Source organism: Burkholderia sp. BCC0044, assembly GCF_902832955.1.
GTDB lineage: Bacteria > Pseudomonadota > Gammaproteobacteria > Burkholderiales > Burkholderiaceae > Burkholderia.
Window position 1 is genome coordinate 341,033 of record NZ_CADFDO010000004.1, and the last position, 97,395, is coordinate 438,427.

The following is a 97,395-nucleotide window of genomic DNA, read 5'->3' on the forward strand; positions in this document are numbered from 1 at the left end:
GGGGTGCGGCGCTCGAACGGCTGCGCGCGACCGGCGCGCGGGTCGTCGAGATCGACTTCGAACCGTTCCTGGCCGCCGCGCGGTTGTTGTACGACGGCCCGTGGGTCGCCGAGCGGCTCGCCGCGATCGGCGCATTCGCCGCGCGCGAGCCCGATGCGCTGCATCCGGTGATTCGCGAAATCGTCGGCGGCGCGTCGCGCTTCAGCGCCGCCGACGCGTTCGCCGCATTCGACCGGCTTGCGGCGCTGCGCGTCGACGCGGCCCGCGCGTGGGATAGCCTCGACGCGATCGTGATGCCGACCTCGGCGACGACCGCGACCGTCGACGCGCTCGAAGCCGATCCGATCGCGATCAATTCGCGCTTCGGCTACTACACGAACTTCGTGAACCTGCTCGACCTGTCGGCGATCGCGGTGCCGGCGGGCACGTGCGCAACCGGGCCGCATGCGGGCTTGCCGTTCGGGATCACGTTCGTCGGCCGCGCGCACGACGATGCGCGGCTGCTCGATCTCGCGCACGCGTGGGGCGACGGCGCGGCCGCCATCGACGACGTTCGGCCGCCCGCGGCCGCGTTGGCGGCGCGGGCAGCCGCCGCGGGTGTCGTGCGGGTGGCCGTCGTCGGCGCGCATCTTCGCGGCGAACCGTTGAACGGGCAGCTCACGCAGCGTGGCGCGCGCTTCGTCACCGCGACCACGACCGCGCCGGCCTATCGCCTCTATGCACTGTCCGCCGACGCAAGCGGCGGCGTCGCGAAACCGGGCCTCGTGCGCGTGCCGGATGGCGGCGCGCCGATCGCGGTCGAGGTCTGGGAGATGCCGGTCGACGCGTACGGCAGCTTCGTCGCCGGCATCGCGGCGCCGCTCGGCATCGGCACGCTGACGCTCGCCGACGGTTCGCGCGTGCAGGGCTTCCTGTGCGAGAGCGTGGCGCTCGACGATGCGCAGGACATCACGCGCTTCGGCGGCTGGCGCGCTTACCGCGCGCAGGCCGCCGGCGGCGCACTGCAATGAACGCCCGGTCGCGCGATGCCGCGGCATGCGCGCGACCGGCACCCGAAACGATACGGAGATTCCGATGACAACGACCCGCAACACGACCGGCTGGCTCGCGGTGCGCCGCGAGCTGACGACGCGCGGCAAATGGACGCTCGGGCTGGCGTCGTTCCTGCTGCCGTTCGCCGTCTGGTGCCTGATCAGCTATGTTCCGTTCGTCTGGCATCCGCAGATGCGCATCACGAATCCGGGCAGCGTCGACTATTTCCAGACCGGCATGCAGATCGACCGCGACGTGTTCGACGACGAGCTCGCGCATGCGCGCGCGACGCACGCGGCGGTGCCCGAGGGCGAGCGCGCGAATCCGGTCTACCTGCCGGCGCCGCACCAGGTATTGCGCGCGTTCTACACGGCGTTCACGACGCCGCCCGCGTCGCGCGACGGCGTGTGGCTGCACGAAAGCCTGTGGCACAGCATCCGCATCATCTTCTGGGGTTTCGTGATTTCGTCCGCGATCGGCGTGCCGCTCGGCATCGTCTGCGGCACCTTCAGTGCGCTCGCGCGGCTGCAGGAGCCGTTCCTGGAGTTCTTCCGCTACCTGCCGGCGCCGGCGTTCGGCGCGCTGATGGTCGCGATTCTCGGCATCTACGACGCGCCGAAGATCGCGATCATCGTGATCGGCACGCTGTTCCAGCAGGTGCTGATCGTCGCGAACACCACGCGCAAGCTCGAATACGGGCTGTTCGAGGCCGCGATGACGCTCGGCACGAAGAAGCTGAAGCTGCTCACGCACGTCGTGATTCCGGGCGTGCTGCCGGACCTGTATCGCGATCAGCGGATCCTGCTCGGCTGGGCGTGGACCTACCTGATCGTCGCCGAGCTGGTCGGCACGAGTTCCGGCATCACGTGGTACATCAGCCAGCAGGCGCGCTACCAGCATTTCGACAACGTGTATGCGGCGATCCTGATGATCGGGATCATCGGCCTGGGCACCGACATCGTGCTCGCGCTGCTCGGCCGCCGGCTCTTTCCGTGGGACCGCACGCTGAAAGCGTGAGCGCCGCCCGCCCATCCCCATCGACCGATTTCCGCAGAGGGCATCATGCAGAACCCGCAAGCCGTCCCCGATTACCTGATCCAATCCGACGCGGTGCGCGAGCGCTTCGCGCGACTGAAGGCCCGCGACGTGATACTCGACGTGCGACACGTCGGCAAGCGTTTCACGACGCCGCAGGGCGAGTGCGTCGCGCTCGACGACATCAGCTTCCGCACGCACCGGCGCGAGTTCGTGTGCGTGATCGGCCCGTCCGGCTGCGGCAAGTCGACGTTGATCCGGATTCTCGCCGGGCTCGACGCGCAGACGAGCGGCGACGTGCTGCTGGACGGCAAGCCGGTCGACGGGCCGGGCGCCGATCGCGGAATGGTGTTCCAGGGCTATACGCTGTTTCCATGGCTCACGGTGAAGAAGAACGTGATGTTCGGTCTGCGCATGAACGGCAGCAGCAGCGGCGTGGCCGAGCGCGAGGCGCTGCAGTGGCTCGATCTCGTCGGGCTCACGCGTTTCGCCGACGTGTATCCGCATCAGCTGTCGGGCGGCATGAAGCAGCGCGTGGCGATTGCCCGCGCGCTCGCGAACCGTCCGCGCATCCTGCTGATGGACGAACCGTTCGGCGCGCTCGACGCGCAGACGCGGGCGAGGATGCAGACGCACCTGCTCGACATCTGGCGCAACATCGACGTGACGATCCTGTTCATCACGCACGACCTCGACGAGGCAATTTTTCTGGCCGACCGGATCCTGGTGCTGAAGGCGAATCCGGGCGGGGTGCAGGAGCTGATCGAGGTGCCGGTGCCGCGGCCGCGCGATTATTCGCAGGTCAATACGCCCGAGTTCGTCGCGACGAAGGCGCGGCTCGAAGCGCTGATTCATCCGAAGGAGGCCGCGACCGCCGAAGACGACGGCATCAAGCCGCACATGATCCGGATGACGGACGTGGCGGATAACGTCGAATAGCGTGGAGCCAATTTATTCTGTCGCTCCGCAACGCATGTCGTGCGTGGCCTCCGATGCCCAGGTTGGCGACTTCATCGACGGTCGCGCCAAAATAATGTCGTCAACCGGCTTACATCCGCATTAATTTTTTCCACTCGTAGTGGACCTCGACTTCCCACGGTAAGCTGATGAATTCCTGATCGACTCTTCGGCTTGCGAGACACAGCGATGAAGTTATCCATTGCGTACATCGAGGAACCGCCGTTCGGCTGGACCGAAGCGGACGGCACCGCGACCGGCGCCGATCTCGAACTCGCGGCGACGATCCTCCGGCAGATAGGCGTCACCCGGATCGAGTATTGCCCGACGACGTTCAGCGAATTGCTGCCGGGCGTTGCAGCCGGTCACTGGGACATGAACGTGCCGCTCTTCGTGACACCGCAGCGGGCCCATACCGTCGCGTTCAGCGTGCCGGTGTGGGGGATCGAGGACGGTTTTCTGGTTCGGCCCGGAAACCCGAAGGCGCTCAGGAGTTATGCGTCGATCGCCGAACGTCCCGATGCGCGCCTCGGCATCATCGCCGGACAGGTCCAGCATGATTCCGCGATGGCGGCGGGCGTGCGTCGGCGGCAAATCGTCGCCTTCGAACAGCAGGCCGAAGCGATCGCGGCCGTTTTCTCCGGCGTGATCGACGCCTATGCGAGCACCGCGTTGGGCAATCGAATCGTCGCGGGCCGGATAGGCAGCGCGATGATCGAGGCCGTCGCGCACGAGTCGGATGTCAACGGCAGCCAGCGGATGCCTCCGCTGGGCGCATTTTCATTCAGCCGGGAAAACGGGGATCTTCTCAACGCGGTCAATCGGCAACTTCGCTCGTATCTCGGCTCGCCGGACCATCGCGCTCGCATGGCGCGATTCGGGCTGACCGATCGCGAGATCGATCCCGCCGTGTTGCACGCGGGGTAGGTCGGCACTCGGCACCGACCATTCGACTCGGCGAAATACCGGGACATCGATCTCGATCAGTCAAACTTGATCAGGTCCTTGAAGATCAGGCGTCCCCAGTTTTTTCCGCGCGCGTGCACCAGCCATCCGCCTTCCGACAGCCGCCCAAGCTGGATCGGCGCGAAGCCGAGTGCTTCCGCAAGCGCACCGACTTCCGCTGCGGCCTCGTCGTCGTCGCTCGCCAGAAACACGACTCTTCTGCCGCCGCGGACGGCCGGGTCCTGGCCAAGAACGCTAGCGCCCAGATGGTTGAAGCCTTTCACCACCCTGGCGCCGGTGAACGCGTTCGCGGCGAAGGCCGACGACGGGAGACCGCCCAGTTCGTCGAGCGGGGCCTGCGTGTTCATCGCGTCGATGACGGTCTTGCCGCTCCAGTCGGCCAGCGCGTTGGCGACCGCCGGGTGCGACTCGAAACGAACCGCCAGAAAGATGATGTCCGCCTTGACGGCTTCCGCCAGGGTGGTGGGAACGATCGTCGGCCCGATCGCGGCCGCATCGGCCGCGAAGCTTGCCGGATCGCGCGTGGTTGCAACGGCGGCTTCGATGCCGTTGCGGGCGAACGCGTTGGCAAGCGCGTGGCCGATCTTGCCGAAGCCGATGATGGCGTAACGCATGGGTTTCTCCTTCGTTTATCGGGTGTGCTCAGAGCTTGTAACCGCCGCTCGCCTCGATCGTCTGGCCGGTCACCCAGTGACCGTCATCGGACGCCAGAAACGCGACGACGGCCGCGATTTCCGAGGGCTCGCCAAAGCGGCCCAGCGCGATTTGCGCCTCGGCTGCCTTGACCAGTTCGGGATTCTCGCGAAAGGCGGCGTTCGCATCCGTTCGCGTGAAGCCCGGCGCGACCGCGTTCGCGGTGATGCCGCGCGGCCCCAGCTCGATGGCAAGCGTCTGGGTCAGCGTGTTGATCGCCGCTTTCGCCATCGAGTAGACGGGCGCGGCCGTGACGGGCTTCGTGGCGGCAGCGGAAGAAATGTTGACGATGCGCGCGCCATCGGCGAGGCGATCCAGCGCGGCCTGAATGATGAAGAAGGGCGCGCGGGCGTAGACCGCCATCAGGGTGTCCCAACTTTCCGGCGTCGTGTCCCTGAAGCCGAGCCAGCCGGAATTGCCGGCGTTGTTGACCAGAATGTCGAGGGTTTTGCTGCCGTTCCGCTGGGTGAGTTCGTCGTCGAGTCTTTCGAACAAGGCCGGGACGCTCGCCGGGTCGACGAGATCCGCATGGATCGCAAACGCGGTGCCGCCCGCTTTCTCGATGGCCGCGATTGCTTCGTCCGCGCCCGATTTGCTGGCGTTGTAGGTCAGTGCGACTGTCGCGCCGTCCTTCGCGAGACGTTCGGCGATCGCGCGGCCAATGCCGCGTGATGCGCCGGTAACGAGTGCGGTCTTGCCTTTTAGCGATTGGGTCATGGGGGGCTTCTCCTCAGAGTTGTGCCAGGCCGCCGTCGACGGCGACCTCGCTGGCGGTCATGAAGCTGCTGTCCGACGACGCAAGAAAGGCGGCCACCGCGCCGATCTCGGCCGGATCGGCCATCCGCTGGAGCGGCGTCAGCGCGCCGTACGCCTTCTGGCCTTCTTCGCCCAGCGCTTCCTTGGCGAGTTCGGTCGCCGTCGCGCCGGGCGACAGCACGTTGACCCGGATGCCGGTGCCCTTCAGGTCCTCCGCCCAGGTCCGGGCGAGGTTGCGCACCGCGGCCTTGCTCGCGCTGTAGGCCGTGAAGCCGGGCGCGCCCGTGGTGCCGGCGCTCGAGCCGGTCAGGATGATCGACCCGCCCGCGCCCATCAGCGGCAGCGCCTTCTGGACCGTGAAGATCGTCCCCTTCACGTTGGTGTCGAACGTGTCGTCGATGTGCTCGGCGGTAATCTGGCCGAGCGGAAGCGGGCTTCCGGTCCCTGCATTGGCGAAGACGATGTCGACGGTTCCGCGTTCGGCCTTCACCGCCGCGTAGAGCCGGTCGAGGTCGGCCGGATCGGAGACCGAGCCCTTCACCGCGCGGGCATGGGGCCCGAGATCGGCCACTGCCGCGTCGAGCGCCGCCTGCCGGCGGCCGAAGAGGAACACGAAAGCGCCTTCCTCGATGAAGCGCTTTGCCGCGGCGCGGCCGATGCCGGTTGCGCCGCCGGTGATCACGGCGGTCTTTCCGTTCAGTCTGTTCATGGCATGCATCCTTCGAAACAAAAGCGACAAACTCGATTCTGGCGCGCTTGATTCATGAAGCCAATTGACTGAATATCTATAAGTACCATCTACTTTTTAGATAGATATATGCTGGACAACGTCACCATCAATCAACTTCGGGCGTTCGTCGCCGTGTGTGACCAGGGAAGTTTTTCCGGCGCGGCGAGGGAGCTGAGGCGTGCGCAATCGGCGATCAGTCACGCGATCAGCGCGCTCGAGAGCGCCTTCGACGTGGTGCTGTTCGAGCGCAACACGCGCAAGGCGACGCTCACCGCCGCGGGCCGCAGCCTGCTGCCCGACGCGCGCGGGGTGATCTCGCGCACCGAGGAAATGAAGATGCGTGCGGTTGCGATTGCCGAAACCGGCGTCCCGCAGGTGTCGATCGCCGTGGACACCTATTTTTCGCGTACGCACCTGATCGAATGCCTGCGCACGCTGCAGGCGGAGTTTCCGACGGTTGCGATCAATCTGCGCATGACGACGATGCAGGGCGGCGAGCGTCTGGTTCTCCAGGGCACGTGCGCATTGGCGGTGACGATCACGGACGTGCCCGAACTGAGCCCGGGCACGATCGAACGGCATCATTTATTCGATGCACAAATGGTGACCGTATGTGGGCCAGCGCATCCGTTGGCCGCACTCGAGAAGCCGATCCCGCGCGAGGAATTCGGCCGGCACATCCAGCTCGTCGTCACCGACAATCAGCCCGATGCGGAAAAGACCCAGCAAGGGGTCGCCAGCGAACGCCAGTGGTGGGTGAATGACCTCGGCGCGAAGCATGACCTGCTCAAAGGGAGCCTGTGCTGGGGGCACATGCCGCGCTATATGGTCGACGCAGACCTCGCGAACGGAACGCTTGTCGAGCTGAAGCGGCGCGCATGGCACATGCGCCCCCTCACGTTCATGGTGTCGCAGCGGCGCGGGTACGCGTTTTCCGGATGCGAGACACGGCTGGTCGAACTCCTTGGCCAGTGTCCTTCGTAAAGGGTGCGAAGAGCGAAGTCGACGTGACGAGCGGCCGCTTTCGGGTATGGCGGCTGCACCCGGCGAATCAGGGGGAACCCACGCATTGCCGGATATATCCTGTCGGCGATGATACGTCGCGATCGGATTCGTTAGCCGTTACGGCATGCGCCGTGGATCGGAACCAGACGGATCGCTGGTCCCGGTTCGAGCGGCAGTTGCCGAGAGGTCCGACTGAACGCTTCGGTCGGCTACGGCCGAACGCGCCGGGCTGCATCCGGCCAGAAACCGCCCTTCGACTCCCGCGACTGGATGGACGGCAATGTCGCGGAAGCAATGAGTGAAAAGATCGTTCGATGGTGGTGCGATCAGACATTCACCACCCTCGCCGCCGTCACCGTCACTTCGACAAGCCAGCCGGGCTCGACAAGGCCCACTACCTGGGCACGAGTCCGGGTGGGCAGGTTCGGTTGCGCCGCAGAGCCGAAATAGTCGGAATAGACGTTCGAAAAGACGTTGTAGTCTGGCGCACCGTTCGTCGCGGGCTTTGCAACAAAAAGAGCAAGAACGGCAGTCACATCGCCCAATGCATACCCTTTGGCTTCGAGGGTCCGCTGAATCTGCTCGAACACGCTTTTCGTTTGCGTTTGCAAATCTCCGAAATAGCTTACCGTGTGTGGTGCTGCGTCGAGATTCGACGGCAGTGCACCTACCCCACTCAACGTGATGGTTCTTGCGCTTGCAGGGACTTCAATTGCTTCCGAAAATTCGCGTGCCCACGATGCGTCGAGGTGCGCGGGGGAAGGGTGTCGCACAATAGTGTCGTTCATCAGCTGCTCCAGAGGTGAGTTGGCCGCCTGCCGCGTCAGGCCAGCCCCGAGCTGGCCACGCTCGTGGCCCGCTTCATGCTGATCGACAAGCGTTCGTCGCAGGCCGAATACATCATTCCGGATTACCTCGCACACGCCGATCCATTGATCGCGCGATTCGAGCGCTGGGCCCGCGAGCATCTTTCCCTCGGTTTCTCGCTTCAGACGGCGGCAGCTGCACTTGCCGTCGGACCGCGCACGTTGCAGCGCCGTACCGAGGCGGTACTCGGGAAGTCGCCCTTGGCGTTCTTCCAGGATCTCCGCATCGAACGGGCGCAGAACCTCGTGTCGATGGGGTACGACCTGGAGACGATCGCGAGCGAGGTGGGCTACGCGGATTCGGCGACGTTGCGGGCCTTGTTGCGTCGCAGGCTCGGCCGAGGCGTGCGGGAATTGCGTGCCGACAACCGGTAGCGAATCGGTCGCGTCCCCGGTACGGATCGGCATGGCTTCGCCAACGGCGAGAGCGTCGGCCTCGAAGAGGACCGTCGCTGCGAATGCCGAAGCAAGGTTCGGTGGGCTCCGCCGCAACGGCACTAGCGCGCGCCGACGCCCCCGTGAATACCCGCCAGTTCGATCATGAAATCCAGGAACGCGCGGGTCTTGGCCGGCACGTGATGCCGGGACGGGTAGTACGCGTATAACGGATACCGCTCGTCGGCCCATTCGGGAAAGAGATTGATCAACCGGCCGTCGGCGATCAGCGGCTCGGCGCCGAGCAGCAGCATCTGCGCAATACCGGAACCGGCGAGGCATGCGTTGAGCAGCGCGCCCGGATCGTTGACCGTGAGGCGTCCCTGGGTGTCGACCACGATGCGTTTGCGCCGGCGATGGAATTCCCACGCGAACGGCCTGCCTGTCTCCGGATTGCGGAATTCAAGGCAGCGATGGTTGCGGCTTTCGAGGTCCTCGGGTTTTGCCGGCCGTCCTCGGCGCGCGATGTACGAGGGCGCCGCGACCGTCACGACGCCGGTATCGAGCAGCTTTCTCGCGATCAGGCTGGATGCGCGCGGCTCGCCGAATCGCACGGCGAGGTCGAAACCGTCCATGACGAGGTCGCCCAGGCTGTCTCGCGCGATGAGCTCGATTTCGAGCTCGGGATGCGCGTCCATGAACGCATCGAGCCGTGGCCCGAGAATGGCCCGGTAGACGACCGGATCCAGGTTGATTCGCAGCTTGCCGCGCACCGCGGAGGCGCCGCCCGCGGCCGCCGCCGCGGCTTCCTCCAGCCCGGCGAGATGCGGCATGACCTGCTCGTAAAAGCGGCGACCCTCTTCCGTCAGCGACACCGATCGCGTCGTTCGGTTGAAAAGCCGGATGTTCAGCTTTCTTTCCAGCCGCGCAATCGCCCGACTGACACCCGGCGGCGTCATGCCGATGACGTCGGCGGCAGCCGAGAACGTCCCGGCATCGACCACGGCGGCGAACACGCTGATGCTGCCGGACAGTTTCTCGCTACTGGATCTCATGGTGGTTCGAGTGAATACGGGTGGCGGATCGCGCGCGACCCACTGAAGGCCGACACGCCGACGCCGCATAGCGTAGCCACGCCGGGCGTCGGTGTCGATCATGCCGAATTGGTGACGCGTTGTCACTTATCTGATGCCATCCATGTCGTTTTGTTTTGGTCGGCGTTTGTCCAGAATGCGATCCACGTATTCACACATGGAGAACGAGCAATGTATGCAATCACAGGAATTACCGGTCAGGTCGGCGGCGCACTGGCCCGCGAGTTGCTGGCCTCGGGTCGGTCGGTGCGCGCGGTCGTCCGCGACACGACGCGTGCAGGGGCATGGGCGGAGCGCGGGTGCGAGATGGCGACCGCCTTCATGGAAGACCCTGCGTCGCTCGCCGCCGCGTTCGCCGGCGCGACGGGCGTGTTCATCCTGCCGCCTTCGGAGTTCGATCCGGAACCCGGCTTTCCCGAAGCGCGGAAGGTGATCGAGGCCGTGTCCGCGGCACTGCTGAAGGCGCGCCCCGAAAGAGTCGTTTGCCTGTCGACGATCGGCGCGCAGGCCGACGAGTCCAATCTGCTCACGCAACGCACGCTGATGGAGCACGCGCTGCGCGAGATGCCGATGCCGGTGACGTTCCTGCGTCCCGGCTGGTTCATGGAGAACGCCGCGTGGGATGTCGCGTCCGCGCGCGACGAGGGCGTCGTCGCCAGTTATCTGCAGCCGCTCGACAAGCCCGTGCCGATGGTCGCCACCGCGGACGTGGGCCGCGTGGCGGCGGGACTGCTCCAGCAGACGTGGCGCGGCGTGCGTGTCGTCGAGCTCGAGGGCCCGCAACGGGTGAGCCCCAACGATCTCGCGCAGGCCTTCGCTCGCGTGTTGGGCCGGGACGTGCGTGCGGAAGCCGTCGACAGGCGAACGTGGGAAGCGCTGTTTCTCGCGCAGGGCATGAAGCATCCGCTTCCTCGTATGCGCATGCTGGACGGCTTCAACGAAGGCTGGATCGATTTCGAAAGAGGTCCTGACGAAATCTTGCGCGGCCATGTCGCGCTGGACACGGTTCTGGGCGAACTGGTGTCGCGTACGGCCTGATTGAAGTCGGTGGGCGGCGCGTGGCGCGCTTGCACGACTCGCTCGTCACCGCCCCCGCGCAGATGATGGGTGCCGGAGAAAGCCCACGGCCGCGACAGCCGAATCGCGATGTGCGGGACCGGCTCTTTACGCGCGAACCTTCCCGTTTTTCGCGAGGCGCGCGGCGAGTATGGACAGCGCGTCATACGCGTCGCGCGCAGCAGGATCCCACGCGCCGATTGCGCGAACGTGGGCGTTCACGACCTCCGTATCGCCTCGCGCGGCCGGGCCCGTGAGCGCGTCGCGCGGGCCGAGCGCGAGCAGGTTGTCGGTGGCGTTGCGCATGAGCGTGCGCAGCATGTCCTGCATCAGCGCTTCGGGCAGCCCCGCGCTGCGCCATAGTTCGCTCGACAGCGACGCGAGCACGGGCAGAAAGTTGGACGCGACCACCGCAGCACCGTGGTAGAGCGTCTTCCGTTCGATCAGGATTTCGAAGCAACGTGCACCGATGGCCGCGAGCGTCTCGCCCCACACGCGACAGGCTTGCGGGTCTCCCTCGATTCCGACCGGCGTGCCTTCGAACTGGAACACGGCCGTTCCGGGGTCTGCAAAACTCAGCACCGGATGCGCACTGGCCGCGGACCAGCCGATCGCGCGCAACGGCGCCAGCGCTTCCGCGCCCAACGCGCCACTGCAGTGCACGACGATCGCTCGGGCATCGCGCTCGAAGCGGCGTGCGAGCTGATCCGCGACTTCGCTGATTCGGGTGTCCGGTACCGACAGCAGCCAGATGTCGGCAGGCTCGACCCGATCGAGATCATCGACCGGTCGGCCGGCGCCGATGAATTCCACGGCGGTGCGCGCGCACGCGATGTCGCGGTCGTAGATTTGCCCCACGTCGACCACACGGTTCGCGACGATCAGGTTGCCGAGCGTCTTGCCGACCCGGCCGGCGCCCACGATGGTCAGTCGAGACATGGCGATTCTCCGGCGACGGCCCGAACGGCCGTCGCATCGTTGTGGCGATCAATCGTGCCTGATCGCGATGGTCTTCAGCGCGGTAAAGCCGAGCAATGCCTCGAAGCCTTTCTCGCGGCCGTATCCGCTTGCCTTCACGCCGCCGAACGGCAGTTCCACGCCGCCGCCGGCGCCGTAGTTGTTGATGAAGACCTGTCCGGCCTGCAGCTTGCGCGCGAGCCGCAGCGCGCGGGCGCCGTCGCGGGTCCAGACACCCGCGACGAGGCCGTACTGCGTGCCGTTCGCGAGTGCGACCGCCGCGTCTTCGTCGTCGAACGGCATGGCCGCGAGCACGGGCCCGAACACCTCTTCCTGCGCGAGTTCGCTGTCGGGCGGCACGTCGCGGAACAGGACCGCTTCCTGGTAGTAGCCTGTGCCCGATGCGCCGGCCGCGATGGTGCCGCGCGCCGCCACGCGAATGCCGTCGGCCTGCGCGCGTTCGACGATGGCGCGGACCCGTGCATGCTGCTTGGCGTTGACGAGCGGCCCCATCTCCAGATTCATCGACGGCGGCCCCGAACGCAGCCGCGCAAATTGCTGGGCGAGACGATCGAGCACGCGCTCGTAGACGGTGCGCTGGACGAGCAGGCGGCTGCCGGCCGAGCAGGTCTGCCCCGCGTTCTGCACGATCGCGTTGACGATGACGGGCAGCGCCTGGTCGAGATCGGCATCGTCGAACAGCAATTGCGGCGACTTGCCGCCCAGCTCGAGCACCGCCGGGCAGTGACGCTCGGCCGCCGCGCGGCCGACCAGCGCGCCCGTTCCGGTCGATCCGGTAAACGAGATGTGACGAATGCCGGGATGCGCCGAGAGGGCCGTGCCGGCTTCGCCGCCCAAGCCCGTGACCACGTTGACCGTGCCGGCCGGAAAGCCGACCTCGGCCGCGATCTCGGCGAGCCGCAGAATGGACAGGCTCGCATCCTCCGCGGGCTTGACCACGCACGCATTGCCGGCGGCGAGCGACGCGCCGACCGAGCGGCCGTAGATCTGCATCGGGTAATTCCACGGAATGATGTGGCCGGTCACGCCGATCGGTTCGCGCACCGTCAATACCGTGAACCCGGCGGTGTAGGGCAGCGTGTCGCCGTGCAGCTTGTCGACGCATCCGGCGTAGTACTGGAGGTAGCGCGCGAGCACCGCTGCGTCGGTACGCGCGGTGTTCAGCGCCTTGCCCGTGTCGCGCGCTTCGAGCTGCGCGAGTTCGTCCGCATGCTGCGTGACGGCCGCGGCGTACGCGAACAGCAAGTTGCTGCGCTCGACCGGCGACAGCTTCGCCCACGGGCCGTCGAGCGTGTCGCCCATCGCGCGCCGGGCCGCGGAAACGGCGTGCTGCACGTCGGTCGCATCGCCGCACGCGATCGTCGCGAACGGTTCGCCGGTGCTCGGGTCGACGACGTCGATCCGCGCGCCGGTATGCGGCGCGACGCGGGCGTTGTCGATGTAGTGATCAAATTGCATGGGTCATTCCTCGATCGATGCGGGATTCGCGATGGTGTGCGCAATCGCTGCGCCCAGTTCTTCGGTGCTGGCCGTGCCGCCCATGTCGCGGGTGCGCGGGCCCGCGACCAGAACGGACTCGATGGCCGCGACGATTTCGGCGGCCGCGGCTTCGTAGCGCGATTCGCCGCGACCGAGGTGCTGAAGCAGCAACGCGGCCGACCAGATCTGGCCGATCGGGTTCGCGATGCCGCGGCCCGCGATATCGGGTGCCGAGCCGTGCACCGGCTCGAACAGCGACGGGAAGCGCCGCTCCGGGTTCAGGTTCGCCGACGGCGCGATGCCGATCGTGCCGGTGCACGCGGGGCCGAGGTCGGACAGGATGTCGCCGAACAGGTTCGACGCGACGACGACATCGAAGCGATCCGGATTCTGGACGAAGTGCGCGCACAGTATGTCGATGTGATATTTGCGCGTTTCGATGTCCGGGAACGCTCGGGCGATCTCCGCGACGCGCTCGTCCCAGAACGGCATGGTGATCGAGATGCCGTTGGATTTCGTCGCCGCCGTCAGTTGCTTGCGCGGGCGCGAGCGGGCGAGTTCGAATGCGAACCTGAGCACGCGGTCGACGCCGACGCGCGAGAAAACCGACTGCTGCACGGCGATTTCGCGGTCGGTCCCGCTAAACATCCGGCCGCCCACCGACGAATACTCGCCTTCCGTGTTCTCGCGCACGACGATGAAGTCGATGTCGCCCGGCAGGCGTCCGGCGAGCGGCGCGGGCACGCCCGGCATCAGGCGGACCGGGCGCAGGTTCACGTATTGATCGAACTCGCGCCGGATCTTGATCAGCGATTCCCACACGGCGACGTGGTCCGGCACGATATCGGGCGCGCCGACGGCTCCGAAGAAAATGGCGTCGTGCGCACCGATCTGCCGCGCCCAGTCGGCCGGCATCATCGTGCCGTGGCGAACGTAGTGATCGGTACACCAGTCGCCGAATTCGTCGAACGCCAGCGGAATGTCGAAGCGGTCCGCGGCTGCGCGCAGCACGCGCAGGCCTTCGGGCATCACTTCCTTGCCGATGCCGTCGCCGGCGATGACCGCGATGCGGTGCGGGTTCTTCATATCGAGGGAAGCCTCCATGACGACGAAGCTGGCGTCCCGCACGGGGAGAGGCAGACACGGGGAGGGTGCGCGAGCCGATCCGCATCGAACTGCTGCGCGGCGGCCTTCGATACGCGACGCTGCATCCGATCACCTCGGATCGCGTCGGCATGTCTCCCGTGTCTCTTCCGTTGCGGTAACCGGCGGACAATTGAATCTGTCCGTCGAATCTACTGCGTCGCAGGCGCCGGAAGGAAGTGCGGATCCGTGAACGGGACCTTCGAAAATCTGCAACACGCCGGCGCGCGCGGACGCGCGGCGGTGCAGTCAGTCGTTCGATTGCCCGGCTTCACCGGAACCGGAGACGAGCGAAGGCGGCGCGAACGATGCGAGGAACTCGAACAGCTTGCGCGTCGGCAGCGGCACGGCACCCGCGCGAATGCCGACCGACATGACGCGGTTGGCCCACGGATCGTTGAGGCGAATGAAGCGCAGGCGCATCGGTTCGCGAAACAGCGCGACCGCGCGCTCGGGCAGGATGCCGATGCCTTGCCCCGCGGCGATCAGCCGGCACATGGCTTCGAAGCTCTGCACCTGCACGCGGAAGCGGACCGACTTGCCGAGCAGCGCCGCTTCCCTGACGAGTGAACGCGTGAGTTCCGAGCGGTCGTCGAGCGCGACCAGATCGTGGTCGAGCAACGCGCTGAAGTCGATCGAATCGCCGGTGAGCGGGTAGTCGTCGGGGACGACCACGCTGGCCCGGTCCATGCAGTAAGGGGCGAGGTGGATGCCCTCGGGCGCGGTGCGCGACGTGACGATGCCGACGTCCGCGCGGCCTTCGCGCAGCGCCTGCAGGATGTCGGAACTTCTCAGCTCGCTGATCTGCAGCTTGATGTCGCGATAGCGTTGCGAAAACGTGCGCAACTGATCGGGAAGATCCTGGCTGATCGCCGAGATGTTCGCGAACACGCGGACGCGGCCGACTGCGCCTTTCGTATAGTCGGACAGTTCGCTGTAGATCGCGTCGGTGCGCAGCAGCAGGTCGGTCGCGTGGCGCAACAGCGCTTCGCCGGCGGGCGTGAGTTCGACGCCGGCCACCGTGCGGTTCAGCAGCACCACGCGAAAGTGATGCTCGAGCAGCGCGATCCGGCGGCTTGCGGTGGAAAGCGACATGTGGGACTGTTGCGCGGCGCGCGACAGGCTGCCCAGCTCGGCTGCACGGACGAACAGGGCGAGGGACGTGAGATCGAACAAGCGCAGGCTCCGATTGAAACTGCGGCAAGTATGTCATCCATCGCTGCACGCGATGGTGTCGGGCGAAGTGGTGCTAACCCTGACTGGCCGCGAATGGTGCGCCGCACACCGCGCGGCCGCCGTCACGCCGCGATGGCCCGTGTCGTGCGCGCGATCGGCGGCCGGAATCCGTTTTCCGTGGCTTGTGCATTGCACCGTACGAGGGCTGCCCGCGCGTGCGTTCGAGATATTCGAAGTGCCGCTTGAAGGATTTCGCATATCGGGTGGGCGGGGCAGCCGGTAGATTCGACCCGTCCCCTGTCGCACACACCTATCTCGACAGCGACTGCACGCGTGACGACGCAAGCACGCACGCGGGGCCATCCATGAACTTTCGGAGACAAACGTGGAAATCGACGCGACCTGCAACCCGGGCGACCTCGCCGCCCCGGCATCGGCGCACGACCTCGCGCAGGAGGACCGGATCTTTCGTCGGCTCGCCGTGCAGATCCTCCCCATCCTGATGTTCGCGTACGTCACGTCGTACATCGATCGCGTGAACGTCAGCTTCGCCAAACTGCAGATGAGCCAGCACCTGGGCTTTTCCGATGCGGTGTTCGGCTTCGGTGCAGGGATCTTCTTTCTCGGTTACGTGATCTTCGAGGTGCCGAGCAACATGCTGCTGGTGCGCGTCGGGCCGCGCCGCTGGATCACGCGGATCGTCGTGTCGTGGGGCGTCGTGTCGGGATTGACCGCGTTCGTGTCCACGCCGATGCAGTTCTACGTGATGCGTTTTCTGCTCGGCGTCGCCGAGGCCGGCTTCATCCCGGCCATCGTGCTCTACATGGCCCGTTCGTTCCCGGGGCGGCGGCGCGCGCGGATCCTGTCGATGTTTTACGCGGCGCTCGCGCTGGCCGGGTTGATCGGATCGCCGTTGACCGGTTTCATCCTTCAGTATTTCGACGGGGCGATGCAGATACCGGGCTGGAAATGGATCTTCATCCTCGAGTCGCTGCCGGCGTTCCTGGCTGCGCTGTATGTATGGAAGGGCCTCGACGACGACGTCACGCGCAGTGAACGCTTCTCGCCCGCGGAGCGCGCCATCCTCGCCCGCGTGCTGGCGGAAGATCGTGCGACGACCGAGTCGGTTCATCACCGCGGCCTGTTCTCCAACTGGCTCGTATGGGCGTTCTGCGTGATCTACTTTCTCGACGTGTTCGCGATTTACGGCTATACATTCTGGGCGCCGACGATGATCAAGCAGATGGGCATCGGCAGCGATTTCGTCATCGGCTTGCTCGCCGCGCTGCCGAATGCGGTGGCCGTGGTCGTGATGGTCCTGTTCGGACGCAGCGCGGATCGGCGCGGCAGGCAGCGGCTGCACGTCGCCGCGCTTTTGCTGATGGGCGCGACCGGGCTCGGGCTGTCGGTCGTCTGGCACGATCAGCTGTGGCTCGGCATGTTCGCCCTCTGCATCGCGAACGCGGGGCTCATCTCGTTTCCGCCGCTGTTCTGGAGCATGCCGACCGCGGCGCTCGGCACCGCGTCGGTATCGATGGGCATCGCGGTGATCAGCTCGTTCGGGAACCTCGGCGGCTTCTTCGGGCCCTATGCGGTCGGCTACCTGAAGCAGATGTCGGGTAGTCTCGCCGCGCCGCTGTTCGTGATGGTCGGGTGCCTGTTGCTGGGCTTCGTCCTCACGATGCTGCTGCCGGCGCGGCGGGTCGAGCGGTAACGGCAATCCATTTCGCCGCGGCGCTGCGCCGCGTCGCCATCTTTTGACAGGAATGACATGAAACAGCAGATTGGCCTGATCGGCGTAGGTTTGATGGGGCATGGTATTGCGCGCAACGTGCTGAAGCACGGTTATCCGCTCACGGTCGTCGAGCATCCGGGCAACCAGCCGCTCGACGAACTGCTGCGCGGCGGCGTACGGACCGTGCGGACCGCGCGCGAACTGGCCGCGCAAGCGGACGTCATCATCCTCTGCGTGACGGGTTCGCCCGAAGTGGAAGCGGTGCTCACCGGTGAGGACGGCGTGTTGGCCGACTTGAAGGACAACGCGATCGTCGTCGATTGTTCGACCGCGGTTCCCGAATCGACCGTCAGAATGGCGCGGCTCGTCGAAGCGGCAGGCGGGCGCTTCGTCGATGCGCCGATGACGCGCGGCGCCAGGGAGGCGCACGAGGGCCGGCTGAACCTGCTGGTCGGTGCGGCACCCGGGTTGTTTGCCGAGATCAGGCCGGTGCTCGCATGCTTCGCGGAAAACATCACGCACGTCGGCGATGTCGGGGCCGGCCACAGCATGAAGCTGCTGCACAACTATGTTTCGCTCGGGACCATCGCGCTGCTGTCGGAAGCCGTCGCGTGCGCGAAACGCTCGGGCGTGGATGTCGCAGTACTCGCCGACGTGCTCGCCAACGGCGGGGGCGGCGGCGCCGCGCTGAACCGGATGCGTCCGTTCCTGGAGACCGGCGACACGTCCGCGCTGCCCTTCCATATGGCGAACGCGCTGAAGGACCTGTCGTACTACTCGGCGATGGCGGAAGGCGTCGACGCGGCTCATGGGATCGCGGCGGCTGTCACGGAGACGTATCGTGATGCCGTTGCGGGGGCGGGGGCGCATTGTCCGGTGTTGAAGTTGTCGGATGTGCTGGTGGTGGGGGGCGGGCGCGACGAAGGGACGTCGCGTTGAGGGGGCGGGCGGCCGTGCGCGGGTGGCGGGATCGATGCAGAGAGCGGCAGCGCGTCGTTGCGCCGTCGGCTACCGAAACCGACTGCTCCGTCACATAGCTGGAGGCCGAGTTGCACAGCCACGGTGCGAAGTCGTCGATCGAGCGGCGCCAGGCGGTGGGTGGTGGCTTCCGGCTGGAAAGAGTTTTTCGTGTTTTGTCACCCAGCGTTTGCTTGTCATCCCGAATCACCCGCTCGGACGCGCAATTGATAGCGCCGGGAGATGTGGCATCAACAAAGGGACGATCTCGATGGCCTCGAGAGCCGCATCGAGTACGGTACAGGCGAGCGAGCTTCGTTCTGAAAGCGCCCACCATTTCAGGGGGAGGCCGCGCATACCTGGAGTACTCAAGAAGTTGGCTGGAGAGCGTCGGCCGGTGGAGGAAAGGGGGCGGGACGTGCGCTGCGCAACGATCGCTTGGCGCGACGCTCAGTGAGGCGTGGCGTTGCGTCGACGTGGAAACCGTTCGCTCTATCGGTGCCTGTGAACAAGCGACATTGAGCGCATTGCTGGCAATCAATGAACAATCGTTAAGCGGTCTCGACGATTGAAGGTGCTCTGCTACGATGCCGACAAGTTTCGAGAGCGTGCTCATCGCTTATGCTCGCTTGGCGATGGGAAACCGAACCTCCCGAAGCCCGGAGGGCTGTCACGAGGGCCATAGTGGCGGCTCTCGCTTCATGACATTGGTCATCCTCATGGCTTGCGTATTTCAAGCACTATGATTGATTCGCTCCTGACTCGATAAATTCGAGATAAGCGTGCGCGACGCCCGGTTAGAATCGCCGCGTCTACCCATGAGCATGGTACCGATTGACAGATCGGCGTGACCATCTGAAAAGCGTATGGGCATCGAACCCGAGGATCTCCTGCCGCATTTCGAGCGCGAGTTGGGTCTGCTGCGCCGCTCGACGCGCGCATTCGCCGAGCTTTACCCCAAAATCGCGGCTCGTCTTGCGATGTCCGGTGAGCACTCGGATGACCCACATGTCGAACGGCTGCTGCAATCGTTCGCGTTGATGTGCGCTCGGCACGACATCCGACTCGAAGATGAGGTGCCGGAGTTTACTCACGCGTTGATCGACACAATCCACGGAGCGTTCCTGCGGCCGTTTCCATCTTGTGCGATGGCCCAATTCCGCGTGGATCGAGCCAGCAAGCAGACCGAGCCAAGGATAGTTCCACGCGGCACACAATTGGTGGCACCGAATTCGCGCCTGGTGTTCCGCACCGCCGCCGACGTCACGTTGGTGCCGTTGACCGTCTCCGGTGTACGTTACGCGACGTCAACCGTCGCGCCGATGCAAACGACACTGCCGTCCGACACCACGGGGATTTTGTCTTTCACCCTTGAGCTCACGGCACCGTCAGCCCAGTTCTCCATCGCTCCAGATATGCTCCGGCTGCATTTGGCGGGGGAGAGGGAGGTGGTGGCGGCGCTCGCCGACGGCGTGCTGATGCACGCCACGCGTGCCTTCGTCGAACTGGACGGCAACGGGCGCTGGCGTCGGGTGGACATGCCGCTGGTGGCCGCAGGTTTCCACGATGCCGACGCGCTGCTAGCACCGCCTCGCGACAACGCGATTGCTCCGTTTCATCTGTTGATGGAGTACGGCGCGTTTCCCGCTCGATTTGACAACCTCGATCTGAATTTGGCGCAGTTGAAACGGTTGGCGGTCGGCGCGCGCCGGATCACGGTGCATTTGGCCCTTGCCGGCATCCACCCTGACTCGCGTCGTGCTCAACGACTGATTGCAGCGTCGGCCGACAATCTCCGGCCATTTTGCACACCAGTAGTCAACTTGTTCTCGAACAATGCGGAGCCAATCGAAACGAAGGCCGGGCAAGCGTACTATGCGCTGAAACCGTTTTCACTCAAGACCGCAGCTGCGAGCGAGATCTGGTCAGTTGATCAGGTCCGTATAACGACGGCCCAGGGTGCCGCGCTTCTGCCGCCCTTCGAATCTTTGCAGCACGCGCTTGGCGCCGCGCCAGGCCTGTATTGGGTTGTTTTGCGCGACGAAGCCCGGCGCGCGCCGAAGCCGTCTTCCGAGCCCGCCAAGGCGGGACAGGAAGCGCTGCGCGGACAAGCAACTGGAGCGCGCGCAGACGGGTTGCGTGGCTTGGAGCTCGCGCTTGTGAATGCTCGCGGCGAGCCCGTTGATCCGTCCGCGCAGCGCCAACTCGACATCGTGCTGTCTTGCACGAATGGCAACCTGGCGGACATGCGCGAGAGCCAGTTGGCCGTGCGCGATGGGGAATCCGGTGACGAGATCGAGTTATTGGCTCAGCCCAGTGCAAGTCCCGCGCCGATTCTTCGCCGCGGCGAGCTGTGGGAACTGCTGTCGTGGCTGGTTCCGCAGGCAGCGCGGCTAAACGCCGAAGGCCTCGATGAGCTCAAGCGGCTGTGTGCCCGCTTCGGCATGTTTGCGCCCGACGCCGGCCGGCGATTCGACGCGCTCGTGTCCCTCTCGACTGAACGGGTGCGGCGCTGGATGCCGGGCAAGCCGGCTTCAGCGTTCGTCCAGGGATTGGAGGTCCGTCTCGTGATCGACGAGCTGCGTTTCGTCCAATTCAGTCTCGCCGGATTGGGGCGCGTGATGGATCGACTATTTTCCCCGTACGTTCCAGTCACCAGCTTCGTGCAAATCGTATTGGTCTCGGCAGAGACCGGCGCGGTATTGCGACGCGGTGAACCCTGCGTCGGCTCCCAGCCACTTGTTTGATTGGCGGGTGGAAAGGGGTATCAGCAGGGAAATTGCGAACGCATTTCAGGTATCTTTCGCTCGCGAACGTTTTGTCCTACAGTAGCGGGGCCTCAAGCTGGTGAGCCAATTGGGGACAGAACCTGAGACGAAAATAAAGGGAATTCAAATGAGTTTCGCCCCGAATGGCGGTATTCCGGCCGGTTCCGGCGGGAATCTGTTGGGCTCGCTGAGCGCGCTTGGCGGCCTTGGCGGCCCGGTCGCATCCACGGTGGCAGGCCAAATTGGCCCGCTCGCCGGCGTCGCAAGTCATATTGACACCGTGCAACGCGCGGTTCAGCTTGCTCAGACCGGCTTCTCGCTGATGAATAAAACGCCGGCCGCGATTGCGGACGCGCTCAACAATGCGGCCGGCGGCGCTGCTCGACTGACTCAGCTCAATCGATACGTGACCATCGACTCGCCGCTCGGTCCGGACGTGTTGCTGGTCAGCACCGCGGTTATCGACGAACACGTCAATCGGTTGCCGGAGATTCACCTCGATTTGCTGTCACATCAGCATGATCTGGCGCCTGATCAGCTGATCGGGCAACCGATCAAGATTCGATTCGACCAGAGCGCGCGGCAGTCCACGCTTGAGCGCATCGTCTCGTCAGGCGGGGCCGACAGCATCCGTTACTTCGACGGCTACGTCACGTCGTTCGACCGGGCGAGTAACCCGGGCAAGGTGACGCAATATCAAATGACGGTGGCGCCGTGGTTCTGGTTTTTGACGCGCTCGACCGACTGCCGGATTTTCCAGAACAAGACCGCTCAGGACATCCTCACCGAGATTTTCCAGGATCACGGGTTCACCGATTTCGAATTCGACATCCGGACCGCACAGAAGCCGCTCGAATATATCGTGATGTACCAGGAGTCCTATTACAACTTCTGTGCGCGTCTGATGGAGCAGGAAGGTCTGATTTGGACGCACCGCTACGAGAAGGAAAAGCACTTCCTTGTCATCGGCGATACGAATTTCGTTTTCCGCCCGATCAACGGCCTGGCCAATTTGCCGTATGCCGCCACCGCAGCGAGTGAAGACAACGGGATCGACCAGTTGCATGAAGGCCGGCGTTTCGGCGTCGGCAAGATCGCTTTTCGCGACTTCAATCACCAGAACCCGTCGTCGCCGCTGATGCTGGCGCAGGCCGAGCCGGAGAATCTCCGGCATGCGGGGCTCGAGACAACGGAGCGTTTCGAACATCAGTCGTTGTTCGACCACGGCGATGACGGCGACCGTTACGCACGCATCGCGATGCAAGCGGAAGAAGCGAGCGCGCATCGGTATACGGGCAGCGGCTATGCGTGGCGGATGACCGCTGCAGGCAGCGTGACGGTGACCAACCATCCAGTCATGGCCAACAATCAGGAATACGCCATCCTGCACGTTCGTCATGAGGCCGTGAACGATTACACGGAACACAACGCCAAACTGCCGTACCGCAATACATTTTCTCTGCTCCCGAAGAAGTTTCCGTATCGTTCGCCCAGAAATACCCCGAAGCCCGTCATTCACGGCACGCAGTCGGCAATCGTGGTCGGCCCAAAGGGCGAAGAAATTCACACGAACGGCAGTGCCGTCAAGGTCCACTTTTTGTGGGATCGCCGCGGCAAGTTGGACGGCTCGGATTCGATGTGGATTCGCGTGTCCCAACCGTGGGCGGGCGACGGGTGGGGTGCGGCCGCCATTCCACGGATCAAACAAGAGGTCCTGGTAGCGTTTAACCAGGGGGATCCCGACAATCCGGTCATCGTAGGCCGCGTCTACAACGGTGAGCAGGGCAATCCTTATCACGGCGCCGCAGGACAAACGATGGGGATCAAGAGCCAGACTCACAAGGGCGCAGGCTCGAACGAGTTGCGGTTCTCCGACGTGAACGGTGCGCAAGAAGTCTTTCTGCACGCGCAGAAGGACATGAACACGGTCATCAAGGATGCGGAGACGCATACGGTCGAGGCCGGCGCACGGACGATTTCACTGCTCAAGGGCAGCGAGACGAAGCAGATCGCGCAGGGCGGGTTGAAGGAAACCATCGCGCTGACGCGCGACACCACTGCAAACGTGATCAATACGAAGGCCATCGCCAGCAAGGCAGGGCCCGGCATGCAAAGCCATCAGGCGAGCGACGGCATCGAGCATCGTGTCGGCGATGGCGTCGTGACGATGACGCCGGACAGCATCAAGCTGACCTTCGGACCGTCAACGATCGTCATCAACGCGAACGGCATCTATCTCGACGGGCCGGTCATCCATCTGAATCGCGGCAGCGCGCAGTCCGCGGAACAGGCGCTCGCGCTCGAGTGGGCGGCGGAGCAGGCGACGATCGCGAAGGGGCTGGCGAGCCCCGACCCGGCGACGCGTGCGGCGGCGGCCAAACTGGCGAGTTCGCTGAAGGCGCAGCAACTGGCGAAACTCGCGGATCACGTGTATCACCCGAACGATCCGCCGCCGACCGGATGGAAGATGGCGACCAACGATCCGGAAGCATTGAAGGCGTTCGGGCTCAAGCCGAGCGACTTCGAGAAGAGCGGCAGCAACTTCGGGTCGCAGATGTACGTCCCGGATCCGAATGTCTTCGGCGACAGCATGAAGCCGACGGTCGCGTTCAAGGGGACCCAGCAGCTCTTCGGCGAAGACATGAGCAACAACATGGCGCAAGGGCTCGGCGCCGATGCGCCGTATTACCGCAATGCGGTCACGATCGGCAAGAACATCGAGACCACGGGCGCGTCGGCCGGCGTCGATTTCACCGGGCATTCGCTCGGCGGCGGGCTGGCATCCGCCGCAGCCGAGGCCAGCGGCGGTTCTGCTGTGACCTTCAATGCTGCCGGCCTCAGTCCCGAGACCGTCGCGCAATACGGCGGGACCGCCCAGGCGGCCAACATCACCGCCTATCGCGTCGACGGCGATATCCTGACCGGCCTGCAGGAAGGCCGACTCGGGCCGATCAGCGATGGTACGGCGGCGCTGATGCCCAAGGCGGTTGGCAGCCCCGTCACGCTCGATGGTGAAAGCGTGACCACGGTCGGCCGTCACCTGATGGGTGACGTGACGAACGGGATCAACCAGCAGGTCGCGAAGGATCAGCTCGACCTGGTCTCCCAACTGAATTCATCTCACTGATGCGATACAAGAAAGCGATAACCGCCGGCGCGATTGCCGCACTCGTTGGAGTGTCCTCGCCACTGTGGTGGCCCACTCAAGCCCAAGGGACGAACATGACCGGCTTCAAACGTTACGCACCGGAAGACTTCTTTTCGGGGCAGCAACTCACGTTGGCTCAGGCCATTCATGACGGCGATCTCAGTCGCGTTCAGCAGCTCGCGCCGAAGACGGATCTGAATGCACCGGGCGCGAAGAATACGACGCTGCTGTCGTATGCAGTGCAGGAAATCGTCCCGGTCAAGAACGACGCGTCCAGTCCGCGCTACCAGATCATTTCGGTGCTCGTGAAGAACGGCGCGGATCCCAAGGCGCCGGTCGGTGCCAGCGGCGGATCGGTCGTCGATGTCGCATTGCGGGCCGATACGCCCAACCTCCTGCGCGTGTTGTTGAACAGTGGGCTCGATCCCAACTGGCAATACAACGGCGACACGCCGATGATTTTTGCAGTTGCAGAGAACCGGCTGCTGCCCCAGCTGAAGCTGCTGGTTGAGCACAAGGCGAACGTGAATGCTCGCGATTCGCTTGGAAAGACGGCACTCTTCGAGGCGACGATGATTCAGCAGTGGGACGTCGTCGACTACCTCCTCTCGCACGGCGCGGATCCGAAGATTGCCAGCCAGCTCGGCGTGTCGTATGGGTGGGTGCTGCAGAACGAGTTGAAGAACCATACGGCCGCGGACTCGCCGGCGCGTACGCGTATCGAAGAGGTTCGTCGCAAGATCGTCACGGCCGGCGCGCCGTGGCCGCCGCTCGATCCGAAGGCGCAACGCGCAGCGATGCGCGCGCGCGGCGAGAAGGTCGTGACGCCGGCCGGCCAGACGGATTGAACGCACGCGTGACGGTTGAAGCGTCGTGCAATGGATTCGGGAAATGATGACCGTTTTTGATTCGACGCCGCGTGTCAGGCGAGAGGCGGTCCTCGGCGTATCCGGGGCGCTGTACCTCCTCTCGCTGCCGATGCCGGCGATGCATTTCGAAAATGAAGCGTCGCTCAGCGGGCTGTCGGTTCTCGCCCAAGGGTGGTGGGGACTGTTCATGCTCAATCCAGCATGGCTCGCCAATCCGCTCTACGCGATTGCGGCCGTCCAGCTCGCCCGGAACCGATATACCCGCGCGAGCCAGTTTTCGGCCGCAGCGCTCGTGTGCGCGCTCTGTTCATTGCTCACGACGAAGTGGTACTTCAACGAAACAGACGCGACGCCGATATCCGGCTACGGCATTGCGTTTTATGCGTGGCTCGTCGCGCATGTCGTATTGCTCGCGGGCAGCTTGCGCTTGCGCCGGGAAAGCGTCGTCGCGCTGCAAGGAAAATGAGTGGCAGCGCGAGTGGCCGCTGATTTCCACGCATTCCAACAACTACACATCACGAGAGAACCAGCATGACGGATTCCGAAAACCGTATCCGGATTCACGAAGGCAGCATCGTTCTGCCGAACGGTTTCGAGGATCGCACGACCAACCTGTTCGTGCCGGCCGATACGGCCGCACAGCCGAACCTCAGTGTCGCACGCGACTGGCTCAAGGACGGAGAGACCCTTGCGCCGTATATCGATCGTCAGATCGCGCTGCTCAAATCGCGATTGCAGGGACACCGGGTGCTTTCGCGTCAGGCTGAACGGCTTGGGCCTGAAACTGATGGCATGCCGGGGGAGCGCATCGACGCTGCCTATCGGAACGGTCCAAAGACCGTTTTTCAACGGCAAGGCGCATTCATCGTTGCCCCGGGACGCGTGCTGATCTTTACCGCGTCGAGCGCGAAGAGCTTCGGCGAAACACTCGACGCATTGTGGCGCAACTGGCTCGACGGCTACCGTCCGGCAGAACAAGAGTCGGCATAACAACAGCAAAGGACAATCATCGTGTACGAAGCCGCACGAGTCACTGATCCGATCGATCACACCAGCGCACTTGCGGGCTTTCTGGTCGGAGCCGTGCTGGGCATCGCCCTGATCGCCGCAGTGGCGTTCGCCACGTTCACATGCGGATTCGGCGTGGCGTTGCTGGCCGGCATGATGGCCGGTATCGGAGCGCAGGCTCTCCTGTCAATAGGGGAGTCGATCGGGAAGATGTTCAGCTCGCAATCCGGCAACATCATTACAGGTTCGCCGGACGTCTACGTCAACTCTCTCTCGGCGGCGTATGCGACGCTGAGCGGAGTGGCTTGCAGCAAGCACAATCCCATTCCGCTTGTCGCGCAAGGATCGACGAACATCTTCATCAACGGGCGGCCAGCGGCGCGGAAGGACGACAAGATTACCTGCGGCGCGACGATCGGTGACGGTTCGCACGATACGTTCTTTCACGGCGGCACGCAGACATACCTGCCGGTCGACGATGAGGTGCCGCCGTGGCTGCGAACAGCGACGGAATGGGCGTTCGTGCTGGCGGGGCTGGTCGGCGGCTTGGGTGGGTTGTTGAAGCAGGCTGGCGGGCTGTCGCGCGCGGTCCTACCGTGTGCGGCGAAGTTCATCGGCGGGTACGTGCTCGGTGAAGCGTTCGGGCGGTACGTTGCCGGACCAGCGATCAACAAGGCGCTCGGCGGGATGTTCGGCAACCCGGTCGACGTCACGACCGGAAGAAAGATCCTGTTGGCCGAATCGGAAACGGACTTCGTGATTCCGAGCCCGATGCCGGTCGCGATCAAGCGGTTCTATTCGAGCAGTATCGACTATGCGGGGACGCTCGGGCGCGGCTGGGTGGCGCCGTGGGAACTTCGTCTCCATGCTCGCGACGGGCGACTCTGGTACACCGACGCGCAAGGGCGCGAGAGCGGATTTCCGTTGCTGCGTGCCGGGCAAGCCGCCTTCAGCGAAGCGGAGCAACGGTATCTGACCTGTACGCCCGACGGCCGCTACATCCTGCATGACATCGGTGAGACGTATTACGACTTCGGCCGATACGATCCAGACTCCGGCCGCATCGCATGGGTGCGCCGCATCGAGGATCAGGCTGGGCAGTGGTGCCAGTTCGAGCGCGATAGCCGCGGCCGCGTCACCGAGATTCTGACGTGCGGCGGATTGAATGCCGTTCTCGATTACGAGCAGGAACACGGGCGGCTTGGCGCGGTCACGCTCGTTCATGGCGATGAGCGTCGACTGGCCGTCGCTTACGGATACGATCAGAACGGCCAGTTGGCGTCGGTGACGGATGCAAATGGCGCGGTCGTGCGCCAGTTCGCATATGCCAACGGCCTGATGGCGAGTCATGTGAACGCACTGGGTTTCACGTCGAGTTACGTGTGGTCGACGATCGAAGGGCAGCCGAGGGTTGTGGCGACGCGTACCAGCGAGGGTGAGGACGCGACGCTCGAATACGACATCGAAGGCCGTCAAACCCGGGTTCGGCACGCCGATGGCCGAACCGCGCACTGGCGCTTCGATGCACAGTTTCAGATTGTCGAGTACACCGACTTCGACGGCGGACTCTACCGCATCAAGTACAACGACGCCGGTATGCCGGTGATGCTGATGCTGCCGGGTGAGCGCACGGCCGAGTTCGAGTACGACGACGCAGGCAGGATCGTCGCCGAGACCGATCCGCTTGGACGCACGACGCGAACCCGCTATGACGGCAACAGTATGCGGCCCGTTGAGGTCGTCGGGCCGGACGGAGGGGCTTGGCGCGCAGAATACGATCCGCAAGGCCGGTTGCTGTCGAGCCAGGACCCGCTTGGTCGCGAGAATCGCTACGAGTATCCGACGGGATTGGCCGCGTTGCCGATCGCGCATATCGACGCGCGTGGCGGACGCAAGATGCTTGAGTGGAATCGTCTCGGGGAATTGGTTGCCTATACGGACTGCTCCGGTAAAACCACACGCAGCAGTTTCGATGCGTTTGGACTGCCGCTTGCACGGGAGAATGCTCTGGGGCAGCGCGTCGCATATGACGTACGTCCGACTGGCGAGCCACGTCGCATCACGTATCCCGACGGCAGCACGGAGACTTTCGAATACGACGCGGCCGGGCTTGTCGTGCGGCATGTCGGCCTCGGAGGACGGATACAGCAGTCGCTGCGCAATGCACGCGGTCAACTTGTCGAAGCGATCGATCCTGCCGGACGACGGACCCGCTATCACTATGACGCAGCGGGGCGCCTGCGCGAACTCCAGCAGGACCACGCACGCTATGCGTTCACGTACAGCGCCGGCGGCCGCCTGTTGACCGAAACGAGGCCGGACGGTGTCCAGCGGCGATTCGAGTATGGCGAAGGCGGTGAATTGCTGGCTCTGGATATCGTGGGTTCGCCGGACCGTCACGCGACGGCGGATCGTCCGATCCGTACGATCCGATTCGAACGCGACCGGATGGGTAACCTGAAGATCCAACATACGCCGACCGATGTTACACGCTACGAACGTAACAAGAATGACCAACTGGTGAGGATCGAGCGTACACCGACGTCCGCGGGTATCGCACTCGGTATCACGCCGGACGTGGTGCGTTTCGAATACGACAAGGTTGGTCGTCTTGTCGCCGAGCACGGTGCGAATGGTGACGTTGAATACGAGCTTGATGAACTGGGCAACGTGATATCGCTCACGCTGCCGAACGATCAGACGCTACAGATGCTGCGCTATGGTTCCGGTCACGTTCACCAGATCCGCTGTGGCGATCAGGTGGTGAGCGATTTCGAGCGAGACGATTTGCATCGCGAGATCGCGAGAACGCAGGGGCGGCTGACTCAGCGTTTTGCCTACGATCCGCTTGGCCGAAGAGTCTGGCAGTCCGCCGGCTTCCAACCGGACGCACTCGGTCGAGGACGCGGCCAGTTGTGGCGTAACTACGGGTACGACGCGGCGGGCGAATTGATCGAGACCAGCGACAGCCTGCGTGGCAGCACGCAGTACAGCTACGATCCGGCCGGACAGTTGACACGTCGCGTGAACACCATGGATCGGCAACTCGAGGAATTTGCGTGGGATGCAGCAGGCAATATGCTCGACGACGCACAGCGCAAGAGTCGCGGATACGTAGAAGGCAACCGCCTGCGGATGTGGCAGGACCTGCGCTTCGAGTACGATCCGTTCGGCAATCTGGCGACGAAGCTTCGCGGAACCAACCACCAGCAGCGCTTCACTTACGACGGGCAGGATCGGCTGATAGTGGTGCGTACGCAGGACGCGCGTGGCGTGGTCGAAACGCGCTTCGAGTACGATTCGCTGGGCCGGCGTATTGCGAAGACCGATACCACTTTCGATGTACGTGGCATGAAACTGCGCAGCGAGACGAAACGGTTCGTATGGGAAGGGCTGCGACTCGCGCAGGAGGTGCGCGAGACCGGGGTGAGTAGTTATGTGTACAGTCCGGATGATCCGTATTCGCCAGCGGCTCGCGTCGATGCGGTGATCGCGGAGGCCTTGGCGGCAGCCGCGATCGATACGGCGAAGCGAGCGTCGCGGATTTATCACTTCCATACGGATCTGGCGGGGGCGCCGCAAGAGGTGACCGACGAGGCAGGCGAACTGGCGTGGGCGGGGCAATACACGGCGTGGGGCAAAGTCGAGCCGAGCAAGCGGCAGCTCGCAACCGCGCGGACGGATCAGCCGCTGCGCTATGCCGGTCAGTATGCCGACGAAAGTACGGGCCTTCACTACAACACGTTCCGGTTCTATGATCCGGACGTGGGACGGTTTATCAATCAGGATCCGATTGGGCTATACGGAGGTGGAAATTTATATGCCTATGGCCCAAATTCGCAGCAATGGACCGACCCATGGGGTTGGTGTTCAGTCAAGCTGAGTAACAATATGGAGAAGTCGGGCATAACTCGCCCGGCCAACTCTGCCGCGCACCATATCGTTGGCGATACTTCAAAGCAAGCTGCCCCTGCGCGTGCTATTTTGAGCAAATACGGTATTGACGTTGATTCTGAATTGAACGGGGTGTTTTTGCCTAATAGAAATAATGTCGACGATCTTGGCGGCATATTGCATAACGGGAAGCATCCTGATGTTTATTTCCAGAAGATCAACCAACTCCTGCAAAAGGCCGATCTGGGTGGCAAGGAGGCTGTTCTTGACCAGTTGCAAGCAATAAGAGAAACGCTGCAGAACGCATCCAGAGACACGCCGTGGAAGTCCGTTCTTTCTGAATTGTGAGGCTATATGAGTAATATTTATGGCATGAGGCAGGATGAAGCATTTCAGCCGCTCGTTCAAGTTGATGATGACGGTGAAATCGCATATGACAAGAGCGTAGCTATACGAGCAACCGCTCTATGCGGGAAAGAGTTTGGTCAAGACTATGACCCCGTTAAGCTTACGTGGGGTACTTCGCGCAGAAAAAAGACCAGCGACGTTCATACGATGCTATCTCCGTTTCTCGTGTTTAGTGAGAGGGCTCTTGATGTATTGGCGCCGGTACTTCGTGACAGCGGTGAGATGTTGCAGGTCGAGGCTCCGATAAAAGATATGTCTGGATTTCATGTAACCCGGGTGATAGATAATGCTATCGATATGGAAGCGTCAAAATTCAAAGTCTACCCTCAGGCGACGGTTTTTAATAAAATATTTCTTTTGAAGAGTCGTATCGAAGGGGTTGATATATTTCGCCTAAAAGAAAGCCCTGCTACAGTATTTGTATCTGAGCGTTTTAGAGAGCTTGTGGAGAAAAATAAATTAAAAGGGTTCGATTTTGGAGAGGTCATTTCTCAATCTGAGAAATAGGATTTCGTAACTCCCAGTGACTGGTCAGAGCATTGTGCGGGTGGCCTCGCTTTCACGAGAGTAATTTGTGAGAATCATACGTTGTGGTGGTCGACTTCTGGGCCTCTATACGGGGGTAGGCCGACGAAAGGAATTTTGCGGAGCAGCAACGTTGTCACTCGATCAGTTGAAGCGAATACCTGATTCCTGAAGAGCTCATGAAGCATCCCGACTTTGCAGTTATGTTCAGTCGGTTGCGCGGGATGGGATTCGACGGTGATGGTGCGTCTAATGGCATATCCTGCCCGGTAGCTCCAAGCTTGCCCAAACCCTGGAGCTCCCTGGGCACTGGTCGAACCACGGGCAACACACTGCAGCCATTGAAACTAGCTAACGAAACTTAACCAACAATTCCTGGCCGGCCGTCTCAGTGATACGCAACTTGCGCTTGGTGTCGGGCGCATTCAAAATATGGCAAGAGAAGACTTGGAGTCCGGTAAATATGTGGTTGACGCAATAATGGGAAGGCTGCTTTGATGAATGCACGTTTCTACGTTGTTAAATATCGTGCCGGCGGCGCAGGCTGCCCTCCATATCTGTCGGGAGAATTGAATCATGATGAATGGGAATGGCCGATGTATGTGGCTGATCCGTTCGGCGTCGATGTGAAGTATGAATATGTTTTCGTACTATCGGATCCGTCTATTTCGATTGATTTCGACTTCTACGGAACGAAAACGAATTACGTGTCAAAAGAATTTTTGGCTGCATGTGAAAAGGTGGGGGTTCGTTATCGAGCAATCCCCATAAGTATCGTTGCAGGCGAAAAATCTGCGGCTAAGAAGGTATATTCAATTTTCTTGCCTGTGGACCATGAATCTCTGCTTGATCGCCAAAGATCGGACTATTCCGATGGCAGGGATCTGGAAACAAAAGAAGTTGCCGAGAATAAATTGTTTCCAGGAACTCCAATGTATAGTTGGATCAGAAGATTCATTCCGCGCGACGATTGCTCTAGCAATCTTTTTAGATGCACAGAGACAATGGAGTTGGTATGTAGCCAGGCATTTAAAGCTAAGGTGGAGCGATGTGCATTGAAAGGTATTGATTTTTTACCGATCGATGAAAACTATTCCTATGACCCTTGGGGTGAGGCACCTTAGGTCGCTATTTATCTTGGTGCCACGATTTGGATGTGGCATAGGGCGTGAGTAACGTTTACGGTTTGAGACAGAATGACGCGTGGGCAGTTGACACGCCTTATCAACATGGTCGACCGACAGCTTGAGGAGTTCGCGTGGGACGCCGCTGGCAACCTGCTCGACAACGCGGAGCGCAGGAGCCGCGGCTACGTTGAAGGGAACCGCCTGCGCATGTGGCAGGACCTGCGCTTCGAGTACGATCCATTCGGCAACCTGGTGGCAAAGCTCCGCGGAACGAACCGCACGCAACGCTTCACATACGACGGGCAGGATCGGCTGATCGCGGTACGCTCCCAAGACGCGCGTGGTGTCGTAGAAACTCGCTTCGCTTACGATCCACTCGGGCGGCGCATCGCGAAGTCCGATACCTTTTTCGATATACGCGGCGTGGAACAGCGTTCCGAAACGAAACGGTTTGTGTGGGAGGGAACGCGGCTCGTGCAAGAGGTGCGTGAGACGGGGGTAAGCAGCTATGTATACAGTCCCGATGCACCCTACTCGCCAGCGGCGCGTGTTGACGCGGTGATAGCGGAAGCTATAGCGGTCGCAACAATTGAGACGGCTAAGCGTGCGGCTCGCATCTATCATTTCCATACCGATTTGGTTGGAGCACCACTCGAAGTAACGGATGAGTCGGGGGAGTTAGTTTGGGCGGGCCGGTACGCTGCTTGGGGAAAGTCGAGCCTGGCACTCAGCAATTGGTGACTGCACGAACCGATCAGCCGCTTCGTTACGCCGGCCAGTATGCAGACGACAGCACTGGCCTGCACTACAACACGTTTCGGTTCTATGACCCCGAGGTGGGGCGATTCATCAACCAAGATCCGATCGGATTGCTGGGTGGTGACAATCTGTATCAGTACGCGCCCAATCCGCTAAGCTGGGCCAATCCGTGGGGATTGGCTGCGGGGGATTATGGACAAATGCCGAGCTATCCCGGTTGGCAACTGCACCACATACTAGTAGCGCATCACCGGAAATAAAGGCCATGCAAATGCATGGTGTTGTCAGATGATATTGGTGGAAAGTTGCGAAAAAAGCAAATCCGATTGAATAAGGCTTGTTGATAGATTGGTGATGATATGATTTATTTTTTTACTCCTGAGAAAGCCAATCATGGGATTTTGTCGTATGACCATGCGAGGTCGGTGGACTATAGTCTTTTTCTTGAGGGGGTGAGTCTAAAGTCACTTTCGACGCCAATTATTTACAATGTCAAAAAAGAGTCTTATTTAATGAGGCTCTCGAAGCTTCATTTCATTCGCTCCACTGGGCCTGATTTGGTTAGTCGTCGCCTTCGGGAAGTGATTGAAAACGTGGCTCCTTCAGAGGTTGAGTTTTTTGATGTATCGATAGAATTTGGTCATCGGAAGGTAGAGGGTTTTAGTTGCCTGAATGTCCTGTGGAAGCTTCCTTGTATTGATATGGAGGCAAGCGAGTACGAGTTGGCCAACTTTGATCCTAATAATCCGGAGTACACGTTTCAATATATGGTGCTGCGAGACCAAACCGATCCGCCAGTTCAGGTTGCGAGATGCGAGGAGCAACCGAGAAAGCTTGTTGTGGGAGATGCGATAAAGGCGGCGTGCATATCAAATGGTTTGACAGGTTTGAATTTCTGTCGGGCGGAGGATTTGACTTATAAAGATAGGACGATTTGTGAAAGCATTTAAAGTATATTGGTGGTCAGTCACTTATGCATGTTTATTGTTGCCCCGAGGGCGCGAAGCAGCGCCCGCCATAAGTGAGCAAGCGAGACCACCCCACTGAGCCACAACGTTGCCGATCAATCAGCAAATCATAGTTCGTGTCGTGTTGCTCAGTGAGAGGGGGCATAAGGGGCTCTAATTTGAAGAATCAACCAGCGTGTTAGGGGGGCAATGCCAGTCCTGTATGGAGCGAAACCTTCACAGCCACTCCTCGCCAAATTGGAGTCGGAACTCGGATTCTGTCTTCCGGCGGATTACACGGATTTCATGAAGAAGTGGAACGGCATATTCATTGGTGGCGCCGACTATCTCGATTTCGATTTTCCTTGTGTCGATAATGGAATGATTTCGTTCGCTTCGCTTTTGGAAGTTGGATCGAGTAACGAGAATTTTTATTTAATCGAACAAAACGGACGTGTCAGAGTGAGGCCGATTTTATAAACGATTTCTTTGTGATTGGAGATGATCCAGGGGGGGCTACACGCTGTGTGCGATTCGATAACGTTCAAAAGGTTCTGTATTGGGATAGAACTCATCTGCATGCAGATGACGCAGCGAAGCCGGATATTTCAGAGGTGGCGGAATGTGGCAATCTCTACTATGTAGCCGATGGATTTTCGGCATTCCTGGATATGATCGTTGCTGGGACAAAACAAATGCAGTTCGTCGCGGTCGACGACTGGCCTGGCTAAAATCCGGACGTCACCATCGCTGAGGTTTCGCTCTTTGGCGGTATATTCAATTATTAAAGGTTTAAGGCGATGAATGATGATTTTGAGAAGGTGCGAACGGCATTGCGATCATTCATTTTGGAAATTAATCAATGGGAAAAATATTTTTACAAGAAAAAGATTGGTGCGCTGAAAAGTGGTGGTGATGTTTCTGAAATTGATGACCGTGCACGGAAAGATCTTGCGGCTATTTTAGAGAAATGGACGTTCCAAGAAAAACAAACCAAAGTCGTTTGATTGACTTGGGTTGTTCGGATCCGCCGACATACGATCCTGAAACGGATGTCGAAGACGGCGTGGAATCTTCCGATGGAGAGGTGGTTTTTACCATTCGCCAGACATTGGGAATGTTGACGATATCCAGATTCACCATGACGGAAAAGGCGGGTAAATGGATGGTGAAGAAAACAGAGTTCCTTAATTTTAAAGATAAATGGCAGCGTTCAATTCTCTAACAACGTCGCTCGACCGGCCGTCGTTTACAACAACGATATCTGGCTCGAAGCGCTTTCGTGGATCGCCTGATCGGCTTCCTTCGCGGGCCGCCTCCGCACAATTGCGGATTGAGCGTTCCCGTTTAGCACTTCACTTGCGCTGATCCGCTGATACTTGCGTGCCCAGTCGGCACCAAGTACATCGGCGGAGAACACGATACCCGGCGCAATCTGAACAAGCTGGCTCATCGGCAGATCCTCCTAAGCTGACTGAACGTCGAAGTGCGCAGCGGCGTCGCGCGCGCTGCAGTTCCACACCTTCCACCGAAATCGACTGTTCCGTCACATAGCTGGACGCCCGGTTGCATAGCCACGGTCGGAAGTTGTCGGTCGAGCGGAGCCGGGTGATGGGGTTCCTGTCTTCGAGCTCCGAGAACATACCTTTCAGGAATTCGTGAAACGAGCGACAGAAAACGGGCCATCCATCGTGATGGACGGACTGAAGAGCGAATCGATGAAAAGCGTCGTATTGAGCAGTCCCGACGGACGCGAGTTCGAACTTTGCATGTGCCGCAACTAGCCAACGGCTTTACGATTCTCACGCACCGGAACCGCTGCCACACCCAAATTCGCGCCACCAATCCTCGGCAACCACACAAACGCAATCGTAACCAGCGTGACGCCGACGCCAAGCATCGGCACCACCATCGGCCACGCGCCCGACTGATAGCGCGGATCGGTGAAAACCGCCGCCGTCTGTCCCACGCTGAAAGCGAAGAACATCATGATGAAGCCGGACCACGAAACTGCGCGGCCGGCAAGATGAGGCAGCCCGCTGACGGCCCCTGCCTGCCCGCACGGCTGATGGATCCCGTGGCCGAGGCAATACACGCCATGCCCGACGAGCAGCGGCCAGATGCTGCCGGGAAAGAGCGCACACCCCAAAGCCTGGATCACCGCACCGGAAAGGCTCAACGTTGCGCCCTGGCGCACCGTTCGCAGCATGCTTTGACGTCGCAGCAACAGCCGACAACCGAAGGTACTCAGGACATAGACGAGCGTGCCGCTCGCCGGGATCCAGCCGTATCGCTGCGGCGAGATGCCGATCTGCCGGATGTAGATCGTCGGAGACAGCAGCAGAAAACAGAACATGCCGGTGTACGTCGACGCGGCCAGCAGCGTCCATACCCGGAATGGAGCATTGCCGAATATCTCGCGCACGTCCCCGGTCGAGTTCCGGCGCGGCGCGATTCTGGCGGCGCTTTCCTCGAAGCCGTACCAGCACATGACGAGCAGGCCGAACGCATAGAGGCTCATCCCCGCGAGTACCCATCGCCAGCCGGCGTGCTGCGTGACATACGCACCGACAATCGGGGCGAGGAACGCCATCATCCCCATTCCCATGAAACCGCGCGCCATCACGTACGGGCCGTCGCCCGCCGAGTACCGGTCGCGCACCGTCGCACGGGCGCATACCAGGATCGCGGCCATGGCAAAGCCCTGCATCGCCCGCGCGGCCACCAGCATCGCGGCGGTTGAAGCGAGCGCTGCCGCCGATGCGCTCAGCACATAGAGCGCCAGGCCGGTCAGCAAGACGGGACGACGACCGAACCGGTCGGAAAGACTGCCCATCGGCAACTGTCCGATACCGAATATCAATGCGAAAACCGTGAGGCTGACGCTGGCAGAGCCCAGCGTCGCGGCGATTTCAGGCAGCGCCGGCAGGTAACTGTCGGTCGCCACCGGCTGGGCCGCCAGCAGCAGCGGCAACATGAGCGCGAAGCTCAGGCGAGCGGGTCGCGTGGTGTCCGGCATCACGGTTTTCGGCACGGTATCGGGCGTGGGAAGAGGGCGACGGCAAGGCAAGGTTGCTCGGCGCAGCTCGTTCGTATGGACGCGCCGAGTCTACCCGATCGCGCCTGCCGCCCCTGTCGCGATCGATGCCGTCGCGCATGGGGATCGCCTGCATGCCGATTCACCACGTGTTCAGTCAAACGGCACGGCCAGCCGGTCGATCACCGAACTGGTCGCGGGGCGCACGCCGCGCCACCACGCGAACGCCTCGGCCGCCTGCTCGACCAGCATGCCGACGCCGTCCGCGATCCCGTGCACGCCCGCGTTTTTCGCGAGCCGGAGAAACGGCGTGAGCCGCTTGCCATAGGCGAGTTCGTAGGCGGTTCCCTTCGGACTGAACACGCTCGGCGGGACAGGCGGCAGGTCGCCGGTCAAACTGGCCGACGTCGCATTGACGACGAGGTCGAACCGTCCCATCCGCGCGAGGTCGGCGTAGCTGCCGGCAACCAGCGGGCCGCGACCGGCGACTTGCGCGGCCAGCGCGCGCGCCTTGTCGACGTTGCGATTCGCGATCACGAGTTCCGCCGGGCCGGCTTCGAGGAACGGCAACAGCGCGCCGCGCGCCGCGCCGCCCGCGCCGAGCACCAGCACGCGCTTGCCGGCCATCGGCAGATTGAGGTTCGCTTCGATATCGCGAACCAGCCCGATGCCGTCGAAGTTGTCCGCCAGGATGCGGCCGCCGTCGAACTTGAGCGCGTTGGCCGCGCCCGCGAGCTGCGCACGCTCGCTGCGTTCGTCCGACATCGCGAACGCGTCGAGCTTGAACGGCGCGGTGACGTTGATGCCCTTGCCGCCACCCTCGAAAAACGCACGAACCGTGGCAGCAAAAGCGTTTGCCGGCTCGAGCGGGCCCTCGATCGCCGTATAGCGGATGTCCTGCTGCGTCGCTTGCGCGAAGAGGCCGTGAATCAGCGGGGATTTGGTGTGCCCGATCGGATTGCCGATCACCGCGTATCGATCAGTCATCGTTGGCTCGCTTTCGAATAGAGGACGCCGTCGGCCTGCATCGCGTCGATTTCGGCCGCATCGAACCCAAGGGAACGCGCGACTTCCGCGTTGTGCTGGCCGAGATCGGGCGCGACGTCGCGAATCGTCGTATCGCAATCGGAAAACCGGAACGGCAGGTTCGGCAGGCGCAGCGTGCCGTAGCGCGGATGCTGCTGCTCGACGACCATGCCTCGGGCCTGGATCTGCGGATCGTTCAACACCTCGTCGATGCGCTGCACCTTCGCGCACGGAACGTCGATGCCGTCCAGCAGGTCCAGTACCGACGCGACGGAACGCGCGGCCACCCACGGCTCGACCACCGACAGAATCTCCGTACGGTGCGCGTTGCGCCCGGTGCTGTCGTGAAACCGCGCGTCGGCGCCGAAGCCCGCCAGGCCGCCGTGCGTCTCGATCAGCGCGGCGAAGCGCTTCCACGCGTCGTCGACCTGCGCGGCGATCACGAGATCGCCGTCCGCGGCGCGGAACACGCCATAGAGTGTCGACGTCGGCATGTCGTGCCCGGTCTGCTCGGGCAGCACGCCCTTCAGCGTGTAGCACTGCACCGCGTATTCGTGCATCGACACGAGCGTGTCGTACAGCGCCATGTCGACGTGCTGCCCGCGGCCGCTCTTCACGCGACCCAGCAGCGCGGCGTTGATCGCCGCGACCGCATGAATGCCGGTGTACATGTCGCCGAGCGAAATGCGCAGCAGCGGCGGCCGTTCGCCGGGCGTGCCGACCATCTGCATGATCCCGCTCTTCGCTTCGGCGATCAGCCCGAAGCCGGCGCGATGCGCATCGGGCCCGGTGTGCCCGTACGCCGAAATCGAGCAGTAGACGAGGCCCGGATTGCGCGCCGACAGTTCTTCATAGCCGAGCCCGAGCTTGTCCAGCGCGCCCGGCCGATAGTTCTCGATGAAGACGTCGGCGGAGTCGCACAGCCGCTGCATGAACGCCTTGCCGCGCGCGTCCTTCATGTTGACGCTCACGCCGCGCTTGCCCATGTTGAGCTGCAGGAAGTAGCCGCTTTGCTGGTCGTCGAGCACGGTCGCGTGCTGACGTCCGGCGTCGCCGGAGCCGGGGCGCTCGACCTTGATCACTTCGGCGCCGAGCGCCGCGAGACAGCGACCGACATACGGGCCGGCGAGGAAATGGCTGTAGTCGACGACGCGAATACCTTCGAGGGGACGGGCCTGCATCACAGTGCCTCCGGGCGGCGCGGCACCATCAGGCGATGTTCGCCGCGTTGAACGACTTCGCCATCCTGATTGATCAGTTCCGACGGCAGCACGACGATGCCCCAGTCCGGGCGGCTCTTGCTGGCCCGCATCGAACCGACGCGGAACGTCACGTGCAGCACGTCGCCGACCTTGATCGGCAGCAGGAAATCCCAGGTCCAGCCGAGCGACATGCCCGGCAGGAAGCGATAGTCGCTCTGCGTCTTCAGGCCGTCGGCCACGGACAGCCCGAACAGCCCGTGCGCGACGAGGCAGCCGAAATGACTGGCGTTCGCGTATTCCTCGTCCACGTGAACGGGCGTGTGGTCGCCGGTGAGGTCCGCATACGCGAGAATGCGCTCCTTGGTCACGACGTAGGTCGGGCTCGTGCACGTGTCGCCTTCGCGGGCGTCGTCCCAGTATTTTTCGACGATCGTCATGGTCATGCCTCCGCGCGCGGGTTGATCGCCAGTGCCTGCGCGACGCAGGAAGCCGGCCGGGCCTGAATCAGTTCGACGGCGAGCCCGTCGGGCAGGCGAATCCAGTTGCGCCCCTGCGGCATCTCCGTCACGTCGAATCGTTGTGCGGCGGCCAGCGCGGCCTCCAGGTCTTCGCACATCACGCCGAGATGGGCGAGCCGGCCTTCCGGGCCCTCGTGCTCCGGCGCGTGGATGAACTGCAGGCCGCCGAGCGTCCAGTACTGCCGCGGCGCGTCGAGCGTGCCGTCCACTTCGCGCAGCGTCATGCCGAGCACGTCCTCGAAGAACCGGATGTGCCAGTGGATGTCCTTCACCCAGATCGCGACGTGTTCGAGATAGGCTTTCGTGGCGCTCATGCGGCAGCCTCCCCGCGTTGGCGATCGGCCATCGCGCGCTCCAGCCCCTTGATGCACGCGACGAGCGTGGCATTGACCGGCGTCGGCACGCCGTAGCGCTGCCCGGCACGCACGACCGAACCGTTGATGAAGTCGATCTCGGTGATCGAGCCTTTCTCGAGGCTTTGCAGCATCGAGGTCTTGAAGGCCGCCGGCAACCCCTCGGCGGCGAGCGTCCACGCCTGTTCGGGATCGGTCATCGACAGCTTCACGCCGGCCGCTTGCGCCGCCGCGATCGCCTCGGCGACCGCTGCGAGCGACGTCGCCTTCAGCAGCGGCTCGTCGTAGAGCTGTCCGTAGGTGAGGCCGGTGAGGCCCGTCAGCGCGCCCGTCGCGACGTTCACCAGCAGCTTGTCCCACATCGTGCCGACGATGTTGTCGCTGATCGTCGTCGCGAGGCCGGCCGTATTGAACGCGTCCGCGATCGCCTGTACGCGCGGCGTGATGCGGCCGTCGAGTTCGCCGATGTAGGTGTATTTGCCGATCACGCCGGATTCGATATGGCCCGGCCCGCGCAGCACGCCGCCAACGTAGGTCTTGCCCGCGAGGACGCGCTCGCGGCCGACGGCGTCGCTCAGGATGTCCTCGTGGCCGAGGCCGTTCTGCAGCGAGAGCACGACGGTATCGGGCCCGACCAGCGACAGGGCGCCGCGGATCGCCGCGTCGGTGTGGAACGACTTGACCAGCACCACGACCACGTCGGCCGTGCCGACCTCGGCCGCCTGCGTCGTCGCGTGCACGCGCACCTGTCGGGTGCCGCCGGCGTCGTCGACCCGCAGGCCGTCACGACGCATCGTATCGACGTGCGCGGGCGAGCGGTCGATCAACCAGGTCTCGTGACCGCCTTGGGTGAGGGTGGCGCCGATCGCACAGCCCAGTGCGCCAGCTCCCAGAATCGCGATTTTCAATGGTGTCTCCTTGACGTATGGCCTCACGATAGGAGCCGCCGCTCATGCCGACAATGCAATGGATACAATGGCGTCATTGCCATGGACAATAATGCGACGATGCCCGCCGATCTGCCGGACCTGAAGCTGCTTCAGCTATTCGATCTCCTGTACGACGTGCGCAGCGTCACGCGCGTCGCCGAGCAACTCGGCCAGAGCCAGCCGACCGTCAGCATCTGGCTCGGGCATTTGCGGGAACACCTGCACGACCCGCTCTTCATCCGCACGCCCGGCGGCATGGCGCCGACCCCTCAGGCCGACGCGCTGATCGGGCCATGCCGGGAAATCCTCGAATCGTTGCGGCGCTTCACGGCGTGGGAGATCGCGTTCGATCCCGCAACCGCGCAGCGACGCTTTCGCATCTGCATGACCGACGCGAGCCACGTCACGCTGCTGCCGCGGCTGCTGGCCCATGTCCGAGCGCAGGCGCCGGGCGTCCGGCTGGAAGCTGCACGGATCGACGGCAATACGGAGCGGGCGCTCGAATCCGGCGAAGCCGATCTCGCGATCGGCTATGTGCCCTGGCTCGGCGGGGGGATTTACCAGCAGAAGCTGTATGACCAGGACTGGATTTGTCTGGTGAATCGGCATCACCCGAGGATTCGCGGCCGGCTCGGGGCCAAGCAGTATCGGTCGGAAGGGCATGTCGCGATTACGGCGGGAACGGGCGCGCAACTGCTCGAACAGGCGCTGCGGCAGGCGCGCATCGAGCGGGACGTGGTGCTGGAATTGCCGGGTTTTCTCGGCTTGGGGGCGATCGTGCAGACGACCGACCTGATCACGACGCTACCGCGTCATATCGGCGAGACGCTGGCGCAGGCCAGCGATCTGGCGGTTCATGCATGCCCGATCCCGGTGGAGGGCTTCGCGGTGCGGCAGCATTGGCACGCACGCTATCACCACGAGGCCGGCAACCGGTGGTTGCGCGGCGTCGTGAGTCGACTGTTCGGTAATTCGTATTGACCTGCGGCTTCGGCGTTCGCGATGGCGGCCGGAGGTCTCGTGACTTCGCTGAAGCACCCGGCTTTGAACAGGAACGGTAGCCGTGTTACGCCTGGCAGGCTGTTTCGGCGCCGAACCGATCGACCACAAATTCAGTAAAGCTACGCAGCTTCGGTGATTTCTGCCTCTCTTGCAGATAAAGCAGATTCATCGACCGTTCGGGGGCGGCGAAGTCCGGCATGATCTCGATGAGGCGCGCCTCGCGAAGGTCCTCGTGTATCAACATGGAAGGAAGCATCGTGATTCCCAGCCCCCTCAATGCCGCCCGGCGCAACGCTTCCGCACTGTCGATTTTCAGTCTGCCGTCCACGGAGACGCTCATCGGCCCATCCGGGCCTTCCAGCATCCATTGAGATTGCGCCGCGTGCCATTCCGATCGGGGCGGATACGCATACGTCAGGCAGTGATGCTCGCGAAGCGCGTGCGGCGTAGTCGGCGCGCCATGTTCGTGAATGTAAGCGGGCGACGCACACAGCACCAGTCGATATGGCGCCAGCGGACGCGCCACCACATCCGGGTTGGCGAGCGTGCCGATGCGAATGGCTGCCTCGAAACCTTCGTCGAACAGATCGGCGAGCGAGTCGGTTGCGACGATATCGAGCTTGATCTCGGGGTAGCGCTGGTAATAGTCCGCGAGCGTGGGAATCAGGCACTCGTTCGTAAACACGACGGGCGCAGTCACGCGCAGACGCCCTCGTGGCTGCTCGAGGTGATCGAGCGCGAGCTGTTCCGTGTCGTCGACCAGGCCGAGGACTTCGACGCATCGCTCATAGTAAGCCTGGCCGAACGCGCTGACTTTCTGCTTACGGGTCGTGCGGTGAACGAGGACCGCGCCCAGCCGACTTTCCAAAGCCTGAAGGTAGTTGCCCACCATGGTCGGCGACAGATCGGACGCTTGCGCTGCCGCTGTCAGGCTACCCGTTTCCACGATACGGACGAATACGGCCATCGCTTTAAGGAGATCCATTGCGCAATGGTACTGGATTCTGTTTCAAGGTACGGCGCGTTTATCCGACACCAGTTTGGAAATACATTTCGATAGGCCAGCGAAAGGAGGGTAGACATGCTGTATGAACTCACGACGTTGTCGTGTCCGCTTCTGGACCAGGATAGTGTGTCCCGCCGTGCGCATCGGTGGGTTTCGGATGCCGACGCAGGGCGGCTGCTTGGCGCATGGCGCACGGAAATCGGTGAGCTATCGCGGGTCGTCGTGCTGCGTGGCTTCGAGACGATGGATGAATTGCAACGTGAACGTATTCGAGCATTGAGCGCCGAGCAACCTTTCGGGATTGAAAGCGCGTCCGTTCGATTGACCATGGAGAGTTACGCACTTTTTCCTTTTCTACCCGACATCGAACCGGCGGCATTGGGCGACTTCTATGAAATTCGCCGCTACTGGCTCAAAGCCGGCGGTGTTGCGCCGACCATTTCCGCGTGGGAACGAGCGGTGGGCCCGGCCAAAGCCTATACGTCGCATCTCGTATGCAACATGTACGCGCTCGATGGACCGCCGCGCATCACGCACATTTGGGGATTCTCAAGCCTGGAAGAACGCATGGCGTTGCGAAAGCGGCACTACGCGGAGGGTCTGTGGCCTCCGGCAGGCGGTCCGGAACAGATCGAAAGGGCGACGTCGACGATCGGCTTGCCGGAGGCGTGGTCGCCGTTGCATTGAATGCACCGCCGGCGCAGCACGCTTGGGGCGGACGGCGCGCTGATGGATCAGGAGGGAAGGGGCTCGATACGACGACGTGCGCCGTTCGCGACAGATTCGACAAGCGATGCTAAGCGATACCTGCGGACACGGCATCGAGAAGCCATGTTGCAACACGCCGACTCGCCTTGCTGCGACGGCTCGCTTGTCTTTGAATCAATGATGTTTGCCCGAGGCATTCGAGCGGCGTTCCGTCGAATTTCACCAACTCGCCGGCAGCCAGATGGTCCGCAACCAGCGATTGGCGCGCGAACGCGACACCTGCCCCGCGGCGGGCAGCCTCGATCATCAAGCCCGCATCGTTGAACACGATCCGCCTGCGCGATGACGGGATATCGCATTCGTTGACCTCATGCCGGGCGTCCCACGATTGGTGGCGAGATCCGCCGAGACGACCGCAGTCGTCCTCGAGCAACCTCGTTCCCGCGAACGGGTCCGCGCGATCGGCCCGGCTCGCGCAACTGCCGGGCGCGTGGACCGGTACGAGCACGTCGTCGGTTGCGGTCATCCGTTCTCCCGGCATACCGGCCTTCGGATGCAGGCGGATCGCGAGATCGTATTCGCCTTCGTCGAGCGCTACGATTTCATCCGAAACGTGCAGATCGAGACCAATGTCTTTCAGCGACGAGGACAGCGATTCGAGCCGGGGAGCGAGCCAGCAGTGCGCAAAGGACGGAACGACGGTCATGCGGACCGTTTCCCGGCGATCGGCGAGCCTGTTGTCGGCCCGCGCGAGCGTTCTCAGCACGTCTGCATGCGGCCCGAAGGGAGGCGCCCGCCGCATAGGGGCATGCATCGACTAGCACGGTGCGTGACGCGCTTGAAGTGCGACACGGCTGCGCCTGATCAGCAGCGCAGCCATTTCGGAAACTCCGACGTATGGTTCAAACCACCTTTTCAACATCGCGCCCGGTCGACGAACCTGCGTTATCCGACAAACCTGGTACAGCCGGCACCTTGACCCGCACATAAAGAAACGCACGCCGTTCGCGATCGGGCAGCACCTGCGGCCCGTAGCTGATCCTGACCGCGCCATCATCGATCTCGCCCGCCTGCGCAAAACGCCACGCACGGGGATCGCTGTCGAGCAGGAATTCGGCGCGCGCATACGCGTGCGGCTCGAACAGCTCGGGGATTACGACGGCTCGCCCGTCGAGCTTGTCGAGCAATGCTTCGACCACGTTGAAGCCGTAGCCGTCGCGCACGATGTCGCAGATGAAGCTGCCCGCGATGCGCGGATTCAGTTCGATCACGTGCGGCACGCCGTCGTGCACGATGCAGTCGAGATGCACGGGCCCCCACGTGAGCCCGGAGGCGACGGTCGCACGCGTGCCGACGTCGATCAGCGCACGCAGGGTGTCGGCGTCGAGATCCAGTTCGGACGTATAGCCGCGTTCGAGAAAACCCGCACCATGCCGCTTCAGCTTGCGCAGCGCGCCAACGTAGCGGCCGTCGAAATACTCGACGCAGTATTCGCTGCCGTCCAGGAATTCCTCGATGACGACGCGTTCGGTCGCAAGCGCTGGTGCATCGGGTTGCGCGGCGGCGAGCGCGTCGAGCTGCGCGCGCACGGCGGCGATGTCCTCGCAGCGGCGCACGCCATCGCTCGCAGAGCCCTCCGACGGCTTGACGACGACCGGAAAGCGCAACGGAGCGGCCGCCGCCGCGAGCGCCGCCGGCGCGGCCAGCGTACCCGCGACGAACTGCGCGGCGGGGATGCCATGCTCGGCGAGCAGCGCCTTCTGGTTCGACTTCGACACCGCATGTGCGACGTGCCGCGCATCGGGGCCGGGCAGGCCGAGCGCATCGGCGACCCACGCGGCGGTGCGCGCATAGCTGTCGTGCGCGGTCGTCACGCGCAGCGTGTCGAGTTCGTCCGGAAAGCGCGCGCGCAGCCAGCCGGCGAGCCGGCCGGCGTCGGGCGCGAGGTTGACCGTCTCGACGCCGTCGGGAAACACGCCGTCGAGACGATGGCCGGGCGCGGTGATGACGGTCACGGCCACCTGGCGCGCGATGGCGGCACGCACCAGTGCGACGCTGCTGCCGGTGGCGCGTGCGCCGATCACGATGAGTCGCTTCATGATGGATCCTTGATCGAGGACGGAAGAGGGAAGCTCAAGAGGGAAGCTCGTTATTAGCGTGAACAGGCCCTAACGTGCGCGCCGGCGCAGCCGCTGCGCTTCGAGGCGCGGCAGCAGATGCTGGACGACGCGCGGCAGCGTATAGATCGGTAACTGCGCGCAGGCGAACACGAGCGCCATGGTCGGCGTCGCGGCGAGCCCGAGCGCGGCCCACATCAGCCCGACGTTGCGATTGGCGACGATCAGCGCGACGTTCAGGCGCGTACGCACGTCGCCGGGCGTGAGCCCGTACGCGACGATCTGGAAGCCCGCGTTGACGGCGAACGCGAGGGCGATCGCGGTCAGTGCGCGGTGCGGTGCGTCGATGATCGATTGCTGCATACCGGCCATCGTGCCGAGCGCGAATATCAGCAGCGCGACGACGACGATCGCGTCGATCGGCGTCGCATGGCGCGCGAGCCGCGCGCCGGCAAAGCGCCGTACGAGCAGCGCGACGCCCTCGGCGCTGCCGATCAGCAGCGCAAGCCGCAGCGCGAGGCTCGACGGCGAGATCGACACGGCCGCGTCGTGGCTGAACCAGGCGGTCAGCAGCGGCGCGGTCAGCGGCACGAACACCATCGACGCGAGGGTCGCGACGAGCGCGACACTGGCGTCGAGCGACAGCATCCGCGCGATCGTCGACGTGCCGCTCGACGGCGGCGCGCAGTACGCGATCACCAGTGCGACGACCCAGTCGTACGGCAAGCCCGCGAGCCGCGCGGCGACGCCGAGCACGACCGGGCACGCGATCATCGTCACCGCAGGCAGCAGCAGCGACACGGCGGGCCGCCGCGCCACCGCGCGCACGGCGCTCGGCTCGACGCGCAGCAGCGTGCCGAGCACGAACAGGAACACGGTAGCGGGCATCAGCGGCCGCGCGAGATCCGCGAGCGGCGGCACCAGCAGCCCGAGGCCGACGCCGCATGCGAGCACGGTCGGGCCGCGCCGCACCAGCGCGGCGATCAGTGCGCGCACGGGCGAACCTCGGGCCGGCGGCGAACCGGAGTGAAGCCGAAGCAGGCTGCGGATGGCATGCGGATTCCTTGGAAGGGCGGCCGGCAGGGAATACCCGCTAGGCTAATCCGGATGATGAGCGAAGTAAAATGATATAAGATGGATCAGTAACAAGAGAAAATGATATGAACATCCCTCTGCTCGAAACTTTCCGGGCCGTCGTGCAGGAAGGCAGCGCATTGCGCGCGGCCGAACGGCTCGGCTGCACGCAATCGAACGTCACGGCGCGGCTGCGTCAGCTCGAGGAGTCGCTCGATGCGCCGCTGTTCGACCGGCACGGCAAGCGGCTGGTGCTGAACGATGCCGGGCGCCGGCTGATTCCGTATTGCGACCGCATCCTGCGCCTCGTCGACGAAGCGACGCAGGTGGTGCGCGAAACGCCGGTCGCCCGCAGCTTCCGGCTCGGCTCGATGGAAAGCACGGCCGCCACGCGGCTGCCGGCGCTGGCCGCCGCGCTGAAGGAGCGCGATCCGGCGCTCGGCCTCACGGTGCAGATCGGCAGCGAGCCGGATCTGGCCGACGCGCTGCTGCGCGGCCGGATCGACGCGGCGCTCACCGCGCGCGCGGTGGTCCGGCCCGGGCTGCGTTACGAGCCCGCGTTCGCGGAAGACATGGTGCTGATCAGCGCGGCCACGGTCACGCGCCGGCAGCTGCTGGCCGACAACACGGTGCGCTTGCTCGCGTTTCATGACGGCTGCCCGTATCGCGCGGTCGCCGAGCACTGGCTGAAGGTGCGCGGCGTCGCGATCGAATCGGTGTCGTCGTTCGGCACGTTCGGCGCGATCCTCGGCTGCGTCGCGGCCGGGATGGGCGTCGCGATCCTGCCGAAGCGGATCACGACCGAACACGTGGCGCGCAAGGAATTGCGCACGCATGCATTCGACGATCTCGACAGCGTGACGACCTATCTCGTCACGCCCGACGAAGCGCCGGCACTGCCCGAACTCGACGCGTTGCGCGCGGTGCTCGGCCGGCAGGCGGGTGCGCTGCTCGCGCGCTGATACAACAAGCACGCCGCAACCCTAGGCCGGCACCACCGCGCGTTCATCCGCGAAGAAATCGGCCTCGATTTCGCGAATCCGCGCGCAATCCTCGAGCAGCCGCTCGAAGGTCGGGCTGTACAGGCCGACCGTGCCGAGCGCCGTCTGCAGGTCGGTGGTCACGCGCAGCGTGTCGCCGACCTTGATCCACTGCTTGAGCCCGACGAACGACGGCAGCGCCTGGATCGCCTGCCACGTGAAATCCTGCCGCAGCACGCCGTTGCGCGACGACAGCAGCAGTACGTGCCCGCAGTACCCGCGAAAATCCGTCGGCGCGGCCACGTCGCCGAACAGTCGCTCCGGATGCAGCACGGCTTCGACGGCGGCCGACACGTGATTCTCGCCGCTGACCGCGCTCGTCAGCCGCGGGTCGAGGCTGCCGTGCAGCCGCGCGTTCAGCTCGACGATCGTCGGGCCGTCGGCCGTATCGAACAGCTCCAGGTGGGTCGGCCCGAAGCGCACGTCGAGCGCGTCGAGCACGTCGGCCGCGTAGTCGAGCAGCGGCGCGTAGCGTGGGTCGGCGTGATTCAGCACCAGCATCTTGTCGAGCCGCGGCGCGTGCGTGCGGTCGCGATGCACTTCCCACAGGCTGACCACGCGATGGCGGCCCTCGAACGACACCGAATCGACGATGTATTCCTGCCCCTCGGAATAGCTCTGGATCACGATGTCGTCGTTCGGCTGGTTGTACAGCGAACGGGTGGCGAGCACGTCGCGGGCTGCCGCCTCGACCTGCGCGAGCGTCCGGCAGATCTTCACGCCGGCCACGCCCGCGCTGCGCGCCGGCTTCACGACGAGCGGCAGCGTGCCGTGCGCGCGCGCCCAATCGAGCGCTTCATCGACCGACGTGCTGTGGAAATGCGCGGGCGCGCGCAGCCCGGCCTGACGAATGCGTTCGTTCATCGCAAATTTGTCGCGTCGCGCGGCGGAGGTCGCGAGCGGGTTGCGTGACGGCACGTCGAGCCGCTCGGCCAGCGTGTCGGCCAGCTCGAGCGCCGCGTCGAGGCCGTGCAGCACCGCGCCGATCCGCAGGTCGCTCAGTTGCGCGAGCGTCGCGTCGATGTCGCCGCGATGCTGGACCTGCCGGATGTAGTCGGACGGCACGAACTGGTTCCGGTAGATTTCCGGCAGATCGGGGTCGCTGATCACATGCACGCAACGGATGCCGTATGCACGAAACGCGGGGGCCAGGTACGCGGCGGTCGACGCGCCGTCGACGATCAGGACGGTATCGATGAAGCGATGCTGCATGGGTTCCTCGCTCGGATGGGGAATCGGTTGAAGGATGTCGGGCGATGGCGTGCTCAGGCCCGCGTGCCGGTAGCCGGTGCGTCGCCGGGCCAGCGCACGGCCAGCACGACACAGACCGCGACGAGCGCGGCCGCGACGGCGAACGCGTGCGACGCGCCGGCCACGATCGCCGCGCCCTGGCCGGCGACCAGCGCGCCGAGCGCCGCGACGCCGATCGCGGCGCCCACCTGGCGCGCGGTATTGAGGATCGCGGACGCGGTGGCCGAGCGGCTGGCCTCGACGCTGCCGAGCATCGTCGACGTCAGCGCGGGAATCGCGATACCGCCGCCGATCGCCATCGCCGCGAGCCCCGGCGCCAGCAGCGCGTACGGCGTGTGTGCGCCGAGCGTCTGCCACAGCCACAGGTAGCCGGCGAGCGATACAGCGAGGCCGACGATGACGGTCGCGCGAAAGCCGTAGCGGACCGCGAGCCGTGCGCTCGCGATATTGGCGAGCATGATGATCGTGAGCGGTGCGAGCGCGAGCCCCGATTCGGTCGCCGTGAAGCCGCGCGCGTTCTGGAAATAGAGGCTGAGCGAGAAGATCAGCCCGTAGAACGCCGCATTCGTGATCGCGCCGATCGCGAGCACGCCCGGCACGCGCGCGATCCGGAAGAACGCGAGCTGCAGCATCGGCGCGGCCACGCGTCGCTCGATCGCAACGAACGACGCGCCGAGCACGACCGACGCGATCAGCGCGCCGGCCGCATACGGGTCGCCCAATCCATGCGCACCGGCCCGGATGATGCCGCCTGTCAGCAGCCCGAGCACGAGCACCGCGACGATCTGGCCGGCCGGATCGAACAGCCGCGTGCGCGCGGCGGCCGAATCCCGCACGTGGCGCAGCGTGAGCCACAGCCCGAGCGCGCAGATCGGCAGGTTGATGAAGAAGATCGCGCGCCAGCCGAGCGAATCGATCAGTACGCCGCCGAGCGTCGGCCCGGCCGCGCTGATCGCGCCGCCCGTCGCGCTCCACCACGCGACGGCTTTCACGCGCGCGGCGGCATCGTTGGCGCACGCATGCGTGATGAGCGCGAGCGACGTCGGCAGGATCATCGCGGCGCCGACGCCTTGCGCGACCCGCGCGGCGACCAGCGCGGCCAGCGACGGTGCGAGCGCACAGCCGAGCGACGCGAGCAGGAACAGCGCAAGGCCGTACGCGAACAGCCGGCGGCTGCCGAAGCGGTCGGCCAGCGTGCCGGAGGTCAGCAGCAGCGCGGCGAACGACAGCGTGTACGCATCGACGATCCACTGCAGCCCGTGGACGCTCGATCCGAACGCCTGGCCGAGGCTCGGAATCGCGACGTTCACGACGGTCACGTCGAGCTGGACGATCGCGAAGCCGAGGCTCGCGGCCGCGACGGTCGGGAAGATCGCGCGCAGCGACGTGCGGGGCGAAGCCGCGGTGGCGGTCGGCGCGCGGTCGACGTGGTCGAGCGCTGGGGCACGGTCGCTCATCGCGGCTCCCGGGGCGTAAGGGACATAGGGCACAACAGGCGGTATCGAGTCATCTGGCGGGTTTCCGTATGGCGGATGAACGGAGCCGGCTGCTCGTCGTGAGCCGGCCGCATCGTCGAATCCGACAGAAAACTAGCATCGACCCGTTAGCGAATACAAATAATAAGCAGCGATTTTTTAACAAGTATTCGTGTTAAGGAAGCGCGCAAACGAGGTGAACCGGTTCCGCCCGCATTGCTGAACTTATATCGATAATTTTTGTTTGCAATCGAGTTAATATCATTTCGCAATGCAATGACGGTCTCCTAGTCTTGTCGAGCGCTTCGCCCCGAGGACGGCGGAGCGCGGCGGTGTGCCACGCCGTTCTTCGAACCAGATCTTTATACGAGAGACCTATGACCTATCTCGCAGATGCACGCATTGCTTTGACGGCAGCGGAATCCGCTCATATCCGCAAGACGCTCGGCGCGCTGGATTACGACCCGGCCGGCGGCGCAGGCTATATCAGCGCGGTTCGCAAGCTGGCCTACAACGCGTTTCCCGACCGGATCGTCGACGCATTCGATCGGGCCAAGGCGCCGACCGCGGACGCGCACGGCTCGATCGAGATCGACCACCTGCCGATCGACGACGACGTGAAGGGCAGCCCGCGCTTCGAGGAAACCGGCCGCTCGTTCAAGGCCGGCGTGCTGAGCGAGAACGTGCTGGTCGCGTTGAGCACGCTGGCCGGCGAGCCGTATTCGATCGCGCACGAAGGCCGCGAACTGGTGAACAACCTGACGCCGCACAAGGCGACCGCGCGCGAGTACACGGGCCTCGGCTCCGAGGTCGAGCTCGACTTCCATATCGAGAACGCCGCGCAGGCGCACATGCCGGAAGGCGACACGTCGCCGTTCGCGCTGCTGCTGCTCGGCGTGCGCAGCGAGGCCGGCGGCGGCCCGTACACGCGGCTCGCCGATGCGCGCCGCGCGCTGCAACGGCTGTCGCCGGACGATATCGCGCAACTCTACGGCGAGCACTACATCATCCGCGTGCCGTACCGGTGGCGCGGCGCGGCGCCCACGCCGCGCGACAACACCGACCTGAGCGCCGTGCTGTCGGGGCCGCTCGATGCGCCGCGCGTGACGGTCGCGTTCTATCCGGACATGGTGCTGGCGGTCAACACGCGCGCGCAGGAAGCGCTGGCGAACCTGTATCGCGCGGTGCGCGAGGTGTCGTTCGGCGTGCAGGTGTCGCCGGGCAAGCTGGTGCTGATCAACAACCACTTCACGCTGCATTCGCGCGACCGCTTCGATCCGCAGTACGACGAGAACGACCGCGCGTTCCGCTGGGTGCAGCGCGTGTTCGTCGCGCGCAGCCTGTGGAACTTCCGCGCGTTCACGCCGCTGCAGGCGCGCGTGTTCGACCCGAAGGCGGTGTATGCGGGCGAGTCGGCGCAGGCGAGGCATCCGTCGCCGGTCGCGCAACCGGCGCCGCAGCGTGCGGCCGCGGTCGAACTCGAAGCGACGCCTGCGTGATCGACCCGGCGGGGCAGCGACCGGCGCCGGACGTTGCCGGCCCGCTGCCCGCGCTTGCTTCACACATCCTCGAATAAAAATAGGAATCCACAAGATATGAGAAGAACCGCTTTTCCCGTTGCGCGCGTCGCCCGCGTGCTGGCCGCCGCGCTGATCGCCGGGAGCGCCGTCGCCGCGCACGCCGCATCGTTCGACCTGAGCCCCGAGCAGCCGGCCCGGCAGCGCGGCACCGTGAACCCGGCAGTCGAGCAGGCGTTGCCGGCCGGCTTCCGGTTCGCCGAAGCGAACACGCTGACGATCGGCATCGCGCCGAACCTGCCGCCGCTCAGCACCTATGCGACCGACGCGCGCACGGTGGTCGGCTTCGATCCCGATCTCGCGCAACTGATCGCGGATAGCGTCGGCCGCAAGCTGAAGATCGTGCCGCTCGCATGGGCCGACTGGCCGCTCGCACTGCAGTCCGGCAAGGTCGACGCGGTGATCTCGAACGTGACGGTCACCGAGCAGCGCAAGGAGAAGTTCGACTTCTCGACTTACCGGAAGGATCAGCTCGGCTTCTACGTGAAGACCAGCAGCAAGCTTGCCGCGATCCGCGAGCCGAAGGATGTCGCGGGGCTGCGCGTCGTGACCGATTCGGGCACGAACCAGGAAAAGATCCTGCTCGAATGGAACCGGCAGAATGTTGCGCGGGGCCTCGCGCCGGTCGAGATCCAGTACTACGCGGATGCGGCCGAGCGCTGGGTCGCGCTGCAGTCGGGCCGGGTCGACACGATCTTCAGCGTGAACTCGATGCTCGCGTACCAGGCGTCGCTGCGCGGCGATGCGAAACTGATCGGCACCGTCAGCGGCGGCTGGCCGCGCACCGCGGATATCGCGATCACGACCCGCAAGGGCAGCGGCCTCGCCGATCCGCTGACGCTCGCGATCAATGCGTTGATCGCGAACGGCAGCTACCGGAAGGCGCTCGATCACTGGCGGCTCGACGCCGAGGCGATCGACCGGTCGCAGACCAATCCGCCGGGGCTGCCGCGCACCTGAATACGGCACGGGGCGGGGCTCATGCGAGCGTCGTCGCCGTAGTGTCGTCCTCCGCCCCGATCGCGCCGAAGCCGGTATTCCGCGGCAGCGTGAAATCACCGTCGCGATCCGGCTACGGTTTGACACCGGGCTGTTTCGTGTCCGGCTGGCTGCCGCCGATCTCGATCGTCGTTTCCCAGCGGAAATAGCCCGACACGGTGCCGTCGCGATCGAGCACCGCGAAATCGGCCGTGCAGGTCGTGGCGCCCGCGGCCAGCACCTCGCTGCGCCAAAAGTGATCTTTCATCGGCCGGCACGACGGATGCAGCAGGTCGTCGCCGTCCGGCACCGGCGTCGCGGCGTCGCGGATTTCCGCTTCGATCGGCGCGACGATGCCGGCGTCCTTCAGCGCGAACCGGACGAACAGCACGGCCACTTCCGCGCGCAGCGCCAGCGCGGTTTCGCGCAGATGAAGCTGGTCGCCCGGCGACAGGCCGGCAAAAAGCCGGTTGTCGTTGTGGCCGACCTGCCCGGCGTCGCCGGGGCTCAACACGTAGATGTGCCGGCCGTCGATCACGGTCGGCGCGTCGGCGTCCCGGCTCGCATCGGGGTAGGCCGACAGCAGCGTGACGGCGTCGACGATCGCCAGGACATCGCAACGAACACCAGACATGAGCACGTCCTCCGCAACGAGGGAGCGGCACGGGCGGCCGTCGTGCGGCCGCCCGCGTGCCGCGATCAGTTATGGATCGAGATGAACGGATCCCACGAGAAGCAGCCCTGGCTCTGGCAGTTGCGATCGATGATCTGGAACTGGAAGTGGTAGGTCACGCGGCCGACCTTCAGGCATTCCGACGACCAGTAGTAGTTCGCGACCTTCTGGCACGTCGGCACTTCCGGTTTGCTCGTGTTCGGCACCGGGATCGACGCTTCGGCGACGCGCGGCGTCGGCGTGGAGATCAGGTCGTTGCCGGCGTTGCCGATGAACTTGTAGAACACCACCTGGTTTTCGAAGCCCAGCGACAGGCTCGTTTCGCGCCAGCGGATCAGGTCGCCGACCTGCGCCTTCAGGTCGAGCTCGCCGCCCGCCTGCCCGGAGATGACGTTGTCCTGGTTGGTCACCATATAGACGTAATGCCAGTCGATCAGCGTCGGCGCGGCCGGATTCTTGCTGGGATTCGGATATTTTTTGAGAATGGTTTCGGTATCGAACGAGACGAGCACATCGGTAACGCGTGACATAGAAGCTCCCGTTTAAAGTAATGGGACTTATCGTTGCGCGAATTGCTTCGTGCGGCCGCCATCGCCTTGTGCGGTAAGGGTTTTCGCCGATATCGACGCATGCGGAAGCGACGGCGAATGCAGGTTATCCCGTTTGGTTAATCGTGAAAGCTGTAAAAGTAAACAGGTCGATAAAATGATTTATCGAGTTAATTTTGAAATCGGAATCAATCTGATCGATGCGTTACATAAATATAGCGGCATTGAATCTGTTAATTGATCGGCCGATTATTGGCGGGAACGGGAAGCGGGCCGCTCACCGGTACGTCCAGAGCCGGTGCAGCACGAACGTGGTCGGCGGGATCAGCAGCGCGATCGCGACGACGCCCATCGCGCGCGATGCACCCAGCGCCTCGGCGGCGCGCGCGAGCAGCATCGTTTCGACGAACCCGACGAGCGTGACCGCGAGAAAGCGCGTCGCGTTGCGGGTGCGCACCGTCGACGAGAAGCTCCACAACGTATTCGCCAGATACGAGAACGCGGTCGCGCAGAGGAACGCGACCGCGTTCGCGGTCACCGGCGTTGCATCGAGCAGCACGAACAGCGCCGTCGCGACCAGCGTGTGGATCGCGGTCGAGCAGAGCCCGGACACGCCGAAGCGCACGAGCCGCGTGCGCTCGGCCTGGAGCAGGCCGATCATCGCGCCCCCGCGTCAGCGCGCGCCGATGCGCGCCCGCACCGGCTGCGCACGCCGGCGGGCGAGCTGGCGGCGTGTATCGTGCGCGACCGGCAGTTCGATCACCTTGCCGTGCGCCTGGTAGCGGCGGCGGATCAGGTAGACGGGCCGCTGCTTCGATTCGTCGTAGATCCGCCCGACGTATTCGCCGACGACGCCGATCCCGATCAGCTCGATGCCGCCGATGAACAGCGTGATCGAGATCAGCGATGCGTAGCCGAGCACCGGATTGCCGAACAGCAGCGTGCGCAGGATGATGAAGGAGCCATACAGGAACGCGAGCGCCGCGATGCCGACGCCGATGTAGGTCCAACTGCGCAGCGGCACGGTGCTGAAACTGGTGATGCCTTCCAGCGCGAAATTCCACAGCTTCCAGCCGGAGAATTTCGAATGTCCGGCGCTGCGCGGATCGCGCTGGTACTCGACGATCACGGTCTTGTAGCCGACCCACGCGAACAGCCCCTTCATGAAGCGGTGCCGCTCGGGCAGATTGCGCAGCGCGTTCACGACCTTGCGGTCCATCAGCCGGAAATCGCCGACGTTCTCCGGCAGCTTCACGTCCGACAGCAGGTTGTGCACGCGATAGTAGATCGCGGCGGCGGTGCGCTTCGTGAACGAATCGCACGCGCGGTTGCTGCGCTTCGCCGCGACCACCTCCGCGCCGTCGCGCCAGTGTTCGATCAGCACCGGGATCAGGCTCGGCGGGTCCTGCAGGTCGGCGTCGAGCGGGATCACCGCGTCGCCGGCGGCTTCGTCGAGGCCGGCCGTCAGCGCGGCCTCCTTGCCGAAATTGCGGGTGAGATCGATGACGCGCACGCGGCGCTCGGCGGCACCGATCCGGACCAGGCGTTCCAGCGTGTCGTCGCGGCTGCCGTCGTTCACGCAGACGATCTCGAAGCGGATCGCGTCGATCGAGGTCATCAACGGAATCACGACGTCGAAGAAGCGCTCGACGGCTTCGCCTTCGTTGTAGAACGGCACGACCAGCGAGACGAGCGGCGTGTAGATGGATTCCCGCATGATGATTCCCCTTGTGATGTCGTCTTACCGGCCGGCGCCGAGCGTCGGGCGGCCGGTGCGGCGCATGCCGTGCGCCGGGCGGTGGTGCGGTCGGACCGGGTGCGCGAATTCGGTCTCGGTCGAGGTGTCGCGCGCATCGGGCATCGACGGCACGTCGCGTCTTTCCTGGGCGACCCGGCCGACGAGCAGCGCGAGCGATGCAAGCGTCACGAGCGGCATGAACTGGAACGACAGGTGCGGCACGATCGCGAGGCCCGCGAGCGGCATCGGCCACAGCAGCATCAGCCATTCGCGGTCGAAGTGCCGCCAGCCGTGCGTCCACGCATAGCGTGCGTACCATGCGATCACGATGCCGTACCAGGTCAGGTCGTAGTCGTACAGATAGGGGCTGACGAGCAGGCATGCGCACGCGAGGGTCGCGGCGCGCAGCGCGTACGAACACGCGCCGCGCCACGCGTAGACGACGGCGATCGCCGCGCCCGCCGCCGACAGCAGCTGCAGGCCGCGCGCGACGAACGCGGGCCAGCCGGCCATCGTCGCGAGCGCGAACACGGTCGGCATGCGCGCGAGCTTCGCGTGGCCGGTGCCGACGATCGCGTAGACGTGGGCGATCATGTGCGTGAACGCGATCCACGGGCCGACGCCGAACGCGAGCGTCGCGAGTAGCGCGCTGACGACGATCGTCGCGGCCCACGCGGCCAGCGCGCGCCATTGGCCCGCGCACAGCAGCGCGAGCGGGAACAGCACCGCGAGCTGCGGCTTCATCGTCAGCAACCCGAAGCAGATCCCGGCCCAGACGGGGCGACGGTTCAGCGCGAGCAGGCCGAGGGCGGCGAGCGCCGCGGTGAAGAGGCTCGTCTGTCCGACGATCACCGTAAGGAACGCGCCGGGGAACGCCAGTGCGCACAGCCACGCGGCATCGCGCTGCACGGTCGCATGAATTGCCGTAGCGAACAGCGCGATCGTGATGCCGAGCCACAGCACGATCGCCAGCGTGTACGGCAACCAGCCGAGCGGCAGCACGAGCAGCAGCATCGTCGGCGGATAGAGCCACGGCAGCGTGCCGTCCGCGAGATTCATCGTCGGGATTGCGAGCTTCTGGACCGTGAACAGCGTCGAGTAATGCCACGCATCGGCGCCGTGTCCGTGCGCGGCGAGCCACGCGGCGCTCCAGACCGGCGAGAAATCCTGCGACAGCGGCTCCAGCGCGCCGTCGTGCGACAGGTGCAGGCGGATCAGGTAAATGACGATGAACAGCAGCTCCGTCAGCAGCACGGCGGCCGCATAGAGGCGCACGCGATCGCGATTGAGCCAGTGCGGATGGCGGCGCGGGCCGGCGATCGGGAGTTCCGGATGCAGGTCGGCGGCCGGATGCGCGTGGCGGGCGAACGACGGCGCTTTCACCGTGCGCTCCAGGACGCGAGCGCCGTGCGGCGCACGACGACGAACAGCACCGCGAGCAGCACGACCGGCCCGATCTGCGGCAGCTTCATCAGCCGGTTCAGCATTTCGAAGATCGGCAGCAGCCACGCCAGCACGAGGATGCCCTGGTCGCCGGGCAGCCAGCCTTCGTCGAGGCCGTGCGCGATCAGGCAGAAGACCGCGATGCCGAGCCACGTCAGTTCGTAGTTCCACAGGTACGGCGTGGTGAGCAGCGTGGCGACCGCCAGCACCGCGCCGCGCAGCCGCATGTCGCGCGTGCGGCGCCATACGTCGACGGCCGCGGCGAGCGCGACGAGTGCGACCGCCGCCTGGACGGCCAGCGCGGCCGCCACCGGCGCGCCCGCGAGCCGCAACGCGGCGAACGGCGTCGGCGACGCGAGCCAGTACGACGCGAGCATGAAATGCTGCTCGCGTACCGTCGACATCGCATGACTCAACCCGTGCAGCGCGGCGGGGCCGGCGAGTGCGACGCCGGCCGCCGCGAACAGCGTCGCGCTGAGCGCCGCCGCCGCGAAGGTGCGCCATGCGCGCGTCGCGACCAGCACGAACGGAAACACGATCGCGAGTTGCGGCTTGATCGCGAGCAGCCCGATCAGCACGCCCGCCAGGACCGGACGCTTGCCGAGCAGATGCAGCGCGAGCGCGGCGAGGCCGGCGGTCAGGATGCTGTTCTGGCCGAACAGCGCGGCCATGCACACCGCCGAATACGCGACGACGACGAGCGCCGCGGCGCGCGGCACGGGAAGATGCGCGCGCAGCCCCGACAAGCGCGAGACGGCGAACGCGTAGCATAAAAGACTGCCCGCGAAAAAGAGGAAGTAAGCGGGCAGGAAAGGCACGAGGGCAACCGGCGCGATGAACAGCAGCATCGTCGGCGGATAGAGCCAGGGCAGCGGCCGGTTGTGCAGAAACGCACCGAAGTGCGCGAACTCGGCCTGCAGGAATGACGACGTGTCGTAGGCCGATGCGGCATGGCCTTGCAACACGAGATGCGATGCGGTCCAGAAGACCGAGAAGTCGGTGCCGGGGCGGGCGGTGGCGTTCGACGTGAAGCCGTCGGTCACGATACCCCAGACGATCAGCAGCGCAGCGAAGAGCATCAGCATGATGCAGCTGTACGGAATGATCCGGTCGGCCGTCAGCCACTGAGCACAGCGTATTGCGCGATCGCGCGTTCCACGATTGGCTGTGTACATGATGCCCCGTCTGTCGTATGGCCGCGTGGTCTGTCGCAGCCGTTTGATGTTGTCGTGCCTGCGGATCGATCGCTCTGAAATGGCGTTGTCCGGTGAATTCATTGTTGAAGAAAAAATCGCGCGATGCAAACCGCGCACGGCCGGACGGCATTGAATGTATTCAGCGATTCGGGTGAAAACCGCCATTTCTGGTATGAGAAAACGCCTTCGCCGGAATTCGTGTTTCTGGCCTGAAACATTCCGCGATTTTTGTCGGCTGTGCATGCCGCCGAACGCGCGACGCACGCGCGGCTCGCCGCGTTCGGGAAAATCCCGAGAAAATTTTTTTGGCCCTTTGTGCAGCGCGGCGACAGGCTCTTCGTGCGGGCAGCCATCGCGCGAACCGCATATATCAAAGTTGAAACATTTCGGCAGCGGGGCGTTTCGCGGTGGTGCGTGCGGATCGCCGGAACCCTTGCTGCGCCTCGATTCCTGCCAGGATGGTCCGCTCTTTGCGTAAGCGTTGGCACGGCAGTCGACGACGTGACGACCGAACGGTTCAGGCAAACAGCAGAGGAACCGGCTCGCGAATCACCTGCGGAAAAGACGGTCCGGAGCGCGTCGGGGAACACGCAGCTCCCGCTCGATCAACCGCGGAAACCGTCGTCGAACGACCAACGAGACCCGATAGCTTCCGGGCGATAAGAAATCGGCATGGCAGTACATGGGGAATAAAAATGAATGACCACAGCACATCGCGGATCGCAAGCCGCGTTAAAGACACATTGCAGCTTTGCCGGGAATTCATCTCCCGTTCAACTGGATTCCATGCGTCGAACGGCCGTCGTGCCGTTCCGGTCGATCGACCTGCCCGGTTCATCCGGCCGGTCGCACCGTACACGCGTCTCTCATGCTCCGTCTCGCCGATACCCGTTCGCACGGACAGGGGTGTGCCGCCCTGTTTTCGCGACTGAGCGTCGGCTGCCGATTTCCAGAGTAGTGCCGGTGGTGCCCACCCCCGACGTCCTGACCGACGAAGGGTATTTCATAGCAGTCCGAAAGGAGAGTGCTCATGTCAAGAATCATCGAAAAGATCGCGTGGTTCGTCCAGGATCAGCGCGGTGTGACGGCCATCGAATACGGTCTGATCGCCGCGCTGATCGCGATCGGCATCGTCGCCGCGCTGGCGACGGTCGGTACGGATCTGAAGACCGTGTTCAGCACGATCGCCGCGGATCTGGACTCGGCGGTAGCAGGCATCTGAAGGACGGTACGACGAACGGTTTGTCCGAATCGTTCGAATCGTTCGTCGGCGCCACACGGCATCAACGACATTCCTCGACGTATCGATGCACGGTCATCCGACCAGCCGGTGCGCGAGGGTTTTGAAAGTCATCACGCAAGGAGATCATCATGTCCAAGTTCATTCAACAAGCCGGCCGTTTCGTTCGCGACGAAGACGGCGTGACCGCCATCGAATACGGCCTGATCGCCGCCCTGATCGCCATCGGCATCATCGCCGCGCTGTCGACCATCGGCAAGGACCTCAAGACCGTGTTCAGCACGATCGCGGCCGACCTCGATTCGGCGGTCGCAGGCATCTGATGCACCGTGCCGCGGACGGCTCGGCTGGTGCAGCGTACGAGCCGTCCCCGGCCATTCGATCAACCGGAAACCGGAGACCATCATGCAAGCCATCGCGCGTGTCGCACGTCGCTGGATCGCCGACGAACGAGGTGTGACGTCGATCGAATATGCATTGCTCGGGTCGATGTTCGCCATCGCGGTACTGGGCAGCGTCGTCACGCTGAAGGGCTCGCTCGGCGATGCGTACGACACGATCGCCGCGGCCGTGACCGCCGCCGTGACCACCGCGTTGTCCATGGTTTCCTGACCCACCGATTCGATACGCGAGGTTCGCCATGCTTCCCGTTGCGCCGCCTTATCCGGTTCCGTTGTGCGTGACGCTGCTCGCGGTCGCCGCGGCCAGCACGGACATCGCGACCCGTCGCATTCCGAACCGTCTCGTGTTGCTCGGCCTGGCCGGCGCGCTGGTGGCGCAGTGCCTGTTGCACGGCGCGCCGGCAGGCGTGCTCGGATGGCTCGCGGGAGCGGCGACCGGCTTCGGCCTGCTGCTGCCGTTCTACCTGCTGCGCGGGATGGCGGCGGGCGACGTGAAGCTGATGCTCGCGATCGGCGCATGGGTCGGTGCGGAAATGACGTTTTACATCGTGCTGGCCACGTTCCTGGCCGGCGGGATCGGCGCCATCGCCTACGCGCTGCTGCGCGGGCGGATGCGCCAGATGTGGGCGAACGTGCGCACGCTGATCGTGCGGCGCTCGCAGGCGGCGCGCGCCGAGGCCGACGACGGCCCCGTCGAGATCGCCTCGGTCGGCACGCTGCCGTACGGCGTGGCGATCGCGGCCGGCACGCTGGGCATGCTGTTCGCGTCGTGCGCATAGCGCGGCGGATCCGTAACGAGGACGCAACGAGGACGCAACGATCATGAACACGAACCACACCGAACCGGCACGCGACGCGCAGGTGGCACGCCTGCCCGATCCGCCGCCGTCGCGGGAGATCCATACGAAGCTGGGCGCGCAATTGCCGTCGGCGCCGCGCTCGCTCGCGGAAACCGGGCTGAGCATGGCGTTCGTCGCCGGCCTCGTGCTGAAGTCGACGCTGGTGCTCGGCCGCCCGTCTTACGGCGACCTGGTCGAGCGGCACTGCCTGCCGCTCGCGGTGCTCGACGAGGTCTTCGCGTTCCTGGTGCGCGAGCATCTCGTCGAGCTGGTTCATCGCGGCGCGACCGATCTCGACGTGACGTTCCGCCTGACCGATGCGGGCCGCGTGCTCGCGCTCGAGGAAGTGGCGCGCAGCGGCTACAGCGGGCCCGCGCCGGTGACGCTCGACGCGTATCTCGCGAGCGTGGCCGCGCATTCGGTGCGCAAGCTGCACATCGGCCAGAGCGACGTGTGGGCGGCGTTCGAAGGCGTCGTGATCGACACGGCCGTGCTCGATGCGGCGGCCGCCGCGCTGAACGCGGGCCGGCCGCTGCTGATCTACGGCCCGGCCGGCAGCGGCAAGACCTTTCTCGCCGAGCGGCTCGGCGCGCTGATGCACGGCCGCGTGCCGGTGCCGCACGCGATCTGCGCGGCGGGCGAAGTGATCCAGGTCTACGACCCGCTCGTGCACGTCGATGCGGAAACGCCGGGGCGCGGCCAGTCGGTCGATCGCCGCTGGCGCCTGTGCCGGCGGCCGGTCGTGATGTCGGGCGGCGAGCTGACGCTCGACGAGCTCGACCTGCGCCGCGACGAAGCGGCCGGCTTCTACCAGGCGCCGCCGCACATGAAGGCGAACATGGGCATGTACGTGATCGACGATCTCGGCCGCCAGCGCGTCGAGCCGCGCGACCTGCTCAACCGCTGGCTGCGTCCGCTCGATCGCGGCGTCGATTTCATGACGCTCGAATCCGGCAACCGCTTCGTGCTGCCGTTCGACGTGTGGCCGGTGTTCTCGAGCAACCTCGCGCCGGAGCAGTTCTGCGACGACGCGTTCATGCGCCGCCTCGGCTCGAAGCTGCACGTTGGCGCGATGTCGATCGACGACTACCGCGCGGTGTACGACGCGGCCTGCGCGTCGTTCGGGCTCGTGTCGGCGAGCGATGCGTTCGACTTCCTGCTGCATCGGCTGCATCTGCCGACCGGCAAGGCGTTTCTTGCGTGCTTTCCGGCGGACCTGCTGCGCCTCGTGGCCGCTGGCGCGCGTTACCGCGGCGATCCGCTCGAGGTGACGCACGACGCGCTGTACGACGCGTGGGCGAGTTACTTCGGCGCGGCGCCCGAACGGGACGGCAGCCATCCGCCGCCGATCGAGCGCGGAGGCCGTACGTTCGTCACCGGTTGAGCGGTTTCTTTCACGATTCGTCGAGGAGCATTGCCATGAAAAACAGTCGAGCAGTCCTGATGCTGGTCGTCGCTATGATCGCGGGTCTTGCCGCGGTCGTATTCGCCTCCCGCTGGCTGATGCAGACATCCACGAGCTCGGTCACGTCCGTCGCGGTGGCCACCACCGACCTGAACCTGGGCGAGCCGCTCGGGCCGAACCAGATCCACATGGTGAGCTGGCCGGCCGGCAGCGTGCCGACCGGCGCGTTCACCGATACGAAGGCGCTCGAAGGGCGCGTCGTGCGCACCAGCCTGTCGCGCGGCGAACCGGTGATCGAGTCGAAGCTCGCGCCGGTCGGCACGAAGGGCGGGCTGTCCGCGGTGATCGCCGACGGCAGCCGCGCGATCACGGTGCGCGTGAACGACGTGGTCGGCGTCGCGGGCTTCGCGCTGCCGGGCAACTACGTCGACGTGATCGTCAACACGCAGGCGCAGCAGGGCAAGACGGACGGGCAGAGCATCTCCAAGATCGTGCTCGAGCACATCCTCGTGCTCGCCGTCGCGCAGCAGGTGAGCCGCGACGACACCGCGCCGAAGGTGGTCAACGCGGTGACGCTGGAAGTCACGCCCGAGCAGGCCGAACGGCTCGACCTCGCGCGCAGCGTCGGCACGCTGTCGCTCGTGCTGCGCAACCAGGTCGACCAGAAGACGCTGAACACCGACGGCGCGACCAAGATGACGCTGCTCGGCAAGGAACCCGCACCGGAAGCGCCGCCGGCGCCCGTCCATGCGCGGCCGGTCCGCGTGCACGTGGCGTCGCATGCGGCGCCGGAAGCGCGGCGCGACTGCGTCGGCGTGCTGACGGGCGTGAAGGGCAGCGTCGAATGTTTCTGAAGTCAATCAATACAGCCACACAAACAAACCGGCCGCCGGCAGCGCGCGGCGGCCTTGGAAGTCGATAACCGGCACGGCGCCGGTCTCTCGGGGGATCAGACGAAATGAAGATCAAACCGCAACGCACAGGTACCGGCCCACTGCGCACACGCGTCGCACGGGGCACGATGATGGCCGCGATCCTCTGTTCGGGATGGCTGACCGTGTATGGCGCGCTCGCGCAGGAAGGCATCGAATCGGCGGTGCTGACCAAGGGCGGCGCCAGCGCGCCGGCCGCGGTCGGCAAGGGGCCGATGCAGATGACGATCAGCATGGCGCCGGTGCCGGCCGCCGCGCCCGCCGCATCGGCGGGGCCGCTGCGCGGGCCGAACTGCGTCGGCGCCGTGCGCGAATCGACCAGTGTCGCGGTGCCGCTCGGCAAGTCGCTGCTGGTGCCGATGCCGGAGCCGGTGCGCAACCGGACCATCGGCAATCCGGCCGTCGCGCAGGCGACGATGGTGTCGCCGCAGACGCTGTACATCCTCGGGCTGGCGGTCGGCACGACCAACATGATCGTGCAGGGCAGGAGCGGCGCATGCCGCGTGATCGACGTCGCGGTCGGCGCGGACGCGGGCGGCCTGCAGGCGTCGCTGCTGCAGCTGATGCCGAACGAGCGCGACATCCATGTGTCGACCGCGGCCGGCACGATCGTGCTGGCCGGCACCGTGTCGAGCTCGCAGGCCGCGCAGCAGGCCGTGCAGATCGCCCATGCATACGGCGACAGCGGGGGCGATGCGGCAGGCGGCAAGCAGGGCGGCGGCGTGCTCAACATGCTGAACGTCACGTCGCCGCAGCAGGTGATGCTCGAGGTGAAGGTGGCCGAGGTGTCGAAGACGCTGATCAACCAGATGGGCAGCGCGTTCAACATCCAGGGCGGGTTCGGTTCGTGGAGCGGCGCGCTGGTCAGCAACCTGCTCGCGGGCGTCGCGAGCGGCGCGGTGTTCAACAAGGCGAACAACAAGCCGTTCAGCATCGCGGCCGACGCGCAGAACACCGACAACCTCGTCAAGATCCTCGCGGAGCCGAACCTCGTGACGATCAGCGGCCAGGAAGCGACGTTCCTCGCGGGCGGCAAGATCTTCATCCCGATCCCGCAGAGCGGCAGCAACGGCGTCTCGTCGATCACGCTGCAGGAAGAGGAATTCGGCGTCGCGCTGAAGTTCACGCCGACGGTGCTGGCCAACGGCCGGATCAGCCTGAAGGTCGCGCCGGAAGTGTCGGAGCTGTCGCAGACGGGCGTCACGCTGAGTGCGTCCAACATCGGCGGCACGTCGATCCTGCCGCTGATCACGACGCGGCGCGCCTCGACGACGGTGCAGATGAGCGACGGCGAATCGTTCGCGATCGGCGGGCTGATCAAGGACAACGCGAGCGGTGCGCTGAAGGCGATCCCGGGCGTCGGCGAAGTGCCGGTGCTGGGCGCGCTGTTCCGCAGCACGTCGTTCCAGCAGGATCGCACCGAGCTGATCTTCCTGATCACGCCGCACCTGGTGAAGCCGTTGCAGACCGCCGACGTCGCGCTGCCGACCGACAGCTTCTCGAAGCCGAACGAGGCCGACGTCTTCGCCACCGGCAACATGGAAGGCCGCGGCGGCGTGCGCAAGGCAGGCGTGCAGCCGATGCAACCGGCGAACGGCGCGGCCGCCGCGCCGCAGACACCGGCCCAGGCCCCGGCACCCGCTCCGGCGCCGAAATCGGAAGCACCGGTCGCACCGGCCGCGCTGCCCGCACCGCGCGCGCCGCAAGACGCCGACGTGCAGCCGCCGGTACCGGCCGAGCCGCCGAAGGCGCCGGCGCCGGTCGCGGCCGCCGCCCCGCAGTCCGACCCGGCCACCGCGGCGCGCGTCGCACGCATCGAAGCCGCCGCCGCGCGCCTCGCGGCCGCCGGCGCCGAACCGTCGGCCCAGCCGGCGGCGCGCACGAAGCACCGGCTCGCGGCGGCGCCCAAGGCGCAGGTTGCACGCGCGGGCGCGGAATCCCAGTCCACCGATCGTTGAAGCCATCCAAGGGGAAGCTCATGAAATCCGCCTACCTCGTATTCGTGCGCCGCGCGGCGCTCGCCGTCCCGCTCGCGTTCGCGCTTGCCGGCTGCATGTCGTCGACCCCGGTGTGGGACAGCCGCTTCGGCGATTCGGTCCGCACCGTGATGCACGCCCAGATCATCGATCCGCATGCCGGCGAACATCCGGCATCGGCATCGGGGGTCGACGGCGCCGCCGCCGCGGCCGCGCTCGACAACTACGACAAGTCGTTCAAGCAGGTCCAGCCGCCCGCCAATGCGTTCGTGATCGGCATCGGCAAGGCCTCGCAGTAACGGCACCACGCTCAGGGAGAACGCCATGAACCGCGCAGCCCGCTATCCGAAACGCACGCGTCGCAGCCTGCACCGCCAGCGCGGTGCCGTCGCGATCATCGTCGGCCTCTCGCTGGCGGTGATGATCGGGTTCGTCGGGCTCGCGCTGGATCTCGGCAAGCTGTACGTCACGCGCAGCGAGATGCAGAACAGCGCCGATGCATGCGCGCTGTCGGCCGCGCGCGACCTGACATCGGCGATCAGCCTGTCGGTGGCCGAGGCGAACGGCATCGCCGCCGGCCACCTGAACTTCGGTTTCTTCCAGAACAAGTCGGTGCCGATGCTGACCAACGCGAACGTGACGTTCAGCGATTCGCTGTCGAATCCGTTCCTGGCGAAGAACGCGGTCGCGACGCCGGCGAACATGAAATACGTGAAGTGCACGGCGACGCTCAGCAACATCGCGCACTGGTTCATCGAGGTGCTCAACGTGCTGCCGGGCACCAAGCTCGCGAATGCGGCGGAAGTGTCGGCAAGCGCGATCGCGACGGTCGGCGGCGGGCAGACGGCCTGCGCGATTCCGGTGTTCGTGTGTCGCGCGGCGACCGGGGCGCCGTACAAGGTCGGCGACTGGATTTCGTCGCCGTCCGGCTCGTCGGCCACCTACGGGCCCGGCAATTTCGGCTGGGCGGCGCTCGACGGCTCGACGAACGAACCGACCATCGCGAGCGAGCTGTCGGGCAATACCTGCAACATCACGAGCCCGCCCGATCTCGGCTCGACGGGCCTGAAGTCGGCATCGCTGCGCGCCTGGAATACCCGCTTCGGGATCTATACGAACGGTGCGAACGGCTCGAGCGGTCAGCCCGACTTCACCGGCTATGCGTATGTCGGCCCGGACTACGGGCCGCCCGGAACGCCGGGCATCAAGGGCGATGCGTACACGCAGTTCGTGATCGACCGGACGAAATTCAAGCCTTACCAGGGCGACGACGCATCCAACGGCGGCTCCGGCATCAACACCGGCTGGTCCGGCTCGGCGAACAACTACCAGAGCAACGGCGGCGATCGCCGTCTCGCGCTCGCGCCGGAAGGCGACTGTTCGACGCTGCAGGGGAGCAGCCACAAGTTGCACGTGACGCAGTGGGATTGCGTGCTGATGCTCGATCCGCTGCCGTTCAGCCCCGGCAGCAGCCCGGTCGTCGCCCACCTCGAATACCTCGGCTCGTCGGCGTCCCCCAACAGCCCGTGCGCGACGCACGGGCTGCCCGGCAGCGGCAGCGCGTCCGGGGTCCAGGTGCCGATGCTCGTTCAATAGCAGGGAGACGGTCATGAAAAAGCTTCCGTTTCGCCGTTCGCGCGCCCGTGGCGCGGTGGCCGTCGAGTTCGCGCTCGTGCTGATGCCGATGATCCTGCTGGCGACCGGCGCGGCCGAGTTCGGCCGCGCGATCTACCAGTACGAGACGCTGACCAAGGCGACCCGCGACGCGGCGCGCTACCTGTCGGTCTGGTTGCCGACCGACAGCGCGTATCCGGTGTCGCAGGCGCAGTGCCTGGTCGTCTACGGCAGCACGACGTGCGGCACGTCGGGCACCGAGCTGGTGCCCGGGCTCAAGACATCGATGGTCACGATCTGCGACGCCCAGCACACGACCGGCTGCAGCGACGCGTCCGATCCGTCGCAGTTCGCGAACCTGCCGACCTACGACGCGGACAACAACAACTCGTCGAGCGGTTCGGCGGCGGGCGCGATCAACGTCGTCGAAGTGAAGATCACCGGCTACAAGTACCAGCCGATTCCCGCATACCCGGGGCTGCCGTCGATCACCTTCGGCAACATCGTCACCGTGATGAGGCAAGTTTCATGAACGCGCGCCATTTCCCGCTGTCCCGCCGGCGCGCGCAGCGCGGCGTGGCGATCGTCGAGTTCGCCCTGATCGCGTCGGTGCTGATCATGCTGCTGATCGGCATCTTCGAATTCGGCCGCGTGCTGTTCTACTGGAACACCGCGAGCGAGGCCGTGCGCCTCGGCGCGCGCACGGCGGTGGTCTGCGACGTGAACGCCGCGGGCATCGTGAAGCGCGTGAAGTCGCTGCTGCCGCTGCTGTCGGACAGCAACGTGTCGGTCAGCTACACGCCGGCGAGCTGCGACGTCAACACGTGCTCGTTCGTGACGGTGAGCGTCACGAACGTCACCGTCAAGACCATGATCCCGTTCGTGAACGTCACGGTCAGGATGCCGCCGTTCACGACGACGCTGCCGCGCGAAAGCCTGAGTTCCGCGACGGGCGGTTCAGCCTGCAACTAATCGAAAAGACGAGGCACACGACATGATCAATATCCTCGTAGCTTCCGACGATACCGCGCGGCTCACGCAGATCGCGCGTCTCGTGGCCGACTGCGGACGCTATCGCACGACGCGCGCCACCGGCCGCCCGTCGCAGATCGAACATCGCACCGACGGGCTCGACGCGTTCGACATCCTGCTGGTCGACGGCACGTCGCTCGAGCCGTCCGAGCTGTCGGCGATCGAGCGCATCTGCCGCGCGCATGCGGGCCTGACCTGCATCCTCGTGGCCGCGGATGCATCGCCGCACGTGCTGCTGGAGGCGATGCGCGCGGGCGCGCGCGACGTGCTGCAGTGGCCGCTCGATGTGCAGGCGCTCGGCCGCGCGCTCGAACGGGCGGCCGCGCAAAGCACGCGGCGCGATACCGACGACACGCGGGTCGTGTCGTTCATGTCGTGCAAGGGCGGGGCCGGCACGAGCTTCGCGGCCGGCAACATCGCGTTCGAGATCGCCGAGGGCTTCAAGCGCCGCGTGCTGCTGATCGACGTGAACCAACAGTTCGCCGACGCGGCGTTCCTCGTCAGCGACGAAACCCCGCCGTCGACGCTGCCGCAACTGTGCGCGCAGATCGAGCGGCTCGACAGCGCGTTTCTCGACGCGAGCGTCGCGCACGTGACGGAAAACTTCCACGTGCTCGCGGGCGCCGGCGACCCGGTCAAGGCCGCCGAGATGCGCGAGGACGCGCTCGAATGGATTCTCGGCGTCGCCGCGCCGCGCTACGACTTCGTGATCTTCGACGTCGGCGTCGGCATCAATCCGCTGTCGATGGTCGCGCTCGATCGCAGCGACCAGATCGAGATCGTGCTGCAGCCCGCGATGCCGCACGTGCGCGCCGGCCGCCGGCTGCTGGAGATCCTCGTGTCGCTCGGCTACTCGACCGACCAGCTGCGGCTGATCGTGAACCGCGCGACGCGCGCGAGCGAGCGGACCCGCACCGCGCTCGAGGAAGTGCTCGGCCTGCAGGCCTCCTGCACGATTCCCGACGACGCCGACACCGTGCTCGAAGCGATCAACCAGGGCCATCCGGTGTCGCGGCTCGCGCGCGGCTCGGCGGTCGCCCGGGCGTTGCAGGGCTGTGCGAAACAACTCGTCGACGGCGAAGTGCGCGCGGGACGCAGCGCGACGCACAGCGAACCGTTGATGTCCCGGCTGTTCGGCCGCAAGGCCACGCCGAAGCTCAAGTCGATGTAATTCTTTCGGGGAACCATCATGTCATTGCGCGAACAGATGTCCTTGCACCGGGCCCAGCCGCTGGCGGCGGGGAACGAACCGGCCGGCCCGGCGCATTCGTCGGTGCGCGACGCATACCAGAAGTTGCGCCGCGACATTCACCTGGCCGTGCTCGAGCGCGTCGAGCTCGAGCGCCTGTCGCGGCTGCACCAGGATCAGGTCCGCATGGAAATCGGCGCGCTGATCGCGCGCATCCTCGACGAGGAGCGGGTGCCGGCGAACGACATCGAGCGGCGCCAGCTCGCGATCGACGTGTACGACGAGATGTTCGGCTTCGGCCCGCTCGAAGCGCTGCTGCGCGACCCCGGCATTTCCGACATCCTCGTGAACACGTACCGGCAGGTCTACGTCGAGCGCTGCGGCCAGCTCGAACTGACCGACGTGACGTTCTACGACGACGCGCACCTGATGAAGGTGATCGAGAAGATCGTGTCGCGCGTCGGGCGCCGCATCGACGAATCGAGCCCGATGGTCGACGCGCGGCTGCCGGACGGCTCGCGCGTGAACGCGATCATCCCGCCGTCCGCGATCGACGGGCCGCTGATGTCGATCCGGCGGTTCGCGGTCAACCCGCTGAAGATGGACGACCTGGTGCGCTTCCACAGCCTGACGCCGCCGATGGCCGAGCTGCTCGACGCGCTGTCGCGCGCGAAGGTGAACGTGCTGGTGTCGGGCGGCACCGGCAGCGGCAAGACGACGCTGCTCAACATCCTGTCCGGCTTCATTCCGCGCAACGAGCGGATCGTGACGATCGAGGACGCCGCGGAGCTGCAACTGCAGCAGCCGCACGTGCTGCGGCTCGAAACGCGCCCGCCGAACATCGAGGGCAAGGGCGAGATCACGCAGCGCACGCTGGTGCGCAACGCGCTGCGGATGCGCCCGGACCGGATCATCCTCGGCGAAGTGCGCGGCGCCGAAGCGCTCGACATGCTCAACGCGATGAACACCGGCCACGAAGGCTCGCTCGCGACGATCCACGCGAACACGCCGCGCGACGCGCTGACGCGGCTCGAGAACATGGTCAGCGTGTCCGGCCTGACGCTGCCGCCGAAGACGATGCGCCAGCAGATCGCGTCGGCGATCTCGGTGGTCGTGCAGGCGGCGCGGCTCACCGACGGCAAGCGCAAGATCGTCAGCATCCAGGAACTGACCGGGATGGAAGGCGACATCATCAACATGCAGGAGATCTTCACGTTCAAGCGCACGGGCGTGGACCGCGACGGCGCGGTGCGCGGCCACTTCTGCGCGACCGGCGTGCGGCCGAAGTTCGTCGAGCGGCTGCAGGCGTTCGGCATCGACCTGCCGGATTCGCTGTACGACCCGTCCGTGCGTTACGAGACGGACTGACGCCAGGGCGCCGTTTGTTGCCGGGGAGAGGCCTCATGAATGCGATCTTTTACGGTTTTGTGATTCTCACCTTCGTCGCGGTCGTGCTGTCGATCGAGGGCGTCTATCAATGGTGGAACGCGCGGCACGGCGCCGCCGCGCGCCGGATCGAATCGCGCATTCGCGCGATGTCGGCCGGCGGCAACGTCCAGCAGGAGCGGCTGTCGATCCTGAAGAAGCGCATGCTCGACGAGTCGAAACCGTTCGACCGGCTGCTGCTGCGCGTGCCGCGCGTGCACACGCTCGATCTCGTGATCCAGCAGTCGGGCCTCGACTGGACGCTGCCGAAGCTGATCACGCTCAGCGCGGCGTTCGCGGCGCTCACGTGGTTCGCGGCGAGTTTCGCGCGGTTGCCGCAACTCGCCGCGGTGCCGATCGCGCTGTTCGCCGGGTGGGTGCCGATGTTTTACGTGCTGCGCTGCCGCGCACGGAGGATGCGCAAGCTCGAACGGCAGTTGCCGGAGATCTGCGACATGATCGCGCGCGCGCTGCGTTCCGGCCATTCGTTCACGAGCACGCTCGGGATGGTCGGCGACGAGTTTTCCGAGCCGATGGGCGGCGAATTCCGCGTCACCTTCGACGAGGTCAACTACGGCGTGTCGCTGCACGACGCGCTGATGAACCTCGCGACGCGCGTGCCGGTGCAGGACCTGCGCTACTTCGTGATCGCGGTGCTGATCCAGCGCGAGACGGGCGGCAACCTGGCCGAGCTGCTCGACAGCATCGCCGGGCTGATCCGCGAGCGCTTCAAGCTGTTCGACAAGGTGCGCGTGCTGTCGGCGGAAGGGCGGCTGTCGGCGTGGATTCTCGGGCTCTTGCCGTTCGGCACCGCGGCGGTGATGGCGCTGCTGAACCGCGAATTCCTGTCGGTGCTCTGGGAGGATCCGGCCGGGATCCGGATGGTCGGCACGATGCTGGTGTCGATGCTGTTCGGCCTGTTCTGGATCCGCCGTATCGTGCGCATTCGCGTCTGACGCGCGAGCCGAATAACGAACCGTTGCGAGGTTGTCATGCAAAACCTGAGCGTGGTCCAGGCCGTGATGCTGGGCGGCTTGTTCATCTTCGTGGCCGGCGGCGTGCTCGTCGCGATGCTGCTGTTCGCGCCGCGCGGCATCCAGCGCCGGATCCAGCAGGCCGGCGGGGCCGGGGCGGGCGCCGTCGCCGGCCCGGGCGACGGCGACGACATGGCGTCGCGCTGGGTCGCGAAGCTGGTCGAGCTGTCCACCCCGATCTCGAAGCTGTCGGTGCCGAAGGAGGGCTGGGAGAATTCGCCGCTGCGCATCCGGCTGATGAATGCCGGCTGGCGCAACCCGAGCGCGGCCGCGCTGTATTTCACCGCGAAGACGATGCTCGCGCTCGGCCTGCCGTGCGCGGCGCTGCTGGCGCTGATCACGACGTCGCTCGGCGACGAGCGCGCGCTGCTGTCGCTGATCCTCGTGGCGCTCGCCGGCATCGGCTACTACATCCCGAACGTCGTGCTGTCGCAGCGGGTCAAGGTGCGCCAGCAGAAGATCTTCGAGGATTTCCCGGACGCGCTCGACCTGCTGACGGTGTGCGTCGAGGCAGGGCTCGGGCTCGATGCAGCGCTGATGAAGGTGAGCGAGGAACTGCGGTTTCGCAGCGAGGTGGTCGCGAGCGAACTCGACCTGCTGCTGCTCGAGATGCGCTCCGGCTTCACGAAGGAGACGGCGCTGCGCAATCTCGCGCTGCGCACCGGCGTGGAGGACATCGAATCGTTCTGCGCGATGCTGATCCAGGCCGACCGGTTCGGCACGAGCATCGGCGAATCGCTGCGCGTGCTGTCGGACATGCTGCGCACGCGGCGCCGGATGCGCGCGGAGGAACGTGCGGCGAAGATCGCGCTGAAGCTGCTGTTTCCGCTGATCTTCTGCATCTTTCCCGCGCTGATGATGGTGCTGCTCGGGCCGGCGATGATTCACGTCTATCGCGTGCTGCTGCCCACGCTCGTCGGCGTCGCGCAATGAGCGGCGCGCGGATGCGGCGTCGCGCGCATCGATAAAGGCTGGAGGTGCCGGCCCCGCGGCCACTCGGTGGCCACGCGGCGGCCGGCACGGCAACAGGCTTCATGGAGGCTCCCTCCCCAGGCGGCGCCGCGAGACAGGTCGATCATAGCGGCGTCAATGCATCCTGGACCCATGGTCGATCATGGAACGAGCCGTAGTCCACCGCCTTCACGGCTGCCCCCTACTGCTAACCGCCGAGGCGGCGGCGCGTCACGGCCGCCCTTCGTCAGGCACTTCCGCCGACTTGCCGAGTTCGTCCATGACGATCTGCGCGATCTTGTTGGCCGGTGCGTGTCCGTCCGGCGCGGCGGCTGTGGTCGTCCACGTGACGATCGTCGTCTTCGTTGCCGGGTCGTAGCCCATGAAGGTATTGAAGCCCGGTATCTCGCCCGTGTGCCCGTAGAACGTGCCGAATTTGGCGAGACCCATGCAGTAGCTGGCCGACTTCGGGTCGGACGGATCGGTCGGCGTGCAACTGGCGAGGCGTTGCGCCTGCAGGTCGGCGTTCAGGTAGCCGCCGCCGACCATCCGCTGCACGTACGCGGCCAGTTCGGTCACGGTCGAGATGCCGGAGCCGGCCGTCCAAGCCCACGACGTGTTGACGCCGGTCACGTCGGTCGGCTGCAGCGTCCCGTTTTTCGCTTCCGCCTGACGTTCGGGCGACAGCGCGTCGCTGTCGGTCGTCTCCGCATTGGTGCCCCATTGATAACCGTGCGGCGCGGGCGCCGGCAGCGCCGTATTCGTTTGCGGCGGGAGCGACGTGTGGGTCAGGCCGAACGGCGCGAACAGGCGTGCGTTCATTGCGTCGGCCGCGCTCATGCCGGTGAGCCGCTCGATGATGAGCCCGAGCAGCACCGTATTCGTGTTCGAGTAGCGAAAATCGGCGCCCGGCGCGAAATAGACCGGCTGGCCTGCGGCGATGTCGAGCAGTTCCGTCGTGGTCCAGACCTTGTCGGGCTGCGCATCGAGCATCTGGTTGAACGCGAGGCTGGTCGAGTAGTTGTAGAGGCCGCTGCGCATGCGCAGCAATTGCTCGATCGTGATCGTATTGCCGTTGGGCACGTTCGCGACGAACTTGTCGACGGTGTCGCTCAGGCTCAGCCGGCCTTCCTGCACGAGTTGCAGGATCACCGTGCCGGTCCACGTCTTCGTGATGCTGCCGACGCGAAAATGCGCGCCGGTCGGGATCGGCGTGGTCGTGCCGCGCACGGCGGTGCCGAACGATTCGAGCCAGTTGCCTTGCGGCGACTGCACGTAGACGACCGCGCCGGACGTCATCGTGTCCGCGAGCAGCGCGTTGATCTGCGGCCGCGCGGTGTTCGCGAAGGCCGGGCTGCCGGAGGTGAGCGAACTGTCGCCGCCGCACGCGGATACCGCCAGCCCGATGACGGCGGCCGGTGCGACGGCAACCATGTCGCGCACCAGCCGTTTCGCCGCGCCCGACCAGAACCTGACGGTTGCTGAAGTAGCCATGGCGCGGTCCTCCGGGTTCGTGACGGATGGTTTTTCCTGCCTTCTCGACCACTATAGGACACGCGTGTCGAGGCCGGCAGCATCCATCGCGTTGAGCCGGATTCATCTGACGATAACGATCGGGCCGGCTGATCCGGTGGCGGGCGTCACTGGAAGTGATGCACGTAGCGCAGCACCATCCGCGTGCCCTGCGGCCGGTTGCGCGCATAGATCTCGAAGTACGCGTTGAACAGCAGGTGATCGTGCGGCGAGAAGCTATACATGGCCCCCGGCCCGATCGCGAACACGGCTTCGCGCGTGCCCGGCACGTCCTGCCCGTTGGCCTTCATGTCGGTGGTCTGGCGCAGCCAGTAGCCGTTGAGCCCCAGCCGCAGGCCGGGCCGCACTTCGTACTCGGTCGCGAAGTTCACGTGGATCGCCTGGCCCGCCTGCGTCGACGTCACGTCCGGGCCGAGCGCCGTGGCCGGCTGATGGTTGGTCGCGTTCCACAGATAGTGCAGCCGCCACGACACGGTCCATTTCGGCGTGAGCCACAGCGTCGCGGCCCAGTACGGATCGAACGACCAGAAATGGCTGCCCGGATTGATCGCGCGCGACGGATCGTACGCGCCGGTCGGCACGATGAACTGAAATTCGACGCGCTGCGCGAAGCGCGGGCCCTGCGCGCCCATCACCGGGTCGAACTGGACGAACGGGCCGATCAGCAGGTCGCCGAAGCCGGCGCGCGCATTCAGCGCGACGTTGCCGATCCCGTCGTCAGTCCGCGCGGACGCGATCCACGGCAGGATCACGTCGAGGCCCGGATGCATGCCCGCGAACGTCAGCGGCGACTGATAGACGAGCTGGCTCAATCCCGCGAACAGGTCGATGTCCTGCTTCGGCAGCCCGACCTTGTTGCCCGCATTGTCGTTGACGCGGCCGGCCGTGTAGTACTGCAGGTACTGCGTGCCGTACCAGCCGGCGCCGGCCGGCGGCATCCCGTCGAGGAAACTCGTCATGCCGAGGTTGACCGCCGGCAGGTCGGCCGCATGGGCCGGTGTATGGCCAGCGAGGCCGGCGAGGCCGGCGATCGCGAAGCCTGCGGCGACGAGCAGGCGAGAGCCGATTTTCATGTTCACCACCTCCTGGTTATTTGCTTGTGTGTACTAATCAAGGTGCGCGTGAAAGATCGGGATGATCGGCGATCGCGCGGTACTGGCCGGCATGGAACACGAGCGGCGCCTTGCCGAATGCGTCGAACTGTTCGATCTCGCCGATGAAGAGCAAGTGATCGCCGCCTTCGTAATGGCCGACGTTGCGGCACACGAAGCGCGCGCTCGCGCCGTCGAGGCACGGCACGCCGCCGTTCTCCGAATCCATGTGCAGCACGCCGTCGAACTTGTCGGCGCTGGGCGTCGCGAAGCGGCGCGACAGGTCGATCTGGTCGTGCGCGAGGATGTTGATCGCGAAGTGCGTTGCCGCGACGAAATCCGGACGGCTCGGCGCGAGCTTGCGCAGGCTCCACAGCACGAGCGGCGGATCGAGCGACAGCGACGAGAACGAATTCGCGGTGAGGCCCACCTTGCGGCCGTCGGCCGCGCACGTGGTGATCACGGTGACGCCGGTCGGGAACTGCCCGAACGCGGCGCGCAACTGCATCGGGTCGAGGGCCGTGCGTTCGGTAACGGTGGTTTCCATCGCGATTACTCCGCACGCACGCTGTGTTCGCGAATCAGCGCCGCGCACGCCGACGGCTCGAACCACCACGGCGCGAACCGGCGCGGATCGTCGAAGCCGTCGACGATCGTTTTCGCAAGCGACGGCAACTGGCCGGCCGCGCCGAGCAGTTCGAGGATGTGCGGCGGCGGCGGGGTCAGCAGCGAGTTGGTCCAGCGCACGACATGCTGCGCATAGGCCCAGTAGCCTTCGAACGTCTGGTGCATCCAGTCTTCGCCGAACGGTGCGGCGCCGCGCGCGACGATCGCGTCGAAGTAGGCGTTCGCGCATTTCGCGGCATTGTTCGAGCCCTGGCCGGTGATCGGATCGTTGACCACCACCGCATCGGCCATCCCGAACACCGCGCGGCCCGACGGCAGCCGGAAGAACGGCTTGCGCACGGTCGGCGCGAAGCGCCCGGCCAGCGTGCCGTTCGGATCGGTGAGCGCGACGTCGCGGCAGCGCTCGTATTCCCACGGCACGTACTGCTGCAGGAACGACAGGCTGCGGTCCAGATGCTGCTCGGGCGTCTTCACGTCGGCCCAGCAGTCGAGCGGGCCGCCCGGGATGCCTTCGAACACCATGATTTCGCACGGGCCCGTGGTGGTCAGCGCGGGAAACACGAAGTATTCGCCGATGCCCGGCAGCAGGTTGAAGCGCACGCGCGAGTACGGCTCGCTCGGCGTCATCCCTGTCACGTAGGTGAGGGCCAGCGCGCGCTGCGGTCGATCGAACGGGCTGCGCGCGTCGTCGCGGCCGAGCAGGCCGACGATGTCGCCCTTGCCGGCCGCGAGCAGCACGAGGTCGTGGCTGCGTGCGAGTTCCTCGAGTTCGGGCACGCCGACGTCGGCGATGCGCACGTCCGCGCCGCGGCGGCGGACGCCGTCGAGCCAGTCGGCCATCTTCACGCGCTGGTCGACCGACTGCGCGTAGAGAGTGAGCCGCGACGACCAGTCGATCGCCTTGCGACCGTTGCCGTCCGGGTGCGGCACCGCGATGCCGATGCCTTCGACGGACGGGCACGCTTCCTCCCACGTATTCAGGCCGAGGTCGCGCTCGATCTGCAACGACGTGTGGAACATGCACTGGCTCGACATGACCTTGCCCGAGCGGATCTGCCCGGCGTCGCGGTTGGTCGCGAGCGTGACGTGGTAGCCCTGGTCGAGCAGGGCGAAGGCGAGTTGCAGGCCGGACTGGCCGGCGCCGACGATAGCGATGCGTCTCATGGGAAATTCCTTGGTGGGTCGTGTAGCGGCCGTAGTGTTTGCGGGAAGCAGCAGCGACGCGCGGTTACTCCGCGAGGCGCGGAATCGCCGGCACCGCCTGTTCGGGGCCCATCGCGGCATAGCCGCCGTCCACCGCGTAGTCGGCGCCCGTCACGAAGCTCGCCGCGTCGCTGCACAGGAACGTGACGACCTGCGCGACTTCCGACGGATCGCCGACGCGCCCGAGCAGATGAAACGGCGCGGCGACGCGATCGGTCTTCGCGCGATCGCCGTGCGTCAGCTCGTCCATCACGCGCGACCAGGTCCACCCCGGCGACACCGAATTGACGCGGATGCCGTCGGGCGCGAGATCCATCGCCATGCTGCGCGTGAGCTGACGGATCGCGGCCTTGGAGGTCGGATACAGCCAGCGGCCGGTCTGCGCGCACTGCGCGGAGATCGAGCTGAAGTTGACGATCGCGCCGCCGCCGCGCCGCGCCATGTGCGGATGCACGGCCTTCGCGAGCATCGCGGCCGACACGACGTTGACGTCCATCGCCGCGAGCCAGTCGTTGCGGGTCGCGTGGATGCCGTTGTCGACATAGCTGCACGCGAGGTTGACGAGCACGTCGATCGCGCCGAACCGATCGACGATCGTCGCGATGGCACGCTCGATCGCGCGGTCGTCGGTGATGTCGAGCGCGATGAACAGCGCCCGTTCGCCGAGCGATGCGGCCACGCGTGTGCCGTTGTCCGCATCGAGATCGAGGATCGCGACGCACGCACCGGCGCGGCTCAGGTCCTGCGCGACCGCGGCGCCGATCAGCGTGGCGCCGCCGGTGACGAGCGCGACTTTGCCTGCAAGGGCATTCATGGGGTGTCTCCGGGAATCGTGGGGTGAGGGAAGGGCCGCGTCAGCGCGCAGCCGTCGGCGGCGCGCTGTCGCGCCAGCGGCGCATCAGGCCGTTCGACGGCACGGTGACGTCGAGCAGCTTGCGGGCCGTGTCGACGCCCGCGACCGGCAGGCCGGCCGCATCGAGCAGGCCGATCTGCACGAGCACGCTCGCCTGATCCCAGTAGATGTGCTCGTGATAGAGCTTGTCGCCGCGAAACTTGACGATCGCGACGAGCGGAATCTCGACGCGCTTGCCGGTCGGCGCGACGCCCGGCAGCATCCAGTCGATCTCGGTGGTGTGCGTGAAGCAGAACAGCAGTTCGTCGACGATCTGGCTCGCGCCGATCGTGCGCGAGATCGGCGTGATCGTCGTGTCGGGCGGGTTCGCATGCACGAAGTGATGCGTGTAGAAGCGCTTCAGTTCGTCGTGGCCGACGCCGCCCGTCAGCGTCGGAATATGGTTGACGTACGGCTCGGCGACCATCGTGGCCATCGTCGCGTCGACGTTGCGCGTGTCGAACTCGTGCTGCAGATGCGTTTCCCACAGCGCGGACAGGTCGTAGTGCGGGCCGAGCGCGGCGCGGAACGCGGCGATCGCGCGCTGGTGGGCCATGACCGCGGCGGCTTGGTCGTAATGATCGCCGCCGGCGCGGGCGAACGCGTGATCGACGCCGGGGTAGACGTACACTTCGACGCCGTCGCGGCCGGACAGCGCATCCGCGATGCGCTGCTGCGCATCGGGCGGGCAGAAGCGGTCCTGCGCCGCGATCTGCAGCACGAGCCGCCCGTGCAGGTGCGCGGCTTCGTCCAGCGCGTGCTCGATGCCCACGCCGTAGTAACTGACCGCCGCGGCCACGCCCGGCAGCCGGCACGCGGCGAGATACGCGAGCTTGCCGCCGAGGCAGTAGCCGAGCACGCCGGCCTCGCCCGTGCATTCCGGCCGCTGGCGCAGCACCTCCAGCGCGGCGCCGATATCCTCGACGCCCTTGTTTTCGTCGTATTCGCGATAAAGGGCCATCGCGCGCTCGAAGTCGGCCGCCGTGTACCCGAGCTCGATACCCGGCGACTGGCGCCAGAACAGGTCCGGCACGAGCACCGTATAGCCTTCCTCGGCGTAGTAGTCGGCCACGTCGCGCATCGTCGCGTTCGCGCCGAAGATCTCGTGACAGAGCACGATGCCCGGCCCCGTGCCGCGGGCCGGCGTGCTCAGGTACGCGCGGAACGCGCCGCCGTCCGGTGATGGAATCTCGATGTGACGTCCGTTCATGCGTCCCTCCATGCGGTTGGTTTCGGTGACGGGCCCAGTATTGGCGGCCGAAATGGGCGTTTCTATCCGCTTTCTTCGGCCGGTATCCGCGAATTCCGGAAACCTGCGGCAGCGGCCGCCGCGGGCCGGCGGGCCGGGGCCGACTGCGGGTATGTGCGGATGCGGACAGCCCGCACAGTTTTCTACGATGCGCGAACGGTCCGCTTCTTGCGTGGCTTGCGCGGGACTTGCGTGTTTCGCAGGACGGACTGTCCGGATACTCCGGCCGCTGTCCGGATCGTGCGAACCATTCCCCGATAGCGGGAATGCATGCACGGCGCGAGTGCGATCGAGCACGACGGGAGAACTTCGATGGCGCAATTTTCCGAAACCGGCTGGCTGGCCGATGCCGCCTGTTTCAATCACGACACGCTGATGCTGGAGTCGAACGACGTCGACGAGGTGCGTGCGCGCGTGGCGGACGTATTCAAGCCGCACCGGCTCACGCCGACCGGCGAATCGCGCGCGCTGCACAGCTGTATGCACCACGCACGCTGGGGCAACCTGTCGTTGAACCTGCTCGATTACGGCGGCGGCGTCAGCATCGAGCCGGGGCCGCTCGAACATTTCTTCCTGCTGCAGATTCCGCTGCGCGGCGACGCCGAGATCGAATGCGGCGCGACGCGCTTCGTGTCGTCGCCGGGCACCGCGTCGCTGATTTCGCCGACGCTGCCGCTGAAGATGCGCTGGGGCGACGCGTGCCCGCAGGCGATCCTGCGCATCGAGCGCGAAGTAATGGAACGCCACGCGCAGCGGCATTTCGGCGACGACCGGCGCGCGAGCGTCGAATTCGAACCGGAGTTCGACCTGTCGTCGCCGCAGGGCACCTGTCTCGCGCAATTGCTGCCGGTGCTCGCCGGCGCGATCGCGACGGACGCGCATCCGCTGCGTCATCCGCTCGCGTTCGAGCAGCTCGAATCGACGCTGCTGAACCTGCTGCTGTACGGCCACCCGAACACCGCGCGCAACGGCACACGTTCCGCGCCGGCACCGCTCGCGCCGTTCTACGTGCGGCGCGTCGAGGAATACATTCGCGCGCATCTCGACGAGCCGCTGACGATCGAACGGCTCGCCGAACTCGCCGGCGTCAGCCCGAGCACGCTGTTCGCCGGCTTTCGCAATCGCCACGGGATCACGCCGATGGGCTTCGTGCGACAGTTGCGGCTGCAACATGTGCGCGACGAACTGCTGGCCGACGACACGCCGGGGCTCGCGTCGGTCACCGACGTCGCGCTGAAATGGGGGTTCGCGCACCTCGGCCGGTTTGCGATCGAGTACAAGCGCGCGTTCGGCGAATCGCCGTCGGCGACGCTCAGGATGCGGCGCGCGCGGGGGTGAACGCAACGGCGGGAACCGTGTCCCGCCGTTGCGATGGTCGGTGCGGCCGGGCGTGCCGGAGGTGGACGCCCGGCGGATCGTCTACGTCACCGTGCCTTTCTTCAGATCCTCGATACACGGAATCCCGGCGCGCCGTTTCGGCCGCAGGAATTTCGGCACCGCGGGTGCCTGGCCGACGCCTGCGTGGCTTTGGTCGGTCTTGGGCTTCAACGCGGCCCGCTTGACCTTGTGCGGAATCCGGCAGCCGCCGGCCGGCAGGTCGCCGTACGGATCCTCGTCGGCCGCCGCCGCGGGGGCCGCCGGCATCGCCGGGGCGGCCGATGCGACCAGCATCGGGGCGAACGGCAACGCATGCAGCCGCTCGCCGGTCAGGACGAACGCGCCGTTGGCCACCGCCGGCGCGATCGGCGGCACGCCGGCGTCGCTCAACCCGGTCGGCTGCGCGTCCGACGGCACGAAGAAGACATCGACCGGCGGCGCGTCCTGCATGCGCACGGGCGGATAGTCGGCGAAACCGGCGTTGCGCACCGCGCCGTGGTCGACGTCGATCGCGAAGCCCGGCTTCGTCGTCGCGAGGCCGAACAGCGCGCCGCCCTGGATCTGCGCTTCCGCGCCGGTCGGGTTGACGATGCGGCCCGCGTACACGCCTGCCGTCACGCGATGCACGCGCGGCTGCTGCGCGTCGATCGACACGTCGGTCACGTACGCGACGACCGAGCCGGCCGTTTCGTGCATCGCGACGCCCCACGCGTGCCCGGCCGGCAGCGTGCGCGTGCCGTAGCCGGACTTGTCGACGGCCAGCGCGAGCGCCTGGCGATGGGGCGCGTGCTCGGGGCCGGCCAGCCGCGCCATCCGGTAGGCGACCGGGTCCTGACGCGCCGCGTGCGCGAGTTCGTCGACCAGCGTTTCCATCACGAACGCCGTATGCGTATGGCCGCCCGAACGCCACGACTGGACCGGCACGTCGGCGTCGGTCTGATGGACGGAGACCTGCATCGGGAAACCGTACGGGCTGTTCGCGACGCCTTCGGTCAGGCTGGGATCGGTGCCGCGCTTGAGCATCGTCGTGCGCTCGAGCGGCGAGCCCTTCAGCACCGACTGGCCGACGACGACGTGCTGCCAGTCGCGCACGGCGCCGCTGCCGTCGACGCCGATGTCGACGCGATGCAGCACCATCGGGCGGTAGTAGCCGCCGCGCAGATCGTCCTCGCGCGTCCAGATCGTCTTGACCGGGCCGAGGTGGCCGGCCGCGAGATACGCGGCGGACACGCGGGCGGCTTCGACCACGTAGTCCGACGTGGGCGTCGAGCGCCGGCCGTAGTCGCCGCCCGACGTCAGCGTGAAGATCTGGACTTTCTCCGGCGCGACGCCGAGCGCCTTCGCGACCGCCGCGCGGTCGGTCGTCTGCAGCGACGAGCCGCCCCAGATCTTGATCCCGCACGCGCAGTTCGCCGGCCCGACGTCGACCGTGCAGCTGAGCGGCTCCATCGCCGCGTGCGCGAGATACGGAAATTCGTAATCCTTCTCGATTCGCGTGGCCGCCGGCGGCGCGCTGCCGGCGTCGGCCGTGCGCACCACGGTCCCCGGCGTGCCGGCGAGCTGCTTGTACGCGTGCATCTGCTCGGCGGACGTGACGGTCGAGCCGGCGTCCTGCCACGTGATCTTCAGCGCATCGCGGCCGAGCTTGGCCGGCCAGTAGCCGTTCGCGATCACGGCCACGCCGGTGCCGCCGCGATCGGTCGGAATCTCGACGACCTCGACCACGCCCTTGACGGCCCGGGCCGCCGCCGCGTCGTAGCTCGCGACCTTGCCGCCGAAGCGCGGCGGGCGCGCGACCACGGCCACCATCGTGTCGGGCAAACGCCAGTCCATCCCGTACTTGAGCGTGCCGTCGAGCATCGCGCGCGCGTCGACGCGCGGGGTCGGCTTGCCGATGATGCGGAACTGGTCCGGCGACTTCAACGGCACCCGCTGCGGTACCGGCATCGCCATCGCGGCCGGTGCGAGCTCGCCGTAGGTCGCGCGGTAGCTGCCGGACGTCACGACGCCATTCGCGGTCCGGCACGTGGCCGGATCGACGTTCCAGCGCTGCGCGGCCGCGGCGACGAGCATCGCGCGGGCGGATGCGCCGAGTTCGCGGTATTGCGCGAACGAGTGATTGACCGACGTCGAGCCGGCCGTCATCTGGATGCCCGTCACCGGATCCTTGTACGGCTCGCCGGCCGGCGCGAGCACGGTGCGCACGTTGCGCCAGTCGGCGTCGAGCTCGTCGGCCAGCGCCATCGGCAACGCGGTGCTGACGCCCTGGCCGGATTCGGTGCGGTTGACGGCAACGGTCACGGTGTTGTCGGGGGCAATGATCAGGAATGCTTGCGGTGGCGAAGACGGAAGGGCCTTCCCGGCTTCGGCCGCGGCCCGGGTCGGCGCGATGCCCAGCGCCAGGCAGCCGCTTGCGGCCATCGTCAGCTTCAGGAAGCCGCGCCGGCCGAGCCTCGGGGAACCTGTTCCGGCGACCGGCGAAGCGTCGGAGTGGGGGGTGTCGGTGCTCGCCGGACGCCCGGCAGTGCGAATACGCATGGTCAATGTCTCCCGGCAGGCTCAGGCAAGCGCGCTGGCCGCATCGTGAATCGCGGCGCGGATGCGCTGGTAGGTCGCGCAACGGCACAGGTTGCCGGTCATCGCGCGGTCGATGTCGGCATCGGTCGGCGCCTTGTTGCTCCGCAGCAGGCCGGCCGCGCTCATCATCTGGCCGCTCTGGCAGTAGCCGCATTGCGCGACGTCGTGCCGGATCCACGCGTCGAGGACGGCCTTGCCGACCGCGTCGTCGGCGAGATGCTCGGACGTCGTGATGCGCGCGCTCCCCACCGCCGACAGCGCCAGCGTGCAGCTTCGGGCCGCCCGGCCGTCGACGTGAACGGTGCAGGCGCCGCAGTCGCCGGTGCCGCAGCCGAACTTGGTGCCGGTCAGCCCGAGGTTGTCGCGCAGCACCCAGAGCACCGGTGTCGACGGATCGGCGTCGATCTCGGCCGGCCGGTTGTTGATGTTCAACGTCACCATCGTGAAGTTCTCCCTTGGACACCTCGTTATCGCCCGCGAAACAGAAAGACAATGCGGCGGATCTGAATCAATTAAAGCAGATCCGCTAAAGAAGCTGCATCGGGGAATTCGAATTTTTTGCCTTTCTTAATGATTTTCGCGATTTACTTAAAGAGAATCATTTTCATCTCGAGGGTAAATGAGTAAATGAGAATGAAAGAATATTGAGTTTTGCCAAAAAATTATCCGGCCCATGGAAAACGTTTGCGAGTCGAGCCTATATTTGACTCGCGATCACACCTGGAGACATGTGGATCGGACGGCAGGCACTGCCGAACGGGTAGGCGGGGCAACGGCGGTACGGTTATCCGACCGGACCGGTCCGGCGTTTGATCGTCGGGCGGAAGGCCCCGTGCGTGCGGGATTTCGGCGGGGAGGCGGTGTTGGCCTGCAGGGACGGACGGGGATCGACTGTGCTCCCCCGGGCAGTGCTTCCGGCTATATGAAAACAACTGTTTCTGATTAGCGAAAAATTTACCGGGTGATGAAGGGGGCTTAAAAGTAAAATATGCCGATTCAATAATTCTCGTCGATTCATTCTCACTGGTTTTTAATCAAGCCAATCGCTTCGGATTGGTGGCGGGGCGTGTTTTTTCCAAAAAACATCGAATAACGAATTCCGGTATTTGCCTTCGGTATTTTAAATGCGTCGAGGCAATACCCCGGTGTCGTCGATTCTCTTATGGGAAGGTGTGATTATGCGTATGCGCATGGGCCCGAACAAAAAGCGCGCGGAAGCACGTCCGAAATTCCTCGTCCCGACCGGCATGCTGGTCGCGCTGGTCGGCGCCGGGATCGTCCCCGTCGACGCCCTGGCCGCCTGCACTGGAACGACGACCGTCAGTTGTACCGGAGCCACCACCTCCTATTCGAACGGCACCAACAATCTCAACCTGACCGTTGCGCCGCTCGCGACCGTATCCGTGGTGCCGTTGCTCGGCGGCACCGCGCTGTCGCTGACCGGCAGCGGCGTCACGCTGACCAACAACGGCAGGATCGACCCCGCGCTGTCCGGGTTGAGCCTCGTGTCGAACGGCACGGTGGTCGGCAATGTCGGGTCGGCGAGCACCGTCAACGTCACGAACACCAGTTCGGGCGTGATGATGGGGTCGACGAGCTCGCTGCTCAACGGGCCGGCGTTGACGGTAAACAACGGCACGGGCGGCACGACGAACATCACGAATGCCGGCACGATCGGTACGACCGGCCTGCTGGGCTTCAGCGCGGGGCCCACCGCGCAGGTCGTGACCACGTCGGGCGGCGCGCAGGTCAACTTCACCAACGCGAGCGGCGGCGCGATCAACGGTTCGGTCGTGCTCGCGCCCAGCGGGACGCCGGGCGCCGGGAACACGTTCACCAACGCCGGCACCGTCACGGGCAACGTGTCGCTCGGCGCGGCCCTCGGCACGTCGAACACATTCAATGCGCTGACCGGTTCGTCGGTCGGGCTCGGCGTCGATGCCGGCCTGGGCGGCAACAACACGCTGAACCTGCAACTGAACACGGCCGGCGGCGCGACGAACGGCGCCATCGCGGTCGATACGTTCGGCAATTTCAACAACCTCGCGGTGCAGGGCGGCACGTGGGACATCACCGGCGCATCGACCGCGACGAACGCGTCGCTGACCGGCGGCACCGCGATCGTCCACGGCGCCGGTGCGCTGGGCACCGGCACGATCGTCGCCGGCGGCGGCACGCTGGAAGCCGGCGCGGCCGGCGTGAACCTCCTCAACAACGTGGCGCTCGGCACGAGCCTGACCGTCGACGGCGCGAACGGGCTCGCGTTGTCCGGCGCGATCGCCGGCGGCGGTGCACTGAACGCGATCGGCACCGGCACGCTGGCGCTGAACGGCGCCAATTCGTTCACGGGCGGAACGAATCTGACGGGCGGCGGCGGGCTCGTCGTCGGCACCGGCACGGCGCTCGGCACGGGCGCGCTGAACGTGAGCGGCGCGGGCGGCACGCTCGGCGCGAGCGTCGGCGGCACGCTGCTCGGCAATGCGGTGAATATCGACACCGGCGTGACGCTGGGCCTGGACGGTTCGGCCAACCTCGGCCTGGGCGGCACGATCGCAGGCAATGGCGGCCTCGCGCAAACCGGCGCGGGGACGACGACGCTGCTCGGCGTGAACACGTTCTCGGGCGGCACGGCGCTGAGCGGCGGCGGGCTGATCGCCGGCAACGGCGCGGCGCTCGGCACCGGCGCGCTGCATGTGACCGGCGCGGGCGGCGCGTTGTCGACGAACGTGGGCGGCACGCTGCTCGGCAATGCGGTGAATCTCGATGCAGGGGCCACGCTGGGCCTGAACGGCGCGGCCGGCCTCAGCCTCGGCGGCGCGATCGCCGGTAACGGCGGTCTCGCGCAAAGCGGCACGGGCACGACGACGCTGCTCGGCGTGAACACGTTCTCGGGCGGCACCGCGCTGAGCGGCGGCGGGTTGATCGCCGGCAGTGGCGCAGCGCTCGGCACGGGGGCATTGAACGTATCCGGCGCGGGCGGCACGCTCGCGACGAGCGTCGGCGGCACGCTGCTCGGCAATGCAGTGAACCTCGGTGCGGGCGCGACGCTCGGCCTGAACGGCGCGGCCGACCTGAGCCTCGGCGGCGTGATCGGCGGGAGCGGCCACCTGGCGCAAAGCGGCGGCGGCACGACGACGCTGCTCGGCGCGAACACGTTTACGGGCGGCACGGCGCTGAGCGGCGGCGGGCTGATCGCCGGCAACGGCGCGGCACTCGGCACGGGCGCGCTGAACGTATCCGGCACGGGCGGCACGCTCGCGACGAACGTCGCCGGCACCGTGCTCGGCAATGCAGTGAACCTGGGCGCGGGCGCGACGCTCGGCCTGAACGGCGCCGCCGATCTCGGCCTGAACGGCGCGATCTCGGGCGCGGGCGGCCTCGCGCTCGGCGGCACCGGCGCGACGACGCTGTCCGGCGCGAACACGTTCACGGGCGGCGCGAGCCTCACGGGCGGCGGCAGCCTGATCGTCGGCGGCGCCACGGCGCTCGGCGTGGGCGGCGCGTTGAACGTGAGCGGCCTCGGCGGTTCGCTGAGCGCGGATCTGGCTGCCGGCGCGGCGCTCGCGAACGGCATCAATTTGAACGGCGCATCGCTGACGCTGAACGGCGCGAACGACCTCGGCCTGAGCGGCGCGATCGGCGGCAGCGGCGGTCTCGTGCTGAGCGGCACGGGGACGACGACGCTGTCCGGCGCGAACACCTTCGGCGGCGGCACGACGCTGAGCGCCGGCACGCTGCTCGCCGGCAGCAATACGGCGCTCGGCAGCGGCGCGCTAAACGTCGCCGGTGCGGGCGGTGCGCTCGGCGCGAGCGTGAACGGCACCGCGCTGGGCAACGCGGTAAACCTCGGCGCGGGCGCGACGCTGTCCCTGACCGGCACGCACGATCTCGGCCTGAACGGCGTGATCGCCGGGAACGGCGGTCTCGCGCAACTCGGCTCGGGCATCACGACGTTGACCGGCGCGAACACGTTCTCGGGCGGCACGACGCTGAGTGGCGGCGGCATCCTCGCCGGCAACGGCGCCGCACTGGGCACGGGCGCGCTGAACGTGACCGGCGCGGGCGGCTCGCTCGGCACGACCGTCGGCGGCACGGTGCTCGGCAACGCGATCCAGCTCGGCGCGGGCGCGGCCCTGACGGTTGGCGGTGCGAACGATCTCGGGCTGGGCGGGATCATTTCGGGAGCCGGCGGCCTGTCCGTGAGCGGCCCGGGCACGACGACGCTCACCGCGGCCGAGACGTTCACCGGCGGCACCACGATCGGCAGCGGCACGCTCGCGATCGGCGCGGGCGGCAGTCTCGCCGCGTCGAGCCCCGTCAACCTGACCGGCGCTGGCGCGCAGTTCAACATCAGCGGGGCGACCACGCCGCAGTCGATCGGCACATTGTCGGGGGTCGCAGGTTCGACGATCGATCTCGGTGCGAACCACCTGACGCTGGCGGGCAGCGGCAGCGGCGTGTTCGCGGGCAACATCGGCGGGGCGGGCGGGCTGACGCTCGCCGGCACCGGCTCGCAGGCACTCACCGGCAACAACACGTATGCGGGCGGCACCGCGCTGACGGGCGGCAGCCTGGTGGTCGGCAGCGGCGCGGCGCTCGGCCTCGGCGCACTCGACGTCAACGGCTCGGCGTCGCTCGGCGCGAGCGTGCCCGGCGTGACGCTCGGCAACGCGGTCAATCTCGGGGCCGGCGTCACGCTGGGGCTGAACGGCACGAACGATCTCGGCCTGAGCGGCACGATCGCCGGCAACGGCAGCCTCGCGCAAACCGGCACCGGCACGACGACGCTGCTCGGTGCGAACACGTTCTCGGGCGGCACCACGCTGAGCGGCGGCGGGCTGATCGCCGGCAACGGCGCGGCGCTCGGCACGGGCGCGCTGAGCGTCGCGGGCGCGGGCGGCACGCTGGCCACGAACGTCGCCGGCACGGTGCTCGGCAACGCGGTGAACCTCGGCGCGGGCGCGACGCTGGGCCTGAACGGCGCGGCCGACCTGAGCCTGGGCGGCGTGATTTCCGGCAACGGCGGCCTTGCGCAAACCGGTAGCGGCACGACGACGCTGCTCGGTGCGAACACGTTCTCGGGCGGCACGACGCTGAGCGGCGGCGGCTTGATCGCCGGCAACGGCGCGGCGCTCGGCACGGGTGCGTTGAACGTCGCCGGCGCGGGCGGCTCGCTCGGCACGAGCGTCGGCGGCACGGTGCTCGGCAACGCGGTGAATCTCGGCGCGGGCGCGACGCTGACGGTCGGCGGCGCGAACAACCTGGGCCTCGGCGGCGCGATTTCGGGCGGCGGCAATCTCGCGGTGAACGGCCCGTCGATCACGACGCTCACCGGCGCCGGTTCGTACACCGGCAGCACGACGATCGGCAACGGCAGCACGCTCGCGGTGGGCGCGGGCGGCAGCCTGTCCGGCGGCAGCCTGTTCGATCTGGCCGGCGCGGGCGCGACGCTCGACCTGAGCGCGGCCACGTCGCCGCAGGCGACGGGCGGCCTCGGCGGCACCGCCGGCTCGGCGGTGAACCTCGGCGGCAACACGCTGACGCTCGGCGGTGCCGGTAACGGCACGTTCGGCGGCACGATCGGCGGCGCGGGCGGGTTGACGTTGTCCGGCACCGGCACGGAGACGCTGTCCGGCGCGAACACGTACACCGGCGGCACGACGATCAACAGCGGCACGCTGGCGATCGGCGCGGGCGGCAGCCTCGCCGCGGGCGGCGCGGTGAATCTGGGCGGGGCCGGCGCGACGTTCGACCTGAGCGGCGCCGCGCTGCCGCAGGCGATCGGCACGCTGTCGGGCGTGGCCGGTTCGACGGTGAACCTCGGCGGCAACGGCCTGACGCTCGGCGGCGCCGGCAGCGGCACGTTCGGCGGCACGCTCGCGGGCGCGGGCGGCAGCCTGACGCTGGCGGGTACAGGCACCGAAACGCTGAACGGAGCCAACACGTACACGGGCGGCACGAACCTGACCGGCGGCGGCACGCTGATCGCCGGCAACGGCGCGGCGCTCGGCACCGGCGCGCTGAACGTCGGCGGCGCGGGCGGCACGCTGGCCGCGAGCGTCGGCGGCACGACGCTGAACAACGCGGTGAATCTCGGCACCGGTTCGGCGCTGACGCTCGGCGGCGCGAACGACCTCGGCCTCGGCGGCATCATCGCCGGCGGCGGCAGTCTCGCGCAAACCGGCAGCGCAACGACCGCGCTCACCGGCGCGAACACCTACACGGGCGGCACGACGCTGAGTGCCGGCGGCCTGTCGGTCGGCAGCAACACGGCGCTCGGCACGGGCACGCTCAGCGTCACCGGCAGCGGCGGCGCGCTCAACGCGAGCACGGCGAACCTGCTGCTGGCGAACGCCGTCGATCTGGGTGCGGGCTCGGCGCTCAATCTCGGCGGCGCGTTCGACTTCGGCCTGAACGGCATGATTTCCGGCGCAGGCGGCGTGGTGCACGGCGGCTCGGGCACGACCACGCTCGGCGGCGCGAACACCTATAGCGGCGGGACGACGTTGAGCAGCGGCGGACTGAGCGTCGGCAGCAATACGGCGCTCGGTTCGGGCGCATTGAACGTGACCGGCAACGGCACGCTGAACGCGAGCGTCAGCGGCACGACGCTCGGCAACGCGGTCACGCTCGGCGCGGGCGCGACGCTCGGGCTGAACGGCGCGAACGATCTCGGGCTGAGCGGCACGATTTCCGGCAGCGGCGGCCTCGCGCAGACCGGCGCGGGCACCACGACGCTCACCGGCACGAACACCTACGACGGCGGCACCACGTTGAGCGGCGGCGGGCTCATTGCCGGCAACGGCAGCGCGCTGGGTTCCGGCGCGCTGAACGTGACCGGCGCGGGCGGCTCGCTCGGCACGAACGTCGGCGGCACGACGCTCGGCAATGCGGTGAATCTCGGCGCAGGCTCGACGCTGACCGTTGGCGGTGCGAACGATCTCGGGCTGAGCGGCGGGATTTCGGGCAGCGGCGGCCTGTCGGTCAGCGGCCCGTCGACGACGACGCTCACGGGCGTGAACACCTACACCGGCAATACGACGATCGGCGGCGGCAGCACGCTGGCGGTCGGCGCGGGCGGCAGCCTGTCGGCGGGCAGCGCGCTCGATCTCGCGGGCAGCGGCGCGGCGCTCGACATCAGCGCGGCCACCACGCCGCAAACGAGCGGGATGCTGTCCGGCGTGGCGGGCACGAACGTGAATCTCGGCGGCAACACGCTGACGCTGGCCGGCGCCGGCAACGGCAGCTATGCGGGGACGATCGGCGGCACGGGCGGGCTGACGATGGCCGGCACGGGAACGGAAACGCTGACCGGCGCGAACACGTACACCGGCGCGACGACGATCAACAGCGGCACGCTGGCGATCGGCGCGGGCGGCAGCCTGGCCGCGAGCAGCCCGGTGAATCTGGCCGGCGCGGGCGCGACCTTCGACGTCAGCGGCGCGACCACGCCGCAGACGACGGGCACGCTGTCCGGCGTGGCCGGTTCGACGGTGAACCTCGGCGGCAACAACCTGACGCTCGGCGGGTCGGGCAGCGGCACGTACGGCGGCACGATCGCCGGCGCGGGCGGCAGCCTCACGTTGTCGGGCACGGGTACCGAAACGCTGACCGGCAACAACACGTACACGGGCGGCACGACCCTCACGGGCGGCGGTACGTTGCTCGCGGGCAGCGGCTCGGCGCTCGGCACGGGCGCGCTGAACACGAGCGGCGCAGGCGGCACGCTCGGCACGAGCGTGGCCGGCACGACGCTGACCAACGCGATCAATCTCGGTTCGGGCTCGACGCTGACGGTCGGCGGCGCGAACAACCTCGGCCTCGGCGGCGCGATCAGCGGCAGCGGCAACCTGGCGGTGAACGGTCCGTCGACGACGACGCTCACCGGCGCCGGCACGTACACCGGCAACACGACGATCGGCGGCGGCAGCACGCTGGCGGTCGGCGCGGGCGGCAGCCTGTCGTCGGGCAGCGCGATCGACCTGGCCGGCGCGGGCTCGACGCTGGACGTGAGCGCGGCCACGTCGCCGCAGACGAGCGGCACGCTGTCGGGCGCAGCCGGTTCGGCGGTGAACCTCGGCGGCAACACGCTGACGCTCGGCGGGTCGGGCAGCGGCACCTTCGGCGGAACGGTCGGCGGCACGGGCGGCCTGACGCTGTCGGGCACCGGCACGGAAACGTTGACCGGCACCAACACGTACACGGGCGCGACGACGATCAACAGCGGCACGCTGGCAATCGGCGCGGGCGGCAGCCTCGCCGCGAGCAGCTCGGTGAATCTGGCCGGTGCGGGCGCAACGTTCGACGTCAGCGGCGCGACCACGCCGCAGACGACCGGCACGCTGTCCGGCGTGGCCGGTTCGACGGTGAACCTCGGCGGCAACAACCTGACGCTCGGCGGCACGGGCAACGGCACGTACGGCGGCACGATCGCCGGCGCGGGCGGCAGCCTCACGTTGTCGGGCAGCGGCACCGAAACGCTGACCGGCAACAACACGTACACGGGCGGCACGACCCTGAGCGGCGGCGGCACGCTGATCGCGGGCAGCGGCTCGGCGCTCGGCACCGGCGCGCTGAACACGAGCGGCGCAGGCGGCACGCTGGCCGCGAGCACGCCGGGCACGACGCTGGGCAACGCGGTGAACCTCGGCGGCGGTTCGACGCTGACGGTCGGCGGGGCGAACGATCTCGGCCTTGGCGGCGCGATCGGCGGCAGCGGCAATCTCGCGGTGAACGGTCCGTCGACGACGACGCTGTCGGGCGCGAACACCTACACCGGCAGCACGACGATCGGCGGCGGCAGCACGCTGGCGGTCGGCGCGGGCGGCAACCTGTCGTCGGGCAGCGCGATCGACCTGTCGGGCACCGGCGCGACGCTCGACCTGAGCGCGGCCACGTCGCCGCAGACGAGCGGCGCGCTGTCCGGCGGCACGGGCACGAACGTCAACCTGGGCGGCAATACGCTCACGCTCGGCGGCGCCGGCAGCGGCACGTACGGCGGCGTGATCGGCGGCACGGGCGGCTTGACGCTGTCGGGCACCGGCACCGAAACGCTGACGGGCACGAACACGTACACCGGCGCGACGACGATCAACAGCGGCACGCTGGCGATCGGCGGCAACGGCAGCCTGTCGTCGAGCAGCCCGGTCAGCCTGACGGGGTCCGGCGCGACGCTCGACCTGAGCGGCGCGTCGTCGCCGCAATCGACGGGCGCGATCTCGGGCGTGGCCGGTTCGACGGTGAACCTGGGCAACAACAACCTGACGCTCGGCGGGTCGGCCAGCGGCAGCTACGCGGGCAACATCGCCGGCACGGGCGGCGTGACGATGAACGGCACGGGCACCGAAACGCTGACCGGCGCGAATTCCTACACGGGCGCCACCACGATCAACAGCGGCACGCTGGCGATCGGCGCGGGCGGCAGCCTGTCGGGGACGACGCCGGTGAGCCTGACGGGTGCGGGCGCAACCTTCGACCTGAGCGGCGCGACCACGCCGCAGACGACGGGCACGCTGTCCGGCGTCGCCGGTTCGACGGTGAACCTGGGCGGCAACAACCTGACGCTGGGCGGGTCGGGCAGCGGCACGTACGACGGCACGATCGCCGGTGCAGGCGGCAGCCTGACGCTGGGCGGGACGGGCACCGAAACGCTGACCGGCAACAACACGTACACGGGCGGCACGAGCCTGACCGGCGGCGGCACGTTGATCGCGGGCAACGGTTCGGCACTGGGCACGGGCGCGCTGAACACGAGCGGCGCGGGCGGCACGCTCGGCACCAGCGTGGCCGGCACGGCGCTCGGCAACGCGGTGAACCTGGGGGCGGGGTCGACGCTGACGGTTGGGGGTGCGAACAATCTGGGCCTCGGCGGCGCGATCTCTGGTAGCGGCAATCTGGCGGTGAGCGGCCCGTCGACGACGACGCTCACCGGCGTTGGCTCATACACCGGCAACACGACGATCGGCAACGGCAGCACGCTGGCGGTCGGCGCGGGCGGCAGCCTGTCGGGCGGCAGCGCGGTCGATCTGGCCGGTGCAGGCGCGACGCTCGATGTGAGCGCGGCCACGTCGCCGCAGTCGACGGGCGCGTTGTCGGGCGTGGCGGGTTCGACGGTGAACCTCGGCGGCAATGCGCTGACGCTCGGCGGGTCGGGCAGCGGCACCTTCGGCGGCACGATCGCCGGCACGGGCGGCAGCCTGACGCTGGGCGGGACGGGCACCGAAACGCTGACCGGCACGAACACGTACACGGGCGGCACGACCCTGAGCGGCGGTGGCACGCTGCTCGCGGGCAATGGGTCGGCGCTCGGCACCGGTGCGTTGAACACCAGCGGCGCGGGCGGCTCGCTCGGCACCAGCGTGGCCGGCACCACGCTGACCAACGCGATCAACCTCGGCGCCGGGTCCACGCTGACAGTTGGAGGTGCGAACAATCTCGGCCTGGGCGGCGCGATCGGCGGCGGCGGCAATCTCGCGGTGAACGGCCCGTCGACGACGACCCTCAGCGGCACCGGCTCGTACACGGGCAACACGACGATCGGCACCGGCAGCACGCTGGCGGTCGGCGCGGGCGGCAGCCTGTCGGCGGGCAGCGCGCTCGATCTGTCGGGTACGGGCGCCACGCTCGACTTGAGCGCCGCGACGACGCCTCAGACCACGGGCGCGCTGTCCGGCGTATCGGGTTCGGCGGTGAACCTCGGCGGCAACACGCTGACGCTCGGCGGGCCGGGCAGCGGCACCTTCGGCGGGACGGTCGGCGGCACGGGCGGGTTGACGTTGTCGGGCACCGGTACCGAAACGCTGACCGGCGCGAACACGTACACCGGCGCGACGACGATCAACAGCGGCACGCTGGCGATCGGCGCGGGCGGCAGCCTGTCCGGCAGCAGCCCGCTGAACCTGACCGGTGCGGGTGCAACGTTCGACGTCAGCGCGGCGACCACGCCGCAAACGACGACCGCGCTGTCGGGCGTCGCAGGTTCGACGGTGAACCTTGGCGGCAATGCGCTGACGCTCGGCGGCTCGGGCAGCGGCACGTTCGGCGGCACGATCGCCGGTACGGGCGGCAGCCTCACGTTGTCGGGCACGGGCACCGAAACGCTGACGGGCGCGAACACGTACACGGGCGGCACGAACCTGACCGGCGGCGGCACGCTGGTCGCCGGCAGCAACACGGCGCTCGGCGCCGGCGCGCTGAACACCGGCGGCGCGGGCGGCACGCTGGCCGCGGGCGCGCCGGGGACGACGCTGACCAACGCGGTGAACCTCGGCAGCGGTACGACGCTGACGGTGGGCGGCGCCAACAGCCTCGGCCTGAGCGGCGCGATCTCGGGCAGCGGCACGCTCGCACTCAGCGGCCCCGCGACGACGACGCTTTCCGGCGCCAACACGTACACCGGCGGCACCAGCGTGACGGGCGGCGGCACGCTGATCGCCGGCGCGCCGACCGCACTCGGCAGCGGCACGCTGAGCGTCGGCGGCAATGGCGGCACGCTCGGCACCAGCGTCGCGGGCACGACGCTCGGCAACGCGGTGAATCTCGGCACGGGTTCGACGCTGACGGTCGGCGGCGCCAACAACCTCGGCCTGAGCGGCCCGATCTCGGGCGGCGGCAACCTGGCGGTCAGCGGCCCGTCGACGACGACCCTCAGCGGTGCGAACGCGTACACCGGCGGCACGACGATCGGCAACGGCAGCACGCTGGCGGTCGGCGGCAACGGCGGCCTGTCGGCGGGCAGCGCGCTGACGCTGGCCGGCAACGGCGCGACGCTCGACGTCAGCGGCACGACGACGCCGCAGACCGCCAGCGCGCTGTCGGGCGCGGCCGGTTCGACCGTGAATCTCGGCGGCAACACGCTGACCGTGGCCGGCCCGACGGGCGGTTCGTTCGGCGGCACGATCGCGGGTGCCGGCGGCTTCGCGGTGCAGGGCGGCGGCACGCAGACGCTGACCGGCGCGAACACGTACACCGGCGGCACGACGGTCGGCAGCGGCAGCACGCTCGCGCTCGCCGGCGCAGGCAGCCTCGCGCCGACGAGCCCGGTGATTCTCGCGGGCAGCGGCGCGACGCTGAACCTGGCGGCGTCGGCCGCACCGCAGTCGATCGGCACGCTGTCGGGCACGACGGGTTCGAACGTGAACCTCGGCGCGACGCCGCTGACGGTCAATACCGCGGGCACCAGCTCGTTCGCGGGCACGCTGTCGGGTACCGGCCCGCTGACGCTGGCCGGCACGGGCGCGCAGGTGCTGAGCGGCACGAACACGCTGTCCGGGCCGACGACCGTGACCGGCGGCACGCTCGCCGTCACCGGTTCGCTGGCCAGCTCGCCGGTGACCGTCGGCAGCGGCGCGACCGTCACCGGGACGGGCACGATCGGCGGCCTGCTCGTGTCGGGCGGCGGCACCGCATCGGTCCTTCAGCTCGGGCAGCCGCTGAAGGTCGCCGGTAACGCGACCTTCCAGCCGGGTTCGACGCTGCAGGTCGGCGCCACGCCGCAACAGAGCGGCGGCCTCGACGTGGCCGGCTCCGCCACCCTCAACGGTGGGTCGGTACAGGTCGTCGCGGCGACCGGGCAATACCAGCCGGGCAAGCTCTACACCATCGTGAATGCCGGCGCGGGCGTGCAGGGGCAGTTCAGCGCGGTGAACTCGACGTATGCGTTCCTCACGCCGACGCTCACGTACAACCCGGCGCAGGTGCTGATGTCGCTGACGCCGAACGGCACGCCGTTCGCGTCGGTTGCGACGACGCCCGACGGGCAAGCGGTGGCGGGCGCGGTCGGCACGCTCGGCGCCGGCAACCCGCTGTTCGATACGGTGCTGACGTCGGATGCGCCGACCGCCAGCCGCGCCTTCACGCAACTGGCCGGCGATCTGTATCCGAGTACGCGCAGCGTGCTGCTGTCGGATAGCCGCTACGTGCGCGACGCGGTGCTCGATCGCGCGCGGCTCGGTTCGCAGCCGGGCGGGGCGCTGTGCGGATGCGAGGCGCCGGTGTCGGCGGACGATCACGCGGCGGCGCTCGACCGGCGCATGGCCGCGGAGAATGGCTGCACGCCGGCCAAGTCGTACAAGCCCGCGGTGTGGGGCCGGCTGTACGGTTCGCATAGCCGGTTCAACGGCGACGGCGTCGCGTCGATCGATCGCAACCTGTATGGCTTCATCGTCGGTACGGATGCGGAGGTCAGCAGCCACTGGCGCGTCGGTATCGCGGGCGGCGCGTCGCGCAGCCAGCTCAATACCGACCAGAACGAATCGGCAAAGGTCAACGGCGGGACGATCGCGCTGTACGCCAGCGGCCGATACGACGCGTGGAACGTGCGCGGCGGCGTGTCGCAGTCGTGGTACCGCGTGCATAGCGAGCGCAATCCGTCGTTCGGCAGCTTCGCCGATCACGACACCGCGAGCTACGACGCGAACGCGACGCAGGTGTTCACGGAGATCGGCTACTCGACGGCCATTCGCAACGTCGCGGTCGAGCCGTTCGTCGGCCTCGCGTTCGCGAGCCTGCACACCGGCGGCTTCAAGGAGAACGGCGGCGCGGCTGCGCTGCAGGGCGATTCCGACACGACCGGCCTCGGCTTCTCGACGCTCGGCGTGCGGGCCTCGACCGACGTCGCGGTCACGACGAAGGGCAAGGTCACGACCTTCGGCACGATCGGCTGGCGGCATGCGTTCGGCAATACGCAACCGGGTTCGACGCTGTCGTTCGCGAGCGGCGGCGCGCCGTTCAGCGTGGTCGGCGTGCCGATCGCGCGCGATGCGGCCGTGCTCGAGGTCGGTGTCGATGCGGCCGTGACGAAGAACCTGTCGCTCGGTTTGTCGTATAGCGGCCAGCTCGGCGGTCACGTCAGCGATCACGCGCTGTACGGCAATCTGTTGTGGAAGTTCTAAAGGGAGGCGGCGGCCGCTTGCGATGAAGTTGTCGTGAGCGGCCGATCGTTTGTCGGCGATCGATGGTTCGGTGGTGGCTGGTTTTCATATTCGCATCGCAGAAATTTCGTGATGCAAATCAATTTTCAGGAAGTGCGTCACGTGGTGTCGGGTGTCCCGTTGCATCGGCCTGTTGGAACCTGTTTCAACGCCTTGACGTATCGGGCAATCCGCGAACGATTCGTGTCGCCTTCGGGCGGCAGGGTCCACGCGTCATCGCTCGAGCTGTTCCGCGGTTGTCCAACCGAAATGAGGGTATTCATGAAAACGAAAACGAACGTGAAATTGACAGGCATCGCCTTGTCGGTCGCGGCTTTGTTCAGCCTGGCCGCCACTGCGTCTCAGGCGGTGGTCGTGACTGCCGTGCCGGGAAGTCTCAGCAATACCGACGGCTTCATCGTCACAGGCGGATCGTCGGGGGCCGGGCAACTCGTCGGCACCGTGACGGGATGGGGGAATGGGGTGGTGACGGTCGGCAGCCCCAACGCAGGCGGTGTCTC

General features: G+C 66.2%; 78 protein-coding genes and 2 pseudogenes (1 of these 80 running past the window's edge). 43 read left to right on the forward strand and 37 right to left on the reverse strand.

The features are described from left to right. The 4 genes from atzF to HWX14_RS24310 form a co-directional block, all read left to right on the forward strand. A protein-coding gene (gene atzF, locus HWX14_RS24295; RefSeq protein WP_175884908.1) for an allophanate hydrolase crosses the window boundary here: on the forward strand, positions 1-1,010 show its 3' portion. It extends 862 nt beyond the left edge of the window; only the last 1,010 of its 1,872 coding nucleotides appear in the window; its start codon lies off the left edge, out of view; it ends in the stop codon at positions 1,008-1,010. Between the two features lie 64 nt (positions 1,011-1,074). Further along, positions 1,075-2,049, forward strand: a complete 975-nt coding sequence (locus tag HWX14_RS24300; RefSeq protein ID WP_175884909.1) for an ABC transporter permease — start codon at positions 1,075-1,077, stop codon at positions 2,047-2,049. Positions 2,050-2,094: 45 nt separating this feature from the next. After that, positions 2,095-3,006 (forward strand): ABC transporter ATP-binding protein, encoded by a 912-nt coding sequence (locus HWX14_RS24305; protein WP_011694942.1) that lies wholly within the window; start codon positions 2,095-2,097, stop codon positions 3,004-3,006. Positions 3,007-3,213: 207 nt separating this feature from the next. Beyond that, positions 3,214-3,951 carry a transporter substrate-binding domain-containing protein gene (locus tag HWX14_RS24310; protein ID WP_175885561.1) on the forward strand — a complete coding sequence of 246 codons (738 nt, stop codon included), beginning with the start codon at positions 3,214-3,216 and terminating at the stop codon, positions 3,949-3,951. A 56-nt stretch (positions 3,952-4,007) separates the two neighbouring features. Here HWX14_RS24310 and HWX14_RS24315 read toward each other — a convergent pair whose 3' ends face one another. From HWX14_RS24315 to HWX14_RS24325, 3 genes are read right to left on the reverse strand one after another with little or no spacing between them, the layout of a single operon-like run. Then, positions 4,008-4,604 (reverse strand): NADPH-dependent F420 reductase, encoded by a 597-nt coding sequence (locus HWX14_RS24315; RefSeq protein WP_175884910.1) that lies wholly within the window; start codon positions 4,602-4,604, stop codon positions 4,008-4,010. Positions 4,605-4,632: 28 nt separating this feature from the next. Beyond that, positions 4,633-5,400 (reverse strand): SDR family oxidoreductase, encoded by a 768-nt coding sequence (locus HWX14_RS24320; RefSeq protein WP_175884911.1) that lies wholly within the window; start codon positions 5,398-5,400, stop codon positions 4,633-4,635. A 13-nt stretch (positions 5,401-5,413) separates the two neighbouring features. Beyond that, positions 5,414-6,148: an SDR family oxidoreductase gene (locus tag HWX14_RS24325; RefSeq protein WP_175884912.1), complete on the reverse strand. Its 735-nt coding sequence runs from the start codon at positions 6,146-6,148 to the stop codon at positions 5,414-5,416. Between the two features lie 108 nt (positions 6,149-6,256). On the opposite strand from HWX14_RS24325, the gene HWX14_RS24330 reads away from it, so the two are divergent. Continuing rightward, positions 6,257-7,153 carry a LysR family transcriptional regulator gene (locus tag HWX14_RS24330; RefSeq protein WP_175884913.1) on the forward strand — a complete coding sequence of 299 codons (897 nt, stop codon included), beginning with the start codon at positions 6,257-6,259 and terminating at the stop codon, positions 7,151-7,153. 347 nt (positions 7,154-7,500) lie between these two features. On the opposite strand, the gene HWX14_RS24335 is transcribed toward HWX14_RS24330, so the two are convergent. After that, positions 7,501-7,962 carry a Rid family hydrolase gene (locus tag HWX14_RS24335; RefSeq protein ID WP_175884914.1) on the reverse strand — a complete coding sequence of 154 codons (462 nt, stop codon included), beginning with the start codon at positions 7,960-7,962 and terminating at the stop codon, positions 7,501-7,503. Between the two features lie 33 nt (positions 7,963-7,995). Between HWX14_RS24335 and HWX14_RS24340 the strand changes: the two are divergent. Further along, a pseudogene (locus tag HWX14_RS24340) lies at positions 7,996-8,415 on the forward strand (helix-turn-helix domain-containing protein); the annotation flags it as partial. 122 nt (positions 8,416-8,537) lie between these two features. Here HWX14_RS24340 and HWX14_RS24345 read toward each other — a convergent pair. Further along, the gene (locus HWX14_RS24345) at positions 8,538-9,470 is read right to left on the reverse strand and encodes a LysR family transcriptional regulator (RefSeq protein WP_175885562.1); all 933 of its coding nucleotides are present in this window, start codon (positions 9,468-9,470) and stop codon (positions 8,538-8,540) included. Between the two features lie 210 nt (positions 9,471-9,680). On the opposite strand from HWX14_RS24345, the gene HWX14_RS24350 reads away from it, so the two are divergent. Continuing rightward, positions 9,681-10,547, forward strand: a complete 867-nt coding sequence (locus HWX14_RS24350) for an NmrA family NAD(P)-binding protein (protein WP_175885563.1) — start codon at positions 9,681-9,683, stop codon at positions 10,545-10,547. 126 nt (positions 10,548-10,673) lie between these two features. Here HWX14_RS24350 and HWX14_RS24355 read toward each other — a convergent pair whose 3' ends face one another. The 4 genes from HWX14_RS24355 to HWX14_RS24370 all read right to left on the reverse strand — a co-directional run bounded on the left by HWX14_RS24355 (position 10,674) and on the right by HWX14_RS24370 (position 15,341). Then, positions 10,674-11,504 carry a Rossmann-like and DUF2520 domain-containing protein gene (locus HWX14_RS24355; protein WP_175884915.1) on the reverse strand — a complete coding sequence of 277 codons (831 nt, stop codon included), beginning with the start codon at positions 11,502-11,504 and terminating at the stop codon, positions 10,674-10,676. Positions 11,505-11,552: 48 nt separating this feature from the next. Beyond that, positions 11,553-13,001, reverse strand: a complete 1,449-nt coding sequence (locus tag HWX14_RS24360; RefSeq protein ID WP_175884916.1) for an aldehyde dehydrogenase family protein — start codon at positions 12,999-13,001, stop codon at positions 11,553-11,555. 3 nt (positions 13,002-13,004) lie between these two features. After that, positions 13,005-14,108 carry a tartrate dehydrogenase gene (locus HWX14_RS24365; RefSeq protein ID WP_175884917.1) on the reverse strand — a complete coding sequence of 368 codons (1,104 nt, stop codon included), beginning with the start codon at positions 14,106-14,108 and terminating at the stop codon, positions 13,005-13,007. A 306-nt stretch (positions 14,109-14,414) separates the two neighbouring features. Next, positions 14,415-15,341, reverse strand: a complete 927-nt coding sequence (locus HWX14_RS24370; RefSeq protein ID WP_175884918.1) for a LysR family transcriptional regulator — start codon at positions 15,339-15,341, stop codon at positions 14,415-14,417. Between the two features lie 385 nt (positions 15,342-15,726). Here HWX14_RS24370 and HWX14_RS24375 point away from each other — a divergent pair, with 385 nt between their 5' ends. From HWX14_RS24375 to HWX14_RS24440, 13 genes and pseudogenes are all read left to right on the forward strand, one after another. After that, positions 15,727-17,055, forward strand: a complete 1,329-nt coding sequence (locus HWX14_RS24375) for an MFS transporter (protein ID WP_175884919.1) — start codon at positions 15,727-15,729, stop codon at positions 17,053-17,055. A gap of 57 nt (positions 17,056-17,112) precedes the next feature. Continuing rightward, positions 17,113-18,015, forward strand: a complete 903-nt coding sequence (locus HWX14_RS24380) for an NAD(P)-dependent oxidoreductase (protein ID WP_175884920.1) — start codon at positions 17,113-17,115, stop codon at positions 18,013-18,015. Positions 18,016-18,899: 884 nt separating this feature from the next. Further along, a complete protein-coding gene (gene tssF / locus HWX14_RS24385) occupies positions 18,900-20,780 on the forward strand; it encodes a type VI secretion system baseplate subunit TssF (protein ID WP_175884921.1) in 1,881 nt (626 codons plus the stop codon). Between the two features lie 148 nt (positions 20,781-20,928). Beyond that, positions 20,929-23,928: a type VI secretion system tip protein TssI/VgrG gene (gene tssI, locus HWX14_RS24390; protein WP_175884922.1), complete on the forward strand. Its 3,000-nt coding sequence runs from the start codon at positions 20,929-20,931 to the stop codon at positions 23,926-23,928. Then, positions 23,928-24,797 carry an ankyrin repeat domain-containing protein gene (locus HWX14_RS24395; RefSeq protein ID WP_175884923.1) on the forward strand — a complete coding sequence of 290 codons (870 nt, stop codon included), beginning with the start codon at positions 23,928-23,930 and terminating at the stop codon, positions 24,795-24,797. Before tssI ends, HWX14_RS24395 begins: the two co-directional genes overlap by 1 nt. 43 nt (positions 24,798-24,840) lie before the next feature. Continuing rightward, positions 24,841-25,284 carry a hypothetical protein gene (locus HWX14_RS24400; RefSeq protein WP_175884924.1) on the forward strand — a complete coding sequence of 148 codons (444 nt, stop codon included), beginning with the start codon at positions 24,841-24,843 and terminating at the stop codon, positions 25,282-25,284. A gap of 65 nt (positions 25,285-25,349) precedes the next feature. Continuing rightward, positions 25,350-25,808, forward strand: coding sequence for a DUF1795 domain-containing protein (locus tag HWX14_RS24405; protein WP_006482386.1), 459 nt, complete (start codon positions 25,350-25,352; stop codon positions 25,806-25,808). Between the two features lie 21 nt (positions 25,809-25,829). After that, entirely contained in the window at positions 25,830-30,068 is a 4,239-nt protein-coding gene (locus HWX14_RS24410) for an RHS repeat-associated core domain-containing protein (protein WP_175884925.1), read from the forward strand. 6 nt (positions 30,069-30,074) lie between these two features. Beyond that, the gene (locus tag HWX14_RS24415; protein ID WP_175884926.1) at positions 30,075-30,635 is read left to right on the forward strand and encodes a DUF1629 domain-containing protein; all 561 of its coding nucleotides are present in this window, start codon (positions 30,075-30,077) and stop codon (positions 30,633-30,635) included. Positions 30,636-31,150: 515 nt separating this feature from the next. Continuing rightward, complete coding sequence (locus tag HWX14_RS24420) at positions 31,151-31,777, forward strand: hypothetical protein (protein WP_175884927.1); 627 nt, start codon at positions 31,151-31,153, stop codon at positions 31,775-31,777. A gap of 81 nt (positions 31,778-31,858) precedes the next feature. After that, a pseudogene (locus HWX14_RS24425) lies at positions 31,859-32,715 on the forward strand (RHS repeat-associated core domain-containing protein); the annotation flags it as partial. 183 nt (positions 32,716-32,898) lie between these two features. After that, positions 32,899-33,489 (forward strand): DUF1629 domain-containing protein, encoded by a 591-nt coding sequence (locus tag HWX14_RS24430; RefSeq protein WP_175884928.1) that lies wholly within the window; start codon positions 32,899-32,901, stop codon positions 33,487-33,489. A 797-nt stretch (positions 33,490-34,286) separates the two neighbouring features. After that, positions 34,287-34,493, forward strand: coding sequence for a hypothetical protein (locus HWX14_RS24440; RefSeq protein WP_175884930.1), 207 nt, complete (start codon positions 34,287-34,289; stop codon positions 34,491-34,493). A 242-nt stretch (positions 34,494-34,735) separates the two neighbouring features. On the opposite strand, the gene HWX14_RS24450 is transcribed toward HWX14_RS24440, so the two are convergent. The 7 genes from HWX14_RS24450 to HWX14_RS24480 form a co-directional block, all read right to left on the reverse strand. Then, positions 34,736-34,939, reverse strand: a complete 204-nt coding sequence (locus HWX14_RS24450; RefSeq protein WP_175884932.1) for a hypothetical protein — start codon at positions 34,937-34,939, stop codon at positions 34,736-34,738. Positions 34,940-35,266: 327 nt separating this feature from the next. After that, positions 35,267-36,505 carry an MFS transporter gene (locus tag HWX14_RS24455; RefSeq protein WP_175884933.1) on the reverse strand — a complete coding sequence of 413 codons (1,239 nt, stop codon included), beginning with the start codon at positions 36,503-36,505 and terminating at the stop codon, positions 35,267-35,269. A gap of 171 nt (positions 36,506-36,676) precedes the next feature. Beyond that, positions 36,677-37,510: a shikimate dehydrogenase gene (gene aroE, locus HWX14_RS24460; protein ID WP_175884934.1), complete on the reverse strand. Its 834-nt coding sequence runs from the start codon at positions 37,508-37,510 to the stop codon at positions 36,677-36,679. Further along, a complete protein-coding gene (locus HWX14_RS24465; RefSeq protein ID WP_175884935.1) occupies positions 37,507-38,730 on the reverse strand; it encodes a CoA transferase in 1,224 nt (407 codons plus the stop codon). Before HWX14_RS24465 ends, aroE begins: the two co-directional genes overlap by 4 nt. Further along, on the reverse strand, positions 38,730-39,188 hold the full coding sequence (locus HWX14_RS24470; RefSeq protein WP_175876147.1) for a MaoC family dehydratase: 459 nt from the start codon (positions 39,186-39,188) through the stop codon (positions 38,730-38,732). Before HWX14_RS24470 ends, HWX14_RS24465 begins: the two co-directional genes overlap by 1 nt. Positions 39,189-39,190: 2 nt before the next feature. Next, positions 39,191-39,583, reverse strand: coding sequence for a VOC family protein (locus HWX14_RS24475; protein WP_175884936.1), 393 nt, complete (start codon positions 39,581-39,583; stop codon positions 39,191-39,193). After that, positions 39,580-40,530 (reverse strand): 2-dehydropantoate 2-reductase, encoded by a 951-nt coding sequence (locus HWX14_RS24480; RefSeq protein ID WP_175884937.1) that lies wholly within the window; start codon positions 40,528-40,530, stop codon positions 39,580-39,582. Before HWX14_RS24480 ends, HWX14_RS24475 begins: the two co-directional genes overlap by 4 nt. 81 nt (positions 40,531-40,611) lie before the next feature. Here HWX14_RS24480 and HWX14_RS24485 point away from each other — a divergent pair, with 81 nt between their 5' ends. Further along, positions 40,612-41,532 (forward strand): LysR family transcriptional regulator, encoded by a 921-nt coding sequence (locus HWX14_RS24485; protein WP_175884938.1) that lies wholly within the window; start codon positions 40,612-40,614, stop codon positions 41,530-41,532. Positions 41,533-41,617: 85 nt separating this feature from the next. On the opposite strand, the gene HWX14_RS24490 is transcribed toward HWX14_RS24485, so the two are convergent. Continuing rightward, positions 41,618-42,538 (reverse strand): LysR family transcriptional regulator, encoded by a 921-nt coding sequence (locus tag HWX14_RS24490; protein ID WP_175884939.1) that lies wholly within the window; start codon positions 42,536-42,538, stop codon positions 41,618-41,620. Positions 42,539-42,634: 96 nt separating this feature from the next. On the opposite strand from HWX14_RS24490, the gene HWX14_RS24495 reads away from it, so the two are divergent. Next, on the forward strand, positions 42,635-43,246 hold the full coding sequence (locus HWX14_RS24495) for an NIPSNAP family protein (RefSeq protein WP_175884940.1): 612 nt from the start codon (positions 42,635-42,637) through the stop codon (positions 43,244-43,246). Between the two features lie 109 nt (positions 43,247-43,355). Here the strand turns inward: HWX14_RS24495 and HWX14_RS24500 are convergent, their stop codons facing one another. The 3 genes from HWX14_RS24500 to HWX14_RS24510 form a co-directional block, all read right to left on the reverse strand. Further along, positions 43,356-44,081: a LysR substrate-binding domain-containing protein gene (locus HWX14_RS24500; RefSeq protein WP_347879853.1), complete on the reverse strand. Its 726-nt coding sequence runs from the start codon at positions 44,079-44,081 to the stop codon at positions 43,356-43,358. An 88-nt stretch (positions 44,082-44,169) separates the two neighbouring features. Beyond that, positions 44,170-45,366: an ATP-grasp domain-containing protein gene (locus HWX14_RS24505; RefSeq protein WP_175884942.1), complete on the reverse strand. Its 1,197-nt coding sequence runs from the start codon at positions 45,364-45,366 to the stop codon at positions 44,170-44,172. Between the two features lie 69 nt (positions 45,367-45,435). Further along, on the reverse strand, positions 45,436-46,380 hold the full coding sequence (locus tag HWX14_RS24510; RefSeq protein ID WP_175884943.1) for a hypothetical protein: 945 nt from the start codon (positions 46,378-46,380) through the stop codon (positions 45,436-45,438). Positions 46,381-46,544: 164 nt separating this feature from the next. Between HWX14_RS24510 and HWX14_RS24515 the strand changes: the two genes are divergently transcribed. Then, positions 46,545-47,420, forward strand: a complete 876-nt coding sequence (locus HWX14_RS24515) for a LysR substrate-binding domain-containing protein (RefSeq protein ID WP_175884944.1) — start codon at positions 46,545-46,547, stop codon at positions 47,418-47,420. Positions 47,421-47,441: 21 nt separating this feature from the next. Here the strand turns inward: HWX14_RS24515 and HWX14_RS24520 are convergent, their stop codons facing one another. Both HWX14_RS24520 and HWX14_RS24525 read right to left on the reverse strand, forming a co-directional pair. Further along, positions 47,442-48,710 carry an ATP-grasp domain-containing protein gene (locus HWX14_RS24520; protein WP_175884945.1) on the reverse strand — a complete coding sequence of 423 codons (1,269 nt, stop codon included), beginning with the start codon at positions 48,708-48,710 and terminating at the stop codon, positions 47,442-47,444. A 53-nt stretch (positions 48,711-48,763) separates the two neighbouring features. Continuing rightward, on the reverse strand, positions 48,764-50,206 hold the full coding sequence (locus HWX14_RS24525; RefSeq protein WP_175884946.1) for an MFS transporter: 1,443 nt from the start codon (positions 50,204-50,206) through the stop codon (positions 48,764-48,766). Between the two features lie 395 nt (positions 50,207-50,601). On the opposite strand from HWX14_RS24525, the gene HWX14_RS24530 reads away from it, so the two are divergent. Both HWX14_RS24530 and HWX14_RS24535 read left to right on the forward strand, forming a co-directional pair. Next, positions 50,602-51,723 (forward strand): TauD/TfdA family dioxygenase, encoded by a 1,122-nt coding sequence (locus tag HWX14_RS24530; protein ID WP_175884947.1) that lies wholly within the window; start codon positions 50,602-50,604, stop codon positions 51,721-51,723. A gap of 96 nt (positions 51,724-51,819) precedes the next feature. Next, on the forward strand, positions 51,820-52,761 hold the full coding sequence (locus tag HWX14_RS24535) for an ABC transporter substrate-binding protein (RefSeq protein WP_175884948.1): 942 nt from the start codon (positions 51,820-51,822) through the stop codon (positions 52,759-52,761). Positions 52,762-52,873: 112 nt separating this feature from the next. On the opposite strand, the gene HWX14_RS24540 is transcribed toward HWX14_RS24535, so the two are convergent. The 7 genes from HWX14_RS24540 to HWX14_RS24570 all read right to left on the reverse strand — a co-directional run bounded on the left by HWX14_RS24540 (position 52,874) and on the right by HWX14_RS24570 (position 58,730). Further along, the gene (locus HWX14_RS24540) at positions 52,874-53,413 is read right to left on the reverse strand and encodes an AidA/PixA family protein (RefSeq protein WP_175884949.1); all 540 of its coding nucleotides are present in this window, start codon (positions 53,411-53,413) and stop codon (positions 52,874-52,876) included. Positions 53,414-53,478: 65 nt separating this feature from the next. Then, positions 53,479-53,982: an inclusion body family protein gene (locus HWX14_RS24545; protein ID WP_175884950.1), complete on the reverse strand. Its 504-nt coding sequence runs from the start codon at positions 53,980-53,982 to the stop codon at positions 53,479-53,481. A 295-nt stretch (positions 53,983-54,277) separates the two neighbouring features. Further along, on the reverse strand, positions 54,278-54,661 hold the full coding sequence (locus tag HWX14_RS24550) for a GtrA family protein (protein ID WP_175884951.1): 384 nt from the start codon (positions 54,659-54,661) through the stop codon (positions 54,278-54,280). 12 nt (positions 54,662-54,673) lie between these two features. Then, positions 54,674-55,717 (reverse strand): glycosyltransferase family 2 protein, encoded by a 1,044-nt coding sequence (locus HWX14_RS24555; protein ID WP_175884952.1) that lies wholly within the window; start codon positions 55,715-55,717, stop codon positions 54,674-54,676. Positions 55,718-55,741: 24 nt separating this feature from the next. Then, positions 55,742-57,121, reverse strand: coding sequence for a glycosyltransferase family 87 protein (locus tag HWX14_RS24560; protein WP_175884953.1), 1,380 nt, complete (start codon positions 57,119-57,121; stop codon positions 55,742-55,744). Then, positions 57,118-58,356: a glycosyltransferase family 87 protein gene (locus HWX14_RS24565; RefSeq protein ID WP_175884954.1), complete on the reverse strand. Its 1,239-nt coding sequence runs from the start codon at positions 58,354-58,356 to the stop codon at positions 57,118-57,120. Before HWX14_RS24565 ends, HWX14_RS24560 begins: the two co-directional genes overlap by 4 nt. A 98-nt stretch (positions 58,357-58,454) precedes the next feature. Continuing rightward, a complete protein-coding gene (locus tag HWX14_RS24570) occupies positions 58,455-58,730 on the reverse strand; it encodes a hypothetical protein (protein WP_175884955.1) in 276 nt (91 codons plus the stop codon). 677 nt (positions 58,731-59,407) lie between these two features. On the opposite strand from HWX14_RS24570, the gene HWX14_RS24575 reads away from it, so the two are divergent. The 15 genes from HWX14_RS24575 to HWX14_RS24645 all read left to right on the forward strand — a co-directional run bounded on the left by HWX14_RS24575 (position 59,408) and on the right by HWX14_RS24645 (position 72,397). Further along, positions 59,408-59,599, forward strand: coding sequence for a Flp family type IVb pilin (locus HWX14_RS24575; RefSeq protein WP_175884956.1), 192 nt, complete (start codon positions 59,408-59,410; stop codon positions 59,597-59,599). A 149-nt stretch (positions 59,600-59,748) separates the two neighbouring features. Beyond that, positions 59,749-59,940, forward strand: a complete 192-nt coding sequence (locus tag HWX14_RS24580; RefSeq protein ID WP_175884957.1) for a Flp family type IVb pilin — start codon at positions 59,749-59,751, stop codon at positions 59,938-59,940. A gap of 82 nt (positions 59,941-60,022) precedes the next feature. Next, entirely contained in the window at positions 60,023-60,229 is a 207-nt protein-coding gene (locus tag HWX14_RS24585) for a Flp family type IVb pilin (RefSeq protein WP_175884958.1), read from the forward strand. 28 nt (positions 60,230-60,257) lie between these two features. Further along, positions 60,258-60,797 (forward strand): prepilin peptidase, encoded by a 540-nt coding sequence (locus HWX14_RS24590; RefSeq protein WP_175884959.1) that lies wholly within the window; start codon positions 60,258-60,260, stop codon positions 60,795-60,797. Positions 60,798-60,840: 43 nt separating this feature from the next. After that, a complete protein-coding gene (locus HWX14_RS24595) occupies positions 60,841-62,241 on the forward strand; it encodes an ATP-binding protein (protein WP_175884960.1) in 1,401 nt (466 codons plus the stop codon). A gap of 35 nt (positions 62,242-62,276) precedes the next feature. Continuing rightward, positions 62,277-63,116, forward strand: a complete 840-nt coding sequence (gene cpaB / locus HWX14_RS24600) for a Flp pilus assembly protein CpaB (protein ID WP_175884961.1) — start codon at positions 62,277-62,279, stop codon at positions 63,114-63,116. A gap of 104 nt (positions 63,117-63,220) precedes the next feature. Continuing rightward, entirely contained in the window at positions 63,221-65,152 is a 1,932-nt protein-coding gene (locus HWX14_RS24605; protein WP_175884962.1) for a type II and III secretion system protein family protein, read from the forward strand. Positions 65,153-65,172: 20 nt separating this feature from the next. Next, a complete protein-coding gene (locus tag HWX14_RS24610; RefSeq protein ID WP_175884963.1) occupies positions 65,173-65,469 on the forward strand; it encodes a hypothetical protein in 297 nt (98 codons plus the stop codon). 25 nt (positions 65,470-65,494) lie between these two features. After that, entirely contained in the window at positions 65,495-66,766 is a 1,272-nt protein-coding gene (locus HWX14_RS24615) for a TadE/TadG family type IV pilus assembly protein (RefSeq protein WP_175884964.1), read from the forward strand. Between the two features lie 13 nt (positions 66,767-66,779). Further along, entirely contained in the window at positions 66,780-67,316 is a 537-nt protein-coding gene (locus HWX14_RS24620; protein ID WP_175884965.1) for a TadE family protein, read from the forward strand. After that, on the forward strand, positions 67,313-67,756 hold the full coding sequence (locus HWX14_RS24625) for a TadE family protein (protein ID WP_175884966.1): 444 nt from the start codon (positions 67,313-67,315) through the stop codon (positions 67,754-67,756). The genes HWX14_RS24620 and HWX14_RS24625 overlap by 4 nt, the downstream gene beginning before the upstream one ends. 22 nt (positions 67,757-67,778) lie before the next feature. Beyond that, positions 67,779-68,987: an AAA family ATPase gene (locus HWX14_RS24630; protein WP_175884967.1), complete on the forward strand. Its 1,209-nt coding sequence runs from the start codon at positions 67,779-67,781 to the stop codon at positions 68,985-68,987. Positions 68,988-69,005: 18 nt separating this feature from the next. Next, a complete protein-coding gene (locus HWX14_RS24635) occupies positions 69,006-70,373 on the forward strand; it encodes a CpaF family protein (protein WP_175884968.1) in 1,368 nt (455 codons plus the stop codon). Between the two features lie 35 nt (positions 70,374-70,408). Beyond that, positions 70,409-71,386, forward strand: coding sequence for a type II secretion system F family protein (locus tag HWX14_RS24640; protein ID WP_175884969.1), 978 nt, complete (start codon positions 70,409-70,411; stop codon positions 71,384-71,386). A 36-nt stretch (positions 71,387-71,422) separates the two neighbouring features. Then, a complete protein-coding gene (locus HWX14_RS24645; protein ID WP_175884970.1) occupies positions 71,423-72,397 on the forward strand; it encodes a type II secretion system F family protein in 975 nt (324 codons plus the stop codon). 249 nt (positions 72,398-72,646) lie between these two features. Here HWX14_RS24645 and HWX14_RS24650 read toward each other — a convergent pair whose 3' ends face one another. The 6 genes from HWX14_RS24650 to HWX14_RS24675 form a co-directional block, all read right to left on the reverse strand. Next, positions 72,647-73,909 (reverse strand): serine hydrolase domain-containing protein, encoded by a 1,263-nt coding sequence (locus HWX14_RS24650; protein ID WP_175884971.1) that lies wholly within the window; start codon positions 73,907-73,909, stop codon positions 72,647-72,649. A 146-nt stretch (positions 73,910-74,055) separates the two neighbouring features. Next, positions 74,056-75,021, reverse strand: coding sequence for a transporter (locus tag HWX14_RS24655; RefSeq protein WP_175884972.1), 966 nt, complete (start codon positions 75,019-75,021; stop codon positions 74,056-74,058). A 37-nt stretch (positions 75,022-75,058) separates the two neighbouring features. Continuing rightward, entirely contained in the window at positions 75,059-75,586 is a 528-nt protein-coding gene (locus HWX14_RS24660; protein WP_175884973.1) for a flavin reductase family protein, read from the reverse strand. A 5-nt stretch (positions 75,587-75,591) separates the two neighbouring features. Next, a complete protein-coding gene (locus tag HWX14_RS24665) occupies positions 75,592-76,830 on the reverse strand; it encodes a styrene monooxygenase/indole monooxygenase family protein (protein ID WP_175884974.1) in 1,239 nt (412 codons plus the stop codon). A gap of 64 nt (positions 76,831-76,894) precedes the next feature. Continuing rightward, positions 76,895-77,683 carry an SDR family oxidoreductase gene (locus HWX14_RS24670; RefSeq protein WP_175884975.1) on the reverse strand — a complete coding sequence of 263 codons (789 nt, stop codon included), beginning with the start codon at positions 77,681-77,683 and terminating at the stop codon, positions 76,895-76,897. Positions 77,684-77,723: 40 nt separating this feature from the next. Continuing rightward, positions 77,724-78,971: a dienelactone hydrolase family protein gene (locus HWX14_RS24675; protein WP_175884976.1), complete on the reverse strand. Its 1,248-nt coding sequence runs from the start codon at positions 78,969-78,971 to the stop codon at positions 77,724-77,726. 351 nt (positions 78,972-79,322) lie between these two features. On the opposite strand from HWX14_RS24675, the gene HWX14_RS24680 reads away from it, so the two are divergent. Then, on the forward strand, positions 79,323-80,348 hold the full coding sequence (locus HWX14_RS24680; RefSeq protein WP_175884977.1) for an AraC family transcriptional regulator: 1,026 nt from the start codon (positions 79,323-79,325) through the stop codon (positions 80,346-80,348). A gap of 81 nt (positions 80,349-80,429) precedes the next feature. Here HWX14_RS24680 and HWX14_RS24685 read toward each other — a convergent pair whose 3' ends face one another. Together HWX14_RS24685 and HWX14_RS24690 are read right to left on the reverse strand one after the other, a co-directional pair. Beyond that, positions 80,430-82,925: a xanthine dehydrogenase family protein molybdopterin-binding subunit gene (locus HWX14_RS24685; protein WP_175884978.1), complete on the reverse strand. Its 2,496-nt coding sequence runs from the start codon at positions 82,923-82,925 to the stop codon at positions 80,430-80,432. A 21-nt stretch (positions 82,926-82,946) separates the two neighbouring features. Continuing rightward, positions 82,947-83,405 (reverse strand): (2Fe-2S)-binding protein, encoded by a 459-nt coding sequence (locus HWX14_RS24690; RefSeq protein ID WP_175884979.1) that lies wholly within the window; start codon positions 83,403-83,405, stop codon positions 82,947-82,949. 737 nt (positions 83,406-84,142) lie between these two features. Here HWX14_RS24690 and HWX14_RS24695 point away from each other — a divergent pair. Continuing rightward, entirely contained in the window at positions 84,143-96,856 is a 12,714-nt protein-coding gene (locus HWX14_RS24695; protein ID WP_175884980.1) for an autotransporter-associated beta strand repeat-containing protein, read from the forward strand. A 33-nt stretch (positions 96,857-96,889) separates the two neighbouring features. After that, positions 96,890-97,395, forward strand: a 506-nt coding sequence (locus HWX14_RS36605; RefSeq protein ID WP_244130325.1) for a hypothetical protein, incomplete at its 3' end; no start/stop codon positions are given.

What these genes read in the sequence shown, in the direction of transcription:
- HWX14_RS24300 (WP_175884909.1), top strand. Translation starts at nt 1,075, where the DNA reads ATGACAACGACCCGCAACACGACCGGCTGGCTCGCGGTGCGCCGCGAG.
- HWX14_RS24305 (WP_011694942.1), top strand. Translation starts at nt 2,095, where the DNA reads ATGCAGAACCCGCAAGCCGTCCCCGATTACCTGATCCAATCCGACGCG.
- HWX14_RS24310 (WP_175885561.1), top strand. Translation starts at nt 3,214, where the DNA reads ATGAAGTTATCCATTGCGTACATCGAGGAACCGCCGTTCGGCTGGACC.
- HWX14_RS24315 (WP_175884910.1), bottom strand. Translation starts at nt 4,604, where the DNA reads ATGCGTTACGCCATCATCGGCTTCGGCAAGATCGGCCACGCGCTTGCC.
- HWX14_RS24320 (WP_175884911.1), bottom strand. Translation starts at nt 5,400, where the DNA reads ATGACCCAATCGCTAAAAGGCAAGACCGCACTCGTTACCGGCGCATCA.
- HWX14_RS24325 (WP_175884912.1), bottom strand. Translation starts at nt 6,148, where the DNA reads ATGAACAGACTGAACGGAAAGACCGCCGTGATCACCGGCGGCGCAACC.
- HWX14_RS24330 (WP_175884913.1), top strand. Translation starts at nt 6,257, where the DNA reads ATGCTGGACAACGTCACCATCAATCAACTTCGGGCGTTCGTCGCCGTG.
- HWX14_RS24335 (WP_175884914.1), bottom strand. Translation starts at nt 7,962, where the DNA reads ATGAACGACACTATTGTGCGACACCCTTCCCCCGCGCACCTCGACGCA.
- HWX14_RS24345 (WP_175885562.1), bottom strand. Translation starts at nt 9,470, where the DNA reads ATGAGATCCAGTAGCGAGAAACTGTCCGGCAGCATCAGCGTGTTCGCC.
- HWX14_RS24350 (WP_175885563.1), top strand. Translation starts at nt 9,681, where the DNA reads ATGTATGCAATCACAGGAATTACCGGTCAGGTCGGCGGCGCACTGGCC.
- HWX14_RS24355 (WP_175884915.1), bottom strand. Translation starts at nt 11,504, where the DNA reads ATGTCTCGACTGACCATCGTGGGCGCCGGCCGGGTCGGCAAGACGCTC.
- HWX14_RS24360 (WP_175884916.1), bottom strand. Translation starts at nt 13,001, where the DNA reads ATGCAATTTGATCACTACATCGACAACGCCCGCGTCGCGCCGCATACC.
- HWX14_RS24365 (WP_175884917.1), bottom strand. Translation starts at nt 14,108, where the DNA reads ATGAAGAACCCGCACCGCATCGCGGTCATCGCCGGCGACGGCATCGGC.
- HWX14_RS24380 (WP_175884920.1), top strand. Translation starts at nt 17,113, where the DNA reads ATGAAACAGCAGATTGGCCTGATCGGCGTAGGTTTGATGGGGCATGGT.
- tssF (WP_175884921.1), top strand. Translation starts at nt 18,900, where the DNA reads ATGGGCATCGAACCCGAGGATCTCCTGCCGCATTTCGAGCGCGAGTTG.
- tssI (WP_175884922.1), top strand. Translation starts at nt 20,929, where the DNA reads ATGAGTTTCGCCCCGAATGGCGGTATTCCGGCCGGTTCCGGCGGGAAT.
- HWX14_RS24395 (WP_175884923.1), top strand. Translation starts at nt 23,928, where the DNA reads ATGCGATACAAGAAAGCGATAACCGCCGGCGCGATTGCCGCACTCGTT.
- HWX14_RS24400 (WP_175884924.1), top strand. Translation starts at nt 24,841, where the DNA reads ATGATGACCGTTTTTGATTCGACGCCGCGTGTCAGGCGAGAGGCGGTC.
- HWX14_RS24405 (WP_006482386.1), top strand. Translation starts at nt 25,350, where the DNA reads ATGACGGATTCCGAAAACCGTATCCGGATTCACGAAGGCAGCATCGTT.
- HWX14_RS24415 (WP_175884926.1), top strand. Translation starts at nt 30,075, where the DNA reads ATGAGTAATATTTATGGCATGAGGCAGGATGAAGCATTTCAGCCGCTC.
- HWX14_RS24420 (WP_175884927.1), top strand. Translation starts at nt 31,151, where the DNA reads ATGAATGCACGTTTCTACGTTGTTAAATATCGTGCCGGCGGCGCAGGC.
- HWX14_RS24430 (WP_175884928.1), top strand. Translation starts at nt 32,899, where the DNA reads ATGATTTATTTTTTTACTCCTGAGAAAGCCAATCATGGGATTTTGTCG.
- HWX14_RS24440 (WP_175884930.1), top strand. Translation starts at nt 34,287, where the DNA reads ATGAATGATGATTTTGAGAAGGTGCGAACGGCATTGCGATCATTCATT.
- HWX14_RS24450 (WP_175884932.1), bottom strand. Translation starts at nt 34,939, where the DNA reads ATGAGCCAGCTTGTTCAGATTGCGCCGGGTATCGTGTTCTCCGCCGAT.
- HWX14_RS24455 (WP_175884933.1), bottom strand. Translation starts at nt 36,505, where the DNA reads ATGCCGGACACCACGCGACCCGCTCGCCTGAGCTTCGCGCTCATGTTG.
- aroE (WP_175884934.1), bottom strand. Translation starts at nt 37,510, where the DNA reads ATGACTGATCGATACGCGGTGATCGGCAATCCGATCGGGCACACCAAA.
- HWX14_RS24465 (WP_175884935.1), bottom strand. Translation starts at nt 38,730, where the DNA reads ATGCAGGCCCGTCCCCTCGAAGGTATTCGCGTCGTCGACTACAGCCAT.
- HWX14_RS24470 (WP_175876147.1), bottom strand. Translation starts at nt 39,188, where the DNA reads ATGACGATCGTCGAAAAATACTGGGACGACGCCCGCGAAGGCGACACG.
- HWX14_RS24475 (WP_175884936.1), bottom strand. Translation starts at nt 39,583, where the DNA reads ATGAGCGCCACGAAAGCCTATCTCGAACACGTCGCGATCTGGGTGAAG.
- HWX14_RS24485 (WP_175884938.1), top strand. Translation starts at nt 40,612, where the DNA reads ATGGACAATAATGCGACGATGCCCGCCGATCTGCCGGACCTGAAGCTG.
- HWX14_RS24490 (WP_175884939.1), bottom strand. Translation starts at nt 42,538, where the DNA reads ATGGATCTCCTTAAAGCGATGGCCGTATTCGTCCGTATCGTGGAAACG.
- HWX14_RS24495 (WP_175884940.1), top strand. Translation starts at nt 42,635, where the DNA reads ATGCTGTATGAACTCACGACGTTGTCGTGTCCGCTTCTGGACCAGGAT.
- HWX14_RS24500 (WP_347879853.1), bottom strand. Translation starts at nt 44,081, where the DNA reads ATGCATGCCCCTATGCGGCGGGCGCCTCCCTTCGGGCCGCATGCAGAC.
- HWX14_RS24505 (WP_175884942.1), bottom strand. Translation starts at nt 45,366, where the DNA reads ATGAAGCGACTCATCGTGATCGGCGCACGCGCCACCGGCAGCAGCGTC.
- HWX14_RS24515 (WP_175884944.1), top strand. Translation starts at nt 46,545, where the DNA reads ATGAACATCCCTCTGCTCGAAACTTTCCGGGCCGTCGTGCAGGAAGGC.
- HWX14_RS24520 (WP_175884945.1), bottom strand. Translation starts at nt 48,710, where the DNA reads ATGCAGCATCGCTTCATCGATACCGTCCTGATCGTCGACGGCGCGTCG.
- HWX14_RS24525 (WP_175884946.1), bottom strand. Translation starts at nt 50,206, where the DNA reads ATGAGCGACCGTGCCCCAGCGCTCGACCACGTCGACCGCGCGCCGACC.
- HWX14_RS24530 (WP_175884947.1), top strand. Translation starts at nt 50,602, where the DNA reads ATGACCTATCTCGCAGATGCACGCATTGCTTTGACGGCAGCGGAATCC.
- HWX14_RS24535 (WP_175884948.1), top strand. Translation starts at nt 51,820, where the DNA reads ATGAGAAGAACCGCTTTTCCCGTTGCGCGCGTCGCCCGCGTGCTGGCC.
- HWX14_RS24540 (WP_175884949.1), bottom strand. Translation starts at nt 53,413, where the DNA reads ATGTCTGGTGTTCGTTGCGATGTCCTGGCGATCGTCGACGCCGTCACG.
- HWX14_RS24545 (WP_175884950.1), bottom strand. Translation starts at nt 53,982, where the DNA reads ATGTCACGCGTTACCGATGTGCTCGTCTCGTTCGATACCGAAACCATT.
- HWX14_RS24550 (WP_175884951.1), bottom strand. Translation starts at nt 54,661, where the DNA reads ATGATCGGCCTGCTCCAGGCCGAGCGCACGCGGCTCGTGCGCTTCGGC.
- HWX14_RS24555 (WP_175884952.1), bottom strand. Translation starts at nt 55,717, where the DNA reads ATGCGGGAATCCATCTACACGCCGCTCGTCTCGCTGGTCGTGCCGTTC.
- HWX14_RS24565 (WP_175884954.1), bottom strand. Translation starts at nt 58,356, where the DNA reads ATGTACACAGCCAATCGTGGAACGCGCGATCGCGCAATACGCTGTGCT.
- HWX14_RS24570 (WP_175884955.1), bottom strand. Translation starts at nt 58,730, where the DNA reads ATGGCTGCCCGCACGAAGAGCCTGTCGCCGCGCTGCACAAAGGGCCAA.
- HWX14_RS24575 (WP_175884956.1), top strand. Translation starts at nt 59,408, where the DNA reads ATGTCAAGAATCATCGAAAAGATCGCGTGGTTCGTCCAGGATCAGCGC.
- HWX14_RS24580 (WP_175884957.1), top strand. Translation starts at nt 59,749, where the DNA reads ATGTCCAAGTTCATTCAACAAGCCGGCCGTTTCGTTCGCGACGAAGAC.
- HWX14_RS24585 (WP_175884958.1), top strand. Translation starts at nt 60,023, where the DNA reads ATGCAAGCCATCGCGCGTGTCGCACGTCGCTGGATCGCCGACGAACGA.
- HWX14_RS24590 (WP_175884959.1), top strand. Translation starts at nt 60,258, where the DNA reads ATGCTTCCCGTTGCGCCGCCTTATCCGGTTCCGTTGTGCGTGACGCTG.
- HWX14_RS24595 (WP_175884960.1), top strand. Translation starts at nt 60,841, where the DNA reads ATGAACACGAACCACACCGAACCGGCACGCGACGCGCAGGTGGCACGC.
- cpaB (WP_175884961.1), top strand. Translation starts at nt 62,277, where the DNA reads ATGAAAAACAGTCGAGCAGTCCTGATGCTGGTCGTCGCTATGATCGCG.
- HWX14_RS24605 (WP_175884962.1), top strand. Translation starts at nt 63,221, where the DNA reads ATGAAGATCAAACCGCAACGCACAGGTACCGGCCCACTGCGCACACGC.
- HWX14_RS24610 (WP_175884963.1), top strand. Translation starts at nt 65,173, where the DNA reads ATGAAATCCGCCTACCTCGTATTCGTGCGCCGCGCGGCGCTCGCCGTC.
- HWX14_RS24615 (WP_175884964.1), top strand. Translation starts at nt 65,495, where the DNA reads ATGAACCGCGCAGCCCGCTATCCGAAACGCACGCGTCGCAGCCTGCAC.
- HWX14_RS24620 (WP_175884965.1), top strand. Translation starts at nt 66,780, where the DNA reads ATGAAAAAGCTTCCGTTTCGCCGTTCGCGCGCCCGTGGCGCGGTGGCC.
- HWX14_RS24625 (WP_175884966.1), top strand. Translation starts at nt 67,313, where the DNA reads ATGAACGCGCGCCATTTCCCGCTGTCCCGCCGGCGCGCGCAGCGCGGC.
- HWX14_RS24630 (WP_175884967.1), top strand. Translation starts at nt 67,779, where the DNA reads ATGATCAATATCCTCGTAGCTTCCGACGATACCGCGCGGCTCACGCAG.
- HWX14_RS24635 (WP_175884968.1), top strand. Translation starts at nt 69,006, where the DNA reads ATGTCATTGCGCGAACAGATGTCCTTGCACCGGGCCCAGCCGCTGGCG.
- HWX14_RS24640 (WP_175884969.1), top strand. Translation starts at nt 70,409, where the DNA reads ATGAATGCGATCTTTTACGGTTTTGTGATTCTCACCTTCGTCGCGGTC.
- HWX14_RS24645 (WP_175884970.1), top strand. Translation starts at nt 71,423, where the DNA reads ATGCAAAACCTGAGCGTGGTCCAGGCCGTGATGCTGGGCGGCTTGTTC.
- HWX14_RS24650 (WP_175884971.1), bottom strand. Translation starts at nt 73,909, where the DNA reads ATGGCTACTTCAGCAACCGTCAGGTTCTGGTCGGGCGCGGCGAAACGG.
- HWX14_RS24655 (WP_175884972.1), bottom strand. Translation starts at nt 75,021, where the DNA reads ATGAAAATCGGCTCTCGCCTGCTCGTCGCCGCAGGCTTCGCGATCGCC.
- HWX14_RS24660 (WP_175884973.1), bottom strand. Translation starts at nt 75,586, where the DNA reads ATGGAAACCACCGTTACCGAACGCACGGCCCTCGACCCGATGCAGTTG.
- HWX14_RS24665 (WP_175884974.1), bottom strand. Translation starts at nt 76,830, where the DNA reads ATGAGACGCATCGCTATCGTCGGCGCCGGCCAGTCCGGCCTGCAACTC.
- HWX14_RS24670 (WP_175884975.1), bottom strand. Translation starts at nt 77,683, where the DNA reads ATGAATGCCCTTGCAGGCAAAGTCGCGCTCGTCACCGGCGGCGCCACG.
- HWX14_RS24675 (WP_175884976.1), bottom strand. Translation starts at nt 78,971, where the DNA reads ATGAACGGACGTCACATCGAGATTCCATCACCGGACGGCGGCGCGTTC.
- HWX14_RS24680 (WP_175884977.1), top strand. Translation starts at nt 79,323, where the DNA reads ATGGCGCAATTTTCCGAAACCGGCTGGCTGGCCGATGCCGCCTGTTTC.
- HWX14_RS24685 (WP_175884978.1), bottom strand. Translation starts at nt 82,925, where the DNA reads ATGCGTATTCGCACTGCCGGGCGTCCGGCGAGCACCGACACCCCCCAC.
- HWX14_RS24690 (WP_175884979.1), bottom strand. Translation starts at nt 83,405, where the DNA reads ATGGTGACGTTGAACATCAACAACCGGCCGGCCGAGATCGACGCCGAT.
- HWX14_RS24695 (WP_175884980.1), top strand. Translation starts at nt 84,143, where the DNA reads ATGCGTATGCGCATGGGCCCGAACAAAAAGCGCGCGGAAGCACGTCCG.